Source organism: Synechococcus sp. NB0720_010, assembly GCF_023078835.1.
Taxonomy (GTDB): domain Bacteria; phylum Cyanobacteriota; class Cyanobacteriia; order PCC-6307; family Cyanobiaceae; genus Vulcanococcus.
Genome location: NZ_CP090898.1, coordinates 438,389 through 547,124 on the forward strand (window position 1 = coordinate 438,389; position 108,736 = coordinate 547,124).

Here is a 108,736-nt window from a genome sequence, read left to right on the forward strand (position 1 = left end):
TACGAGCGGCTGCAGAGGCCCAAGCGCCAATCGCTGATGCAGCGCCTGGCCTGCTCACGTTTGCGTTGCTGGCGGGCCAGCTCACGGCGCTGCCAATCACTGAGCTGCTCTTGGCTCCCTGCGGACGGCGTAGAACTGCTTTGCGCGAACGCTGGGGCCAGAAACAAGCCAAGACTGAAGCCAACAGCAACCAGCAACCTGGACATCACGTGGTCACGCCAACATCGGATGCACTCAAGTCTGGAAACAGCAAACGCCGGCGTCAGTGAGCAGAAACGCTGCTCTTGTCGAATCGGAAAGAGCTGGCAGGCTTCGGCTGTCGCTGGGAGGCATCAATGGCCCCAGATCAACACAACGACAGCAACAAATCGACTGATCAAGCTCCGATCAGCGAATTGAAGAAACCGACCAACCGCAAGCGAAGTGCCAAGGGTGCCCGCTGCACGCATGCTCCGGGCTGGTGCAGAACAACTCACCCACTCGCCAGCTAGCGGTAGAGCGTTAAAAACCAATGAGCCGGTAGCCCAGCTCCGAGTGAATCACCTGCGGTGACCATCCATGCAGGATCAAATGCTGACTAAAGCGACGGGCTTCAAGCAGACTCTGGAGTTCCCGTTGTTCAACCACGCGCATGGGCTCACCGTGAGCCAGCAGTTCGTGGCAGGCGGAATAGGCACCGAGGTCATTGGCGTCATAAAAAACCCAGATGCCGCGGTAATCCGCTTTGGGATCAGAAAAGCGAAGCAAACATGGATTGCCAAATGAGGTGGGCACGATGGTTTCTGTTCAACCCAGTTTTGAAACTGCAGGTGCGAGGCAACCTCAATCAGTGACCAATCGCACAAAGACACCGTTCTTATTGATAACTGCGTAGCGATCGACACACCAGCTCGAGCTATCCCGCGGGACAACACAACGAGAGCATCAGTCCTGCGTGAAGCCCCTGGGTTTGCTGGCGATGATCAGCCTGCGAGTGGCGATGAATGACGGTGTCTTCATCGAACAAAGACGAATGCCCACCCGACAGCCCTCCAAGGAACTACGAGCAGCGATTGTTCGGCCCTGGAAGCGAGGGAGCAGACCTGATCCGCAGATCCGTGCGACGCCTCAGGCCACCTCCTGGGAGCGAATTTGAGCGATGAGCTTTGGACCGATCCCACGAATCGACTGCAGCTCGGCGTCATCAGCCGCCTGAACCATGGCCGGAGTCCTCAGGCCGGCATTCCAGAGCAGTTGTGCCTTTTGAAGGCCGATCCCGCGCAGGGTAGTGAGTTCCGCAATGAAGACTTCATCGGGAAAGCTCTCACCCTTGAGGCTGGAGGCCACCGATCGAAACGCCTCCTGATCGACCAGGGCATAGATCTGCATCAACTTCTGATCGACATGGAGCACCTTGCTCTCAAAAATCTCGCGAAATCGAATGAGCAGCCTGAGCTTTTGCTCACGCTCAACACCCGAGTCCGCCATCCATGAGTCAATCTGAACTTGGCTGAGTTCAGCCAAGGCCACAAAACCGTCAGGGCGATAAGGAATCCACTCGCCACATCCTTTTCCAGTGCGCTGAATCGGCTGAAGATCAGGAGGATTTTGCGTACGCTGCTGGCCATCCCGCTTCAGATAAGCCAACGGGGTGTGAAAGCTCAGCCTGGCGTGATAGCGCCAGAAGGCGATGGTTTGAAGTTCAGAAGCTGGGCTGACCTCAGCCGGCGGCGGCTGGGCAGCAGGCTCCGCAGCGGTGGCCGCTGAAGGCCGAGAGGAGGAAAAAAAGGAGCGAAGCCGCTGCCAGATCATCTGCGGAAGCTAGAGACACTTCCCCCTCACGGCTGTATCGACGTGAGCAACTGAAGAAAAAGCCAGGGGTGGTCGCTGCCCTCCTGAAGCCTTGACGGACTGGTCGTGCCTATTGTCGGTTGGTGAGGGGGAGACCCTGTCTTGCGTGGTTGCTTGATGGGGTGGGTGGGGTCACGCTCACTGCCTCTCTCACACCTCATTTGAGCGCAAGGGCATCAGCCGCCATCGACCTGGCAACCCACCAAGGCGCCTGCTGCTGCACCCACTGGAACGCCGATCCATCGTCCGTTGCCGCGGGAGAGAGCAGCTCCAGCACCCGCGCCAAGAAGGCCACCGATGACGGAGCCTTCGATGCAGCTGTTGTCGTCGACCTTCTCTGAGGCCGTCGGCTTTGGAGGCGTCGTGCAGGGGATCTCGACCTTTTCGCTCCACTTCTTGACGTAGCCCGGTTTCTCCTTCGTTCCGGGGACGTACTCCTCTCGGTATTCGTCCTTGAAGCACGTGCTGGTCTTGGAGTAACCAGGCTGGGAATCCTGCTGAGCCCAGGCGGGGCTCACCTGGACCGTGCTGAACGCAAGCGTGAGCCCGGCCAGAACAGACAGGGACTTCATGGGGTCCGCAGACAGCAAGGGAGCCCATGATCACGTGAGATCTGGATCTGACCAGAGGCGACGTCAACTGCGCTGCAATGGGGTGAACCGCTGTGCCGTTCTGCCCCAGATTCCGACCTGGATAAACCAGAAGGGGAGTCAAAGCGCAGATTCGTTTCCGGCTACGAGGCCGGTCTACGGCACTGTCGCGACAGACGCCCCAAGTCGAAAAGGGAGTCAGATCAGAAAACTGTAAAAGGCAGTGACCAACACAGCAGTCCTCTGAAATCCTAGGCCCATCAAGCAGCGCCTGGATCGCCGGGCAGTGGCCAAATCTCACGGACCTGCTGCAGGCGTTGCATCGCTTCCTCGCGGCGCTGCTCCGGTTCGCTGGAGCGCAGCAAGACCGTCAGATGTCCCAACTTCCGGCCAAGGGAGGAGCCCCGTTTGCCATACCAATGGAGATGGGCCTCCGGAAGGGCGCTTAGGGCCTGACGCTGCTCGCTGTAGTCCGCAGCTGGGTCCTCAGCGGAGCGCTGCTCAAACCCCAGCAGATTCACCATCAAGGCGCCTGGCACCAGAAGGGACGGTTCCTCAAGACGCTCGCCGCTGACACTCAGGAGTTGCAGATCGAACTGACTGGAACTGCTGGCCTCGATCGAGTAATGACCGGAGTTATGGGTGCGGGGAGCCAACTCGTTGATCAGTAAGCCGCTGCGCCCATAGAAAAACTCCAGCGACAACACCCCTACGTAGTCCAGGGACGTGAGCAGCGATGCGGCGATGTTGCGGGCGGCCTGCTGCAGGGCATGGCTGGCTTCCACCGGGGCCAGGACCCAATCGCAGACCTGCTGATGCTGGTGCGTTTGCACCAACGGCAGACAGACCACCTCACCAAAGCGATCGCGGGCTGCAACCAGGGCCAATTCCTGCTCAAAAGCGACGAACTCCTCGACGATCCAATTGGCCGGATCAACGCGAGCGATCAAGGCCGCCAGGTCATCAAGACCCTGAAGAACCGCCGTGCCTTTGCCGTCGTAGCCGCCTGTGGCGGCCTTGGCCATCAGCGGAAAGCTGAAACCCTCCGGACAAACCGCCGCAGGAGCGGGACGTCCTGCTGAGGCTGCATTCGCCTTCGGCGGGATGGCCGCCGTCAGGGGGAACCAGCGCGGGGACGGGAGGTTTAAACGCTGCAGCAGCTCCCGCTGGTTGCGCTTGCAGACCAGGGGCTGGAGCGCCTGCAGGCTGGGAACGAACTGGACACCCTGGGCCGCCAAGGGCGCCAGACCCTCCAGATCAATCCACTCGTTCTCAAAGCTGATGGCGGAGCAACGCGTCGCCAGCTCCGCCGTAGCCGCGACATCGCGCACGGGAGCCTGGACCACCCCTGCGGCCAGCGAGACCGCAGGGTCCTCACTTGAGGGGGTTTGGACCTGCAGCGGAATCTGCTGGCGCTGGGCAGCCTCGGCGAGCATCCAGGCCAACTGGCCGCCGCCGACGATGCCAATCGCAGGGCCCATGCGCCTGGAGCTCCAATCCATCAATGTCGCATGGTCAGGTCAAGCCGCGGTCGCCGGCGAAGGCAAAGCGAACAAGCGAGAGCAACAGGACAATGACGAACAGGGCCAGGCCGACCGTGCAGGCATAGCTGATCTCGAGCTCCGCAAAGGCCTGGTCGTAGACGTAATAGACCAGGGTCTTCGTGCTGTTGGCAGGTCCCCCCTGGGTCATCAAATAGACCTCCTCGAAGACCTTGGTGGCCGCAATCGCTGAGATCACCGCCACCAAGGTGACGTAGGGACGCAGCAGGGGCAGGGTGATGTCGAGGTGCTTGCGCCAACCCTCACTGCCGTCGAGTTCCGCCGCTTCGTAGAGGTCAGCCGGGATCCCCTGGAGACCAGCCAGAAAAATCACCATGTAGTAGCCCAGGCCCTTCCAGAGGGTCACGAGCATCACCGCTGGAAGCGCCAGGAGTGGGTTGGTCAGGAAACCAATTGGCTCAAAGCCAGGACCGAGGAGGCTGCCGAGCCAGCCATTGATCAGACCGTTCTCGGCGTAGAGCCAGCGGAAAGCGATGGCCGCCACCACGATCGAGACCAGAACCGGGGTATAGAAGGCCGCGCGAAACCAATGGATGCCTGGGAGCTGACGGTTCACCAGCACCGCCAGGGCAAGGGCGCCGAGCACCACCGGCGGGACCACACCAAACAAATAGGCCAGGGTGGTCCCCAGGACCTTGAAGAACATCGGGTCCGCCAGCAGGCGGCGCACGTTGGCCAGCCCGACAAAACGCAGCGGTTCACTGACGTCGAGACCGGTCTGGGTGAAGCTCATCACCAGGGCCATCACCGCTGGGATCAGCACCGACAGGGAGATCAGCAGCAACGCCGGGGCCAGGAAAGCCCAGGCGGTTGAGGAGGAGGCACCGGTGCGGAGGGAACGCTCAGCCATATCGCGCCATTGTGGTGGATCTTTTCCGATCAGCCAGGCGCCCCATGCCCAGTCCAAGCAGCCGCGATCCGCTGGAGGTGCTGCAACGGGTGTTTGGCTACGCCAGCTTCCGCGGCCCACAGGAAGCAATCGTCCGCCACGTGATCGGCGGCGGATCGGGTCTGGTGCTGATGCCCACCGGCGGTGGCAAATCCCTCTGTTATCAGGTCCCCGCGCTCTGCAGCCCTGGGCAGGCGGTGGTGATCTCGCCACTGATCGCCCTGATGCAGGACCAGGTGGAGGCGCTGCAGCAGCTCGGGATTGCAGCCGCCGCCCTGCACTCCGGCCTCGAGGCCGGCGAGAGCCAACGGGTCTGGCGTCAGCTCAGCGACGGCCAACTGGATCTGCTCTATGTCTCACCGGAGCGGCTGCTCAGCGGTGATCTGCTGGAGCGACTGGGGTCCATGCCGCTGGCCCTCTTTGCCATCGATGAGGCCCATTGCGTCTCGCAGTGGGGGCATGACTTCCGGCCCGAGTACCGCCAACTCGATCAGCTCGCGCAGCGCTTTCCCCAGGTGCCGCGGCTGGCCCTGACCGCGACCGCCGACCCGCGCACCCAGCTCGACATCCGCGAGCGCCTGCAGCTGCAGGAGGGCGAGGTGTTTCTGGCCAGCTTCGATCGCCCCAACATTCGCTACCTCCTGCGCCACAAACAGAGCGGTAACGCGCAGTTGCTGCAGTTCCTGGCGGAGCACCGCGGCGAATCGGGGATTGTCTACGCCCGCTCCCGCAGCCGGGTGGACCGCATCGCCGCAGAACTCAAGGCCGCTGGATTTGATGCCATCGGCTACCACGCCGGCATGGATGCCGAGGCACGGCGCGAGGCCTTGCAGCGTTTCCGCCTCGGCAGTGGTGTGGTCGTCGTGGCCACGATCGCCTTCGGCATGGGAATCGATAAACCCGACGTGCGCTTTGTGGCCCACGTGGACCTGCCCAAAAGTCTCGAGGCCTACTACCAAGAAACCGGCCGGGCCGGTCGCGATGGCCTAGCGGCGGTGGCCTGGATGGCCCACGGCGGAGGCGACATCCCGCAGCTGCGCCGCTTCATCGACGACTCCGGCGCCAGTGAGGAGCAGAAACGCATCGAGCGCGGCAAGCTCGATGCCCTCATCGCCTACAGCGAAGCCAGCGGCTGCCGGCGTCAGGTGCTGCTGCGCCATTTCGGTGAAGAGCTTCTCGAGCCCTGCAACAACTGTGATGGCTGCCTGGAGCCCCAGCAGCGCAGCGACTGCCGCGTCGTGGCGCAGAAGGCGCTCTCAGCGGTCTATCGAACAGGGCAGCGCTTTGGCGCGGGCCATGTCGTGGACGTGTTGCTGGGCGGCAACACCGAGCGCATCCGCTCGCTCGGGCACGACCAGTTGAGCGTTTACGGGATCGGCAAGGAGCTGGACCGGGGCCAGTGGCGGGCCCTGCTGCGGCAGCTGGTGAGTCTTGGGGCCCTCCATTCCCCGGAGGACGCCAAGGGGGGGCTGTGTTTCGGTCCGCCCGAGCTGGTGCAGCCACTGCTCAGGGGCGAGCAGGAGCTGGAGCTGGTCCTGCCGCCGCCAGCGAAGGAGCAACGGCGCCGCAGCATCCCGAGCGATGCGGCAGTGGCAGCGGATGACCCGCTGCTGGCGGCCCTGAAGAGCTGGCGACGCGAGCAGGCGCGTGAGCAAGGCGTACCTCCCTATGTGGTGTTCCACGACCGCACCCTGGTGGAGCTGGCGGCGCAGCGGCCCGCCTCCCTCAGCGAACTCGCCGGCGTCAGCGGCATCGGCAACGCCAAGCGTGAGCGCTATGGCACGGCCCTGCTGGAGGTGCTCACGGCAGCAGGCGACCGATAGCCTCAAGCGACAGCAGCGTTGTTCCATGAGCGCCACGGCCGCCGCGATCCGCACCATCGAGGTGGCGCTGAGCGCCAATCCCTATCCCGTGGTCATCGGCCGGGGAGCGCTCTCGGCCCTCGGTGAACAGATCCTGGGCCAAGGCATCAAGGCGGGCACCAAGGTGCTGATCGTGACCAACCCCGTGGTCCATCAGCACTACGGGGCGCAAGCCCTGGCCAGCCTGGAGGCCGCCGGGTTCAACGCCAGCCAGCTGGTGATCGAAGCCGGGGAAGACCAAAAAACGCCAGCCACCGTGGGGCTGATCCACGACGCCGCCTTTGCCCGCAAGCTCGAGCGCGGCTCACTGATCGTGGCCCTCGGCGGTGGTGTGGTGGGGGATATGGCCGGCTTTGCGGCGGCCAGTTGGCTGAGGGGAATCGCGGTCGTGCAGGTGCCCACCACCCTGCTGGCCATGGTGGATGCCTCCATCGGCGGAAAAACCGGGGTCAACCATCCCGGCGGTAAGAACCTGATCGGCGCTTTCCACCAACCGCGCTTGGTGCTGATCGATCCCGACACCCTGGCCACCCTGCCGGAGCGTGAGTTCCGCGCCGGCATGGCGGAAGTGATCAAGTACGGCGTCATCGGCGACCCCGACCTGTTCAACGAACTGGAGGCAGCCGGGGAACGCCTGGCCTCGATGGACACCCTTCCAAGCGCGTTGCTGCAGAGCGTGCTCGAGCGCTCCGCTGCCGCCAAAGCCAAGGTGGTGGCCGCCGATGAGCGCGAAGGCGGCCTGCGGGCGATCCTCAACTACGGCCACACCCTTGGCCATGTGGTCGAGGCCCTCTGCGGCTATGGCACCTATCTCCATGGCGAGGCCGTCGGGATCGGGATGGTCGCCGCCGGGGAACTCAGCCTGGAATTGGGGCTCTGGAGCGAGGAGGATCAGCGCCGTCAGCGAGCCGTGATCAAAGCGGCGGGTCTGCCCATGGTCTGGCCCGAGCTTGATGCCGAAGCGGTCCTGCAGTGCCTCCAAGGGGACAAAAAAGTGCGCGAGGGCCGCGTGCGCTTTGTCCTGCCGACGGGCCTGGGCCACGTGGAGATTCGTGATGACGTGAGCCCCGAGCAGGTGCTCGCGGCCCTGAAGCGCTGCCGCTAACTCAAGGGCGGGTCCTGCAGAAAGTACGGCTGCTGGCTTGAGCCTGGCGAACGCGCAAAGGCCATCCAGCGGAAGTCGCCCAAGGCCGCAGGATCCACGAAACGCAGCAGTGCTTCACGCCGACTGAGCAGTTCAGCCAACTCCGATGGTGCGCCCTGCTGCAGCGCATGCAGGCGCTGGGCCAAGCCCAGCGCCAACAGGGCTTCGCCCTGACGGCGTTGACCGAGGGGGGTCCAACCGGCCGCCAACGCTGAGCGCTCCAAGGTCTCCAAGCAAAGGTGGGCCGTGAGGTCCCACTGGCCCGGCTCCAGCAGCGGGTCATCACTGGCCTGCTGGTTGCGGTAGGCCATCAATGTGCCCCGGCTGCGCTGCGCTGCGTAATAACGCCAGGCCTCATGGGCGTAGTCGATCACGAGCAACTGACCGCGGCTGAGGGACTGGGCGGCCTGCTCAAGCCAGGGGCGCAAACCGACATGCAACTCCGTGCACCAACCGTCCGGACGCTGGGGCCCAGGGGTCAGGGCCTCCAGCTCATGACGCAGTGCTTCCTCGAGTACAGGCCCAGCCGCAAGCCGCAGGACAGCAGCACCATCGGCGCCCGTCTCCAGCGCCACCCCCTGCAGGCACCAGCGATCGTTGTGCCAGATGATCCGCTCCACCGCCAGGGCATCCAGCACCTCATGGGCAAGCATCACGCCAGAGCGGGGGCTGGCTTGGAGCTCGTCAAAGGACTGCCAGCGGCATCGCAGCGGTGCATCGGCCAACAGGCCCCGTTGACGCTCTGCCATCCCGGGGTTCGGCTCCACCAGGACCAACTCCAATCGGACCACCAGCTCCGGCGCCTCCCGGGCAATCCCCTGCGCGAGCTGAAGGGCCAAGTGGCCTTCCCCAGGCCCGGTCTCGATCAGGGCTAAGGGGGCTTCAGCCGGCTGCTGCTGGAACCACTGCAACAACTGCGGCAGGAGCAGCTCTGCAAAATCAGGACCAAGGGACGGGGAGGTGGCGAAATCCCCTGCTGGGCCAACGCGCAGCCGCCCAGCCCCGTAGGCGCCATGGACGGGGTCATGGAGAGCCCAGTCCATGTAGGTCCTGAACGGAACCCAGCCCCCGGCTGCCGCCAGTCGCTCTGCCAGCCAGACCGGAGCTGAATGCAGAGAGGAAGGTGCAGAACTCACGGCGCTGAGGAGGACTCAGGGAGAATGCTCGCCACTGAAGCAGGTGCCATGTTCGAGCCGCGTGCAGCCCAAGCCCTTCGCGGTTGGCTGGTGGGCCTGGCCCTCGGCCTGGTGCTGCTGCTGGGCTGGGGGGCCGCTCCAGCCTGGGCCTACGACAATCCGGACCTGCTGCCCGATCACCCCACACCGGTGATCGACCTGGCCAAGATCCTCACCGACAACCAGCGGGCGGCACTCGAAGCCGAAATCGACGATTTCGAAGCCGTCAGCGGCTGGAAGCTGCGGGTCCTGACGCAATACGACCGCACCCCAGGCCTGGCGGTCAAGGATTTCTGGGGCCTCGATGAGCGCTCCCTGCTGCTGATTGCTGATGAGCGCGGCGGCAACCTGCTCAACTTCAACGTGGGTGATGCGCTGTTTGCCCTGATGCCCCGCACCTACTGGGTGGAGCTGCAAACCCGCTTTGGCAACCAGTACTACGTCCGCGACCACGGCCAGGATGCGGCGATCCTCGATTCACTCCACACGGTGAAGGGCTGCCTTGAAATTGGCGGCTGCCAGGTGGTGCCCGGCCTGCCGCAGGAGCAATGGCTGCTGACGCTGGCCACCTCGATCCTTGGGGGCTTGATCGTTGGTTTCGCGGCCTACCCCCGCAAACCGGAGCACAGCGTGGAATGGGCCTGGGTGCTGTTGCTCTCCCCCCTCTGGGTGATCCTGTTCGGGGTGTTCGGCGTCGCACCGATCATCACCCGCACCTCTGATCTGCTTCCACTGGTGCGCAACGCCTTGGGCTTTGTCGGGGCGATTGCGGTGGCTTACCTGATCGCGCAGAACACCATCGGCAAGACCAGGCTGAAGGAAGGCGACCAGGGCTGAGGAGCCCTGGCTTAGATCCCCAGGCTCTTGGGCTTGGGGCCGATGCGATCGAGGGCCTGAAGACGGCATCGCAGGGACTGCACAGGCTCACAGGTGGGGAGCTCAACCACAGGCTCCTGAGCAGGTTCTGCCAGGGTTTTCAGCTGAGCAAGGCTCTGCTCGTAAAAGGCCTTGAGGGCGGTGTAGCGCTTCACCGGTTGGCCGTAATAGCTGTATCCGGCCAGGGTCGGAAACGAGGCCCATTCCGGCGCCAACTTCGCCGCCAACTGGGGGGTGAACTCGCCACGATCGGCTAAGGCCAGGGCTCCGCGGCGCTGGATCAAGAACAGGGCCGCCTGATCCTGCACGTGGGGACCAAAGCCGGCCAGACCAAGCTTCTGACTGGCCATCGTCCAGGTGAAGGGCATGAACTGGTAGGCACCCGCAGCGGCGCTGGCGTAGCGACCGGAATAGATCACGCGGTTGGGATGGCGCTCCAGTCCGCCCATCAGACCGCCACCAAACATCACGCGGTAACCGAGATCTTCACCACGGGCCCAGGTGCCCTCAGCGAACCGGATCGTGTTCAGCAGGGCACGGCGCTCGGGCGTGATGACGTAACGGAAGGGACCGCCGGGGCTGATCGTGCCGTCATTGCCATCCAGCATGGCCAGCCTTGAGCGGGGCATGGCAGGAGCCCGAGGCACCGGAGGGAGGGCCGGCAACAGGCTGACGTCACTGGACTCGCTGACCTGGGGCTTGAGCTTGCCGGCATCGGCAAGGGCAGGCAGCGGAGCCAGAGCCAGGGCAACGCCGGCCAGGGAGAAGAGAGGAAGGGCGAGGGTTGAACAGACAGAGCTCGAAGGAGCAATCGACTTCGAGGGGATCTGAGTGGTCAAACCAACAAAGGCAAAGAGCAGCGCACGGAAAAGGGACACCCTGGAGGGTGCACGACCTGCGCACCGAATCAAAAAGCTGTCTACGTGGGGCAGGAAAGCTATTTCCTGCCGAGGTATGGCAACTAATTAATTGGATGAAGAGAGTTTGCCTATCAAACCGTCAAACAGGCAAGTCATTCATACCAGTGCAATAACCGTCCACCAGCATCAACAACTGCGCGACCGTGTTCGCATCACTCTTAGTCACAGTTTGTGGTGACAAAAAGAACAAAAGGCTGAAAGTTTCAGCAGATCAGCACCTCAAGTCCGAAGCCAAGGCGATCAGGAACCGAGCTGCCTGATCGGCCCCATCGGGAGGCAAGCCGGATCCGCTGGCCGGGATCAACGGCTGGTCGAGCTGCCACTCCCCTTTCTCCAACTGCGCCCGGCTCAACAGGCGATGGGGAGCATGCCGTTGCAGGGCCTCTTCCAGGACCTGGGCCTCCGCAAAGCCCTCGCGATGGACCAGGTGAATGCCAAGCCCCAGGGCCATTGCCTCACAAAAGGTGCTGTAGCCGGGCTTCGTGATCACACGCGAGCAGAGGGGCATCACCTCCAGGGGGCGGAGGTCCTGCGGGAGAACGCTGACGTTCTTGGCCTCGCAGTGCAGCCCGGGATCACTCACTAGAAAGTGGTGGTCTGGCCAACGGGCAAACAGCCCAGGGTTGAGCTGGAGGCCCAATCCACCGAATCCCATCAGCACGGTCCGATCTGGGGCTGCGCGCAGATTCAGTCGATCGCGCACCGCTGCTGAATCCAGGCGCGGACGACCGGCGGTGAGACCGACGTCATGGGAGGGAAGCCCCCAGTCCATCTCCATGGCCAGGGGGCAGCGAATCAAAGCCGTTCCCTGGCGGTAGAGCCCCAGGGCCCGCTCTGCCAGGGCCGTAAAGGAACCACCCATGGGCCGGTAGATGGCATCCCAGCCGAAATTGCCCATCCAGATCAACGGGGCGGCGAGGGCCCTCGCCAAACGGGCCGCATCGGGGGGGACATCCGCCAGCACCACAACCGGTTCAGGCTGCTCACTCAGCCAGGCCAGCTCCTGCTGAATCTGTTGGGGCAAGCGCTCGTCCAGGGCCTCCAGTGCCGCCAAGGTCGCGTCTGGATCAGCCCCCAGGGCATCGGCCTGGATCACTCCGACATCCCAGCGCAGGGGGCGGTGCTCAAAGGGAATCTCCTCAAAGGCCAAGTCGAGAAATCGAGCCGGCAGGGGCGTCGAGAGCACGATCCGCCAGGACGGCTGCAACCGGTGCAGGGCGCTCAAGACAGAGGCGACGCGGGAGCCATGGCCAAAGCCATGGCCGCTAATACAGACGTAAATCAGCACCGTCTAAACGTCCTCCGCGCGATAGAGCGTCTGGCGGTAGAGCAGGGCACCGGCATGGCTGAACCAGCGATGGGAAACCTCCTGCAGCACGCCGCCCTGGAACTCCACCCAACTGAAATGCCGCAGAGCACGACCCTGGGCGTCCTCGCTGTGGCGGGGGACAAACGCGGTATTGAGATAGGCCGTCCCGGATCGATCCCGGCAGAAGCTCTGACGCTCCCCCTGACCGCGTTTCAGCCGGTGATGCATGTGGCCAAACACCACCAACGGCAGAGGACGACTGCGGCGAATGCAATCGATCGCCAGGGCTAAATCCTGATCGCCCCAATCACAGGCCGGGGCCTTCCAATCGCGGCCGCAGGGATCGGAGGCCTCGCTACCCAGACCCGTCGGACCGGAATGGGCCAAAACCACCAGAGGGATCGAGGGATCAGCCCGCAATGCCGCTGCAGTGATGCGCTCGGCAGACTCCTCGACGCCCACCGGACCAAAGACCGCCTCGGCGGCGCGGTTGAGGTAATGCCCCCCTCCGGCACTGGCCGGACGGGCTCCCACGACAGCCAGCCCCGGGGGCTGCAACTCCCGCAGGCCCCAGCCGCAGTGCAGATCCCCCAGAAGCGTCAACTGCGCCTGAAGGGTGCGGCCACTGGCATCGCGGCCGGTGTCGTGGTTGCCAAGGATGCAGGCCAAGGGCAAGGCCAGGCGCGAGAGACGCTTGGGGATGGCCTGCTGGCCGTCGCTGAGGTCACCCACGACCAGCAGGGCGTCCGGTTTGACCTGGGACAGAACCTCCTCATCCAGGCCGTCCCATTGGCCATGCAAATCTCCGGCGATGGCAATGCGGAGGGGGGCCAAGCGGTGCCTAGGCTTCCGCCATCCTGCACCACTTAGGGCCAGATCCTTGGTTTTCGCGGCAGCCCAGAACACCGCCTCCGGTTGCCCTGCTCACCGGGATCTACCGGAGGCCATTGCCGCCTTGAAACGGCAACGCAATGCCGTGATCCTGGCCCACTTCTACCAAGAGCCAGAGATTCAGGACATCGCCGACTTCATTGGCGATTCGCTTGAGCTCTCCCGCAAGGCAGCGGCCACCGACGCCGAGGTGATCGTCTTCTGCGGGGTGCACTTCATGGCCGAAGTCGCCAAGATCCTCAGCCCCCAGAAGACCGTGCTGCTGCCGGATCTGGAGGCGGGCTGCACCCTGGCGGATGCCTGCCCAGCCGATGGCTTTGCCCAGTTTCGGGCCGAGCATCCCGACCACCTGGTGGTCAGCTACATCAACTGTTCGGCCGCGGTCAAAGCCCAGAGCGACCTGATCTGCACCAGCAGCAATGCCGTCGATCTGGTGAATCAGCTCCCCGCTGATCAACCGATCCTGTTTGCGCCGGACCAAAACCTGGGGCGCTGGGTCCAGAGCCAGAGCGGCCGGGAACTCACCCTCTGGCCCGGCAGCTGCATCGTTCACGAAACCTTCAGCGAGCAGGGCCTGCTGCAACTGAAACTGGATCACCCCAAGGCAGAGGTGCTGGCCCATCCGGAGTGCCAGCAGCACCTCCTGGACCACGCCGACTTCATCGGCTCCACCAGTGCCCTGCTACGGCGTTCCGAAGCCAGTGCAGCCCAGGAGTTCATCGTCCTGACGGAACCAGGAATCCTGCATCAAATGCGCAAGGCCGTTCCAGGCAAGGCGTTCTTTGAGGTCCCCGGCGCCGATGGGTGCAGCTGCAACGCCTGCCCCTACATGCGTCTGAACACGCTTGAGAAGCTCTGGCAATGCCTGGAGTCGATGGAGCCGCGCATCGAGATGGATGAAGCGATGCGCCTGCGGGCCCTCGCACCGATTCAAAAAATGCTCGAGATGAGCCGCTAATAGCTGTAGTTCGCCACAAAGAGGCTGCTGTCATCCGAGGGTTCGGATCCAGCGACGTAGCTCCCCAGGCTGGCGGCGCCGTTGGCACGGGCCCTGGCCATCAGGGCGGCTTGCCCCGCCTTGAGATCCGATCCTGCCCAGTGCTTGATGCAGGAATGCTGGAGGGCCCGGCCATAGGAGAATCCCAGGTGCCAAGGGGCTCCAGAGGCCGCCTGGTTCACGGCGTTGAGACAGAGGCTCGCGTCCTCTTCGCTGAGGCCCCCGCTGAGGAACAGGATCGCGGGTACGGCCGAGGGAACCGTGCGCAGCAAGGTGCGGGCCGTGAATTCACCCACCTCTTCGGCCGTGGGTTGCTGGGGGCAGGCCGCCCCTGCGCAGGTCATCGACGGCTTAAGCAAGCTGCCCTCAAGAAAGACCCCATTGACCGCCAGGGCTTCGTAGGTGGTGCGCAACACCCATTCCTGGACGGCGGCGGTCGTGGTGATGTCGTGCTCACCGTCCATCAGGATCTCCGGCTCCACGATCGGCACGAGGCCCTGCTCCTGAACGGTGCGGGCATAGCGGGCCAGTCCCCAGGCGTTCTCTTTGACGGAGAGCTCTGACGGCGAGCCATGGGAGCTGATCTGCAGCACCGCCCGCCACTTGGCAAAGCGTGCACCGCGTTCGTAGTAGCGCGCTGCACGCTCCGCCAAGCCCTTTAGGCCGGTGCACCAGGATTCGCCCTCTAAGCCGCCGGCCAAGGGCTCCACCCCCTGATCGACCTTGATCCCGGGAACGATGCCCTGGGCCTTGAACAACTCGACAATCGGTCCCCCACCGGCCTCAGTCGTGCTGTCTTGGAAGAGGGTTTCTTCGAACAGAATCACGCCAGAGATGTGCTCGCTGAGGCCCTCGGTGGTGGCCAGAAGACTGCGGTAGGCGCGCCGGTTCTCCTCGCTGTTCTCCAGTCCGATCGCATCAAAACGCTTGCCGATGGTTCCGGTGGATTCATCCGCCGCCAAGAGTCCTGTTCCCGGGGCTGCCAGGGCCGCAGCAGTGCTGGCCAGCTCATCACGAAACGCTTGCAGGGCCATGCCAGGGCAGCAGGGGGTCCCCCCTGACTAGCGAGAAAACGCGGTGCTGGGAGCTGGGTGGTCATGATTCAGGCCGATGACGCCCGCCAGCGCCCATGCCCCTCGCCCCAGGCGGCCTGCTGCAGCTCACCCGAGAAGGGCTGTACTGCGCGGCAGCTGGTGCCTGGATCGATCCCTGGCGGCCAGTCCCCAGGGCCCTCATCACCCATGCCCATGCCGACCACGCCCGGCCGGGATGTGGGGAGTACTGGGCCGTGGCCTGCAGTGAGGGGGTCCTGCGGGAGCGGCTGGGGGCCGAGATCAATCTGTTACCGGTGGGCTACGGGGACCTGAACCGCATTGGCGACGCTCGGGTCTCCTTTCACTCGGCCGGACATGTCCTCGGCAGTGCCCAAATCCGACTGGAAGCCGGCGGAGAGAGCTGGCTGGTCAGCGGCGACTACAAGCGCTGCGCCGACCCCAGCTGCGAACCCTTTGAGCCCGTACAGGCCGACGTCTTCATCAGCGAAGCCACCTTTGGCCTTCCCATCTACCGCTGGCAAAGCGGGGCGGAGGTAGCCCGTGAAATCGTCAACTGGTGGCGCGGCGCGCCGGACAGGCCTTCGGTGCTCTTTTGCTACGCCTTTGGGAAGGCACAGCGGGTGCTCGCCGAGCTGCATCGACTCGGCATCGAGGAGACGGTGCTGCTCCATGGCGCCGTCGATCGACTGATGGCGCCCTACCGCGAGGCGGGGGTTGCCATGCCACCGACGATGGCTCTCTCCCAGTTGCCCAAGGATGAATCCCTCGCGGGACGCCTGGTGATTGCGCCGCCGGCGGCCCACCGCAGCCGTGGGCTGAGTCGCTTGGCGAAGGCCCAGAACGGCTTTGTGAGCGGCTGGATGGCCGTACGGGGAGCACGGCGCCGGCGGGGCTATGGCCGCGGTTTCGTGATGAGCGATCACGCCGACTGGTCCGGATTGGTGCGAACCGTTCAGGAGAGCCAAGCCCAGCAGGTCTATGTGACCCATGGCCAGAGCGCCGTTCTCTCGCGCTACCTCAAGGAGGTGGAGGGCATCAGCGCTGAACCCCTCGAGGGGGCCTTTGAAGCCGAACGCTTCGATGAGGAGGAGACGCCATGAAGGCCTTCTCCGCACTCTTCGCTGAACTCGATGGCACCAGCAGCACCACAGCCAAGCTGGAGGCCCTGGAGACCTATTTCCGCTCGGCTCCTCCGGCTGATGGGGCCTGGGCCCTGGCCCTGCTCTTGGGCAAGCGCCGCAAGCGCTTGATCACCGGCCGGCGCCTGCGCGAAATCTGCCTGAAGGCCCTGGCGCTGCCGGATTGGCTGTTCGAAGCCTGCAGCAACCAGGTGGGGGATTCGGCCGAAACGGTCTCCCTGCTGTGGGGCCAACACCAAACGGATCCACCAAGGCAGGGCCCAGAGAGAAGCCTGGGGGACTGGATGGAGCAGGTCCTCCCGAAACTGGCTGCAGCGGAGGGGGAGGAGCAGGAGGCCGCGGTGATTCGCTGCTGGCAAACCCTGCCCAACAGCGAGCTCCTGTTGATCAACAAGTTGCTCAGTGGTGGTTTCCGCGTCGGGGTCTCCACCGGGCTGGTGACCCGCGGCGTCGCCCGCAGCGCCGATCTCGATGAAGCCCTCATCGCCCATCGCCTAATGGGCGGGTTCACACCCTCGGCTGAGAGCTTCACCGCGCTGACCGCAGCCGCTAGCGATGGCGATGCCCTGGCGGCGAGGCCCTATCCGTTTTTCCTCGCCAGCCCAATCGAACTCGAGCAGATCCAGCAGACCCCTGCGGACCAGTGGCAACTCGAGTGGAAGTGGGACGGCATCCGCGGTCAGCTGATCCACCGCAGTGGCGGTTGCAGTCTCTGGAGCCGCGGCGAGGACCTGATCAATGAGGCCTTTCCGGAGCTCATCAGCCTCGCTGAGACCTTGCCGCAGGGAACGGTGCTCGATGGGGAGGTCTTGATCTGGCAGGCCGAGGCCCCAGCCCCAGAACCCTTTGCCACCCTGCAGCGGCGCCTCGGACGTAAGGCCCCGAGCCGGACCCTGCAAAAGCAGTGCCCAGCGGCCTTCATGGCCTACGACCTCCTGGAGCTGGAGGGATGTGATCTACGGCAAGGGCCGCTGCAGGAGCGCCGTGAGCAGTTGGAAACGCTGGTTCAACGCTGGAGCGACGCCCGAGCACACGGCGAGGAGCGGTCACGCTTACGCCTCTCCGAGACCCCTGCCCTCAAGGGTTGGAGCGAGCTCGAGCCCCTGCGGGAGCAAGCGCGGGAGAAAGGGGCCGAAGGGCTGATGCTCAAGGCAAAACCCTCCCCCTACCTCGTGGGTCGCAAGCGCGGGCACTGGTGGAAACACAAGCTCGAGCCCTTCCACCTCGATGCCGTCCTGCTCTACGCCCAATCCGGGAGTGGTCGGCGAGCGAACCTCTACACCGATTACAGCTTTGGGCTGTGGAATGACGAGGGCGAGTTGGTGACCTTCGCCAAGGCCTACTCGGGCCTCGACGATGGCGAGATTCGGCAAGTGGATCGCTGGATCCGGGCCCACACCACCGAGCGTTTTGGTCCGGTTCGAGCGGTCGAGCCGACCCTGGTCTTCGAGCTGGCCTTCGAAGGTCTGCAACCCTCCCAACGTCACAAGTGCGGCCTGGCGGTTCGCTTCCCGCGCATCAGTCGCTGGCGCCAAGACAAACCCGCCTCTGAGGCCGACAGCGTCGCCAGTGCCCTGGCCTTGATGGAGGGGCGATGACCAGCGCGCTTCAGCCGATCGAAGCCTGGTTCCAGGAGCAAGGCTGGTCACCCATGGCCTTTCAAAAGGAGGTCTGGAACGCCTACCTCCAGGGCCAGAGCGGATTGCTGCAGGTGCCGACCGGCTCAGGCAAGACCTACGCCGCCGTGATGGGGCCCATCGCCGAGATGCTCCAGGAGCCAGGCCAAGGCAAGGGCCTGCGACTGCTGGTGATCACGCCCCTGCGGGCCCTCTCGCGGGATCTGGCGCTAGCGATTGAGCAACCGATTGAGGCCATGGGCTGGCCGATTCGTGTCGGAATCCGCAATGGCGACACGGCGACCTATGAGCGCAGCAAGCAGCTGCGCACCCCACCGCAAATCCTGATCACCACCCCGGAATCGCTGAGTGTGCTGTTGGCCAACCCCAAGGCACCGGCGTTATTCGAGGGGCTTCAGGCCGTCGTCATTGACGAGTGGCATGAGCTGATGGGCAGTAAACGGGGCAGCCAGTGTGAGCTCTGCCTGAGTTGGCTGCGGCAACAACGGCCCAAACTGCGCACCTGGGCGATCAGCGCGACGATCGGCAACCTGGAGGAGGCCGCCCAGGCAGCCCTCGGGGCAAGGGGCAGCAAGCCCCTGATCGTCTCGGCGCAACTGCAGCGGGAGACCGCCATCCGCAGCCTCTTGCCCGAGCAGATCGACGGATTCCCCTGGGGGGGCCACCTCGGACTGCGGATGTACGAGGAGTTAATTGCGGGACTCGATCCCGCCATCAGCACGCTGCTCTTCACCAACACCCGCAACCAGGCCGAGCGCTGGCACCAGTGCCTGCGCTTCGCCTGCCCGGAGATGGAGGACGCCCTGGCCCTGCACCACAGCGCGATTGATCGCACGGAACGGGAGGCCATCGAAGCGGCCGTCAAGGCGGGGGATCTGCGCTGGGTGGTCTGCACCAGCTCCCTGGACCTGGGGGTGGACTTCCAGCCGGTGGAGCGGGTGGTGCAGATCGGCAGTGCCAAAAATCTGGCGCGGCTACTGCAGCGGGCCGGGCGCAGCGCCCACTGCCCCGGTGGGACGTCGCAGGTGCTGTTCATGCCCACCAACGCCTTGGAGCTGCTGGAGGTCAGTGCCATGCGCAGGGGCCTGGCCAGTGGCTTGGTGGAACACCGCAAACCACCGGAACTCCCCCTCGATGTCCTGCTTCAGCATCTGGTCAGCCGGGCCTGCGGCCCGGGGTTTGAGCCCGAGCAAGAACTCGCGACCGTTCGCAGCAGCTGGAGTTTCCGCAACATCAGTGACGCTCAGTGGCAGTGGTGCCTGGACTTTCTCGAGCACGGCGGCCAATGCCTTGGGGCCTACCCCCGCTACCGCAAGTTGGTGCGCTGCAGGCCAGGCAGCGATGAGCCGGCAGAAGCGGGCCAGCCCTACCGCTACCGGGTGCTCGACAAGACCATCGCCCGCCATCACCGCTTCAACATCGGCACGATCACCGCGGATCGCTCCGTCACAGTGCGGTTTGTACGGGGCGCTGTCATCGGCCATGTGGAAGAGGCCTTCATCGGACGGCTGAAACCGGGCGATGTCTTCTTCTTTGCCGGGCGGCAACTCGAGTTCGTGCGCCTGCGTGAGATGACTGCTCAGGTCAAGGCCACCAGCCGCAAGAGCTCCACGGTTCCAGCCTGGGCCGGAGGACAGATGGCCCTCTCTGATCTGCTGAGCGAACACCTGCGGGAGGAGGTCGATCGTTGTGCCCAGGGCCTGAGCGATGAAGTGGAGCTCGACACACCGGAATTACGGGCGCTGGAACCACTGCTGCGGCGCCAGGCTGATCTCTCACGGATTCCCAGGCGGGAGCAGATCCTGCTTGAGGTGTGCTCGAGCCGTGAGGGCAGCCATCTCTTCGTCTTCCCCTTCGAAGGGCGCTTTGTCCATGAAGGCATTGGTTTTCTCTGGGCCTGGCGCCTGGCCCGTTATCGCCCCAGCACGGTCACGGTCTCGATCAACGACTACGGCTTTGAGCTACTTGCCCCCAAGCGCTACCCCTTTGACGAGCTGATTGAGCTCCATGGCGATGAGCTGCTCGACGTCGCCAACCTGGACGACGACCTGGAGCAGGCCCTGAACTTCTCAGAGCTCTGCCGCCGCCGCTTTCGCTCCATTGCCCAGGTCAGCGGCCTGGTCACCCAGGCCATGCCCGGACAGAACAAAACGGGAGGACAACTGCAGATCAGTGCCGCCCTGCTCTTTGACGTCTTTCAAAAACACGAGCCGGATCACCTGCTGCTGGAGCAGGCCCGCCGTGAGGTGCTGGAGGAGCAACTCGAGACCCAACGCTTGCGCGCGGCCCTGGAGCGAATGGCCTCCAGTGAATGGCTGATGGAGCGCACCCAACGCCCGGGGCCACTGGCCTTTCCCCTCCTGGTGGAGCGCCTGAACAATCGACTCAGCAACGAGTCCGTGCTGGATCGGGTTCAGCGCTTGATCGCAGAGGCCACCAAAGCGGAGCGCTGAAGAGGAACTCAGTAGCCGTAGCGCAGTCTGCGGACTTCCACTTCAAGGCGAACCATCTCCCGGCGTGCCTTCGAGGCGCAATGGGGGCTCTGATCCAGGGCCTCGTTGTAGCGATAGATCGCCTGGATGTAGTGCTGCTCCAAATCCCGCAGCTGGCCATCGCCAATCGCCCGCTTTCGCACCATTCCCCTGAAAAAACGTCCCTCTCTGGCTCTAGCAACGGCAGCCGGGCCTGACACAGCCGGAGCAGGATGAGCATCAGAACTCATTGCCCCAGGGCTGGGATGGCGCAATAACAAGGCTGGTTCACAAAGGTGCGCATGTCGGTGTCACGCAATCGATCAGCCGCTCGGCACACCCTTGAGCAGCAGATCCAAGCCGAGGCCCTCTCCTCTTGCGATGGCTTTGAACCACTGAGCCCCAGGCCCTGCGCCGCCGCCATGGCCCGCCCTTCGGCCGCCCAGAGCGGGTTTGGCCAGTGGTGGTCGCTGCTGGTGCGTTGGTGGAAGGGGCTCAAACAGCGCTTCGTCCCGGCCTGATCACCACTGGGCTGGCACCTGAGTCCATCCCTGTCGCAGCAGGTTCTGCCAGAGGCGCACCGCGTTGTAGCGGAGCATTCGGCTGTTGTGAAACGCCTGGATCTGGCCATCGCTGGCCAAGTCGGCATTGACCACCTCACACCACTGGGCGTGGGCCGTCGGGTCGATCGTGGTGATCCGAACCACCTTGCTGCCGCAGGCCGAGCGCAACCAACCTGAACCGGCCCTGCCCTGACGCTTCTGCTCGCGTTTCTCCTGGGCCGCCACCGTCACGACAAAGTCCCGCGGCGATCGAGAGTAGGTGTTCTCACCGATGGTGCAGCTCTGGGCGTGACGCTTCGATGCCCCCACGCAGAGAAGAGAACAGGCCCCCTTGAATCGGGGGTCTTTTTTATGGCGTCGTCGTCCAGCGGCGGCAGATCTTGGCCACCAGCACCTCTCGGGGGTCCTGGGAGTTCAGTTGTCCTTGGCTGATCTTGAACTGCGCCAGGTTCTCGGCCACCCCAGGGATCGAGTCGCGCACGCAATAGGCCGTCACCACCGGGAGTGTCCGACGCGCCCCGTTGGGACCCTCCACGATTGGAGCGAAGCGGGCCACGCGGTAGAGCACGCCGTGCTCCTTCTCGCTCTGGATCAGTGCCTCAGCGGCAGCCAGACGCGCCTGGTCCCCCTCCAGGTCCTTCTGCCAGAAGTCAACGGGGATGCCGTCGCGTTCATTGAAGTCGACGTTTTTCTTGGCCCAGGCGATCTCGGCCTTTAACGACTCGAGATTCACCCGCTGCGCAATGCGTCGGTCCTCCAGTTGAACGCTGGCCTCCTCCACCAACAGCCGTTGACCGGAGCTGGTCTTCACCACCAGATCAGAACCGTCATCTCCGCTCTGGCACCCCACCAGGAGCAGCGCCAACAACAGCAGCAGGCGCATCGGGCCCCATCCATCGTCCTTCCCTTGTAGCGGCTGGCATGAAGATTCAGCGGGAATCAGAACCGACGGTCGCAAACCCTGCAAGCTGAGCGGATGAGCCTCACGCACTGCCCCCTCTGCATCGGCCTGGCCGTTCTCTCGATTGGCCGTGCCGCAGCCCATCTCAGTGGGCTATGGCTCATGCTCAGGGGACCAGACACAGCCGCATGCGCACCCTCAGCTGGGCTGACCTTGACCGGGCCCTAGACGCCACGCTGGAGAAGTTTGAGTCGTCGTCTTGGACGGGGGTCTACGGGGTTCCGCGCGGTGGACTGGTCCTGGCGGTCTGCCTGAGCCATCGCCTGGGCCTACCGCTACTGGATCAGCCAGAGGCGGGTTGCCTGGTGGTCGACGACATCTATGAAACCGGGCGCACTGTTGAGCCCTTCCGAAGCCGCACGGACATCACCACCTTGGTCTGGATCAGCAAGGTGGAACCGCAGTGGTGGAGCGCCCTCGAGGTGAACGACTCGAGCGAATGGGTGCTCTTCCCCTGGGAGAACGCAGCAGCAGCCAGAGCCGATGAACAGCAGTACCGCGCCTCACGCTCCCATGGCTAAACCAACCCTCTATCTGGCCTCGCCCTACGGCTTCTCGGCCCATTGGCGCTCGCGCTTGCTGCCTGACTTTGTCGAGGCCCTTGAGCAGCTAGGGATCGAGGTCTGGGAGCCGTTCACGCGAAATGGTCAGGTGGATCTCGCGCAGCCGGGCTGGGCCTGGCGCGTCGCCCAGGCGGATCTGCAGGACGTGCGTGATGCCGACGCCCTCCTCGCCATCGTCAACGGCACGCCTCCCGATGAAGGCGTGATGCTGGAACTCGGTGCCGCGATTGCCCTCGGGAAACCTGTTTTTCTTTACCGCGATGACTTCCGGCGCTGCAGCGACTCCGAGGACTATCCCCTGAATCTGATGGCCTTCAGCGGCTTGCCCCAGGAAGGCTGGCAGGACTGGCTCTATGGATCGATCGAGGAGCTCAAGGCCCCGAGTAAAGCGCTCATGCAATGGCTCAGGGGCTGGGCGTCAGGCGAGATCTGAGGAAGCGCCAGCGTCTTTGGCCCTTTGGGCGGCACGCATCGCCACCTCGACGGGGATCGTCCCGTTGGCCTCGAGTCCGCTCAGCTGCTGAACCATCTGACGCCGCTGTTCAGGGGTGAGCTTCAACAGATCGGCGAGGACATTGGGGTTGATGCGTCCCAGTCGCTCCCGAGCCAGCCCATCCATCAGCACCGTTCAATCCAGGCATGCCCTCCTAAGCGAAAGACCAAAAAAGCGAACAGCTTTTTCGGCACGCGTCAGCTCACCCAAACAGAGCGCGACAATGCGGCCCATGAACAACCACCGACCCCTCTCGGCTCTGTTTTTGGCCCTGGTCCTCGCCGTGGTGCCCCTCTCAGCGGCCCTGTTGATCCACGGACACGCGAATTTTCAAGCCGTCTTCAGCAATGCTTTCGGATAAGAACTTTTGGGTTTGAGTCCACCCGCGAAATCCCTAGCTACCGCCTGAATAGAGACGGTGGCGCCCAATGTTCTTTTACGAGCTGAACGTCACGCTCCCCCAGCGCATCCTGAGGGTTCCACTGCAGGCAGAGACCCAAGAGCAGGCTTGGCATCTCAGCCGCGACCTCTTCCCTGATCACGACCTGAAGTTGGTGCCTCGGCAGCGGAAGTGTGACCCTGAGTTCTGGGCGATCTAGGGGGCGTCCGATCAGGACTTCTCGAGACGACGCACGATTAAAGCCATCGCACCCAAGGAGCCAGCCAAGGCAATCAGCAACGCAATCGTCATGGGTGGGACCAACGGGGCTCCTGATTATGTCGGCCTGGTGTTCGTCTACGGGACGCTGAAGCGTGGCGAGCGCTCCCATGGCCTTCTGGGCGATGCCGCGTTCGAAGGAACGGCGCTCCTCAGTGGTCTGGAGCTCTACAACCTTGGGCCCTTCCCGATGGCGATCTGCAATCCCCAGGCCAGTCGCCCCATCAGCGGTGAGCTCTACAGCATCACGGCCCAGGAACTGCAGGCGCTGGATCGATTCGAGGGAGCACCCCGGCTCTACCGGCGGGAGCTGCGCCGCCTGACCGATGGTCGCGAGGCCTGGGTCTATCTCGGCAAGCCGCGGCAGGTGCGATTCGCTCCAGTCCTGAGCAACGGTTGCTGGAGCGGATCAAATCACAACCAACCGACGCCTCTGTCTGCAGCTTCTACGCTCAGGCCGGTTTCCAGCTGATCCATGGCCCTCACCCTGTTCGGCGGCGCCCGCAGCCGCGCCTCCATGCCGCGCTGGTACATGGAAGAACGGGGAATCCCCTACACCTGGCAGCTCCTGGACATGGAGGCCGGGGAGCACCGCCAAGAGCCCTTCACAGCCATCAACCCCTTCGCCAAGGTGCCGGCGCTGGTGGATGAGGATCCCAGCCTGCCCGGCGGGCGACTGCAGCTATTTGAAAGTGGCGCAATCCTCCTCTATCTAGCGGAGCGTTTTGGGGGCGAATGCCAGACCGCCGCGGAGCGGGGCCTGGCTCAGCAGTGGGTGCTCTTTGCCAACGCCACCCTGGCCACGGCCCTGTTTGTCCCCTCCAACCGGGAGCGGGAGTTCCCCCGGCTGATGGAAGTGCTCGATCGCAAGCTCGCTAGCGGTCCCCTGATGGGCGGCGACTGGGGCGTCGCCGATTGCGCCGTGAACGCCTACCTGGCCTACCTGCCGATCTTCTTCCCACAGATTGATCTGAGCCCCTACCCGCAGGTTCAAGCCACGATTGCCGCGACCCAACAACGGGCGGCCTACCAACGGGTCATGGGCCAGCGTTGAGCTCCAACGAAACCCTGACCTGGGGCAATAGCCGCCTGGAGTTGCTGCCCCAACGGGCCGCCTGGGATCCAGAGCTCCAGGTCCTGCTGCTGGCCGATCTCCATCTCGGCAAGGCCGAGAGCTTTCAGGCGCAGGGGATCCCCTTGCCCAGCGATGGGGATCAGGGGAATCTCAATCGGCTGCTGGAGCTCACGGCCTCGCTTCACCCGCAGCAGGTGCTGGTCCTCGGGGACCTGATCCATAGCCAGCTGGGACTGACCCCTGAACTCCAGGAGAAGCTCGCAGCTCTTCCCGAACTGATGGGGTGCGAGCTGGTCCTGGTCGGAGGGAATCACGATCGCGGCGCCGTCTTTCCCTCGCTGCAGGCCCAACCATCCCTGCAACGAGGCGCCTGGTGGCTGAGCCACGAACCGGAGACGCCTCCGGAGCCTGAGCTGCTCAACATCTGCGGCCACGTGCACCCCGTGGCGGTCCTCGGACAAGGCTCTGATCGGCTGCGGTTGCCCTGTTTTGGCTTGGATTTCAGCCAGCAACGCCTGCTGCTGCCCGCCTTCGGCGAACTCACGGGCGGCCATCCAGCTCCACTGAAGATGCAGCGCTGGGTCATTGCCGAAGACCGGGTTCTGAAACTGCCGGGCGCGAACTAAGCGGTCCCTAGATTGCTGATCTCTGGTCCCTTCATCTGGACACCGCTTCAGCGCCACCGACGAAACAGAAGCGCCCCCATTGGCGACGCAAGCGCTGGATCCCCCTTTGGCTTCCAGCCGGTGTGTTTGCGTTTTTTGTCGCCATCGCGCCGCCCTTGCCCGAGGGCGAGCCGGCCAGAACGGGTTCCTCACGCTTGAGTGCGGTCGGCGGCCAGGCCGAACCCTTCCGCTACCTGCCCGACCAGGACGTCTACGCCCTCGACTTCGACCCGCGCAAGGTCCGCATTGATCTGCTCGAGGGCTGGGACCGGGAGCAGGACGCCTACAACGACTCCTCCGCCCTGGCCTACGTCTCCGGGCCGATGTACGAGCGGCATGTCAACAGCCTGGGCCGGGAGATCACGGTTCCGCTAGGGGACCTGAAGTTGGGAGATCAGGTCTGGAGAGGCCGAAACCGAACCGCCGCCCGCCAACGGGCCTTTGTGGGGATTCGCCACGACGGCGGTGCTGATTTCGGCTTTGGCGAACTCACATCCGAGCGGGCCGCTCAGTACGACACCTTCATCGGTGGACTGCACAGCCTCTACAACGATCTTCTGGATCCCCCGCCTGAATACCGCGGCGCCTACAGCGTTTCGATGGGGCAGCAAATCCGCTATTACCTGCCGCGGATTCGGATGGTCATCGGCCTGCGCAGCGATGGTCGCCTCGAGGTGCTCATGAGCCGCGATGGCCTGACCCTCGAGCAAACCAAAAGCCTGGCCCGCCAGCGCGGTTTCAAGGCGGCCTACCTGCCCGATCACGCCTCCAAAAGCCGCCTGATCATTCCAGGGGTCAAAGGATTCACCGAAGCCGATGCGAACTGGATCAGCGGTGGAGCCACCAGCTTTGTCCACGTCCCCTACCTGCTGCGACTGAGCCCCCGCGCCATCCCCCTGCGGGGCAATCTGCTGGCCAGCCTCACGCCGCGCCTGGGACAACGGGATTGCAGCAACCCGCTGCAATGCGGCCAGAGCTTCGGTGCGCAGCTGGCCGACCGCGCCCTCGCCGGGCTGAACCGCCTGATGGAACAGGGGGTCGAGCCGGTGGCGCGCTTGATCTGGTCGCCCGCACCCCTGGCCAAACCGCCCGGCAGCGCCAAGCGCGCGCCGCTGCGTGAACCGCCGATCACGGCCGATCCCCTAGCCCTCAGGGAACTTCAGGAGAGCGCAGCCAACAGCACGCTCGAGAAAGAACTCACGCCTGAAGCCCCCGACCTACCGCCACCCCTGGTGCTGCTGGATGGGCAGCCCTTGCCCCAGGAACCGGAGTTCTTAAACGGGGATGCCGATGCCCTCGCGCCTGCTGAAGTGATGCCCCCGGGGGACTTCCCCCTCGGGGCACCAACTCCACCGCCGCTGCTCCCCCCTCGGCCGCTGCCACCGGTGCTGGCGCCGCCGCCGCTCTAGGGATCAGGCCGAGGCCAACGCCCGCACGACATCGCCTCGGGTCAAGACCCCGACCGGGCGCCGCTGCTCATCGAGCACAAACAGCCGCTGCGTGCCCTTTTCATGCAGCAAGCGGGCCGCCTCCGGCAGCAGGGTGTCGCCACTGCAGGTGTGGGGGGCCTGGCTCATCACCTCGCCAACGCTGTTGCCGAGCACCTGATGCACCTGCTTGTCCCACTGCAGCGGGTTGCGCAGATAGATCACGGCGTCGAGGAGCATCACGTAAGGGCCGGCATCAAAGCCGCTCTCACGCACCATCAGGTCCTGCTCGGTCAGCTCGCCCACCAGCGCCCCGGCGGCATCCACGACGGGCAGACCACTGATGTGGTGATCGCTCATCACCTGCACCGCGTTCTGGAGGGGCGTCTCGCGACCAACGCTGCGAATGGGCGTGGTCATCACTTCGGAGACCCGGCGTTCAACGACCATGACTGCGCTGCGGATGCCGTCATTGTGGCCGCTCCGTCAGGCGGAAGAATGAACCGCAACGCTTGGTCGGAAAGCCATGCCGAACTCCAGCCTTAGCCGGCAGCTTGCCGATGGCCTGACCATCGCCCGCGCCGTCATCGGTCTGCCCCTGATCCTGGCGCTGGTCCAGGGCAACGGCTGGTTGGCCTGGTGGTTGCTGCTGCTCGGGGGCCTCAGCGATGCCGCCGACGGCTGGCTGGCCAGACGCGCCGGGGGCGGCTCGGTCTGGGGGGCCCGTCTGGACCCACTCACCGACAAGATCCTGATCCTGGCCCCCCTGCTCTGGCTTGGCGCTGCAGGCTCCCTGCCGCTCTGGGCGATCTGGCTCCTGCTCGCCCGTGAACTGCTGATCTCCGGCTGGCGCGCTGAGCAAGGGAGCGGAGGACCTGCCTCCTGGGGAGGCAAGGCCAAAACCATCCTTCAATTCGCCGCCCTCTTACTGCTGCTCTGGCCCGGTGGGGGAGCAGCCCCGCTCCAGTTGTTGGGTTTCTGGTTGTTCTGGCCCTCCCTGGCGCTGGCCCTGAGCTCAGCCTGGGGCTACATCACAGCGCCAGCAGCTGATCGTCGGAGCTGAAATCAGGGCTGGTGGGCATCCGCTTGGCGTAGTCGTTGCTGTAGCTGTCTGCGAGGGAGCGCTCGACGTCGTACTGGGGTGTCCAGGCCAGCTCGCGCTGGACCCGATGGATATCGGTCAGGAAATGGGCCATCCGCAGGGGGAAGGCCTTGCGGGCCTTTTTGTCCAGACTGCTGGGATCAAAGCTGCGGATCTCAACGGAGGCCGGATCCTTGCCGCACGCACGCGCGGCCGCCTCCACCAGACCGCGGAAGCTGATGCCCTGAACACTCGAGCAGTTGTAGATCCGATTTGCTGCGGCATCGACGCCAATGCTCAGGGCCATCGCCGTGGCGAGGTCGTTGACATGGCCCAACTGGGTGATCGTGCTGCCGTCGCCGGGAAGGGGCACCGGACGGCCATGGACGATCCGATCGAAGAACCAGCTCTCGACTGGGTTGTAATTGCCCGCACCAACGATGTAGGTGGGCCGGAAGCTGGTGAAGGGGATCTTCTCGGCCGTCAGCCAGGCCTCGGTGTCGAGCTTGCCGCTGTGACGGCTCTGGGGATCGGTCGGGGAGTTCTCGGTCAAGGGCCAGAGGGCACTGTCCGCATAGACACCGGCGGAGCTGACGTAGACGAAGCGATGGCTCGGGGCCCCCGTCACCTCCACAACCGAGCGGCTGTCCGCCACGGTGCGGCCGGAACTATCGACGATCACATCAAATTGACGACCGGCCAGAGCCGATAGGCCCTCAGCCGTACCGCGGTCGCCACAGAGGTGCTCGACGCCAGCGGGAACCGGGTTCTTGCCGCGGGTGAACAGGGTGAGTGCATGGCCCGCGTCCTGAAGCTGTTGCACCAGGGGACGGCCCACAAAACGGGTTCCGCCCATCACCAGGATCTTCATCGCAGCAGCCCACAGGTCTGACCATTCAAAACGCTGGGCACGTCCTTGAAGCCCTCTGCAAACTGAGGGTTCTGACGGGCAAAGGCCATGGGCCGCTTCAACGAGGTTCTGCGCTCCCTCAACAACCTCAAGTTGCTGGCCGCCGTGGGCCGCAGTGGCGGTGAGCTGAGCAACATCGCCGATCTGGTGGACAACTTCCTTGGCAGCCCCCAGATGGAGGACTGCATCAGGCGCTTCCGCGCACTTCCCGGAGGGGCCGCACTGATGGACGGGCGCTACCCGCCGCTGCAACCACAGATCGAGGCGCTCGAAGCACTACCGGCCGGAAGCCTGGGACGGGAGTACGCCCGCTTGATTCGCCAGCTGGGCTACGACCCGGAATTCTTTCGGCCCAGGCCGATCGAGAGCGACGGCCAATGGCTGACGCAACGTATTGCGACCACCCACGACATCCACCACGTCATCAGCGGCTTTGGCACCGAACGGGCAGGGGAGACAGGGGTGCTGGCGATCACGGCGGCGCAGATCGGCTTTCCCGCCTATGTCCTGCTCACCAGCGCCAGCCAACTGGCGAACTTCCGCTTCAAGCTCGAGGAGTTCGAAAGCATCAGCGCCGCCGCCGCCCATGGCTCGGCCATCGCTCACCAGGCCCAGTGCCTGGCCATCGCCCGCTGGGAGGAAGGCTGGGAGAAACCCATCAACCAGTGGCGCCAGGAACTGGGAATCCAGGATCCTGCAGACAACGCCCCCTACGGCCTGGCCCTGCAGCTCTGCCAGGGATGAAGTGGCCGCAGCAGTGGACCGCCCAGGCCAACGTCCTTGGTCAGACGCGGGGCTATCGCCACTTTCGTGTTCTCGGGGAGTCCGGCAAGGGGAAGGAGCGACGACTGGCGCTTGAAGCCGTACTGAATCGGGCGTTCCGCCTCGAGGTACCGCTGGTGCAACTGCGGGATCGCGGCCTCTGGCAGCCTGGCTGGCAGTCCTTGAGCCGACCGGCCTCCATGCAGATCATCCCCGCCATCGACCTGCTGGATGGCCATTGCGTTCGGCTGCATCAGGGTGATTACGGCCAGGTCACCCGCTTCAACGATGACCCGGTGGCGCAGGCCCTCGATTGGCAGCGGCAGGGGGCGCAACGGCTGCACCTGGTCGATCTCGATGGGGCCAAAACCGGTCAACCGGTCAATGACCAGGCGGTCAAGGCCATCACCTCAGCCCTCTCGATTCCCGTCCAGTTGGGCGGCGGTGTCCGCAGTGCCGAGCGGGCCGAGGAACTGCTGCAGTGCGGCCTCGATCGGGTGATCCTCGGCACCGTGGCGATCGAAAAGCCTGAGCTGGTCAAAGAACTCGCCAGCCGTCACCCGGGCAAGGTCGTGGTGGGAATCGATGCCAAAGACGGCCTAGTGGCCACCCGTGGCTGGATCGAAACCAGCACCGTCCAAGCCACCGAATTGGCCAAGAGTTTTGATGGCAGCGGCGTCGCCGCGATCATCAGCACCGACATCGCCACCGATGGGACCTTGGCCGGGCCGAACATCGACGCCCTGCGCGCCATGGCCGAGGCCAGCAGTATCCCAGTGATTGCCTCGGGCGGGATCGGAACCCTCGAGGACATCCTCTCGCTGCTCTCCATTGCCCCCCTGGGGGTGAGCGGCGTCATCGTCGGCCGCGCGCTCTATGACGGCACGGTGGATCTTGCCGAAGCCCTACAGGCCATCGGTCCAGAGCGGCTCCAAGACGCACTCAATCCGCCTACGGGTTCTATAACGGTGTAAGAGACCTTTTTGGGTCGTGGCTGGTTCCTCAGCACCCAACAACGCATCGGCCGGCGGGACCCACGGGGTGGATCTCGCCTATTCCCGCTGCAAAGACCTGGGAATGCGGCTCTCACGCCAGCGTCGGATGGTGCTCGAGCTGCTCTGGGACGAGCGGGATCACCTCAGTGCCCGCGACATCTTTGAGCGGCTCAACGCCAAGGGCCGCAACATCGGCCACACCTCCGTCTACCAAAACCTTGAAGCGCTCCAAAGCGCAGGGGTGATCGAGTGTCTTGATCGCGCCAATGGACGGCTCTACGGCTACCGCAGCGATCCCCACAGCCACATCACCTGCCTCGAGTCCGGTGCCATCCAGGATCTGGATGTGGAATTACCCGCCGATCTGCTCGATCGCATTGAAGAGCAAACCGGCTATCGGATTGAGAGCTACACGCTCAATCTCAGCGGACGGCGGCGCTAAGTGCGCCAGAGCCTTGAGCAGCACTGGAAACTGCGTCAATCCCCGTTAACTTGAGTGCCATTAAGGCTCAACCCTGATCCGTGCCCGAGGCGAAGGACGCACCTCCGATCCTGATCCTGGCGGAGCCCCTGATTCAGGCGGGCCTGGAGCGGTTGCTGGAGGAGTCGTTCCAGCTCAAATCCGCCAGCGACCCAGACAAGGGAGCCATCGCCCTGGTGATCTGGAGCATCAGTACTGGCATGCCTGCGGCCACGCTGGAGCGAGAACTCGCCCAGCTGCGCGATCGCTGGCACCCGGCACCGCTGCTGCTGCTCCTACCGGCGGAATCCGACCTACCCAGCAGCTGGCTGCTGCAGTTGCCAGCTGAAGGTCTGCTGCAACAGGCGGAGCCCCAGGAGATCCGCGCCGCAGTTGACACCCTGCTGACGGGCGGACGGGTGGTGGAACTGCGGCCGCTGCGCGGGATCGAGCAACCCGAGCAGAGCCGGGAGGCGCTGGGCCTTGGCCAGTGGCTGCTGCGCAGTGGCCTGGCTCAAATCGAAGCGGAAGCCCTGCGCTGCCGCCGCTGGCTCGACCTCCAGCCGGTGGGCCTGAACGCCCTGCTGTTGGCGGGTCGGCTGCGGGAACTGGCCCTGGCCAAACGGCTGCTGCTTTGGCTCTGGGGGCCGATCAGCATGGCCTTCCCGTCTGAGGCTCCGCTGCAGCGCCCGGAGCCTCAGGCTGTCGTTGGCATCACCCTGCGGGAGCGCACGGCCATCGGGGTCTGGGAGGCCATCCAAGAGCGGTTGATCACGGCCGCCTCCACCGGTCTCAGCAACCAAAGCGGTCAGCTGATGGCCCTGGAGGGACTGAACACAGACCACCGCCGCGATCTGCTGCTCGCCCTGCTGGCCCAGTTCGACCTCCTGATCACCCGCTTCCGCCACGAGCAGCTGCGCGGTGTCGCTCTGGAAGAGCGTTGGCTAGGGCAGCAACCGGAATTGCGTCGCCTCTCCATGCGGGCCATGGCCGGTGAATACGTCCAACTACCGCTTGAGGGGGGCCTGCTTCCCGTCGCCCAGAGCCTGAGTGAGGCCAGTGACCTCACCGCGGTGGATCCAGAACTCCCGGCTGCCCTGCCGATGCTCGCGGCCCTGGTCTGCGCCCAACCGATCCTGGTGGACGGCCGCCTGTTGGCCCCCGATGAACCCCAGGCGCTGCTCCACTTGGAGGCACTGATCAGCAACTGGCTGATTCGCACGGCGGAACTGATCAGCGCAGAAATCCTCGCCAGCTGCAGCACCTGGCCTGATCTGCGCCGCTACCTACTGCGCAGTGATCTCCTGCCCACACGGAACCTGGAGCGACTGCGCAACCAGCTGAACTCCCAGCAACGCTGGGACAGCCTGTTTGAGAGGCCCGTCCAGCTCTACGAAAGCCGCCGCTTGCTCTATGGACTCAAGCAAGGCGCCATCGTTCCAATCGAGCACATGGAACCCCGGGACCGGGAGTTGCAGCAGCTCAGCTGGGGCCAGCAACTGATCACCCTCGTGCTGGAGGGTCGCGATGCCCTCGCCCCCCAGGTCCAGGCCCTGTTCAGGCGACTCGGGGATCTGGTGGTGGTGGTGCTGACCCAGGTCATTGGTCGGGCCATTGGCCTGGTCGGCCGCGGAATCCTCCAGGGCATGGGCCGCAGCATCGGCCGCGGTTCCTGACCTGCTGAAGGCCACAATGGCCGCAGCTTTCCCTGCGTTGATGCCCCGCACCCTGGCCCGGCTGCTGAAGCCCCTTGCAGCGCTGGCCCTCTGCTTGGTTCTGGTGCTGGGCCTCGCCGCACCAAGCCAGGCCGCGCGGGACACCAACAGCTACGACGGCAATATCTATGCGCTCTACGCGGGCAACGGCTCCCTGGTGCCGCCGCGAAGCACCCTCTCGCAGGCCTTGGAGGAGCACCGGGTGATCATCCTGGGCTTCTTCCTCGATGACAGCGCCGCCAGCAAGCAGTACGCCGTCGTCTTCAACGAACTGCAGCGCCTCTGGGGCCGCAGCGCTGAGTTGATCCTGCTGCAGACCGACCCGCTGCAGAACCGCGAGACCCACGGCGCCATTGACCCCGCCAGCTATTGGAAGGGCCAAATCCCCCAGGTCGTGGTTCTCGACCGCGAGGGCAAGGTGATCCTCGATGAGAGCGGGCCGGTGAGCATCGATGCCATTAACGAAGCGCTCAGCGGCATCACCGGGCTCCGTCCCCAGGGTGATACGAAGCTCAGCCTCAACCGCGAGGTCAACGAACTCAACAGCGAAATCGTCGCCGCCCCATGAGTCAGCGCCAAGAGACCGACAGCCTCGGGGTCATCGCCGTTCCCGCGGAGCACTACTGGGGCGCCCAGACCCAGCGCTCCATAGGGAACTTCCCCTTCGGCCAGCGCATGCCCCTGGCGATCGTGCATGCCTTCGGTCAGCTGAAGGCGGCCTGCGCGGAGGCGAATCGCGATCTCGGCAAGCTGGATGCGGCCCTCTGCAGCGCCATCGTGACCGCCGCCGAGCAGGTGGCCGCCGGTGATCTGGACCAGGAGTTCCCGCTGAAGGTCTGGCAGACCGGTTCGGGCACCCAGAGCAACATGAACGCCAACGAGGTGATCGCCAACAAGGCGATCGAGGCCCTCGGCGGTGAACTGGGCAGCAAGAGCCCGGTGCACCCCAACGACCACGTCAACCTCAGCCAATCGAGCAACGACACCTTCCCTGCGGCGATGCACATCGCCGTGGTGATCGAACTGGAGCAACGTCTCCTGCCCGCGGTTGAGGGCCTGGCGGCGGCCCTGCAAGCCAAGGCCACGGCCTACGCCGATCTGATCAAGATCGGCCGCACCCATCTCCAAGATGCAGTGCCCCTGAGCCTGGGCCAGGAATTCAGCGGCTACGTCGCCCAGCTGCAGCTGGCGATTGAAGCCATCCGCCAGAACCTGCCGCGGGTGCGGGAGCTGGCCATTGGTGGCACGGCCGTGGGCACCGGCCTCAATGCCCCGAAGGGCTTTGGCGAGGCGGTCGCGGCGCGGCTCACGGAGCGCCTTGGAACCGCCTTCAGCAGCGCCCCCAACAAGTTCCAGGCCTTGGCGGGCCATGAGGCCCTGGCCTCAAGCCATGGCGCCCTGACGGTGCTGGCGGGCTCATTGATGAAGATCGCCAATGACATCCGCTGGCTCGGCAGCGGACCACGCTGCGGCCTCGGGGAACTGGTCCTGCCGGAAAACGAGCCGGGGAGCTCGATCATGCCGGGCAAGGTCAACCCCACCCAGTGCGAGAGCCTGACGATGGTGGCCGCCCAGGTGATGGGCAACAACACCGCCGTTCAGATCGGTGCCAGCCAGGGCAACTTTGAGCTGAACGTCTTCAAGCCCCTGATCGCCCACAACGTGCTCGAGAGCATCGAGCTGCTGGCGGGCGGCTGCACCAGCTTCCGCGAGCACTGCATCGAGGGCCTCAAGGCCAATGAACAGCGCATCGAACGGCTGCTGAATCAGAGCCTGATGCTCGTGACGGCCCTGACCCCCGCCATCGGCTACGACCGCGCCAGCGGCATTGCCAAACATGCCCACAACCACGGGCTGAGCCTCAAGGAAGCCGCCCTGGTCCTTGGCGAGATCAGCGCCGAAGAATTCGATCAGTGGGTGCGCCCGGAGGCGATGGTCTAAAGCAGGTTCGCCGCTAGCTCCGCCAGTTCGCTGCGCTCGCCGCGGATCAGGGTGATGTGGCCGGCGAGCGGCTGCCCTTTGAAGCGCTCCACCAGCCAGGTCAGGCCATTGCTCTCGGCATCCACATAGGGATTGTCGATCTGATACGGGTCACCGGTGAAGACAATCTTGGTGCCCTCGCCCACGCGGGTGACGATCGTTTTGACCTCGTGGGGGGTGAGGTTCTGGGCCTCATCCACCACCATGTACTGGCGGGGAATCGAGCGACCGCGGATGTAGCTGATCGCCTCCACCTCCAGGAGCCCCATCCCCTTGAGGTCCGTCCAGTTGCTGCGGGGGGCACGATTGGTGCCAGCACGATTCGCAGGCCCCGAGGCGCCCTTGGCACCCGAACGGCCCTCCTCTTCTGGGCTATTGCCGAGCAGGAAATCAAGGTTGTCGATGATCGGCTGCATCCAGGGGCCCATCTTTTCCTCGAGGCTGCCGGGCAGAAAGCCGATCTCTTTGCCCAGCGAGATCACCGGCCGGGTCACCAGCAGACGTTCATAGAGCTGTTCATCCGCCACCTGGTGCAGTCCCGCCGCCAGGGCCAGCAGGGTTTTCCCCGTCCCGGCCTTACCCACCAGGGTCAGGAGTTGCACCGAGGGATCCAGCAGCAGATCCAAGGCAAAGGTCTGCTCGCGGTTGCGGGGCGAGACCTTGCCCAGTCGGGCCCGCGTGCTGCGCTGCAGGGGCACCAGCCGCTGATGCTGGGCATCAAAACGCGCGAGCAGCGTGTGATTGGGTTGGGCCTGATCCACCAAGGTGACCCCCTCATTGGCCTGAAGGTCGGCCCCTTCAGCGGAGGGAAGCTCCGTGAGCGGCAGCCCCCCCTCGCTCTTGAGGGTGTCCATCGCCGTTGCACTGGCCGATAGCTCACTGACCCCGGCGTAGAGGTCAGCGATGTCGACCTTGTCAGTTGTGTAGTCCTGAGCGGTCAGGCCGACGGCATCGGCCTTGATCCGCAGGTTGGTGTCCTTGGTGACCAGCACCACCGGGGGTTGATCGGCAATCAAGCCGGAGCGGAGCTGCTCCAGCGCCACCGCCAGGATGTTGTTGTCACCGCTGCCGCCCTTGAGCTCCGGCGGCAACTGGGCCAGGGTCTCGCTGCGGCAGAAGACCACCTGCAGCGTGCCGCCACTGCCCTCATCAATCGGCACGCCATCCGCCAGGTTTCCCTTCTCCCGCAGGGCATCGAGCAGGCGCGAGATCTGGCGGGCATTGCGCCCCTTCTCGGAGGGGTCCTTCTTGAAGCGATCGATCTCCTCGACCACCTCAATCGGGATCACCACCGCGTTGTCTTCAAAGCGTGTGAGGGCCTGGGGGTCATGCAGCAACACATTCGTATCGAGAACGAAGGTCTTGCGCATCAGGGCTCACCACCGCAATGCCGAAACGCTAAGCGGGTTTTTCTTCCGCACCACCTACGCTCCCGCAGAACGCAAAGCTCCGCCGTTGGCCGCCCTGTTTGCTGTTGTCCTGATCGCCGCCCTGGTCTTTGGGTTGGCGTTGCTCTGGCTGGAGCTGCGCCATCGCCTCCGGCCCGCCTCACCCCTGCGGCTCAGCAGCAGCGGTTGGAAGGTGCAACGGGTCTCCGACAGCCAATGGCAGGTCAAGGGAACCCTGAGCATCCGCAACCCACACCGGCGGATGGAGGTCTTTGTTCCCGAGATTGAACTCAAACCCACCCTGCTGGGACGCGCGGACCTCTCTGGGGTCAACGTGCGCTGCAGCCTGAGCCCGCAGCACCCCGATGAGGAGGCCCGCGCCGATGGCTACTGGTTCGCCTACATCGTCAAAGGGCGCAAGACCACCCAAGCCGAAGCGCTGATCACGCTTGAGGCCCCAGCCGGCAGCGACCTGCGCAACCTGCTGGACACCCTCTGGCTGGAGATCCTCTGGATCAACTACGGCCCCTTCGGCCGGCTGCAACAACGCGATGGGGTGCTGATTCCCCTGCGCCGTCCGGCCCCAGCGCAGAGCTCCAGCGCCACCTGGCGCCAGGGTGATCGCTGCAGCGTGTTGCCGATTCGCACCCATCTGCTCGGAACCCTCGACGATCCCGCCGAGGTCCTGCAGCACTACGCCGGCGCCGTGCTGCAGCCCGGGGATGTCCTGACCATCGGCGAGACCCCGCTGGCGGTCATGCAGGGCCGCTACAACCACCCGGCCAACCTGCAGCCCTCCAGCCTGGCCCGTCTGCTCTGCCGGGTCTTCCACCCCACCAGCTCCCTGGCCACCGCCTGCGGCCTACAGACCCTGATCGACAACGTCGGTCCGGCGCGCGTGCTCTGTGCCTGGCTCGCCGGCACCGCCCTCAAGCTCGTGGGCTCCAAGGGTTGGTTCTATCGGCTGGCCGGTGAACAGGCCCGCCTGATCGACGACGTCACCGGCACCACCCCGCCCTACGACCAGACCATCGTCCTGGGTCCGGTTCAAAGCAGCGAGGTCTGCCGCCAACTGGCCTCCGAGCTCGGCGTCGCCGTCGCCGTTGTGGATGTCAACGACCTCGGTCGGGTCAAGGTGCTGGCCTCCAGCCCCGGCTGCGATGAGGAGCTGCTGGAGCGGGCCCTCAAGCCCAACCCCGCCGGCAACGCCAACGAGCGCACCCCACTGGTGCTGGTTCGCCCGAACTAGCAATCGCCCATACCATTGAAGGAGGCCCCTTCGGCGCCGCCGTGTCCTCAGCTGCTCAACCAAGTCTTCAGGTGAAGCCGCTGCGGGGATGGCAGCTGCCTTTTCTGCAGGAAGCCTGCTTCAGCGATCTCCTGCCTCTGCTGCAGCGATCCCTGCTGTTGCAGGGGCCCGAGCGGCTGCTGCAACGCCTCGCCCCGCGACCGGCCCTGGCCTCGGAGACCTTCGTGGCCTTCCGCGACCCCCAGACCCCCCTAGGACTGGTTGTCAGTCAACGGCTGAACCGTAGCGGCAGCTGCTGGCAGATCCAACACCTGCGCAGCAGTGAGGCCAGCCTGGAGGCCGGAGAAGCCGGACGCATGGCGATAGAGGCCGCCCTGGTGCGCGCCGCCATCCAGGGCAGTCCGAGCGCCGCCAGTTGGATCGCCACCAGCCCCAGCACCGACAGCAATCGCTTGGGGCTCCTGCGGCAACAGGGCTTCCAGCAACTCCGCCACGAAACCCTCTGGCGCTGGGAACCGCCCCAGAAACCGCTCGATCGCGCCCTGCCCTCGGACTTGCAGCTGCTGCCGCTCAATCGGCGGAGCGCCATGGCGATGTGGCAACTCGAGCAGGCCGCCCTGCCGGCCCAGTTGCGGCAACTGCTTGATCGCCGCGTGGACGATCTGCTCGATCAAAGCGAACAGCCCAGCTGGATGCTGATGGACACCAGTCGCCAGCAGGCGGTGGCCGGGGTCCGGCGGCTGCGCCCCGGCAGCAGAGAGATCCCAGAACTGGAGCTGAGCCTCCACCCCGGCTGGCAGCACCTGCTGGGGCAACCCCTGCACCTGCTGCTGGAGCAGAGCGCCCAGGGCCTCGGTGAAGTGCTGATCCGCAGTGATGTCCTCAAGCACGAGCACAACCAATGGCTGCAAAGCCTGGGGATGGCGCCCGAAGGGGAAGAGGTGGTGATGGCCCGCAGCGTCTGGCGCCGCCATGCCCCGCAAACCAGCCAAGGGGTCAGCCGCAAGCTGGAGGCGGTCCTTGGCCAGCTGCAGCCGGGTCAGAAGCCAATCCCAACGCCCCTCGAGCGCTGATGGCCGCCCCCGCACCCCGCTCGGTGCTCTCCCTGGATGTCGGCCGGAAACGCATCGGCCTGGCCGGCTGTGACCCCCTGGGCCTGACGGTCAAACCCCTTCCGGCGCTGCACCGGGGCCGCTATCCCGCGGACCTGCAGCAGCTCCAGGCCTTGGTGCGGGAACGGCGGATCCTGGCCCTGGTGGTGGGACTCCCACTAGATGCCCAGCAACAACCCACTGCCCAAGCGGAGCACTGCCGCCGCTACGGCGAACGCCTAGCCCGGGACCTGGCCCTCCCCCTGGCCTTTGTCAATGAATACGCCAGCAGCTGGGATGCCGGGGAGCGCTTTGGGCTGCGGGGGGACCGCAGCGGCGCCCTCGATAGCGCCGCCGCCGCCCTGCTGCTCGAGCAGTGGCTCCAGGAGGGGCCGGAGCCGGCAGCGGTCAGCAAGGCGACCCCAGCCCATGGCCTGGAGTCCGATGCCCAGGCATCCTTAGGCCATCTCCCCCATGCGCCATGAGCACTGACGGCCCCAGCATCAACGGCACCGGTGATGTCCCGACCGTGCTGGTGCGGGACCAGAGCGGGCGCCAGCTGCTCTGCTTCCTTGAGCAACTGATTCCCCTGGACGGCAAGGACTACGCCCTGCTGACCCCCGTCGATACCCCGGTCTGCCTGGTGCAGATCGCCGAAAACGAGAACGGCGAAGACGAGGTCATCGAAGAGCTCAGCCATGCCGAGCCGATCCTCTCGGTGGCCGATGTGGTACTGCAGGAGCACGACCTGACCCTCGTGCGCTCCGCTGTCACCCTGACCGTCAGCGGGGACCTGGAAGAACCCGATCCCGAGGAGTACGACGAGGACGAGCTCGACGGCGATGAGGACGATGAGACCGACCTCTACGAAATGCTGATCCAGTTCCGGGCCGAGGACAAGGAATACGGCCTGTTCATCCCCCTGGATCCCTTCTTTGTCGTGGCCCGCATGGAAAACGGCGAGGGCGTGCTGGTGGAGGGCGAAGAGTTCGAACGTGTTCAGCCCCGGATCGAGGCAGAACTCGAGGACCGCGAGCTCGGTGACGACTGATTCGGTGACCCGCCTTTCCGTCTCCGAACTGCTGCAGCCCAATCTGGTGGCGGCTGGAACCCTGGTGGACCTTCCCCTGCATGGCCTCCTGGCCCAGGGGATCAGGGCCCTGGTGCTGGATGTGGACCGGACCCTGCTGCCCCACCGGGGCTCCAGCCTCCCCGAACCGATGGAGGCCTGGCTGAAACGGGCGCAGGAGACCGTGCCGCTGCACCTCTTCAGCAACAACCCCTCCCGGGCCCGCATTGGCGGCGTCGCCGAGCGTCTGGGCGTGGACTTCACCACCAGCGCCGGTAAGCCGCGGCGCTCCCCCCTGCGGCGGGTCTTGCAACAGCTCGATCTCCCCGCCGCCCAGGTCGCGATGGTCGGCGATCGGGTGTTCACCGATGTGCTGGCCGGCAACCGACTCGGGATGTACACCGTGCTGGTCAAACCGATTGACGCCACCGGTCAGCCCTGCCGCCATGACCACTGGCAGCGCTTTGAGGTGAAGTTGGCCCAACTGGCTGGAGCGGAGCTCTCCTGACGATGGGGATGCGCCGGGTTATCAAAGTCGGCACCAGTGTTCTGCGGGGCTCCGGTAGCCGCGGAACCGAGCAGGTGATCAACGACCTAGCCGCCAGCCTCTGCGGCCTCTGGCAACGGGAGGAGCCCGTGGTGCTCGTGACCAGTGGCGCCGTTGGCCTGGGTTGCCAGGCCCTGCAACTGGGCGAGCGACCGACGGAGCTGGAGGGTCTTCAGGCCTCAGCCGCCGTGGGCCAGGGGCGACTGATGACCCTCTACGACCAGGCCTTTGCCGCCCGCGGGCGCTGCGTCGCCCAGGTGCTGCTGACCCGCGCCGATCTGGCCTCCAGGCGCCGCTACCAGAACGCCTGCCGCACCCTGGAGCAGTTGCTCAGCTGGGGCGTCACCCCCGTGATCAACGAGAACGACACCCTGGCGACCGATGAGCTGCGCTTTGGCGATAACGACACCCTCTCCGCCCTGGCGGCGGTGGCGATCCAGGCCGATGAGCTGGTCCTGCTGACCGACATCGACAGCCTCTACTCCGGCGATCCCCGCAGCGATGCCGGCGCCAAGCCAATCCCTGAGGTCAAGTCCCTAGCCGAGATCGAGGCCTTGGCCGGGGTGGCCAAAGGCGGGGGCCGCTGGGGCACCGGCGGGATGACCACCAAGCTCTCGGCCGCGCGCATCGCCACCGCCAGCGGCATTCAGGTGCGCCTGGCCGATGGCCGCGATCCCGCTGTGCTGGAAGCCGTCTTGGCCGGCGAACAACTGGGGACGCTGTTCCGCCCCAGTGAGACCCCCCTGAGCAGCCGCAAGGGTTGGCTGGCCCATGCCCTGCTGCCCAAGGGCAGCATCACCGTGGATGCAGGAGCGGAGCGTGCGCTGCTGGAGCAGGGAGCCTCGCTGCTGGCCGTCGGGGTCCGCAGCGTGGACGGCTCCTTTGGCCGGCGTGAGGCCGTGCGGGTTCTGGGCGAGGACGGGCGGGAGCTCGCCCGGGGCCTCAGCGCCCTAGCGAGCGATGAATTGGAGGGGGATCAGGGCCAGAGCGGAGTGGTCATTCATCGGGATCACCTCGTCGTCATCGCCTCAAGCTGAGACCTGAGAAATCGGCCTACCATCCGCAGCACATCCCCCCGCCGCCGATGCGCTTCAGCCAACTGCTCAGCCAACTGAGCGAGGTGAAGGCCGCAGGTGGGATCCAGTCCCTTCAGCACCACCTCGGGGAGGACCCGGAGCTGGGTGCCGCCGCCGCCCTCGACCAGGCCCTCAGCGGTCAGATCAGTTTTCTTGAGGCTGGCAATGCCCTGGCGGCCGCCCTCAATGCCAGCGGCGCCAGCGCCGTGCTGCTGCCCGCCAAGGGCAACGAATGCGAGGCCGCCCAGGCGGAAGCCACGGCCAAGGGCATGGCCTGGGTCGCCCTGGCTGACCCACGGCTGGGTTTTGCCGAGACGCTCGACACCCTCTACCCCCGTGCCCCCAAGGCTCCGGGTGTTCACCCCAGCGCCGTGATTGCACCGGAGGCGGTGGTGGGCATGGGGAGCCATGTCGGCGCCAACGTGGTGATCGGCAGCGACGTGCAAATCGGCGCCTCCTGCACGATCCACCCCAACGTCGTCATCTACGACGACGTGCAGATCGGCGATGGCTGTGAACTGCATGCCGGCGCCGTCCTGCACCCCGGCTCCCGCCTGGGACGCGCCTGCGTGGTGCACTCCAATGCCGTCGTCGGCAGTGAAGGCTTTGGCTTTGTGCCCACCGCCAGCGGCTGGCGCAAGATGCCCCAGACCGGCCTGGTGGTCCTCGAGGATGCCGTTGAGGTGGGCTGCGGCAGCACCATCGATCGCCCCTCCGTCGGCGAAACCCGGATCGGCGCTGGCAGCAAGATCGACAACCTGGTCCACATCGGCCACGGCGTCACCACGGGCAAGGGCTGCGCCCTGGCGGCCCAGGTCGGCATTGCCGGCGGCGCCAAGCTGGGCAACGGCGTGATCCTGGCCGGCCAGGTGGGCCTCGCCAACAAGGCCGTCATGGGCGATCGCTCCATCGCCTCCTCCAAGTCCGGGGTCCACGGGGAAGTGGCCGCCGGTGAGGTCGTCAGCGGCTATCCCGCCATCCCCAACCGCCTCTGGCTGCGCTGCTCAGCGGCCTTCAACAAGCTGCCCGAGCTCGGCAAGGCGCTCCGCCAACTGGAAAAACAAGTCAAGCCGTAGCCTCCCCCGAAGCCCAGGCGGACGTCGATGACCAGCTTCCGGATCACCCTGCTCCCCGGTGACGGGATCGGTCCTGAGATCACGGCGGTGGCCCGCCAAATGCTGGACGCGGTCAGCCGCAGCCACGGCTTTGAGCTGGTCTACAACGAGCAGCCCATGGGGGGGTGCGCCATCGACGCCACCGGCGAACCCCTGCCCGCCAGCACCCTCGAGGCCTGCAAGGCCGCCGATGCCGTGCTTCTCGCCGCCATCGGCTCGCCGCAATACGACACCCTGCCCCGCGAGAAGCGCCCGGAGACCGGGCTGCTGGGCCTGCGCTCCGGCATGGGGCTCTTCGCCAACCTGCGTCCGGTGAAGATCATCCCGGCGCTGATCGATGCCTCCACCCTCAAGCGCGAGGTGATCGAGGGGGTCGACCTGATGGTGGTTCGCGAACTCACCGGGGGCGTCTACTTCGGCACTCCGAAGGGCCGCGTTGAGGCCGACGGCCGGGTGCGTGGTTTCAACACCATGGCCTATTTCGACGATGAGATCGATCGCATCGCCAAGGTGGGCTTTGACATTGCCCAGCAGCGCAGCGGCCGCCTCTGCAGCGTCGACAAAGCCAACGTGCTGGATGTCAGCCAACTCTGGCGCGATCGCGTTGAGGCCCTCCACGCCAGCAGCTATGCGGGCGTGGAGCTGAGCCACATGTACGTGGACAACGCCGCGATGCAACTCGTGCGCAACCCCCGTCAGTTCGACGTGCTGCTCACCAGCAATCTCTTTGGCGACATCCTTAGCGATGAGGCCGCGATGCTCAGCGGCTCCATCGGCATGCTGCCCTCAGCCTCACTAGGCGAAAGCGGCCCTGGCCTGTTTGAACCGATCCACGGTTCTGCCCCCGACATTGCGCGCCAGGACAAAGCCAACCCGATGGCCATGGTGCTGAGCGCCGCGATGATGCTTCGCGTGGGTCTCCAGCAAGATGCCGCCGCGACGGCACTCGAGCAGGCCGTGGACCGGGTCCTGGCCCAGGGCTATCGCACCGGTGATCTGATGGCCGAGGGCTGCACACAACTGGGCTGCAAGGCCATGGGCGATCAACTGCTGGCCGCCCTCGAGGCCTAAAGCAACAGGGATCAACGGATCGGCGGGATTGGCCACGCGACCTGCCAAACTCGCCGCTAGTTCCACCGATCCCTGCGCATGTCGAAGCGTCACCCGGTTGTTGCTGTCACCGGTTCCTCCGGCGCAGGCACCAGCACTGTGAAGCGTGCCTTTGAGCACATCTTCAAGCGCGAGGGGATCACCCCTGCGGTGGTGGAAGGCGATAGCTACCACCGCTACGAGCGGGCCGCCATGAAAGAGGCCATGGGCGCGGCCCTGGCCAAGGGCGAGAACTTCTCCCACTTCGGCCCTGAGGCCAACCTGTTCGACAAGCTCGAAGAGCTCTTCCGCAGCTATAGCGAAACCGGTGCTGGCCAGAAGCGCTACTACCTCCACTCCGTGGAAGAGGCCGCTGACCACAACGCCCGCCTCGGCACCAACCTCGAGCCCGGCCAGTTCACCCCCTGGGAGAACATCCCCTCAGGTACCGACCTGCTCTTCTACGAAGGCCTCCACGGTGGCGTGAAGGGCGAGGGCTACGACGTCGCTGGCCTGGCTGACCTGCTGGTGGGCGTGGTGCCCATCGTCAACCTGGAGTGGATCCAAAAGATCTCCCGTGACAACGCTGAGCGCGGCTACTCCGCCGAGGCCACCGTTGACACGATCCTGCGCCGGATGCCGGATTACATCAACCACATCTGCCCGCAGTTCAGCCAGACCGACATCAACTTCCAGCGTGTCCCCACCGTGGACACCTCGAACCCCTTCATGATCCGGAACATCCCCACCCCGGATGAGTCCTTCGTGATCATTCACTTCCGCAAGGGTGCTCGTGAGAAGTGGGGGATCGACTTCACCTACCTGCTCGACATGATCCACGATTCGTTCATGTCCAGCCCCACCTCGATCGTGGTGAACGGCGGCAAGATGGGCTTCGCGATGGAGCTGATCCTGACCCCGATCATTCACCGCATGATCGAAGAGAAAAAGAAGCTGGCCTGAGCCAACTTCACCCCTAGGCTGGGGCGCAACTGGCGGACACGGTCCTCCCACATCGGTTGCTCCTCAGCCCAGTCGTATCAACCCACCAGCTCCTCTCTCCTTTGAGATTCGAGGCGCGGTGGGTTCTTCTGTATCTGCGCAACCCCGTTGGGATCGGATCAATAGCGCCGCGGTGATTGCCCAGGCGCGGAGGGTTTACTTCCAGTTCCTTGAGCGCTCCGTCTCGGCCCTGGAGCCCCAGGGGATTGTGCTGAGCCCAGGGCAAGGGCGGGTGGTTTTTGAACTGCCGGTGCTCCTGCCCGAGGAGCAGTTCATCCCACTGGACTGGGTCCGGTCCCGCCCGTCCCGCAGCCGTCCCTCCCGCTCGCCCTACCGGGGTCTCTGATGCTCAGCACTCTTCCCAGCACGGTTCTGCTGCTGATCACTGCGCTGGGTCTGTGCATCGGCAGTTTTTTGAACGTCGTCGCCTGGCGTTATCCCCGCCAGGAGTCCGTGGTCATGCCCCGCAGCCACTGCCCCCACTGCGGCACGGGCCTGGGCTGGAGCGAGAACATCCCGGTTCTCAGCTGGCTGCTACTACGCGGCCGTTGCCGCCACTGCGGCAGCTCCATCAGACTGCGCTACCCGGCGGTGGAGCTGCTCTGCGGCGGTCTGTTTCTGGCGGCAGCCCTGGGCCATCCTGAAGCCCTGGGGCAGGCCCCCGCCGTTCTGCAGCTGCTGGCCGGCTGGTGCCTGGTGACCCTGCTGCTTCCGCTGCTGCTGATTGATCTGGATCAGCTCTGGTTGCCGGAGCCCCTCTGCCGCACCGGGGTTCTGCTGGGCTTTGTCTTCAGCCTGCTGGCGGTCTTCAGCCAAAGCGGTGGTCCAGAGCCGCAGCTCCTGCTTTGGCATCTCCTGGCTGCCAGCGCTGGCCTACTGGGGTTTGAAGCCACCAGCGCCGCCGGCCAGAAGCTGCTCGGGAAACCTGCTCTGGGTCTTGGGGATGCCAAGTTGGCTGCCCTGCTTGGCGCCTGGCTGGGCCTGACGGGATTGGGCCTGAGCGTCGCCCTGGCGGTCTTCTCCGGGGCGCTCTTTGGTCTGGTCGGTCTGCTCAGCGGCCGGCTCAAGCGCGGCCAACCCTTCCCCTTTGGCCCCTTCCTGGTGGGCGGCGGACTGGCGGTCTGGATGGCTGGAAACAGCTTCTGGCTGCAACAGCTGGGCAAGCACTTGGGCTGGAGCGCCCTTTAATGGTCTGATCAGACCATCCGGAGACCGCTATCACCATGTCGCTGTTCGACTGGTTTGCCGATCGCCGCAAGACCGCTCCTGCGGTGCGCAATGCCCAGGAGGTCAGCGAAGACGATGGCCTCTGGAGCAAGTGCCCCGAATGCGGGCTGGTGGTCTACCGCAAGGACCTGGCCGCCAACGCCAGTGTCTGCAGCGGCTGTAGCTATCACCACCGCATCTTTAGTGAGGAGCGGATCCGTCTGATCGTCGATGAGGGCAGCTTTGAGGCCCTCGACACCGAACTGTGTCCCACCGATCCCCTCGCCTTTAAGGATCGCCGCAGCTACGCCGACCGCATCCGCGACACCCAGCGCGCCACCGGCCTCAAAGACAGCGTCATCACCGGGATGTGCACCGTTGAGGGCATTCCGATGGCCCTCGGGGTGATGGATTTCCGCTTCATGGGCGGATCGATGGGATCGGTGGTCGGCGAGAAGCTGGCTCGCCTGATCGAAACCGCCACCGCCAAGCGCGCGCCTGTCTTGATCGTCTGCGCCTCTGGTGGCGCCCGCATGCAGGAGGGGATGCTCTCCCTGATGCAGATGGCCAAGATCTCCGGGGCCCTGGAGCGCCACCGCAAGGCTGAGTTGCTCTATCTACCCCTGCTGACCCACCCGACCACTGGTGGCGTCACCGCCAGCTTCGCGATGCTCGGCGACCTGATCCTGGCGGAACCCAAGGCCTTGATCGGCTTCGCGGGCCGGCGCGTGATCGAGCAGACCCTTCGGGAGAAGCTGCCGGATGATTTCCAAACGGCGGAATACCTGCAGGACCACGGTTTTGTCGATCACATCGTTCCCCGCCCCAAACTGCGCAGCACCCTGGTCAGCCTGCTAACGATGCACGGCTACAGCAAAGCGGTCGCCGCGTGAAGCGAATCCTTGGCGCCGTCTGCGGTCTCCTGCTGGGGCTGGTCCTGCTGAGTGGCCTTCCCCAACCGGTCTTCGCGGGCCCGGTGGATTGGCAGGAGGTGCCCGTCACCAGCGAAGGACAGCAGTGGTGGGATCGCGGCAGCCTGCGTCTGAACAAGAACGGCAATCTGACGGTGCTCAGTCGCTTCCAACCCCCGACCCCGGAGGCGGGTGCCGATGGCAAGGAGGTCCGCCCCCCGGCCAGCAGCCTCTACGTGATGGAGCTGGACTGCGCGCAGCGCCTCTACCGCGACACCTCGGTCAATGGACTGCCCCAATGGGGAAGCCAGTGGCAGGCCTCCGCCAATGACGGGTTGATCGAATCCACCATCGAAGCGGTCTGCGCCGCCGGGGAAGAGCTCCTGGCAGGCTCCTAACAGCAACGCCGAGCCGCCGTGACCGGATCCAGCACCCAACAGCGTCCGTTAGGGGTGGCCCTTGTTGGCTTGGCATTCGGCGAAAAGGTGCACCTCCCCGCCCTACGGGACTGCCCCCTGACCGAACCGGTGGCCCTCTGGCACCATCGCAGCGAGCGGCTCGATCAGGCCTGCCGCAGCCACGACCTCCCAGGCTTCAACGATTTCGATGCCCTGCTGGCCGATCCCCGGGTGGATGCCCTGGTGATCGCCACGCCCCCTGAACCGCGCTTCGCCCTGGCCCAGGCGGCCATTGCCACCGGGAAGCACCTGCTGCTCGAGAAGCCCGTCGCCCTGGAGGCCGCCCAGGTGGAGACCCTCCAGCGCCAGGCCCTCCAGGCCGGGGTGACCGTGGCCGTGGACTTCGAATACCGCGGCGTCCCGGAATTTCAACAGTTCGCCGCGCTCCTGCAGGACGGCGCCGTCGGCACGCCCTGGCTGGTGAAATTGGACTGGCTGATGGGGAGTCGGGCGGACGCCAGCCGTCCCTGGAACTGGTATTCCCAGCGGGCCGCCGGCGGTGGAGTCCTGGGATCCCTCGGAACCCATGCCTTTGATACCCTGCATTGGCTGGTTGGCCCGACCCGCAGCCTGAGTGCCCAGCGCAGCATGGCCATTCCCCAGCGCCCCCTGGCCGATGGCAGTGGGCGGATGGCGGCAGTGGATGCCGAAGACATCGCCCTGCTGCAACTGGAGCTGGAGGACCACCAGGGCCGCTCGATCCCTGCACAGGTGGCGCTGGGCTCGGTGACCCGTCCAGGTCGGGGCTATTGGATCGAGGTCTATGGCAGCGAAGGCAGCCTGGTGCTGGGATCCAGCAACCAAAGCGACTACGTCCACGGCTTCAAACTTTGGCGCTCCGGCAGCAGCGGGGCCCTGGAGGAGATCAGCCCCGATCCCAGCCTGGCCTTCCCCCAGACCTGGCCCGATGGCCGTCTCGCCGCCGTCCGCCGAATCACCCAGTGGTGGGCCGAGGCCGCCATCGAGGGCCGACCCGTGGTGCCCGGGCTCGCGGAAGCCTTCTCGAGCCAGCGGGTTTGCGATCTGGCACTGGAATCTGCGGATGCTGGACTCAGGGCCAGGGTTTAAGGGAAAAGGCGCCGGTTAGGATCCCCGCCAATCCCTTATTGGTGTCCCCATGGCGCTCGTTCCGCTTCGGCTGCTGCTCGACCACGCCGCTGAAAACGGCTACGGCATCCCTGCTTTCAACGTCAACAACCTGGAGCAGGTGCAGTCGATCATGGAGGCTGCCTATGAGACCGATAGCCCCGTCATCCTTCAGGCCTCCCGCGGCGCCCGTCAGTACGCCGGTGAGAACTTCCTGCGCCACCTGATCCTGGCTGCCGTTGAGACCTATCCCGACATCCCCGTCGTGATGCACCAGGACCACGGCAACAGCCCCGCCACCTGCTTCGGCGCTGCCGCCAACGGCTTCACCTCCGTGATGATGGACGGCTCCCTGGAAGCCGACGCCAAGACCCCTGCCAGCTACGACTACAACGTGGCTGTCACCAAGGAAGTGGTGGACGTGGCCCACGCCATCGGCGTGAGCGTTGAGGGTGAGCTGGGCTGCTTGGGCTCCCTGGAGACCGGCATGGGCGAGGCCGAGGACGGCCACGGCTTCGAGGGCAAGCTGGACCACAGCCAGCTGCTGACCGACCCCGCTGAGGCTGCCGACTTCGTCGCCAAGACCAAGGTTGATGCCCTGGCCATCGCCATCGGCACCAGCCACGGCGCCTACAAGTTCACCCGCAAGCCCACCGGCGAAGTGCTGGCCATCAGCCGCATCGCTGAGATCCACAAGGCCATCCCCAACACCCACCTGGTGATGCACGGCTCCTCCTCCGTGCCCCAGGAATGGCTGGAGATGATCAACAAGTTCGGTGGCGCCATCCCCGAGACCTACGGCGTGCCCGTCGAGGAAATCCAGGAAGGCATCCGCAACGGTGTCCGCAAGGTCAACATCGACACCGACAACCGCCTGGCCTTCACCGCCGCTGTGCGTGAAGCCGCGATGAAGGATCCCGCCAACTTCGACCCCCGCCACTTCAACAAGCCTGCCCGGGCCTACATGAAGCAGGTCTGCCTCGATCGCTACCAGCAGTTCTGGTGTGCCGGCAACGCCAGCAAGATCAAGCAGCGCGACATCAACTACTACGCCGGCCTCTACGCCAAGGGCGAGCTGGACCCCAAGTCCGCTGTGGCCGCCTGATTCAGGCGTCGCACTGAATGACCGGGGCCCTTCGGGGCCCCTTTTTTTGTCCTCGAATTAGGGAAGGACCGGCTGGGGCAGGGTCAAGGCGCGCATGCCCCCACTGGGTTGGACCGACACCAGGCGCGCCAGGGCCTCATCAAAGGTGGGCTCCATCACAAAGCGTCTCCCGTCGGTGACCACAACACGCACCAGGGTGGGCAGGGCGTTGTTGTTGCTCTGCAGATAGATCGGCTCGACATAGAGCAAGCCCTGGCCAACGGGCATCGCCAACAAATTGCCCCGCAGCAGGCGGGAGCCGACGCGATTCCAGAGGCCAAATTGATAGCTGATGGCCGGGTCCTGCTCGATCAGGGCCGAAATTTGCTGAGGTCCCAGAAGCAGACGCTGCTGGGGGAAGCGCACCAAAAACAGCTCGCCGTAATTGGGGGTGTCGTTGCGGGCCGCCAGCCAGCCCACCATGTTTGGGCGCTTTAGAGGCGTGAAGGGCAGCAGCAGCACAAACTCGGGACGCTGCTCACCGGGCAGCTGCATCGTCACGTGATATGGACGGACGGGAGCCGAGGCATCGCCGTAGATCTCCAGCGGCAGGGCCCAGACGTCATCACCGTTGTAGAAGGTGCGCACGTCGGTGACGTGGTAGCGCAGCAGACGCTCGGCCTGGATGTTGAACTGACTCTTGGGGACCTGGATGTGGGCCAGCAAGGCCTTGGGCATCGCTGAGAGGGGACGGAAGAGATCCGGGAAGACCTTCTGCCAGGTCCGCAGCACCGGGTCGTTCGGATCGTTCACATAGAGCCAGACATCGCCGTTGTAGGCATTGACCACCGCCTTAACGGGGTTGCGGAAGTAGCGAATGCCATCGGGGTTGGCGTCTGAATAGGGGTAGCTGCGGCTCTCGGTGAAGCCGTCAAGCATCCAGTACTGATGGTGCTCGGGCCTGTAATCGGGGTCGTCCTCGACGCGGGCCGTCACCAGATAGGGCTTGCTCTCAAAACGCAGGAACGGAGCCAGGGCCTGCAGACGCTCGTTCACCTGCCGGCGCACCAGCAGGCGGGAGGAGGGAGTCAGGGAGCCGGTGAAGAGCAGCCGCACCTCATTCAGGTAGATCGCCGCCATCAGGCGATCCAGGGGCCCGTGGATTGGAACCCCCGCCTGCCCGTCGTAGCGGGAATAGACGTTGAGATCGCCCTCGGGGTAGTCGAACTCCCGCACCTGGGAGGGGGCAATCGCGTAGGGAGCGGGAGCGGAGGCGAAGTAGAGCCGCGGGCGTCCCACAGGCAGGTACTGCTCCACTCGCTTCTGGCTCTGGCCCAGCTGGGGCAGGGCCTGAACCCGGCCGCTGCGGCCCAGGTCCTTGACGAAATACAGCGGCAGCCCATCGCTACCGGAGACGTTCACCGGCGAGACAGTGAAGCCGTAGCCGTGGGTGAAGACCAGGTGACGGTTCAGCCAAGTGCGGGAGCCCTTGGCCAGCGCCGAGGAATCGAGTTCCCGGGCTGCGATCAAGACCTGCTGGGAGCCCAGCGCGCTGGCGTCGGCATTCAGGGGATAGCGATCGACGGCCGCGGAGGGGAAGTCGTAGTAGAGACGCAGTTGCTGCAGCTGGCGATTGGCCTCCAGCAGGGGCCCGCTATCCCAGAGCCGCACGTTGGCCAAGGTGCCCTCGGCGCTCTTGAGATCGGCGGCGCTGAGCTGCTGTTTGGGCTCGAGATCCAGCTCACGAACGGCCTCGAGGCCAAAGGCCCGGCGCGTCGCCGCAATGGCGCGCCTGAGGTAGGGGGTCTCCAGTTGCAGCTCCCGGGGCTGCACCCAGACCCGCTGCACCAGGGGCGCCAGACCCCATTCCACGATCGGCAGCAGGCAGGCGGACACCAGCAGGGGCAACATCGCCGCGCGGCGAAACCAGGACCGGGGCACCGGCACCAGCAGTCCCAGGCCACTCATCAACAGCAGCAGGGCCAACAGCAGCCGCAGGGGAAGACGAATGTGCAGGTCAACAAAGCCAGCCCCCGAAGCCACCCCACTGCCTTCGACCATCAGGTCAAAGGGACTGAGGCCGTAACTCAGGGCCGCCATCAGGGCCAAGACCGCCAACTGCGGTTGCAGCACTCGTTGCTGCTCGCGGCTCAACCCTGGAAAGCGCAGATCGGTGAGTGAGGTCCCTTCCGAGAAAGTCAGCCAGAGGCAACCAACAAAACCAATCAGGACCTGGGCGATCACCAGGCTGACCAGCAGGTGCAGGGCCGGCAGGCGCAGCACCGTGAAGCTCAGGTCAAAGCCCGTCAGCGGGTCGGCCTCGCCAAAGGGAACGGCCAGCAGACCCGGCAGCCAGAGGCTCCAACCACGGGCGCAGGCCGTGGCCGAGCCTGCCAGGGCGGCCGCCAGGCTGATCCGCAGGGTGCTGTAGGGCCACCGCAGCAGACAGGGGAGCAGGACCACCGCCAGGCCGAGCACCAGTGCTGGCGGCAGGTCCGCCAGGACCGAGAGGCCGGTGATGACCTCACCGCCAAAGGGATCCAGGATCAGGCCCCGGGCCTGCAGGAAGAGATAGCTCAGGCCCATCACCAGCAGCAGGAGCAGGCCGGTCAAGACCGCCACCAGCGGACCGCTGGCGAGGGGCGCCAAGGGGCGTTCCCGCAGCTGCTTGCGCGGGGCCTCCTGCCTCAGGCGCCAACAGCGGCGCAGCTGCTGCAGCTGCAGCGGCAGGCCCAAACCCAGGACCAGAGCAAAGGCCAGGCACTGAAACAACCAGCGGCGCAGCACCACCGTGAGGGCATCGAACTGCGCAAACCACTGCGCCTCGATCACCAGGCGCGGCAGAAGCACCAACAAACCCAGCACCAGGGCAGCACTGGCCAGCCAGCGCAACAGCCGCTTGAGGCCTTGAACCGATACCTGCACAAGCCGAGCCGATCCCTGGCCGAGACTAGGCAGCACAACCGGCCGGTCAAGCCGCCACGGGGGATCTCAAGACAAACCTGGAGATACCCGATCCTGCGGGTCGGGTTTAAACCTGCCTGTGAATTGGCGCTGCTAATTTCGTCCCAACGTTCAGGATCTGAACTTGACCGCAACCCTTTCCCGCTCCAGCGTTGGGCCGACCTTCACCGGACTGCGCTGCAAGGAATGCGGCCAGGCCTATGACCCTGGGGCACGTCACGTCTGTGAGGACGTCTGCTTCGGTCCCCTCGAGGTGGTCTACGACTACGAGGCGATCCGCAACCGTGTCAGCCGCGCCACCATCGAAGCCGGTCCGGCCTCCATCTGGCGCTACCGCGATTTCCTGCCGATCGAAGGGGATCCGATCGATGTCGGCACCGGCTTCACCCCCCTGCTGAAGGCCAACAACCTGGCCAAGCGCCTGGGCCTCAAGAGCCTCTACATCAAGAACGACGGCGTCAACATGCCGACCCTGTCCTTCAAGGACCGGGTGGTTTCAGTGGCCCTGACCCGTGCCCGCGAGCTGGGCTTTAAGACCGTCAGCTGCGCCTCCACCGGCAACCTCGCCAACTCCACCGCCGCCATTGCCGCCCACGCCGGACTGGAGTGCTGCGTCTTCATCCCAAGCGACCTGGAGCTGGGCAAGGTGCTGGGCACCTTGATCTACAACCCCACCCTGATGGCGGTGAAGGGCAACTACGACCAGGTGAATCGCCTCTGCTCCGAGGTGGCCAACACCTACGGCTGGGGCTTCGTCAACATCAACCTGCGCCCCTACTACTCCGAAGGCTCCAAGACCCTCGGCTACGAAGTGATCGAGCAGTTGGGCTGGGAACTGCCCGACCACATCGTCGCGCCCCTGGCCTCCGGCTCCCTCTTCACGAAGATCCGCAAGGGATTCGACGAATTCATCAAGTGCGGACTGGTGGAGGAGAAGGCCGTGCGCTTCAGCGGCGCCCAGGCCGAGGGGTGCAACCCCATCGCCACCGCCTTCCGCGAGGGCCGCGACTTCATCACCCCGGTGAAGCCCAACACCATCGCCAAGTCGATCGCCATCGGCAACCCGGCCGATGGCCCCTATGCCATTGACATTGCCAACCGCACGGGCGGCAACATCACCGACGTCAACGACACCGAGATCGTTGAAGGCATCAAGCTCCTGGCTGAAACCGAGGGCGTCTTCACCGAAACCGCAGGCGGCACCACCATCGCCGTCCTGAAGAAGCTGGTGGAGCAGGGCAAGATCAACCCTGAAGAGCGCACCGTGGCCTACATCACTGGCAACGGCCTCAAAACCACCGAGGCCGTGGTGGATGCCATTGGCAAGCCCTACACGATCGAGGCACAACTCGACGCCTTCAACACGGCTTGGAAGCAAGCCCAGGCCGATCAAGCGCAGGCCTGATCACGACCGACCGCCAGTCCACACCCTTCCACTCCCCGCCATGCCCGTTCAGGTCCTGATCCCGACCCCCCTTCAGAAGTTCACCAACGATGAGGCCAGCGTCTCCCTGGACGCCTCCAGCGTCGATGGCCTGATTGACGCGCTCGATGGCCGTTACCCCGGTCTCAAGGGACGCCTCTGTGATGAGGCCGGCAAACTGCGCCGTTTCCTGAACGTCTACGTGAACAGCGAGGATATTCGCTTCCTCGAGAACCAAACCACCCCCCTCAAGGATGGGGACGAAGTCAGCATCGTTCCCGCCGTCGCTGGGGGCTGATCCTGCGCTGTAGCGATTCCTGCAGCAGCCAGCCACTCATGCATGCAGGCTCGCCCCAGAGCCACCTCTCCATGGACCTGGTGTCACCCGATGACTCAAACCCCCGATCGTCCATCAGCGGATCTTCGGCTCAGCGTCCAGGCTGAGGCCAACCAAAACTCGCCTGTGGCCGACAAGGCCCTGCTGTTTGATTACCGACAGGCGGCCAATCCGATCCGCAGGGGTCTCACCGAACCGATCCCCTATCGCAGCTGGGGACCTGAACTCCACGGCAGCGGTCCCAGTGGAATCATTCCGCTGGACCTCAGCGCTGAATTAGGCACCACCGGCCCAGCCACCAGCCCCGGCCTCGCAGCCCACTTCATCCGCATCGAAGCTGGAGAGGGCGTCCGTGCCGCGGCAAGCGCCACCAGTTCCCTCTTCTTTGTGCTCTCCGGCACGGGCGTCTGCCATGGCCGTGAGGCCGAGCAGGACACCAGCATCCACTGGAGCGAGGGCGATCTGTTCGTGCTGCCCTCAGGCGGCACCCCGTTGCTTGAGGCCAGCAGCACCAGCGTTCTCTACTGGGTGCACGACGCCCCCCTACTGAGCTACCTGGGGGTCGTGCCCAGCCAGCCGCGCTTCGAAGCCACCCACTACCGCGCCGAATGGCTGCGCTCTGAGCTGCTCAAACTGGCTCAGCAACCGGGGAGCGCGAGCAGCAACCGCATCAGTCTGCTGCTGGCCAACCGCGATCTACCCAGCACCCGCACGGTCACCCATGTGCTCTGGGCGATGTACGGCATCGTTCCTGACGGAGCAACCCAAGCACCCCACCGCCATCAATCGGTGGCCCTGGATCTGATCATCGATTGCCAGCCTGGGGTCTACACCCTGGTGGGTACCGACCTCAACGCCGATGGCACCATCCGCAATCCCGAGCGGATCGACTGGCAGGCCGGTGGTGCCTTCATCACCCCACCGGGCTACTGGCATTCCCATGTGAATGGAAGCGGTCAGCCCGCCTACCTGCTGCCGATTCAGGACGCCGGCCTACAGACCTACCTGCGCAGCCTCGATATTCGCTTCGCCTAGCTCACTGGCGCGCTCGACCACAGCGCGGAACTCAGGCCCCTCGATGGTTTCGCGCTCGATCAGCAGATTGACCAACTCGTCCATCAGTTCCCGGCGGCACTCCAGCAAGGAGACCGCCTGGCTGAGGGCACGGCGGGCCAGCTGCTGCACCTCGGCGTCAATGCGGTTCCCGGTTTTCTGGGAGTGATGGGGTTCTGAGCGCAACCAATCGCGACCGAGGAACACCTCTGAGCCCTCGCCCTCCAGGGATAGGGGACCCAGGGCCGAGAAGCCATAGCGCGTCACCATCTCCCGGGCGATTCGGCTGACCATCTCCAGGTCACTCGAGGCGCCCTGGGTGATTTCGCTCGGTCCGAAGACCACCAATTCAGCTGCACGGCCGCCCATGGCCATCACCATCCGCGCCTCCAGGTAGGCCTTGCTGATCAGGCCCGAATCCAGGACCTCCTCGTCGGGCATCGTGCGGGCAAAACCACCGACTCCGCCGGAGCGGGGAAGCAGGGTCACCTTGTCGAGGTCGTCCGACTTCGGCAGCAGGGTGGCCAGCAGGGCGTGGCCAATTTCGTGATACGCAATCAGGCGCTTCTTGGCGTTGTCCTGAAGCGGCGCGGCCGTGAGACCCATCGTGATGCGCTCAAGGGCATCGCTGATGGCCTCATCGTTGATGCTCTGCCGCTCGCGCCGGGCCGTCAGGATCGCCGCCTCGTTGAGCAGGTTCGACAGGTCAGCCCCAGAGAAGCCAGGGGTCCGGCTGGCCCAATCCGAAAGGGAAACCTCAGGTTCAAGCGGTCGGGAGCGGGCATGGACCGCAAGGATCGCCTCGCGCCCGCGGCGGTCCGGCAGGTCCACATGGATCCGGCGATCGAAGCGACCGGGGCGCATCAGCGCGGCATCGAGAACATCAGGTCTGTTGGTGGCCGCCAACAGGATCACCCCGGAGTTTTCGGCGAAGCCATCCATCTCCGTGAGCAGCTGGTTGAGGGTCTGCTCGCGCTCGTCATTGCCTCCACCGATCCCGGCGCCCCGCTGGCGTCCAACGGCATCGATCTCATCGATAAAGATGATGCAGGGAGCCTTCTCCTTGGCCTGCCGGAAAAGATCGCGCACCCGGCTGGCGCCAACACCCACAAAGAGTTCGACAAATTCCGAGGCGGCCATCGAGAAGAAGGGCACACCGGCTTCACCGGCAATGGCCTTGGCCAGCAGGGTTTTGCCCGTTCCGGGGGGCCCCACCAACAGCACACCCTTGGGAATGCGGGCCCCGACGGCCGTAAAGCGCTCTGGCTCCTTCAGGAAGGCCACCACCTCTTGCAGCTCTTCCTTGGCTTCGTTGATGCCGGCGACATCCTCAAAGCGCACAGCCACCGCAGCTTCCGGTTCCGCCATCCGCGCCTTGCTGCGGCCAAACCCCATCGCTCGGTTCGCCACCTGGCTGGAGCGACGAATCAAAAGAGCTAAGCCCGCGAAGAGCAGCAGCAGCAGCAGACCGTTGGAGACCAGGCTGGCGGTGGCCCGATCCTGACGGTCGTCGCGAACCGTGAGCGGCACCTGGGCTTCCTGGGCCGTTCGCAGCAACACCTGGTCGTTGCTGAAGACCGGCACCTCAGCACGGCTGCCATCGGCGTAGGTCACCTGGACCTCCCGGCGGCCTGGGGAGAGCAACAGTTCCTTGACCTTGCCGCTGCGCAGTTGGGTCAGCAGTTGGCTGTAGCTGGGGGGCGCCGGGCGGCTGATGCCGAGATCGCGCCAAAGCTCTGAACGCCTGGACTCAGGGGCGGGGGACGCTTGGGATGAGGGCACCTGCTGCGCTAGCTGACTCGGAGACGCGCCGCTGCTCACATCAATCTGTCGTTGGCTGGAGCTTAGCGATTTGACGAAAGGAAAGACGACAAGGGAAGATCTTGGTTTGGCTGACTAGGTAAGCGGGATGGCTGTTCCCAAGAAGAAAACGTCCAAGGGCAAGCGGAACCAGCGCCACGCCACCTGGAAAGGCAAGGCTGCTGTGGCAGCTCAGAAGGCTCTCTCCATCGGCAAGGCTGTGCTGAGCGGCCGCGCCCAGGGCTTCGTCTATCCCGTGGCTGAAGAAGACGGCGACGACGCCTGATCGCAGGCTTCAAATCGGACTCTGCTGCCTCTCTTGAAGCAGCAGAGCTCCACTGATTCGATCGTTACGATCCCAGCTTGAACGCCTCCAGGACCACGGCATAGACCAGGCCGATCCTCAGGTTGTCGAGCACGAGCCATCCCAACGGCGGACGTCCCTGGACGATTCGGGTGCGCAGACGCACGACCATCTCCAGCAGCACGACCACCGAGAGCACCACCAAGGGGCGCTGACCAATGGTCTGCAGCCACCAGCTGGTGACGTTCTGGCCGGCATAGAAGCCGAACAGCAGGGCGAGGAGGCCAGCACTGCGGCGACGCCAACTGCCCTGGAACGATCCCCAGAGCAGCTGCGCTCCCTGACGCTGCAGGCGATCAAAGCGGGTGGCCTGAATGGGCATCCGGGTCATCCGCCTGGAAACAGTCGCTGCAGATAGGACAGCGTGATCTGGCCCTCAGGGCAAGCCGGGCCGCGCAGGACCTGACAGGGCACATCGGGATCCCCCAGCCCATCCAGCAGCGCCGCTGCCGCCGCGAAATGGGACGCCGGTTCATGGGAACTGGAGGCGCTGCGGGTGGCCAGCACCGTCAAACCGGCCCGATGGGCGGCCGTCACCCCGTGGCCGGAATCCTCCAGGGCCAGGACGCCCTCGGGGGCACAGCCCAGGCGTTCCAAGGCCAGTTGATAGCCCTGGGGGTCCGGTTTCTTGGCGCTGACATCCTCCCCGCACACCCAGAAGGCCAGCCAGTCCCGGTGGTCCGGCAGCTGACGCTCCAGCAGGGCCTGCACCGCCGATCGACCACTGGTGGTCACGATGGCCTGGGGCAGACCCGCTGCCGCCGCAGCGGCCATCAACCGCAGGACACCGGGCCTGAGCTGAATCTCACCCGCTGCGACCAGTTGGCTGTAGTGGGCTTGCTTGGAGCGTTGCAGGGCATCCAGCCGTTCATCGCTTGGGCGACAGCCCTCCTGCTGCTCCAAAAACACAGCCATCCGCTCCCGGCCACCGGTGACCCGCAGCAACGGGAGATAGGTGGATGGGTCCCAGTGAAAGGGCAGTCGCGCCTCGGCCATGGCGCGGTTGAAGGCCAGGCGGTGGCCATCCAGCTCCGTCTCGGCGAGGGTGCCATCCACGTCCCAAAGAAGAGCCTCGGGGGCCAGTCGCACCAAGGGGCTGCCGAATGCTGGGGTGAGGCTAAGGGAGCTGGACGCCAGGGCCTGGACAGAGCCTGCTCACGGCTCAGAATGCAAGCTGACGAATCGCAAGCGTGCTCCTCGAGTCTCCAGAGCAACGCTTGTTCGACCAGCGCCTACAGCAGAACTGGCAGCTTCCCGCTGCGGTGGCCCTCGAGGAGCTCCCCGGCGACGTGCAGGCCCTGGGACTCTCAGAGCCCATCCTTGCCCTGCTCAGCCGACGCGGCTTTGGCAGTGCTGCCGCGATCGAAGCACTGCTGAACCCCGCGGATGCCCCCGATCCCAAGCACCACTTCCCCGACTTAGGCCTGGCGGTCAAGCGCCTGAAGCAGGCCTGCAAAACCAACGAACGCCTGGCGATCTGCGGCGACTACGACGCCGATGGCATGACCAGCACGGCGCTCCTGATCGGTGTCCTGCAGCAGTTAGGGGCGCAACCGCAAGCGGCCATCCCCAGCCGCCAGTCCGATGGCTATGGGCTGAATGTCTCGATGGTGGAGGAGCTGGCCGCTGAGGGCATTCGACTGCTGGTCACCGTGGACAACGGGGTCTCCGCACGGGAAGCACTCGAGCGCGCCCAGGCGCTCGGCCTCGAGGTCATCGTCACCGACCACCACACCATTCCCGAGGAGCGGCCGCCCCTCAGCGCCCTACTGCACCCGCAGTGCACCCCGGAGGACTCCCCCTACCGGGGCTTGGCCGGGGTGGGCATGGCCTACGTCCTCGCCGGCGCCCTGGCCAAGGCCAACCGCTCAGCCAAGGCTCTGGCCATGGCCCTGGACCTCTTCTGCATCGGCACCATCGCCGACATGGCTCCGCTGCAGGGGGTCAATCGCCGCTGGTTGATGGACGGCTTGCCACGGCTCAAGGACAGTCCGCTGCCGGGGCTCCAGGCCCTGCAGCAGGTGGCCGGTCTCGACGATGTGCCGATCGACGCCGGTGCCGTTGGCTTCCAACTCGCCCCCCGGATCAACGCCGTCGGACGGCTGGGGGATCCGCGCTTGGTGGTGGATCTGCTGACCACCGATGACCCGGAGCAGGCCCTGGAACTGGCCCGGGAATGCGAGAGCTTGAACCGCCAACGCCGGGAGCTCTGTGATGCCATCGAGGCGGAGGCACGGGCCCTGGCTGAAGCGGATGGAGACCAGCGCAGTCCATTCCTACTGCTGGCCCAAAGCCATTGGCATCACGGCGTAATTGGCATCGTGGCGGCCCGTTTGGTCGAGCACTACGGCGCCCCCGTCGCCCTGCTGGCCGCCGAGGGGGATGGCCGGATGCGGGCCTCGGTGCGGGCGCCCAAGGGCTTTGCCGTCGATGCCGCCCTCCAGGCCTGCGGTGATCTGCTGGAGCGGTTTGGTGGCCACCCCGCCGCCGGGGGCTTCACCGTCAAGGCCGAGCGGGTCACGGCCCTGCATGAACGGCTCAACGACCTGGCGCAGGTCTGGCGCGAGCGGGAGGGCCTGCAGCTGGTCATGCCCGAGGCCCTGCTGAAGCTGGAGCAGATCAACCGGCCCCTCTGGCGAGAGCTGCAACGGCTGGAGCCCTTCGGCATTGGCAATCCCACCCCACTCTTCTGGAGCTGTGGCTGCACGATCAGCCAACAGCGGGAGCTGCGGGGTGGTCACCTTCAGCTCAGCCTGCGCCAGGGCGAAGCGCGGGTGCGGGCCATGGCCTGGCGCTGGGGAGCGGTTGGCCATCTGCTGCCGAAGCAGGTGGATGTGGCCTATCACCTCAGGCTCAACCGTTGGAACGGCGAAGAGAGCCTTCAACTCGAGGTGGTGGGCATCCGCCCCAGCAGCGGAGAAGCGCTGGTGCTCCAACGCCAGGAGCGCAGTTACTGGGTGCGGCGGGAGGGCAACGTCGTGGTGATCCGCAACGCCGATGGGGAGGAACTCCGGGGCGAAGCCCAGCAGGGCCGGCTGGAAGCCCTTCAGATCGATCACCCGAAGGCGGAACACCCCTATGTGAAAGCCCTGGTTCAAGACGCAGCCAGGGCGATGGGACTGGCGGCCTAGAGACAACAAAGCCCCCTGAAGAGAACCTCCAGGGGGCCAAGCGTGTCGATGAAGCGGAGGCCTAAGACCCTTCCAATCAGAGGGCGCCGCGGCGGTAGAAGAGGATGAAGATCACGGCCGGGCCGACCAGGGTGATCAGGAACAGGGCAGCGAAGTTGGCGATCAGGTGGAAGTCGATTCCCATGGGAGAACGGCTCGGGAGCTGCACGTGTTTGCAGCAGCCTAAAAGCAGACGAGCCGACGCCGCCCCCGCAGGGATCGCTCCTGTGACGGGTTGTCACAGCGCCTGGGGGATGAACCATGGCTGAGACCCTTCAATGGCGCTGCATCAGCGGCTGCGGCTCCTGCTGCCGCCTGGACCCCGGGGAGCGCAATGAAGCCCTCGACGCGCTGAACGAGGAGCAGCAGCAGCTCTATCTCTCGATGGTCGGGCCCGACGGCTGGTGCATCCACTTCGACACCGGCTCCAGTACCTGCCGCATCTACGACGAACGGCCGGTCTTCTGCCGCGTCGAAAACCTGGCCCAGCTATTCGACGTGCCCTCCGAGGAGGCCAACGACTTCGCCATCGCCTGTTGCCGGCAGCAGATCCGCTGCGAACACGGCGGTCGTGGCATCGTGATGAAGCGTTTCGAGCAGGCGATCCGCCAGCCCGCTGAAGACAACGATCGCCAGCCCTAATGCCTGAGTCCGCCCCGAGCAGCGACACGCCTCAACCGGAATCCACGCAACCGCAATCCAAAAAAGAGGAGAAGGCCGCCAGCTTTGGCGCGGTCTTCCTGACGACCTTCACCACCGTCTTCCTCGCCGAGTTGGGCGACAAGACCCAACTGGCTGCGCTGTTGCTCTCGGCGGAATCAGGCCGTCCGGTCTTGGTCTTTATTGGCGCCTCCCTAGCCCTGATCAGCTCCAGCCTGGTGGGGGTCGTCCTCGGGCGCTGGCTCTCGCGGGTCCTGCCCCCCGGTCAACTCGAACGCCTGGCCGGGATCTTGATGATCGCCCTCGGTCTTTGGCTCGGCCGGCAGGCCGCCGTCAGCATGTTTCCCCTGGCCTGATTGCCATGCAGCTCCCTCTCCTGGCCTCAACCTTCCTGACGGTCTTCCTGGCCGAGTTGGGCGACAAGACCCAACTGGCGATCGTCACCATCAGCGGCACCTCGAGCCGCAGCGGCGCCGTCTTTGCCGGCAGTGCCAGCGCTCTGGTTCTCGCCAGCCTGCTTGGGGCAGGCGCCGGGGGGTCCCTCTCCGCCGTCATCCCGACCGATGCCCTGCAGCTGGCCGCCTCAGTGGGTTTTCTCGTGATCGGCGGCCGTCTGCTCTTAAAAGCTGGCCAGGACGATGAACCCGAGGAAATCGCCCAGGACGCTGAGTAGGATGGTGAGGCCTCAGTAGCACTCGAAGGCGTTGGCCGTCTTCAAGTGATGCCTGGGGCACGCAGAACCACCACCTCATTTGGGCTTGTCCGCTCCGCAGAAGCCCACCCCAACAGCCATGAAGTTCACGGTCGCGGACCTCATCGAGCAGCTCCCGCAGCAGGAGCCCCTCAGCCTCAGCAAGCTTGAGAAAGGCCTGGGCCTGAGCACCAAGGCCGACAAGGAACAGCTGCGCATCGCCCTCACCGCCCTCGCCCGCGCTGGGGTGCTCGAGGAAGCCGACGAGGGCATCAGTCGCGTCGAGGACGAGGGCCTGATCGAAGCCCGGCTTCGCTGCAGCAGCAAAGGGTTCTGCTTCGCCCTGCGCGAGGACGGCGGAGAAGACATCTACATCCGCGACAACCAGCTCAACCACGCCTGGAACGGTGACCGGGTCCTGGTTCGGGTCACCCGTGAGGGCGGGCGTCGGCGCTCACCGGAGGGTGGGGTGCAATGCATCCTGCAGCGCAACACCACCAGCCTCCTGGCCCAGGTGGAGCAACAAAACGACCTCCTGGTGGCGGTCCCCCTGGACGACCGTCTGTTGACGGCCATCAACCTGCCGGCCGGAGATAGCGAGCACCTCAAACCCGCCACCGAAGCCGTGGTGGAGGTCAAGGTCGATCGCTACCCCGTCGGGCAACTCGCCCCCGAGGGCCACGTCGCCCGCAGCCTTGCGGTCAATGCCGGACCGGAGGCTGATCTGGATCTGCTGCTGACCAAACACGGTCTGCGGGAGCTGCCGGCCGCACCGAAGAGCACGGCCAAGGCCCTCGACCTCAAATCCCGGGATGACCTGAGCGCTCTACCCACCCTTGTGCTGCAGCTCTGGGGCAGTGCTGAAGCGCCACTCCTGCCAGCGGTCTCCCTGGAATCCCTGGAGAACGGCCAGCGGCTCTGGGTGCACGCCCCTGCCATTGCTGAACGGGTGGGTTTTGGCAGCGCCCTGGACCTCTTCCTGCGAGAGCGGAGTGAAGCGCTCTGCGTCGGTGAAAGCTGGCTGCCTTACCTGCCCAGCGCCACCACCAAAGCAGCGGCCTTCAAAACCGGAACACCCGCTGCGGCCCTCTCGGTGGCCCTCGATCTCAACGCCGAAGGGCAGCTGGAGCACTTCCGCTTCTGCCGCAGCACCATCTCGGCCGACGGGCTGGTTGACACCAAAGCCCTGCAGGCCCTGGCCGATCGCAAACCGAAGGCGCGCACGACTCCTGCCGCCCTGAAGGGGCTCAAGGATCAACTGCCCCTGCTGGAGCAGCTGATCGCCCTGGCCCAGACCCTCCGGCAGAACCGCCTGAGCCAGGGCTCGATTGATCTGGACCTGGGCATCCCCAACCTGGAGGGGCTCGCGGAGCTAGCGATTCCCGAGCCGGATGAGCGCCGCCAGGGCTGGATGGTTCAGCTGGATCCAGCCCTCTCCACCGCCGGTTTGCTGCGGGAGATGGTCCTCCAGGCTCACCGGGCCTTGGGACGCCACATGGCCGCTCTGGAGCTCCCGGCGATCTATGCCCTCAATGGTGCGCCCGATGCCGAGGCCCTCAACGACGTGGCCAAAGCCGCTCTGGCCCTCGAGATCCCCCTGGAACTCTCCGCCGATGGCAACGCCAGCGCCCAGGAGCTGGCCGTGGCCTTCGCCGCCAGTGACCGCGCCCGGGTGCTGCAACAGCAACTGCGGGACCCCCTGAAACCCGTCAGCCTCAGTGCAGAGCCCGGCAGCAACACCCTGGCCGCAGAGGACAAGGCCTACGCCCCTTGGTGCTGTGCGGCCCTGCACTACGCCGACCTCTGGAACCAGCACCTGTTGGTGCTGTTGATGAGTGAGGGGAAAGATCGTCCCTCCGTGCGGCACAAAACCCGCGTCGACATCACCTCCGATGAAAGCCATGGGGTGATCGACTGGCCCCTGCTCACCGCCAGCCAGCTCTCCCCCGTCGAGGAGGCCCTCACAGGAGCACTGCTGCATCGCTTGAACGAGCGCGGCCGCTTTGTGAGCGAACTCCAGGGCGACGCCCTGGCCATGGCCCAGGCCCGTCAAGCCGAACCGCTTGTGGGCCAAACCCTGACCGGAACCATCAGCGGCGTACAGAGCTATGGCTTCTTCGTTGAAGTCCCTCCGTCGCACGTCGAGGGCCTGGTGCACGTCAGCTCCCTGAAGGACGACTGGTACGAGTACCGCTCCCGTCAGAACAAGCTGGTGGGTCGCAAGAACCGCCGCGCCTACATGCTGGGCGACCAGGTGGAAGTCACCATCCAAAAGGTCGATGTCCTGCGGCATCAGATCGATCTGGCCGTGGTCCTGCCCGAGGGTTACGAGGAGTTCAGCCCCGACGACTCCAGCGACACTGACGCGGACGGCGAGGACTGAGCGTTGAGCGACAGCAGCGCCCAGGCAGCGCCGCTGCCCATCGTTCTGGCCGTCTCCGGAGCCAGTGCTCAACCCCTGGCCGAGCGGGCCCTCCAGCTGTTGCTTCTAGCCGGGGAATCCGTCGATCTGATTGTCAGCCGCGGAGCGATCGGCGTCTGGCAAGCCGAACTCGGTGTGCGTGTCCCCAGCGAGCCATCCGCCCAGGAAGCCTTCTGGCGCGAACGCCTTGGCTGCAGCAGCGGGGAGCTGCGTTGCCACCGCTGGAATGATCAATCCGTGGCCATCGCCAGTGGCAGCCACCGCACCCGCGGGATGGTGATCCTTCCCTGCTCCATGGGTACCGTCGGGCGAATCGCCTCAGGGGTCGCCACCGATCTGATGGAGCGCTGCGCGGATGTCCATCTCAAGGAAGGCCGGCCGCTAGTGATCTGTCCGCGGGAAACCCCCTGGAACCTGATCCACCTGCGCAACCTCACCACGTTGGCGGAGGCGGGAGCGCGGATCGCCCCCCCCGCCCCCGCCTGGTATCACCAGCCGACATCCCTGGAGGAGATGGTGGACTTTTTGGTGATCCGCGTGTTCGATTGCCTCGGTTATGAGCTCGGTCAGCTGCAGCGCTGGACCGGTCCGATCCAGCCCTGAGGCACTCCATCGCCCCTGTGTTGAAACGCATCCTGCTGCTGCCGCTGCTCTCGCCACTGCTGGCGACCCTGGTCGTGGGAGCGGTGAACCCCAAGCCAGCGGTGGCCGTGCGCGTCCTCACCTGGACCTCACCCGCCCTGCCCCTGGGCCTCTGGATCGCCGGGGCATCCAGCCTGGGGGCTGGCCTCAGCGCGGCCGGGGCAGCCTTGGCTCTGCAGGGCGGAGGACCGCAAATCCTGCCCCGCCGCTCCGTTCGCCGCCGCCCTGAGCCCGAGTCCTGGGCGGGATTCAGCCCGCCAGCTGAAGAGCGCCCGCGGCGAGCAGCGCCCGAGCGGGAGGACTGGGGGGCCGAAACTGAGCCAGAACGTCCGCAAACCGCCTGGGCTGGCCCCAGCCGCGGGGCCGCCGATCCCGCCCCAACGGTGTCCGTTCCCTTTCGCGTCATCCGGCGCGGCCAAAGCAGCGCCAGCGCGACACCCCCACCTGCGGCAAGCAGCCCCGATCCTGACGATTGGGGAAGCAGCAGCTCAGAGGAGTGGTGAGCACTCCCTAAAGTTCAGCCAACGTCTGGATTGAGGCCTGCGCCGGTGACCGATTCCGCCCAACCCGCAGCAAGCGCCGCAGACGCCAAGCCAGCCAAGGCGGCGAAACCTCCGGCCCCGGAAGACAAGCCCTTCGCGGAGTTTGTCCCGAATCTGTTGATTCCGGCTCTGGCCAAGGAAATCGAGGCCTACGGCGGCCCCAGCGACTGCAACCTGAGCTTTGAGCAGGGGCCCATGCCCGTGGTCGGCAGCAGCTGTTGGCAGGTGAAGGGCAGCCTCCCCAATGGGCGGCGCTTCTGGCTCTGCTTCACCAGCGACTCCATCAGCTCGGCCAAAACCATCGCCCTGGCTGAAGCCGGCAGCGAACCGAGCCTGCTGGAGTCATTTTTGATTGACGAGAAAAAAATGACCCAGGCGCTGCTGGTCTCACGGCTGGTGCAGCGTCTGAATGGTCAGAAATGGCTCGGGGCCAACTAAACCTGCGAGTGATGAAGCCCTTCAACGGGCTGGCACCAAAGCCGCCTACGATGGGTTTTGCTCCGTTCAAGCCGCCCGATGGTGCCTCCCACCGCCGTTGCCTCATCTGACGCCGCAACAGCCATCGGCACGCCCAATGCACCGGCCACGAAGGATCCGGTGAAGGACACAATCTTGACTCCGCGGTTCTACACCACGGATTTCGAGGCCATGGCTGCCATGGACCTCAGCCCCAACGCCGATGAGCTGGAAGCCATCTGCGAGGAGTTCCGCAAGGACTACAACCGCCATCACTTCGTTCGCAACGAGGAGTTCGAAGGCGCCGCTGACAAACTCGATCCCGAGACCCGGAAGGTCTTCGTCGAGTTCCTCGAGCAGAGCTGCACCTCCGAGTTCTCCGGATTCCTGCTTTACAAGGAACTGAGCCGTCGGATCAAAGAGCGCAACCCCCTGCTGGCCGAGTGCTTCGCTCACATGGCCCGCGATGAGGCCCGCCACGCTGGCTTCCTCAACAAGTCGATGAGCGACTTCGGTCTGCAGCTCGACCTCGGCTTCCTCACCGCCAACAAGGCCTACACGTACTTCAAGCCCGAATACATCTTCTACGCCACCTACCTGAGCGAGAAGATCGGCTACTGGCGCTACATCGCCATCTTCCGCCACCTCGAGAAGAACCCCGACAGCAAGATCTTCCCGATCTTCAACTTCTTCGAGAACTGGTGCCAAGACGAGAACCGCCACGGCGACTTCTTCGATGCCCTGATGAAGGCGCAGCCCAAGAGCGTCACCGGCCTGCGTGCTCGCCTCTGGTGTCGCTTCTTCCTGCTGGCCGTGTTCGCGACGATGTACGTCCGGGACGTGGCTCGCAAGGAGTTCTACGAAGCCCTCGGCCTCGATGCCCGCGAGTACGACAAGTACGTCATCGCCAAGACCAACGAGACCACCGCGCGGGTCTTCCCCGTGGTCCTGAACGTCGACCATCCGAAGTTCTATACGCGTCTTGAGCGCCTGGTGCGCAACAACGACAAACTCAGCGCTGCTGATGAAGGCAACGCCCCAGCTCCCCTCAAGGTTCTGCGCAAGCTGCCCTACTGGGTCGCCAACGGTGCCGAGATGGCCAAGCTGTTCTTCACGAACCCCATCCGCAGCGAGAACTACCAGCCCGCCGTTCGCTGATTCCTGCGTCATTCGCAGTTCCCCGTAGGGGGTTAGGCCCTGGTCGCTTTGGCCAGGGCCTTCTTGCTAGGACCGTGATGGCCCGCTGCCATCCATGCCCAACCGTCAACAACCCGCGTGATTGCCTCCATCCCGTCCCACGCTGAGCTGTTACTCGGCCCCTTTGATCAGCGCTGGAGCCCGCGCCTGGAATCACTCCTGGCGATGGGCAAAGCCGCCGGCGCCGATCTCGTTGAGATCTTCCTGGAGCGGACCGATCACCTCGGTGTCCTGGCCGAACAGGACACCATCACGAGCGTGACGCCGGCCTTCGGCATGGGAGCTGGCATCCGGGTGTTTCGGGACCAGCGGGACGGCTTTGTCAGCACCAACGACCTCAGCGAGGCCGGACTGACGACGGCGCTGACCCAAGCCCTCGGGATGTTGGGACTGGACCTGGACGGAACGGGGCTCAGCGGCTTCGAAGGTCTACCGGCCCTCAGGGATTTCGCCCTGGAGAAAAATCTCTGGCTCAGCAGCTGCCCTGAGCTGACCGAGAGCACCCAGAAGCTTCTGGAGGGAACGGCCCAGCTGCAGCAGAAGGGCAAGCATCTCCAGGCCCGCCGGGGCAGCTATGCCCGGGACTGGCAGGAAGTGATGGTGGCCGCCAGTGACGGCACCTTTGGCCGGGACATCCGTCTGCATCAATCTGTTGGCCTCAATGTCCTGGCCGCCGATGGTGATCACCGGGCCGGCGTCGGACGCCGCTACGGCACCTCCGACAGCCCAGACGATCTGCGCCAGTGGGATGTCGCCCAGGCCGCCGATGAGGTCTGTACGAGTGCCGGCAACATGCTCTACGCCGACTACGTCGAGGCCGGCCAGATGCCAGCGGTGCTGGCTAACCGCTTCGGTGGAGTGATCTTCCACGAGGCCTGCGGCCACCTCTTGGAAACCACCCAGGTGGAGCGCGGCACAACCCCCTTTGCCGAGAAGGTCGGCGAGACGATCGCCCATGAAGCCGTCACCGCCATCGATGAAGGGCTGACGGGCGGCGCCTTTGGCTCCCTCTCGATGGATGACGAGGGACTGGAGGCCCAACGCACCGTGCTGATCGAGAACGGTGTCCTCAAGCGTTTCCTCAGTGACCGCGCTGGAGAACTGCGCACGGGCCATGCCCGAACCGGCAGCGGACGGCGCCAAAGCCACACCTTTGCCGCCGCCAGCCGCATGCGCAACACCTACATCGCGGCGGGGCCCCATCAACCGGAGGACCTGATCGCCTCGGTGGACCGCGGCCTCTACTGCAAGTCCATGGGCGGTGGCAGCGTCGGACCCACCGGTCAGTTCAACTTCGCGGTGGAGGAGGGCTATCTGATCGAAGACGGCAAGCTCACCAAACCGGTGAAGGGCGCCACCTTGATCGGCGAGGCCAAGGAAGTGATGCCGCGCATCTCCATGTGCGCCAATGACCTGGAACTGGCCGCAGGCTTCTGCGGTTCCGTCAGCGGCAGCATCTTTGTCACCGTCGGACAACCCCACATCAAGGTCGACTCCATCACCGTGGGGGGCCGCTGAGATGAGCCAGACCAACCAAAGCCTCAACGCCGAACAGCTGCGCAGCCAGCTCGAGGGAATCGCCCAGCAGCACGGCATCCGCCAGTGGGACCTCGGCGCGGCCTGCAGCACCGACACCTCCGTGCAGGTCGACCGCGGCGAACCCAAGCAACTCAAGGGGGCCCAGCGCAGTTCGATCACGATCCGTGTCTGGAACAGTGAAGGGCTGGTCGGCACCACCAGCACCTCGGACCTCTCGCAAAGCGGACTGGAGAGGGCCCTCTCCGGTGCCCGGGATGCCGCGGCATTCGGGAATGCCGAAGAGACGCCTGCCTTCTCACCCCTGGCCACAGCACCGCTGACGGCCCTGGATCAACCGCTGCATCAGCCCCAGGGCATCCTCAAGTTGCTCGAGCAGCTCAAGGCCGCAGAGCATGATCTGCTCGGACGCCACCAGGCGATCAGCACCGTTCCCTACAACGGTCTGGCCGAGCGCAGCAGCGAACGGATTTACCTCAACAGCGATGGGGCCTGCCGTCAGCAGCAGCTGACCACCGCCAGCATCTACCTCTACGCCCGGGCCGAGGAGAGCGGCCGCAAACCGCGCAGTTCCGGTGCCGTACGCCTGGCCTACGGCGCCTCAGACCTCGACATTGCCGGCTGCATTGACGAGGCCGCCGAGCGCACCATCAGCCACCTGGATTACGCCCCGGTGGAGACCGGCCGTTACACCTGTGTGCTCAGTCCCGAGGCCTTCCTCGATCTGATCGGCGCCTTCAGCAACCTCTTCAATGCCCGTTCGGTGCTGGACGGGGTCAGCCTCAGCCAGAAGGACTCCATCGGCCAGAGCCTGGCGGTGCCCTTCCTTTCGATCGACGACAACGGCCTGCACCCCGGCAACATTGGCGCCTCCAACTTCGATGGAGAGGGAACGCCCACCCGCAAGCTGTCGCTGCTGGAGGGGGGCGTGCTGAAGAACTTCCTGCACTCCGAGGCCACGGCCCGGGCCTTTGGGGTGACCCCCACCGGCCACGCCGGTCTCGGGGCCAAGGTGTCTGTCGGTCCCGACTGGTTTGAGATTGGCCCCACCCCCGGCAGCAGCGGCGGCCAAAGCGGTCTCGATCGGTTCAAGGCCGATCAGCCAATCATCTGGATTGACTCCCTCTCCGCCCTGCATGCCGGGGTCAAGGCCAGCCAAGGCTCCTTCTCCCTGCCCTTCGACGGCTGGTTGATCAAGGGCGGCGAAGCCCGCTCGATCGATGCCGCCACCGTGGCCGGCGATATCCGCCAGGTGCTCAACGCGATTGTCGGCTTCGAGGGCGAGGCCAAGGTCACCCCCGACGGGCTCTGCCCGATGGTCTGGGTGGAGGGTCTCTCGATAACCGGCGAGGCCTAAGGGCAAACGATGCGGATCCTCTTTTGGGGTACCCCGGCCTACGCCGCCGTCAGCCTCGACGCCTTGGTCAACGCGGGACATGAGCTGGTGGGTGTCGTCACCCAACCGGACCGCAGGCGCGGGCGCGGCAAGGCACTGGTGCCCTCCCCCGTGAAGGCCAGGGCCATGGAACTCGGCATCCCAGTGTTCACGCCGGAGCGGATCCGCAAGGACCCTGAATGTCAACAACAACTCGCCGAACTGGGGGCCGATGTCTACGTCGTGGTTGCCTTTGGCCAAATCCTGCCGCGTGAGGTGCTGCAGCAACCACCCCTGGGCTGCTGGAACGGCCATGGCTCACTGCTCCCCCGCTGGCGCGGCGCAGGCCCGATCCAATGGAGCCTGATCGAAGGCGACGCTGAAACCGGCGTCGGGATCATGGCGATGGAGGAGGGGCTCGACACCGGACCGGTACTTCTGGAGCGCGCCATTTCCATCGGCCTACGGGAGGACGCTCACCAGCTGGCCGAACGACTGGCCCAGCTCACGGGCGAGCTCCTGATCGAGGCCCTGCCCCAGATCGAAGCCGCTGGACCCGGCCCAGAACAGGAACGCCTGCAGCGGCTGGGCGTGCGGGTCCAGCCGGAGGAGGGCATGACCTACGCCCGGATGCTGGCCAAAGAGGATTTCCAGATCGATTGGTCCGGCTCAGCCCTGGCCATCCACCGCAAGGTGATGGGGCTCTACCCCGGCGCCAGCAGCAGTTGGAAGGGCAAACGCCTGAAGGTGCTCTCCACTGAACCCCTGATCAAACGTCTCACCGCTGAACTCAGCCCGGAGGCCAAAGCCTTGGCCGAACGCTGGGGGCTGAATCCAGGCGAGGGGTCCAGCCACACCCCCGGGACCGTGCTGGAGTGCATCGACTCCACCGGACTGGTGGTGGCCAGCTCCGGCTGCCCCCTGCTGATTCGCGAGGCCCAGCTGGAGGGAAAGAGCGCCAGCCACGGCACCCAGCTGCTGCAACAACTCGGCGCGGTGCCGGGCGACCGCCTGGGGGACTAGGCCACCAGGAACTGATAGGCGTCGTTCACCCGGCGAAACGCCTCCGCGGTTCCGCCCACATCGGGGTGGTGCTGTTTCACCAGCCGGCGGTGGGCCTGCTTGATCGCCTGTTTGGAGGCACCCCACTCCAACCCCAGCACCGAGAGGGCCACCACGCGGCGCGGGTCCCGTCCCTGATCGGTGGACTGGTGCTGGCGGTCCGTACGGCGCTGGTCAGTGCGCGTCCTGCGGTTGCTGGTCCTCTGCCGCTGGCGCATTTCCAGCACAACCCGCTGGGGGTCGTCGTCGAGCCATTCGATCGCGCTGACGCCGTAGAGGGCAAAGGCTGCGAGGACGGCGCAGCGCTTTTTGTTGAGCGGGCTGGCCGTCGCCGCATAGAGATCCCGTCCCAGACCCGGCACCAGATGGTCAAGGCGCTGCTGAAGGTTCAACTGCGGCAGAAAGCTGCTGCGGTTGAGCTGCTCAATCAGCTCCTCCAGGCCGCTTTGGCGCAGAACGGCCCAGCCCTTCTGCTCCGCCAGGGCTGCACCCCAGCGCTCCACCTGAGCAGAGGACACCAGCGCTTGGGGTGGCCGCCAATGGTGGCGGCTGGGTTCCGGTCGCTGGCGTAGGTGCTCCAACTGCCGGCGCAGCTGACGCACCTCACTCCGCAGTGCTTCGTTCTCTTGGAGCAGCGCGTCCACATTGCTTGTGACCCGCTGCTGCGGGCGCGGCTCTGCGGACCAGCGCCTGGGATCAAAGCCCACGCCGGCTCAAGGGCGGCGGGAGGAGGAGCGTGCCGCGGGACGTCCGCTGCGGCTGACACCGCCGCGATTGCCAACACCGCGGTTGCCACCACCACCACGGCTCGAGCGGCCGCGCCCGCCGCTCAGATCCAGCGGGGGAGCCGAGAGCACCGTGGGCTCAAAGCCCGGGATCTCCTGCTTGGGCAGCTTTTTGCCCGTCAGGCGTTCAATCGCCCGCAGCAGCTCATGCTCTTCAGCGGCCACCAGGGAGACGGCATGGCCGCTGTGGCCCGCCCGGCCGGTGCGGCCGATGCGGTGGACGTAGTCCTCGGCCTGGTTCGGCAGATCGAGATTCACCACATGGGGCAGCTGATGAATGTCAATGCCGCGGGCGGCGATGTCGGTGGCGACCAACACCCGCAGCTCGCCGCTCTTGAACCCCGCCAGGGCACGGGTGCGGGCCCCTTGGCTCTTGTTCCCATGGATCGCCGCCGCCGCCATGCCTTCGGCACTGAGCCTGTCGGCGACGCGATTCGCACCATGCTTGGTGCGGGAGAAGACCAGCACCTGCTGCCAGTCATTGCTGGCGATCAGATGGCAGAGCAAATCCGGCTTGCGCGCCATATCGCAAGGGTGAAGGATGTGCTCAACCGTTGCCGCCGTGCGGTTTTCGGGGGTGACCTGAAGCTGGACGGGCTCATGGAGCAGACCCGTCGCCAAGCGACGAATCGAGGTCTCGAAGGTGGCCGAGAACAGCAGGTTTTGGCGCTTTGCCGGCAGCAGCCGCAGGATTTTTTGGATGTCGCGGATGAAGCCCATGTCGAGCATCCGATCCGCTTCATCCAGCACCAGGATCTCGACGCGATCCAGGCTGATCGCCCCCTGCTGCACCAGGTCCATCAGGCGGCCCGGCGTGGCCACCAACACATCGGCGCCAGCCTGCAGCCTGGTGATCTGAGGGTTGATCTTGACCCCGCCAAAGACCACATCGCTGCGCAGGTCCAGGTGCCTGGAGTAGGCCTTGACGTTGTCGGCCACCTGGGCCGCCAGCTCGCGGGTGGGGGTCAGCACCAACGAACGAACAATTCGCCCGCGGGCGTGGGGCCCATGGCGCAGGCGCTCCAGCATTGGCAGGGTGAAACCGGCGGTTTTACCGGTGCCGGTCTGGGCCGCTGCCATCACATCGCGGCCCGCCAGAACCGCCGGGATGCATTGCTGCTGAATGGAGGAGGGCTGGCTGTAGCCCTTCTGCAGAACGGCCTCAACGATCGGACGCCCGAGCCCAAGGGCCGTAAACGGGGACTCCGCCAGCTGCTCTTCATCCACGGGCGGCAGCACCGCGGGGGCCTCCGCTGTTGCAGAAGCGCTGGTCGACAGCCGCTTCACCGGAGCCGGCCGACGACGCTGCCGGGGAGAACGATCGGGGGAGGAGATAAGCAAACCTCGCGAAGCTTCACCCTACGGCTCAGGACTCGGTGTACAGCTGCCTGGCCTGATCCAGGGTGAGCTGCACTTCCTGATCGCTCAGCACCGAGGCTTCTGGCCAGGACTGATCAAGCCAGCGCCGCAGAACAGGCAGCTCCTGCAGGAAAAACGTCTCTTGTGCCGCCAGCACCCGAAATTTCAGGAACTCCAGCAGGCGTGCCCGAAGACGAGCAACCGGGATGGGGCGGCAGCGCGCGGGATCGACGGCCAACTCCAGGGCTGCGCCCGTCACAAGCTCCGGCAAGCGAGGAGCCAGGAGCTCCAGGCGGCCGTCCCGCTGAAAGTGGCGAACCTTGGTCTCGGGATGCGGGTAATAAATCCAGCCCTCGACCGCGGCGCTCGAGGGCTGACGCAGGAGCACCCGCCAGAACGAGAAGGTCTCAGGCGGGTGCAGCGGTGTCCACGCCAACTGCTCAAAGCAGTGGTCGGGGTGGCTTAAGACCCAACGGCAGCCTGGGAAGTCCAGGTTGATCGTCCCCTGGACACACTCCGAGAGGTCCAAGCCGCCCTGCAGAAAAAACGGCGACTGCAGGGCAATCGTTCCAGCGGGATAGGGACTGTCACTGGCCGACCCCGAGGCCACGCCATGGCCTCTGGCCACGATTCCCCGATGCCAGAGGCGCTCCATTAGCCCTCGCCGCGCAGGCTGTGGTGGGCGCAGCGCTCACAGGGACCCGCCGGCAGCACCGCGCAACGCAGAAGCGGTGAGCGGGCATTGAACTGACAACTGGGGTCACCGATGACCCATTGCCCCTGCCACCAGCGCGCATCCGCAGGGCGGCGCTGGGCCTTGACCTGGAGGGCAATGGAGCTGAGCTCGTAGCGCCCGCCGCGCAGCTGGTAGCGGTGGTGGCGCTGCAGCACCAGATAAGTCCGCTCGGGGAGCTCAAGCCAGCGCCCGGGTTGGGGCACCTCCTCGAGCTCGAGACGGTCGATCAGTTGGTTGCTGCCGGCCTGCCGCAGTTCAACGCGCATCGGCTCTAACCCTCGGCCTCCTCAGGGACGCGCTGGGAGAAGCCCCAGGCAAACAGCAGGGCCACGACCGCCAAAAGCCCCCATTCCGGAGGAACCACCTGCGGCGCCACCAGACGCAGCAGCAAACGGATCCCCACAAGGCCAACAGCCAGATAACCAGCCGCTTCGAGGTGGCGATAGACCTCAAGCCAACGGATAAACAGCCCGGAGGTCAGCCGCAGGGCCACCACCCCGAGCACTCCGCCGATCATCACCAACAGCAGGTTGTCGCTCACGGCCACCGCCGCCGCCACGCTGTCGAGGGAGAAGGCCAAATCCGTCAGGGCCAGGGTGACCACCACCCCCGAGAGCCCCTTGACCGCTCCATCTGCTGCGGAGTCATCGCTGAGCTCTGGATCCCCTGTTTCAGCCTCGCTGGACCTCAAGTTGGTGACACAGAGCCACAGCAGATAGCCCGCCGCCAGCAGCTGCAGCGGCCAGAAGTCCAGCACCCATTGGGCGGCCGCAATCAAGATCAGCCGGAAGACCAGGGCCAGCCCCAATCCCAGGTTCAGGGCCTGGCCCTGGAGCTTCGGATCGTGCAGCCGCCTTGAGATCGCCGCTAGGGCAATGGCGTTATCGGCGGAGAGCACCGCCTCAAGGGCCACGAGCAACGGCAGCAGCAACAGCAGCTCACCCCACTGATCCGCCGATTGGATCAGTGGCGATAGGGATGGAATTGACTCCGCTTCCATGCCGTTGCTGCAGAGCCTTCCTTGGCTCGCCAGTGTAGAAACGCCACAACGACGAGCCGACCATGGAGAGCAGCCTGTCGTTTCGGGCGCGTCTGGTGCACGCCGAAGCCGGCAAGCGCGTGGTCCAACTCAGTGCCTGGAGGGGATCCCAGTGCCTCGGTAGTGCCCTGGGGGAAGCGGAGAACGCCGAACTTGCCGAGGAGCGAGCCCTGGAGCGGCTGCAAAGCCGGCTGAATCACCAAGTCCCTGGGCCGGCACCTGCACCTGCACCGTCACCAGCTGAGCCACCGGTCCGCCACGCCGTGGTCAGGCGGCCGCCCGCTGAAGAGACAATCGATCCCGCTCCGGCAGCCGATCCCGAGGCGGTGCAGCCAACCCTGCCGCAGGCTCCAGTCGTCGAGGCCCAAGAGCCAGCGACCGATCCCGAGGACTGGAGTGATGAGCTCGCAGAGATCGACATTCAGCTCAAACGCTTGGGCTGGGAGCGCAGCCAAGAGGGGACCTATCTGCAACGGGCCTTCGGCCACCCCAGCCGCAACCGCATCACCAACTACGCCGATCTGGCCGCCTACGTCCGTAGCCTGAGGGTCCTCGAGCCAGGCTGCGATCCAGCCTCCGCGTCGATTCCCCTCAGACGGCGCGATTTGCTCCAGCAGAGCGATCAGCTGCTCGCCTCCTTGCAATGGGATGCCAACCGCGGCCGCCAGGCCCTGGAGCAGCAGTTCAACCTCAGTAGTCGTCAACAGTTGAGTGATGAACAGCTGCTGGCGTTCAACATGCAGCTGGAGACAACACTCATCGGCGCCGGCAGTGGCGCGCCAGCAGCTCCCAGCCCAGGTTGAGCTGCTCCTGGTTGGCGTAAGCCTCCTCCTCGAGCCCCCTTTGCTCGCTAGAGGCCTTGGCATAGAGCGGCTGCTGCAGATGGCGCCGCCCTGAGGCGTTCAGGCTGCGGCTCAGTCCCAGCAGCTGCGGCCGGGCATGGATAGAGCCGCCCTTGCAGCTCTGGGCCACATGGATCGCCTCGTGGTTGAGGACCCGCGTGAAGTTGACCGTCCCTTTGGAGGCGACATCGGGCCGCAGGCGCAACTCACCGCGACGCGGATTCCACTCACCCGCGGCTCCCTTCTGTTTGGGCTGGCGCACCACCAGCACCACTCCGCTGCGCTCCAGCTGCTCCAGCAGCAAGCTGATCGCCTCCCGCTCGCGGCTGTAGCTGGGTGGATGGGCGATCAACTGCCGCAGCGCTGATGCGGTGAGGGGCTTCTCCCCCAGGCGACGGCGATAGGTGATCCGCTGCCCCCCGCCCGGCAGACGCTCCACCCGGGGCAGCCAGAGCTGATCCGCCTGATCCAGCCGTTGAAACAGGGCCCGCTGGCTAGAGGCCGTCAGTTGCCAGTTCAGGGGCAAGGGCGGGGCCAGGGCAGGCGCTGAGCTACTGGCTTGGGCGACCTCCTCAGCGACCAGCTCTCCCTCGGGTTGCCCCAGTCGACTCAGGCCCGCCCCGGCCAGCAACAGAAGCGCCAGGGCCAGCAGCAGACGCCTCCCTTGCCTCACCGCAGCCCACCTCAGCTGCCCACCATTCTCTTGCCAAGATGGTCAGCTGTGCTTTGAGCCCCATGCCCCTCTCCGCCCTGGTGCGCCAACTGCAGCAGGTGGCCCTCAGTGGAGAGGTTCTGCAGCGGTGCAACAGGGATGAGCGCCTGCGGCTCTCCAGTGCGGGACGCGGCGCCCGGGCCCTGATCAGCAGCGTCCTGGCGGGCTGCGCCGAGGCGCCGCTGCTGGTGGTCGTGCCCACCCTGGAGGAGGCCGGACGCTGGGCTGCCCTGCTGGAGCTGATGGGCTGGAGCAGCGCCCAGCTCTACCCCACCAGCGAGGGCAGCCCCTACGAGCCCTTCGATCCCACCAGCGAGATCACCTGGGGACAACTACAGGTGCTCAGCGAGCTGCTGGATGCCAAGGGCCGCTGCGCCATCGTCGCCACCGAGCGCGCCCTGCAGCCCCACCTGCCGCCGCCGCCGGCCCTGCAGGCCCAGTGCCTCAGCCTGCGCAAAGGGGATGAATTTGAGCTCGAGGCCCTCGGAGAAACCCTCACCCGCCTGGGCTATGAGCGGGTCACCAGCATCGAGCAGGAGGGCAGCTGGAGCCGCCGCGGCGACATCGTCGACGTCTTCCCGGTCAGCGCCGAACTCCCCGTTCGTCTCGAGTTTTTCGGTGAGGAGCTGGAGAAGCTGCGGGAATTCGATCCCGCCAGCCAGCGCTCCCTCGATCCCATCGAGGTGGTGCGGCTCACCCCCAGCGGCTACGGCCCCCTAATTGCCGATGCCCTGCGCGAGGGCATGCCCGAGGGTCTCGATCAGCTGCTCAGCCCCGAGGCCAGCGAACAACTGCTGGAGGGCGGAACGCCGGAGGGGATGCGGCGGCTGATGGGTCTGGCCTGGAGCGAGCCGGCCTCCCTGCTGGATTACCTGCCCGAAGGCACGCTGATCGCCATCGATGAGCGGCGCCACTGCCTCTCCCACGGCCAGCAGTGGTTCGACCACGCCATCGAGCACCACGCTGAGGTCTGCGCTGAACTCGGCGTCGAGCTACCGGCCGTGCTGCACCGCAGGCCCGAAGAGGCCCTGGCCGCTGCAGAGCGCTTCCAGGGCTTTGACCTGGCGGAACTCCAGGAGAGCGACAACCACCCCAACAATTTCGATCTCTCCAGCCGGGCCGTTCCCGCCTACCCCAACCAATTCGGCAAGCTCGCCGAATTAATCAAAGGCTTCCAGAAGGAGAAGACCCGGGTCTGGCTGCTCTCGGCCCAGCCCAGCCGGGCCGTGGCCCTGCTGGAGGAGCACGACTGCATCAGCCGCTTCGTCCCCAACCCGGCGGATCACCCGGCGATTGATCGGCTGATCGAGCAGAACACCCCCGTCGCCCTCAAGACCAAGGGCACCGCTGAACTCGAGGGTCTGCAGTTGCCGGCCTGGAAGCTGGCGCTGATCACCGACCGGGAGTTCTTCGGCCAGCACTCCCTGGCGGCCAGCGGCTACGTGCGCCGCCGGCGCAAGGCCGCTAGCCGCACGGTCGATCCCAACAAGATGCGCCCGGGCGACTTCGTGGTGCACCGCAACCACGGCATCGGCAAATTCCTGAAGCTCGAGAAGCTCGCGATTGGCAGCGAAGCCCGCGACTACCTCGTTGTTCAGTACGCCGATGGCCTGCTGCGGGTCGCCGCCGACCAGCTGGGCAGCCTCGGGCGCTACCGGGCCACCAGTGACAGCCCCCCGGACCTCAACCGGATGGGCGGAACCGCGTGGAACAAAGCCAAGGAGCGGGCGCGCAAGGCCGTCCGCAAGGTCGCCCTCGATCTGGTCAAGCTCTACGCCGAACGGCACAAGGCTCCGGGCTTCGCCTTCCCGGTGGATGGCCCCTGGCAGAACGAACTCGAGGACTCCTTCCCCTACGAGCCCACGCCCGATCAGGTCAAGGCGATTGCCGATGTCAAACGGGACATGGAGCAGCCCCAGCCGATGGACCGCCTGGTCTGTGGTGATGTGGGCTTCGGCAAAACCGAAGTCGCCATCCGCGCGATCTTCAAGGCCGTCACCGCCGGCAAGCAGGTGGCAATGCTCGCCCCTACAACCGTTCTGGCCCAGCAGCACTGGCGCTCGCTCTCGGAGCGCTTTGCGCCTTATCCCATCAAGGTCAGCCTGCTCAACCGCTTCCGCACCAGCAGCGAGCGCAAGGTGATCCAAGAGGGCCTGGGCGAAGGCACCGTCGACGTGGTCGTCGGCACCCACCAACTGCTGGGCAAGGGCACCCAGTTCAAGGAGCTGGGCCTGCTCGTGGTGGATGAGGAGCAGCGCTTTGGCGTCAACCAAAAGGAAAAGATCAAGGCCCTGCGCAAGGACGTCGACGTCCTGACCCTCTCGGCAACCCCGATCCCGCGAACGCTCTACATGAGCCTCTCAGGGGTGCGGGAGATGAGCCTGATCACCACGCCACCGCCGTTGCGCCGGCCGATCAAAACCCACCTGGCGGCCCTCGATGAGGAAGCGGTTCGCAGTGCGATCCGCCAGGAACTTGATCGCGGCGGCCAGATCTTCTACGTCGTCCCCCGGGTCGAGGGCATCGAAGAGGTGGCCGAAGGGCTTCGGCAGATGATTCCCGGCCTACGGCTCCTGGTCGCCCACGGTCAGATGGCCGAAGGCGAACTGGAGAGCGCCATGGTGGCCTTCAACGCCGGCGAGGCCGACCTGATGCTCTGCACGACGATCGTGGAGAGCGGCCTGGACATTCCCCGGGTCAACACGATCCTGATCGAGGACGCCCATAAATTCGGCCTAGCCCAGCTCTACCAACTGCGCGGTCGCGTCGGCCGCAGCGGCATCCAGGCCCACGCCTGGTTGTTCTATCCAGGTGACGCCTCGCTGAGCGATGCGGCACGTCAGCGTCTGCGCGCGATTCAGGAATTTGCCCAACTGGGGAGTGGCTACCAACTGGCCATGCGCGACATGGAGATCCGCGGCGTCGGCAACCTGCTCGGGGTGGAGCAAAGCGGCCAGATGGAGACCATCGGCTTTGACCTCTACATGGAGATGCTCCAGGAATCCCTGGCCGAGATCCAAGGCCAGGACATCCCCGCCGTGGACGACACCCAGATCGATCTGCAGCTCACCGCATTCATCCCCGGCGACTGGATCAGCGACAACGACGAGAAGATGGCGGCCTACCGCGCCGCGGCCGACTGCGTCAGCCCAGATGGCCTGCTGCAACTGGCTGCCGACTGGGTGGATCGCTATGGCGCCATCCCGGCGCCGGTCATCTCGCTGCTGCAGCTGATGGAGCTGAAGCTGCTCGCCAAACGCTGCGGCTTCTCACGGATCAAACCTGAGAAACCCAACATCGCCTTGGAGACCCCGATGGAGGAGCCAGCCTTCCGGCTGCTGCGCCAGGGATTACCCCAACACCTGCACGGCAGGCTCGTCTACCAGGCCGGTTCCGGCAGCACCGCCAAGGTCCTGGCACGGGGTCTGGGGGTCCTGCCCATGGAGAAACAGGTGGAGGAGCTGATGAACTGGCTCAAGCAAATGGCCGAGCAGATCCCCGGCGCCGATGGCCTGACCGATGCCCAACGGGCTGAACAGCTGAAGGCCAAGAACGAAGCCGTGCTGGCGGTTTAGGCCAAAGATGAGCGACCAGCGCAAAAGTCCGTTACAATTCCGTGAAGTGATGTAACGGACGCTCATGGGTCCCGGCCTCGGCGAAGTCATCGATCTCAGCAGCGGCTTCGGTGGTGGCCTGAGCCTTGTCTCTGGCTTGATCTCCCTGGTGGCCCTGGGTGTCTTCGCTCTGCTTCAGGCAGACACCGGCAACGATGACGACGACTCCACCCCTGGCGGCGGCCTGATGCAACCCGTGGGCAGCGCCGCCTGAGGTCAGCCCACAAGCGTGATCAGCTCAGCCCGCGGAGCAACCGCGGGCTTTTTTGTGGCCTAATTACTGAACGGGAGCCGCCAGCGCCGCTGGGACATTGGCACTGCTGGGGTTGTAGGCACGTGACTTCGTCAGGCTGCCGGCGGCCTTGACCTGCTTGAGCAGGGTCGATTCAGCCACACGGTATTGACTGTCCTTCTGGGTGCCCAGATCCTCCAGCCGCAGGCTCTGGATCTCGCGAGCGCTGAGCTTGGCGCGCACATCGGGATCAATGCCGTGCTTATGGATATCGCGACCGCTTGGGGTGAGGTACTTGGCGATCGTCACGGTCATTCCTGATCCATCGATCAGGCCGCGAACCGATTGGACCAGACCCTTGCCGAAGGTGGTCTCCCCCACCAACACAGCGCGGTGGTTGTCCTGCAGAGCACCGGAGAGGATTTCGCTGGCACTGGCTGAACCCTCATTCACCAGCACCACCAAGGGACGCTCGGTCAGGGCGCGGCCCACCGCCCGCTTGGTGTCCTGGATGCCATCGCGGGTCTTGGTGGAGACGATGACCCCCTCATTGAGCCATTGGCGGGCAATGGCGATGCTCGCCACCAGCAGGCCACCGGGGTTACTGCGCAGATCGAGCACGTAGCCCTGAACCTGCTCCTTCTCCAGATCCTTCAACGCCTGCGCCATGTCCTTGGCGGCATTGGCGTTGAACTGCTTCAGGCGGATGTAGCCAATCTTGGTGCCATCGGCACTGGTGTTGACCTGGGTGTCGACCGCATGGAGCTCAATGCGTGCACGCACCAGGGGCGTATCCAGCAGCTTGCCGTTGCGGCGGAGCTGCAGGGTCACGGTGCTGCCAGCCTTGCCGCGAATCAACTTGACCGCATCCTCGGTCGTCATCCCCTTGGTGCTCTTGCCGTCAATCGCGGTGATGACGTCCTTGGGCATCACCCCGGCGCGGGAGGCCGGAGATCCTTCAATCGGACTGACAACGGTGAGTTCTTTGCTGTCCTTATCAAGGCTCAGCTGGATGCCGACCCCGGAGAGTTCCCCAGAGGTGTCGATCTGCATCTCCTTGAACTCACGCGGATCGAGGAAGCGCGTGTAGGGGTCATCCAGGGTGGCCAACATGCCACGGATGGCCTCGTAGCTCTCCTTGGTGCTGCCGTAACTCTTGGAGAGAACCTGACGACGCAGGTCCTTCCACTTGTCGGTGGTGTATTTGCCGTTGGTATCGAGATAGTCCCGGAAGACGATCTGCCAGGTCTGATCAATGACTTCCTTCGGGCTATCGCTCACCAGCGATGCCGAACTGGGCATCAGCAGGGGAGGCAAGCAGATCGCCCCGACTGCGCCGGCACCGGCCAGAACAAGCAACAGGCCGCGTGGCTGAGTCATCAAGGCGCTCCTGAGGCCGGGAGATTGCTTCAACGTAGCTGCAATTCACACAGCTCAGTTGGCGTGAAAACCGGAGATATCTAAGGGTTAGCCGTAGGGCCTCAGGGATCGACCCAACGGCCGTCGTCCTTGATCAAGGCAATCAAAGCCTCCACGCCCTCGGCCTCTGGAACCCGGCGGATCTCGTCGCGGCCGCGGTAGAGCGAAATCACACCGGGGGTTTTACCGACGTAGCCGTAATCGGCATCGGCCATCTCACCGGGGCCGTTGACAATGCAGCCCATCACAGCGATGTCGAGACCCGTGAGGTGGGAGGTGGCGTTGCGCACCTTGTTGAGCACGTCCTCCAGGTTGAACAACGTGCGTCCGCAGCTGGGGCAGCTGACGTACTCGACCATGGTCTTGCGCAGACCCAGGGACTGCAGGATCGAGTAGCAGACAGGGATTTCCTTCTCCGGTGCCTCGGTCAGCGACACCCGGATCGTGTCTCCCAGGCCATCGGCCAACAGGGTGGCAATGCCAGCGGTGCTCTTGATCCGGCCGTAATCACCGTCACCGGCTTCTGTCACCCCGAGGTGCAGGGGGTAGTTGAAGCCCTCGGCATCCATCCGGTCGGCCATCATCCGGTAGGCGGCCAGCATCACTGGAGCCCGCGAAGCCTTCATCGAGACCACGATGTTGTGGAAGTCGAGGCGGTCGCAGATGCGGATGAACTCCAGGGCGCTCTCCACCATCCCCAGGGGGGTGTCGCCGTAGGTGAACAGCATCCGCTCCGCCAGGGAGCCGTGGTTGACGCCAATGCGCAGGGCCTTGTCCTGGGCCTTCAGGAGGCTGACCAGGGGTTCAAAGGTCTCGGTGATGCGATCACCGATCTGGGCGATCTCTTCGGGGGTGAACTCGGTCCGATTCGGATCCGGCTTGTCAAAGACAAACAAGCCCGGGTTGATCCGGACCTTGTCGACATGGTTCGCCACTTCCAGGGCGATCTTCATGCCGTTGTGGTGCACATCAGCCACCAGGGGAACGGGCTGATAGGTGTCTTCCAGGCGCTTGCGGATCTCCCCCATCGCCTTGGCGTGGGCCAAGGACGGAACGGTGACGCGAACGATCTCGCAGCCCGCCTCATGCAAGCGACGGATCCCAGCGGTGGCCCCCTCGATGTCGAGGGTGTCCTCGTTGATCATCGACTGCACCACCACAGGGTGCTCGCTGCCGATCCAGAGGTCGCCCACCCGAACGCTGCGGGTCTGGCGGCGGCGGATGACCGTGTCGTAACGGGACGACAGCTGCCCCGCCTCGGGCGTTGCGGTGAGAGAGGCAGTCATGGCAGCAGCGTTGGGCAGGCCGGTTGGGGCAAGCCTGTCACAACGGAGCGTCCAATTGGGCCAGGCGGCGCTGCACATCCTGCAGGTCCTGCCAGGTGAGCCACTTCGGGGCACCGCGCTCCTTGGAGGGATTGCGCAGCAGGTAGGAGGGGTGGAAGACGGGCATCAACCAACGGCCCTCCCATTGGCGCCACTGACCGCGAATCTTGGTCATTCCTCCCTTGATGCCCAGTAGGCCCTCCACGGCCGTCGCCCCGGCCAACAGGATGACCGCGGGATCCACCAGGGCGATTTGACGATCCAACCAGGGCTTGCATGAGGCCATCTCCAAGGCCGTGGGCTTGCGGTTCTCCGGTGGCCGGCACTTGACGATGTTGCAGACGTAGGCGTCGCGATTGCTGTCGATGCCCACGCTCTCGAGCATGCGATCCAGCAGCTGGCCGGAGCGGCCCACAAAGGGCTGTCCCTGTTCATCCTCCTGAGCACCAGGACCCTCGCCGATGACCATCAGGCGCGCCTGGGGATTGCCGCGGCTGACCACGACCTGGCTGCGGCTGGAGCCCAACTTGCAGAGGCGACAGGCATCGCAGCTCTCCGCCAAGGACGCCAGGTCCTGTTCAAGGGAGGTGGCCGTCATCGCCCCGCAATCACTCGCGAGTCTCTCTAGCAATCAGCAGCAGGGCGTTGCCTTCGGGATCGTTCAACCAGGCCTCCCAACCGAAGGGCTCCTGACGCGGGGGCTCCAGCAGGGCAGCGCCCTGGGCCTGAGCCCGCTCGACCGCAGCCTGAAGGCCGGATGCACCACCGCTGAGCTGGATCGCCAGGGCGAGACGTCCCCGTTGGCGAGCGAGTGGTCTGGAGCGACTGGGGGCGTAGATCTCCAGCCAGCCCGAACCGGGCAAGGGCAGCCGGCAGTGGCTAGCACTCAAGCCGGCCTGCAGCGGCGCGAGGCAGACGGAGCCGTAGAAACGGGCCAAGGCCTCGGGGTCATCCGCCGCCAACACCAGGCCAACGGTCGGGGAGGTCAGTGGAGACATCGTTTCGGGGCCCGGCATGCGGCAGGATGCACAGCATCACCGGTTCGCCGCAAGGCGTGCCCCCCTGACGTCGCTGCTCAAATGCCGCGCCCGTTGAAACTCTCCGCCCGGGCCGAAGCGCTGCAGCCCTCGTTGACGCTGGCCATCGCGGCCCGCGCAAAGGCCCTGAAGGCCGAGGGACGCGACATCTGCAGCCTGAGCGCAGGTGAGCCGGACTTTGATACCCCAGCCTTCATCCGCCAGGCCGCGGCCCAGGCCCTCAAGAGTGGCCTGACCCGCTACGGCCCGGCCGCCGGCGAGCCGCCCCTGCGGGAAGCCATTGCCCAGAAGCTGACCCAGGAGAACCAGGTCCCCACCAGCGCGGATCAGGTGCTGGTCACCAACGGCGGCAAACAGGCCCTCTACAACCTGTTTCAGGTGCTGCTGGAGCCCGGTGATGAACTGCTGCTCCCTGCGCCCTACTGGCTGAGCTACCCGGAGATTGCGCGGTTGGCTGGCGCCTCAGTGCGCTTGATCCCCAGCTCAGCCACAGAAGGATTCCGGCTCGACCCCGAACGGCTGGAGGCAGCGATCACGCCGGCCAGCAAGTTGCTCGTGCTCAATAGCCCGGGCAACCCCACCGGTGCGGTGCTCAGCCGCAGTGACCTCGAAGCGATCGCCGCAGTCCTCCGGCGCCATCCCCAGGTGGCGGTGGTCTGCGATGAGATCTACGAATTTCTGCTGGCACCCGGCCACAGCCACCACAGCTTCGCGGCGGTCGCACCGGACCTGGCGGATCGGGTCTTCACCGTCAATGGCTTCGCCAAGGGCTGGGCGATGACCGGCTGGCGGATCGGCTGGCTGGCCGGCAACAGCAGCGTTCTCAAGGCAGCCAGCGCCCTGCAGAGCCAGAGCACCAGCAACGTCTGCACCTTTGCCCAGTACGGAGCCCTGGCGGCGGTGACGGGCTCGCGCGAGTGCGTCCAAACCATGGCGGCTCAATTCACCCACCGCCGTCAGCTGCTCAGCGATGGCCTCCAGGCCATCGCCGGTGTGCAACTCCTGCCGCCCCAGGGGGCGTTCTACGCCTTCCCCAACATCAGCAGCACCGGCCTGGACTCAATGCGCTTCTGTGAGCGGCTGCTCGATGAGCAGGGCCTGGCGGTGGTGCCCGGTGGCGCCTTTGGTGACAACGACTGCATTCGCCTCTCCTGCGCCGCCTCGGACGCCACCATCCAGGACGGACTGACACGGTTGCAGCGCTTCATCGAACAGCTCTAAAGGCAAAATCGGAGGTTCTTCTGCACCTCCTGCGATGACCATCCGCTTGACAGGCCGAGAACGTTGGGCCGCCGCGGCCGTGGGCGTTTCGCTTGCGCTGCTGCCGGTGGCCACACCTCTGCCCTTGAGCAGTGCCTTCACCCCCGCAGCCGTCGCCCAGACCAACAAGCCGGTGCTGCGCGTTGGCGCCATCCCCGATCAGAAGCCCGAGAAGCTGAACCGGCTCTACGGATTGGTGGCCAATGAACTCAGCAAGCAGCTGAATGTCGACGTCAAATATGTCCCCGTCACGAACTACGCCGCGGCGGTCAGTGCCTTCCGCACCGGCAATTTGGATCTGGTCTGGTTTGGCGGCCTTACCGGTGTCCAGGCCCGGCTGCAAAAGCCCGGCTCCCAGGTGATCGCCCAGCGCGACATCGACGCCAAATTCCAATCGGTCTTCATCGCCAACCGCAAGAGCCAGCTCAAGCCCATCAGCAGCATCAACGGCCTGAAGGAGCTCATGGGCAAGCGCGTCACCTTCGGATCGCAGAGCTCCACCTCAGGGCGGCTGATGCCCCAGTACTTCCTGGCGCAGGCCGGGGTGAAGCCCAGCCAGTTCGCCGGTGGAGCCCCCGGTTTCAGCGGCAGCCATGACGCCACCGTGGCCCTGGTGCAAAGCGGCGCCTATGACGCCGGCGCCCTGAACAAACAGGTCTGGGAAGCCAACCTGGCCAGCGGCAAGGCCAACAAGGCCAAGGTCTACGCGATCTGGACCACCCCCGACTATCCCGACTACCACTGGATCGCCCAGCCCGACCTCAACCAGCGCTTCGGAGCCGGCTTCAGCACGAAGCTGCGTCAGGCGATCTTGAGCTGGCGCAGCAGCAACCCTGAGCAGAAGGCCATCCTGGAGCTCTTCGGGGCCCAACGCTTCATCGGGGCGAAGGCCAGCGATTACGCCAAGATCGAGCAGGTCGGCCGGCAGATGGGCAAGATCCGCTGATTCCAGGAGCAGAATGCGGGGAGACCTGTCCTCTCCGCATTGTCCACGACCCTGCTGACGGACCTGCTGCTGCTGGTGGCTGGCCTGCTGCTCTGGCAGCGCAGCTGCAGCGACGGCGACGAGGTCTGGGTCCTGTTTCTGCGCTCCATTGCCGCCATTGACCTGGCGGTGATCCTGCTGAGCAATGGGGTTCTCTGGCTGGAGATCCCCCTGCTCGTTCTGGTCTTCGGCCTGCCCTCAGTGGCCAAACTGGAAAAGCGTGAGGGGCGGGGATGAACCCACGCGGCCCCGACGTCATCGAACTCACCCTGGTGGGGTTAATCCTGGCCTTGATGGTCTTCCGCTTCACCCAGAGCTAAGGCCCCCATGGATGCGCCCGTCCTGGAATTGCGGGGGGTGAGCGTCAAGGGACGCCAACAGCCCAGGCTGGATCAGGTTCAGCTCAGCCTTCACGCCGGTGAACGACTGGCGCTGCTCGGCCCCAGCGGTGCGGGCAAAAGCACCCTGCTGGCCGTCGCCAATGGCCTACTCCAGGCCGATCAAGGTCAAGTGCTCTGGGGCGGGGAGGCCCTGTCCAGGCGCCCCCGGATCAAACGGCGCCAACAGCGACAGATCGGAACGCTCTGGCAGGACCTACGCCTGATTGAGGAGCTCAGCGTTCAACAAAACCTGAACTGCGGCCGACTCGCGCAGTGGGGCTGGCCGAAGGCCCTGCTGAACCTGCTCCTTCCCATAGAAACCGAGGCCTGCGCAGCCGCCCTGCGGCAACTCGATCTCGATCCCGCTCTGTTGGCGCAATCGGTGGGACAGCTCTCTGGCGGACAACGCCAACGGGTTGCCATCGCTCGGCTGCTGCGTCAGGACCCTCTGCTCTGGCTCGCCGATGAACCCCTCTCCAGCCTTGATCCCCGCTTGGCAGGGGAGTTGCTCCAGCTCCTGCTGGAGCAGACCGCGGCGCCACGGGCGCTGGTGATGAGCCTGCACAGGCCGGACCTGCTGGCGGGATTTAGCCGCGTGGTGGGTCTGCGGGAGGGACGCATCCTGTTTGATTGCGCGCCGGAGCAACTCGAGCCGCAGGCCCTGCAGCGTCTCTACGCCGGAAGCACGACCCCTTGAAGATCGCGCCGCCACTCCAGGTCCTGATCCCCGCTGGGGTGATCCTGCCCCTGGCCCTGGTGCTGCCAGGGCTCTGCCATGGCGGCGGCTGGGAATTGATTGGCGCCTTCGCCGAGGCAGCCCTGCACCCGTCGCTCGATCCAGTCGTGGTCGACTCCCTGCTCAGGGGACTGGGCGTCACAGTCGGTGTGGCGCTGTTGAGCTGGTCCCTGAGCCTGATGCTGGGACTGCTGCTGGGGCTGGCCAGCTCGCGGCTGATCTGGAGCACCCTGAGTGGCACTGCGCTGCCTGCGGAGCTGCTGCGCCGACTCCTGGCGATCCCCCGCTCAATCCATGAGCTGATCTGGGGTCTACTGCTGCTGCAGGTGCTGGGGCTGCAGCCCGCCGTGGCGGTGCTGGCGATCGTGATTCCCTATGGCGCCCTGGTGGCCCGGGTGATCAGCGATCAACTCGATGCCTTACCCGATCAGACCCTGAAGGCCCTCTTGAGTGCCGGCAGTGCTGGCCCGGCGGCCCTGCTGACGGCCATGGGACCGCCCCTCCTGCCTGGAGTGGTCAGCTACGGCGGCTACAGGCTCGAATGCGCCCTGCGCAGCGCCACGCTGCTGGGGGTGTTTGGTCTTGGGGGCCTGGGCAACGAACTGCTGCTCACCCTGCAGTCCTTGGAATTTCGCGAGCTCTGGAGTGGCCTCTGGCTCCTGCTAGCGGTGATGCTGAGCCTGGAGAGCCTGATCCGCGCCCTGCGGCAGCGCTGGGGACTGGCCAACCGCTTTGGTCAAGCCCAGCCCGGTGTGGGACGGCAAGGCCGGGAGATCCTGCTTCTGCTTGGGCTCCTGCTCCCCCTGATGCTGGCGATCAGCCACAGCCTGGGGATTGAGCCAGCGGCCCTACTGCATTGGCAACCGCTGCCGCCGCTGCATTCCCAGCACTGGCAGGAGGCCCTCGCCCTTCCCTGGGGGCGACTGATCGGCAACACCCTGCTGCTCACGGTCCTCTCGGCCTGCTTAGCCGTCGGCGGTCCTCCGCTGCTGCTCCTGCTGGTCGCGCCGTGGCGCCTGGCTCAGCCGCTGCTCAGGCTGCTCTGGGCCCTGGGGCGACTCTGGCCACCGCCGCTCACGGCGCTGTTGCTGCTGTTTGTCTTCAAACCGGGGATCTGGACAGCGGCCCTGGCCTTGGGGTTTCACAACCTCGGGATCTTGGGTCGCCTGTTGCTAGAGGGCGCAGAGTCCTGCAGCGGCGCAGCCGAGGACGCCCTGCACGGCCAAGGTGTCGGGGCACGGGTGGCTCTGCTCTACGGGCGTTTCAGCGCTTTGGCGCGCTCCTATCTGGCCTATGGCGCCTACCGCAGCGATGTGATCCTGCGGGAGACCGTGGTGGTCGGTCTGATGGCGGGGACCGGGCTTGGAACCCAGTTGCAGGAAAGCCTCAGCTCATTTGCCTGGGATCAGATCGCCCTGTTGCTTGTGGCCTATGCGGCCCTCACCCTGGTGGGTGAAGATCTGAGCGACCGCGCCCGGCGGCGCCTGCTGTAAGCGACTCCATGCTGTTGGCCGTTCCCCGCAAATTGATCGTGCTTGGGGACAGCGGCGTCTACGGCTGGGGGGACCCCGAAGAGGGTGGCTGGTGCGAGCGCCTCAGGCGGCACTGGATGGGGCTGCCCGGCGGACCGGTGCTGTATTCCCTCGGCGTTCGCGGCGATGGTCTCGAGCGGGTGGCGGCGCGCTGGGCCAGCGAGTTCGCTTGCCGCGGGGAACTCAGGCGTCAGCAGCCCCAGGGGATCCTGCTCTCCGTCGGCCTCAACGACACCGCGCGAATCGGTCGCCGCGACGGGCGCCACCAACTCGATCCGGAGGCCTTTCTCTTCGGCCTCCAACAACTTCTCAACCAGCTCAAAGCGGCCGCACCGGTCCTGGTGCTGGGACTGACGCCCGTGGACGAGCACGTGATGCCCTTCGCGGATCTGCTCTGGTACAGCAATGAGCACGTCCGCCAGTACGAAGCGCTGCTGAAGGAGGCCTGCATGGAGGCCGATCTGCCCTTCCTGCCGCTACTGGACTCCCTGCTGGCGGATCCGAGCTGGCTGCAGTGGATCTGCCCCGATGGGATTCACTTCAACAGCGAGGGACATCGTCAGATCTACGAGCGGGTACGTCACTGGAGTCCGCTCTTGAGCTGGGCGAACCTTCAGCCCACCAGCGCCGGGACCCCCCTCTACTGAGGGGAATCAGACCCCCGAGGGGGTGAGCCAACGAGCAGTTCAAGCGGTTGAGGCTGAGGGCAGAGCAAGGCATCCGCTATGGCAGTCCAGGACCAACAGCAATGGCTCTTGAGCCGTTATCTCAAGGACCCCAACCACGCGCACCGCAACGCCGTCGTCGCCGCCAACCTGCCCCTGGTCTGGAAGGTGGCCCGGCGGGAAAGCGAACGCAGCGGCCACAGCTTTGAAGACCTGGCCCAAGAGGGCGCACGCGGTCTGATCAAGGCGGTCGAGCGCTTTGATCCAAGCCTGGGCAACACCCTGAGTACGGCCGCCGTTCCCTGGATTCGCGGCGCCATGCGTCACTACCTCAGGGACCGCTGCCGCGTCTTCAGCGGCGCCCGCAGCGTGATCGAGCTGCTGCAGCGGGGAGCAGCACTGCAGCGCCGGCGCGGGCAGCAGGGACTCAGCCCGATGAACGACAGCGCCCTGGCCCGGGCCCTCGGCTGCTCCCAGCAGCGCTGGCAGGAAGCCCAGGCTCTACAAACCTGCCTGCGGGTGGCGAGCCTGGATCATCCCGGCGGCGGGTCAGACCCCGAGACCCCCCTGGTGGAGCAACTCAGCGATCAACAGGCACCAGGCCAGTACGGCTGGCTCGAGCGCTGCGAACTGCGCCGTCAGCTCTGGAGGGGACTGAAAACCCTGCAGGCCAGTCAACGGCGACTGGTGCTAGCCCGGGTACTGCAGCAGCGGACCTGGCAGGACCTGGGTGCCATGGCAGGGATTAGTGCCCGTGCCGCCCAGCGGCGCTACCAGCAGGCCTGCGGCATCGTCCGTCAGCAACTGGTGGGCGCGAGCTAGGCCAGGGCGAAGCGCAGCGCCAGCCCCATGGCCAGCAGGGCCGCAATCAGGGTCTGCAGGGCATTGACCAGCTCATTGCTCAGCCAGGGGAAGCGGTCCTGGACCGTGGCGCCGATCAGGCTCTCCATCAAGGTCGCCGCCAGCCCCACCAGGGCCACCAACAACCAGGTCGGCCCGCCCTGAATCAACCCCAACTGGAGCATCACCAGGGCCATCAAGGCGCTGCCCGCCGCACTGGCGGCGGTGCCCTCCAGGCTGATGGCTCCCTCGGTGCCGGGGGGAACGGGCTGGAAGTTCGTGATCGAAACGGTGTGGCGTCCCCAACGCTTGCCGATCTCACTGCCGCAGGTGTCGCCCAACTTGGCGGCAAAGCTCGCGGCAAAGCCGATCTTGAGCAGGATCACCGGCGCCATCGGCCAGACGCTGAGCACCGCCAACGCGGCCCCAGTCGCTGCCGATCCCCAGACGTTCTCAGGCCCGCGCCGGCCGCCACGCCCCTCGGCCAAGCCCTGCTCCTGCTTACGCCGGTAGCCCAGACGGGTCACCAGCGAGCCGAGGGCTAGGTAAAGCGCCACGGCCAACCAACCGGGCCAGTCCAGGCTGCCGAGGAGCAGGGTGCCGAGGATCCCCGCGTGGACCCAGCCGGAGCGCGTCAACAGGGGAAGCCGCTGGGCGGCGGCAATCAGCACACCATTAATCACCAGGGCGGCCAGCCAGTGCTGCAAGCGCTCTGGGCTGAGCAAGATCTGCAGATCGAGCATCCCTGGAATCAGCGACTGGCTCCAGAAGAACACAGCAGCTGGAACTTCTGTTGCACTGCCCTACGGCCGCTGTTCAGAAGCACCGGCAGCAGCGGATAATCCTGCAAACGGTCTATTACCGGCGCCATGGTGTTCAACCGCAAAGGCAGCTTCTTCCTCAACCTCGATGAGAAGGCAGCTGAACAGTCGGTGACTGTGGCCCCCATTGCCGAGAAGCCCAAGGCCAAGGCTCCTGTCGAGGCCAAGGCTGCCGTTGCACTCAAAGCAAGCGCCGCCGCTGCACCTGCTGAAACCGCACCTGCAGCGACCGGTTCGGTGCAAACCACCGCTGAAGCGATCGCCGCTGAATTAGCCGCGGAGCAAGCCGCTCTTCCCGCCAAGACCGACGCCACCTTCGCCCCCGAGTGTGTGACCGCCGGCGGCGCCCTGCCGATGCGTCGCCGCCGCGGTGGCGCCAACCTCGCCGGCTTCCGCAGCATGGCCAGCGGCATGTTTGGCAAGAAGTAAGGCTGAGGGTCTGAGCTAGCTGCCGCAGCGCGCAACGCGGGCACTACTCAGGCTGCTCAAGCCACTCACGCAGGCCGTCGAGCTGCGCAGGATGCGAGGGCCCAGATCAACGGGCTTCCATCCGGCCGCCTCGGCGGCCTGTTCTTCGCTGGGGGACCAGCCACCCTCAGGGCCGCAGGCCAGCCAAAGGCTGGAGAGACGCTCCAAGGGCTGATCGGCCAACACAGAAGCCAACAGCGGCAGCTCTTGCTGACGGGTGGTCGCCCAAAACCCTGGAACCGCTGAATCCCTCAGGCCCAGGAGCTGATGGACGTCCATCGGCTCCTCAATCCGCGGCGACCAGAGCCGTTCACATTGCTCAGCCGCTTCAGCGGCAATGCTGCGCCAGCGCTCCAGCCGCAGGCTGCCCTGGACGACCGTTCGCTCACAGAGAAGCGGGATGAAGCGATCCACCCCCAGCTCGACGGCCATACGCAACACCACCTCAAAGTCGCGCTTGACCACCGCAGCGGCCAAGACCAGCTGGGGAGCCGGTGCAGGCTGCTGCTCCAAGGGCGCCTCCAGGCTCTGCTCCAGCTCGGCGCAGGCGGACTGCCGAAGCACGGCCGTCCAGAGCGCGCCCTGACCGTTGACCACGGCGAAGCGATCACCGGCACTGAACCGCAGCACGCGGGTGAGATAGCGCTCCTCCTCACGGGTCAACGCGATCTGCGAAGCCAGGCGCTCCGGTGCAATCAACAGCCGACGCAGCTCCCGGGCCATGGACTACGCGTCCGGGGCTCCGACGGGGAACAGGCTTTCGGGATGGTCCTCCACGGGCCAATCCTCATTGGCCCCACCGACAAGCAGCTCCTCGATCTGCACCACATCGGAATCGATCTGGCGCAGGGTGTTGATCAGGACATCGAGGGCAAAGCCGTCACTGGTGCCCAGATCCAACCAGCAGCGAGCCCAGGAGCCCTGGTACTCGATTTCACCCATGTTGTGCATCAGTGCAGGCATGGCCCGCTCCGCCGTCTCGGCGTCGTAGCCCATCCAGCTGACCTCAGCGCCCTCCTCGTGGACCTGAAGGTTCTCGGCGTTGAACCCACCCAACTTGCCCAGGAAGAACCAACTGTCCAAGGTGGTCTCGATATAGCCCCGCTCCCCCTGGCCCGGGGGATTGCTGAAGCGCAACCACAGCCAGCAATTGAAGGGGTCAAATTCTCGAAAACGAATCTCCATTGCAGCGCGATGCAGCAGGGCTTGCTCCCATCAAACATGCTGGGGGCACCTGACGGCCATCGGCCAGCGATGCTTGAGCTCGACGCGCTCCGCTACCACGCCGCAACGGCTCCGGAGCCTGTCCTGCGGGGGGCCAGCATGGGCCTGGAGCCCGGGCGGATTGCGCTGGTGGCCGGCCGCAGTGGCTCCGGCAAGTCCACCCTGCTGGAGTTGATCTGCGGACTGGCCGATCCAAGCCACGGGGAGATCCGCTGGCACGGCAAAGCCCTGAATGCCCGCCAGCGCCGTTGGCTCTGCGGCCTGGTCTTTCAGTTCCCCGAACGCCATTTCCTCGGACTCACCGTCGGCCAAGAACTGCGACTGGGGCAACGGCGCCTGCCAAGCGAGAAGGCGGAGGCGGTGCTGCAGCAGGTCGGCCTTAGCGGCCTGTCCTTCCAACAGGCCCCCGAGGAACTCAGCGGCGGACAGCAGCGGCGCCTGGCCATGGCGGTCCAGCTGCTGCGGGACCCCAAGGTGCTGTTGATGGATGAACCCACCGCAGGACTGGATTGGTCCGTGCGCTCGGAAATCATTGAGCTGATCGATCAGCTCAGCCGCGAGCGCATCGTGCTGATCGTCACCCATGAGCCTGAACTGTTCGAGCCCCTGACGGAACCAGGACAGCGCTGGAACCTGATCGATGGGCAACTCCAGCCCGCGCTCATCCCCTGCTGAGGCCGCTGAATACAGTGCCCCGAGCAAGGGGCAGGGCATGTCGGATCGGTTGGTGCGCGCAACGGCTGCAGGCGGAGGGATCCGCCTGGTGGCTGTCAGCACCAGCACCACGGTTCGCTACGCCCGCCGCCGCCACAACCTCTCGTTTTTGACGACCGCCCTGCTGGGTCGGGCGATGACCGCCGGCCTGCTGCTGGCCAGCTCCATGAAGGTCGCCCACGGGCGAGTCAACCTGCGGATCTCCTCCGATGGCCCGCTCAAGGGACTGATGGTGGATGCCGGCCGCGACGGAACCGTGCGCGGCTACGTCGGCACCCCCGAGCTCGAACTCGACCTGCTGGACAGCGCCGATGGCGCCCACAGCTTCGACTTCAGACAGGCCACCGGCACCGGGTACCTCCACGTGGTTCGGGACCTGGGCGAGGGGGAGCCGTTCAGCTCAACGGTCGAGCTGGTCAGCGGCGGCATCGGCGATGACGTGGCCTCCTACCTGCTGCACTCCGAGCAGACCCCCTCGGCGGTCTTCGTGGGCGAGCGCATCGACAGCAGCGGCTTAAGGCATGCCGGCGGGGTGTTGGTGCAAGTGCTGCCCAAGGCCGCGCGGGAGCCAGCCCTGGTGGCGCTCTTGGAGGAGCGTTGCCGCGAGATTGAGCACTTCAGCGACCGCCTGGCCGCCTGCGAAGGCAACCTCGAGGCCCTGCTCCAGGACATCTTTCCGGACCTTGATCCCCAGCTGCTGGAGGACGCCGAAGCCAGCCAGGACATCACCTTCCACTGCCCCTGCAGCCGCAAGCGCAGCGTCAACGCCCTCAAACTGCTGGGGCGCGATGAGCTCTCCCAGATGCTCAGCGAAGACGGCAAGGCCGAACTCACCTGCCATTTCTGCAATGAGGTCTATGACATCAAGGCCGCCGAGCTGCAGGAGCTGATCGACGAGCTTTCGCCTGCCGCCTAACGGCTGAAAAAGTGTCCTGGAGTGATCACCATCGGGCCCCAGCCGGAGCTGTAACGGGGAAGCGCTGCAGGCCCTGGTGATGACCTGGTTTCCCCACTGCCTGAACTGCAGTCACTTTGCGCTGAACAGCTCCAACCAGAGCGGCTGTTGCCGCTTCTGGGCCATCACGATCCCCTGGGGAGCAGCCCGGACCCTGCGTTGCCATAGCTGGAACCAGGCCGGCAGCAAGCAGCTCTAGGCGATCAGCAGGGCGCCCAGTAGCAGCAGCAGCAGGGCCGGCAGGCTCTGGACCTGGTGGGCATCGAGCGGAAGGCCCAGGGGCAAGCTCGGATCCAGCACTTGAAGCAGTAAGGCACCGATGCCCAGACCCAGGCTCAGCAGCAGGATGCTGAAGCCGACGGCCTGCAGCAGGCGCCGACTGCGCCGCTGCAGCAGCACAACGCTGAACAACGTGGAAAGGGCCAGCACCAGCTCGGCCGAGGAGGCCGGCGCGAGCAGCAGCAACAGGGTCAGCAGGGCGAAGCCACCAACGGGCAGCCAACGCTGCTGACCCTCCGCCAACTCCAGCGCAGGCAGCGAAGGCTTCGGCAGGGACGGCTTGGGCAGGGCCGCAAGTTTCGGCAGGGATGGCAGAGATGGCCGCGCGGGTGATGCCGAGGGAGGTGCCTTGGCCTCGCGGGCCGAAGCGTTGAGGGCTGCGGTGCTGACCTTGCCCTGCTGCCGCTCTTTCAGGCGATCCATCAGCACGGCGTCGTAGGCCGCCTCGATCTGGGCGCGGGCCTGGGGGTTCTCACCCACCTCATCGAGCCTGGCCTGCTTGGCGGCCTGCACCGCCTCAAATCCCGCACCGGTCTCGATGCCCAGGCGCTCGTAGGGACTGGGCTGGGAACCGGTCGAGGAGGAATCAGGACCCTGGTTCATGCCACCGCGCGCCGCAGGATTGCATTCCTGAGCGTAGTCAGAACAGGGGCTCGCTGGACTGGAACCCTTGCTGGCGCAGCAGCAGGATGCGCTGGCGTGCCGCCTCATCGAGCTCAAGCCAGCAGCGACGTTTCAGCAGGGGCATCTGCGGCGGCAGGTGACTTCCTTCTCTCATCTCAATGCCCATGCCGCCACGGACGAAATTGACGTAATCGTTGCCCCCATCGGTCCTGGGGCGAACCAGCCAAAGAGAACCAGGCATCAGCCAATCAGCCTGTGATATTTCGTTGCAGCCGATTCTGGCGCTCCCGCACAAGCAAACGCGAGCCCTGCAGAGGGGCTACAGCGCAATGGGCTCCACACCGCTCACCACGGGCGCGACGGCGCTGAGTTCCAGGTCCGGGTGATCCTCCGCCAATTGGTTGAGGTTCCAGTCGTTCTTGAACAGCAGCACTGGACGATCCCAGGCATCGCGGACGGTTTTGCAGTTGAAGATCCGCCCGACCTTCTCCAGCTCGGCCCAGCCGCCCACGACCCAGCGGGCCACCGAGAAACCCAGTGGCTCGAGGCGGGTCTGCACGCCGTACTCGTTCTCCAGGCGGTACTGCACCACCTCCAGCTGGAGTTGACCCACCGCCGCCAGGATCGGATCACGCTTGCTCTGGTCCGTGTCGTAGAGGATCTGCACGGCACCCTCCTCCCGCAGCTCGTTGACCCCCTTGCGGAAGCTCTTGAAGGCCGAGGGGTTGGGGTTGCGCAGCCAGGCAAAGATCTCCGGGCTGAAGCAGGGAATCCCCTCGTATTCGACCTTGGAGCCGAGGTACAGGGTGTCGCCAATGGCGAACATCCCCGGGTTGTTCAGACCAATGACGTCACCGGGGTAGGCGTCCTCCACCACAGCCCGGTCCTGTCCAAACAGTTTTTGGGGACGGGACAAACGGATGGCCTTGCCGGTGCGGGCGTGCTGCACCGTCATGTCCTTCTCAAACTTGCCGCTGCAGACCCGCACAAAAGCGACCCGGTCGCGGTGGCGGGGGTCCATGTTGGCCTGCAATTTGAAGACGAAACCGCTGAACCCGGGGCGCACCGGTTCAATCTCACCGGCGCTGCTGGAGCGGGGGGTGGGTTTTTGGGCCAGCTCCAGGAAGGCATCCAGGAAGGGACGCACCCCGAAGTTGGTCATGGCCGAGCCAAAGAAGACAGGGCTGAGCTCGCCGGCATGGACCAACTCCAAATCCAGTTCGTTGCCAGCGGCCTCCAGCAGCTCCAGTTCCTCCAGGGCCGCATCGAGCAGCTCGTCTTCCACCGCGCCAGTGCCGCGGGCCTCATCGACGCTGAGGACCTTTTCTTCTGAGGCCCGGCCCCGCTCGGCCCGCTGAAACAGGATCACCTCCTTGCTGCGGCGATCGATCACGCCCCGGAAGCGGTCGCCACTGCCAATCGGCCAATTCACTGGCCAACAGGCCAGGCCGAGATCCTGCTCGATCTCATCCAGCAGCTCCAGAGGCTCACGGCCCGGGCGATCCATCTTGTTGATGAAGGTGAAGATCGGGATGCGACGCATCCGGCAGACCTCAAACAACTTGCGGGTCTGGGGCTCGAGGCCCTTGGCCGCGTCCTCCAACATCACCGCGTTGTCTGCAGCGGCCAGGGTCCGGTAGGTGTCCTCCGAGAAGTCCTGGTGGCCGGGGGTATCCAGCAGGTTGATCGTGCTGCCGCTGTAGTCGAACTGCAGCACGGTTGAGGTGATCGAGATTCCCCGCTGTTTCTCCAGCTCCATCCAGTCGGAGGTGACCTTGCGCTGCTCCCCCTTGGCCTTCACGGCACCGGCCTGTTGAATCGCACCCCCGTAAAGGAGCAACTTCTCGGTCAGGGTGGTCTTACCCGCGTCGGGGTGGGAAATAATCGCGAAGTTGCGGCGGCGAGAGACGGCCTCCGCCAGGGCCTCGAGCTCGGGGGTGGTGCTCACGCTGCTGCTGGTCATGGCGCCAGCCTGACAGGTGAGCTCACGGCAGTTCCCCCCAGATCTCGAGGTAACGGTCGTCCACCTCCGCCACCTGCAGCTGGTCCAGGCCGCAGCGGTGCAGTTGCTGCTCCACCTCAGCGGCGGTGAAGGCCGCATGCAGGGACGCCAGGTAGTCGTGCTGCAGCACCGCCGGGGCATCGGCGAGGTAGCGCTGACGCAACTGCTCTGCGGCCTCCGGACTGGGGGGGCGCCGCAGATCCTTGACATAGACCCGTGCACCCGGGGCAGCGGCCTGGGCAATGGCCTGCCAGAGCACCAGCGGGTCGTGCAGATGATGGAGCAGGCTGTTGCTGACCAAGCCACTGCAGCCCTTGGGCAGGGCCAGCGAAGGCAGACAGAGACAAACAAACGAGAGCCGCTTGGCGAGACCCGGCTCCTTCTCCAGACTCTGCTGCGCGAGCTGGAGCATCGCCGGAGCCCCATCCAGACCGATCACCTCCGCCGCGGCATCGGCTCGGGCCAGGCGGAAGCTGATGTTGCCCGGACCGCAGCCCAGATCCAGAACGCGCGGGCCCAGGCCGCTTGGGAACAACGCCTGGATCCGTTCGATCAGGGCCTGATCCCCAGCACTGAAATCCGCAGCGGCATAGGCGGATGCCTGCTCGGGGGCATCCATCAATTCCGGTTCAGGGGTGCGCTGCATCGGAAGGGTTGAGCATCAGGGTTTGGGTCGGGAAGGGGATCTCAATCCCCTCGGCCGCCAGGGTTTCGATAATCCTGCGGTTCAGCTCATGAAGGCTGTCCTCGAAAGCATCGTGCTCGCTGTGGAGGGAGCTGAACTCCAGAACGTGGTCGTAGCTGAAGGCGGCAATGCGCTCCAGCCGGCAGGCCAGGAAGCGCAGTTCAGAATCCACCTCGACAGCCTTCTGCATTAACGCCGGAACCCGTTGGAGTTGCTCAGGCGTCGTGCCGTAGGCAATCCCCAGGGCAATCTCCGATAACTGAGCCCGCTCGATCAGTTCCTCCAGCTGGAGAAGCAGGTGATCCCGCAGGCGCAGGTAGGCGGGCCAGCCATGCAGCTCGACCATGGCCACCACCACCAGGGCCTGGGCCGCACCATCTGCACTGCGCTCCAGGGTGACCAAGGGGTGATGCAGGTCCTGGCGCGCCTCAAGGGAGCGACGGGTTTGATGCAGGACCTCCTCGAGTTGATACGGAGAGAAAGCCCCATCGAGATCCAACCGCAGCTCCAGCGATTGCATCGGCCGGCGATCCGGCCGATGACTCCTCCTGGAGTAGTTGACGATGGTCGCCTCATCGGCGATGGAGTTCGGAATCGTGACCCGGCTCTCGAGGGTTTGCAGCTCAAGCGAGCGCAGACCGATCTTGGTGATGTAGCCAAGGCTGTCGCCAACCCGGCAGAACTCACCGACCCGCAGGGGCCGGTCGGTCTGAATCGAAAGACCAGCAAACAGGTTGCCCAGCAACTTGGAAGCGCCCAAACCAATCGCCAGACCGGGAACGGCCGAAAAGGCCAACACCGTGCTGGCCGGCAAGCCCAGCAGGATCAACAGTCGATAGAAGATGGCTACCGCGATTAAGCCACCGAGTGCCCGGCAGAGGGGCATCAAGAAACTGGAGACCCGCTGCAGCCGCCACTCCGAGCCGGAGCCGCGCACCCGGGTCAAGAATTCCGAGCCGGTTCGTCCGAGCGCCTCAAAGAACAAAAAGACCACCAATCCCGCGGTGACAAACCAGATCACATAGAAGGCATAGGTGACAACAACGAGCGGTAATCCCGTGAAGTTGACCTCATCATCAATTAGATATTCAGCCAGGCGCGTCAACGGCAGCACCGGCAGAATGAAGAAGAATCGGCGCCAAGCAATTCCGTCTTGAACCCAGGGCCCTGGCTTTGCGGGGAGGGAATCACCCAGGGGACGATCGCGATAACTATCGACCAGAAGGCGTATTAACCAGCCTGCGACCAGGAGATAAATGCTGATGACAGCGATGGCACAAACGACCTGAAAGAGCGTTTGGTCAAGAACAGGGATTTCAAAAACGGAGCGCCAAGACCTGGGGAAACGGAGATACCAATCCGGTGGCACCAAGTAACCGGGAGTCAGAATAAAGTCGTGATAAAAATGAGGTGTCGCAAACGGCTGCTGAATCGGGGGATAGTCCCTGATCTCCTCGTACATCGCGTGGATTTGTCTCACCGTGTCGGCGGAAAAGACGTAGAGGTTGTTCTCAGGATCGCCAACAAGATCTGAGGTCAAGGTGATCGCGGTCCCTGGGATGCGCCAGGCATCCACCGGCTTGGTCCGCTGATCGTTCAGCGCCTTCATTCCTGCGGAGTCCGGAATGGAGATGGGTTCAACGCTGTGGGTGAAGACGTAATCCAGAACATGCTTCAGCTGGATGGCGGCCTCATCCGCCATCCCGCCCCGCACGCTTTGGGGGAAGACGGAGGCATCCAGAGCCCGCACCGCCAGATCAAACAGCAGGTTGGTGTCATCGATCTGCTCCTGCCGGTCCTCCCCATCGCGGCGTGCCTCCACCAGAGCGCTGTAGCGACCAAGGCGGTCGGCGCGGTCCCCCACCTCGGCCATGACCGCATAGAAATTGAGCAGGGTCGCCCTCGGACTGCTGCCCACGACCTGACCGAGCACCACATCAGACCAGGAGCCGGCATCTCGGACCAGCTCCCCATAAAAGGGTTGCTGCTCAATCGGAATCAGCCGGGCGTTGGGCTCAAACAGCAGCGCCCGGGTCCTACCGGTGACGGCCTGGGCCGGCAACCAGGACTGGAGCACCACAAGCACCCCGATCACCAGGGTCATCCACCAGGGGGAGCGGCGGCAGCGCATCAGGCCAATGGGGACTGGAATCTGCAATCTGGCGAAAATTCCAGATTTGCCACATCCCTGTCCCACAAAGGCCACAGAACGGCACAGAGGGGGATGCACCGCCACTGGTGGCAACGGCTGCTTGCAGACCCCACCAGTGGCGTTAGGGTGCCGGCACGCTTAGAGATCGACGCCCGTGACCGTGTCAGTTCCTGGAGCCAGTGCGGCAAGCAGCACCAGCGCCCTGAACAGCCCCAGACCTGACTTTCCGGCCACTGCGCCGGCGGCCAACCCCGTCTTCTACCGGACCTACAGCCGCAAAACACCGAGCGGCCGCGAGAGCTGGAACGAAGTAGCCGAGCGCAACCTCTCTGGCCTCCGCAAACTCGGCAACCTCAATGATCAGGAAGTCGCCCTGCTGCGCCGGATGCAGCAGGAGCAAAAAGCTCTGCCTTCCGGACGCTGGCTGTGGATCGGCGGTACTCCCTGGATTGAACAGGAGAACAACTTCTCCGGTTCCTACAACTGCACCTCCACCAACCTGGTGGATTGGGAAGCCTTCGGTCTGATGATGGACCTGGCGATGATGGGCTGCGGCACCGGCGCCATCATTGAGCCCCACCTGATTGATCGCCTCCCCGCCGTCCGCAACACCATCAAGGTGACGGGCGTCAGCGACATCGGTGTCACACCGGCCGGCCAGCGCCAAGACAACACGACCCACCAGATCAACGGTCAGACCGTTCAGGTCAAGGTTGGCGACACCCGACGCGGTTGGGTCGACAGTTATCAGCTCCTGCTCGAGCTCTGCAGCGACGAGCGCTTCGACGCCAACACCCCGATCGAAGTCAGCGTTGACCTCTCCGACGTGCGGCCCGTCGGCGAAACCCTGAAGGGCTTCGGCGGCATGGCCAACCCCGTCAAGCTCAAGGACCTCTACGGCCGCGTTGCCCAAATCCTGAACAAGGCCCAGGGCCGTCGACTCACCTCGGTCGAGTGCTGCCTGCTGATTGACGAGGCCGCGGTCACCATCGTCGCGGGCAACATCCGCCGCAGCGCCGGCATGCGCCAGTTCAGCGCTGATGACAGCGCCGCCTCAAACGCCAAGGACAACCTCTGGCAGCAGGACAGCGATGGCAACTGGCGCATCGACCCCGAGCGCGATGCCCTGCGCATGGCGAACCACACCCGGGTCTTCCACACCAGGCCGGACCGCCAGACCGTTCTTGAGGCGGTGACCAAGCAGTTCCACTCCGGCGAAGGTGCGATTCAGTTCGCCCCTGAGGCCATCGCCCGCTCCAACGCCGACCTGCTCTCCACCCCTGAGCTGCGCAAGGAGTTCATCGACGTCTACTGCGATCAAGGCCGGGAAGAGGCCGCCCGCTGGCTGACCACCAACCACCCCGAGATCAGCACCGAAGAGCTCGAGCATCGCCTGGGGCGCTACGGCCTGAACCCCTGCGGCGAGATCCTGGGCGCCGACTTCCACTGCAACCTCGCTGAGATTCACCTCAACCGGATCGACCCCGACGATTTGGTGGCCCAGGAGGAGGCCTTCACCGCCGGCGGCCTGGCCGTGGCCTGCCTGCTCAACCACCGCTTTGAGGTGGAGCGCTACCGCCAAAGCCGCGCCTGGGATCCGATCGTTGGCGTGAGCTTCACCGGCCTGTTCGACTTCTTCGTGCATGCCTTCGGCACCCCCTGGCTGACCTGGTGGGAAGCCGGTCGCCCGGACAGCGAGGAAGGCCGGGCCTTCAAGGCCAAGGAAGCGGAGTACCTCAGCCGTTGGAAACAGATCGTCAACAAGGCGGTTTGGGACTACTGCGATCGCCACGGCCTGCGCCGTCCCAACCGCTGCACCACGGTCCAGCCCGCCGGCACCAAGAGCCTGCTCACCGGTGCCTCCCCCGGCTGGCACCCCCCCAAGGCCCAGCGCTTCATCCGCCGGATCACCTTCCGCAAGAACGACCCGGTCGCCCTGGCCTGCATGGACTACGGCTACTCAATCGTCCCGTCCCAGTCCGACAAGGACGAAGAGGGTCGCCTGCTCGATGACGCCTTCGATCCCCGCTGCACCGAATGGCTGGTGGAAATCCCCACCGAGGTGAGCTGGGCGAACATCCCCGGCGCCGATGCCGTCGAGATCAACAACTTCTCGGCCATGGCCCAGTTCGACTTCTACATGCAGGTGCAGCAGCACTACACCGCCCACAACACCTCAGCGACGGTGGAGTTCCGCGAGAACGAGATCGAACCGCTGACCGATGCGATCCACAGCGCGATCGACAACGGCCAGGGCTACATCTCAGCCGCGCTGCTGGCCCGCTTCGACGCCAACGCCACCTTCCCGCGTCTTCCCTTTGAGCCGATCAACCAGGACACCTACGAAGAACTCCAGGCCGCCGTGGTCAGCCGCCGCAGCACCAACGACTTCTTCGAAGCCCTGCAGCGCTACGACGGTGGCGAACTGATGGAGGCCGGTCCCGCGGGCTGCGACTCCGATAAGTGCCTGCTGCCGCTGGCCAAACCTGAGAACTAGGCGCTCACCTGCGCCCAGAGCCGCCTCCTGCTGGGGGGCGGCTTTTTTGTGGCAGCCACAGCAAGCCACTGCGCTACTTAACATTCGTTCACACAGTTTGATCCGCGTGACAGCCCCCACTTCTCTGTCCCTGGAATCCAACTTCGAACTCGAGCGGATCAAGCGCTCGATCGATGCGATGGACGACCTCGAGCTGCTCAAGCACCTCGCCAAGCAGATGGCCGAGATGATGCACGCCCAAAAACACGTCACCAAACAATTGCTGAACCCCAGGCAGCGCCAAAGCTTCGGCTTCGAGGCCTGAGCCCCTCAGCCAGGAGTCGCAGCCGACAACAGATCCAGGGCGACGGCGACCTGCTCAAGCAACTCGCAGCAACGCTCGTACTGGTGATCCGGGCTGAGACTGACCGGCAGGGTCTCAATCATGTCGGCCAGCTCACGGGTGCGCACGGCCAGCAGGTTGGTGGACAGAACGGCCATGGATCAGACGACCTCTCGGTCGCCGCGCTCTAAACCAACCATGCCAATCCGTCTCGGCTATCTCATTCCTGAGATCAGCGAGTTGGGCGGGGCCATGGAACAATGAGAGGGACCCAAGGTCGTCCCTGGAGGGGTGGTCGAGTGGTTGATGGCTCTGGTCTTGAAAACCAGCGAAGTGAAAGCTTCCGTGGGTTCGAATCCCACCCCCTCCGCTTTTCCAACCAGCCTGAAAGACTCGCTCTTCCTGGCTGCCAAACGAGAGAAAACTCGCATATTGCCGCCGTCACCAGGCCGTGCAAGTGAGATCAGACAATCTCAAGATTTCAGTCACGGGGGCCAACAGAGGCCAAGGCCGTGACAACCGCCGAAACCGCAACATCGGGCACACTTCTGAGCGGCCAGGCTCGCTTCGATGGTGTTCCAGCGAACACTCTCCCGTGCGCTACGAACCTGGCACCAGCGAATGCCGCGTCCTGATCAACAGCAAGGATCAGATCGAAACCATGCTCTTGACCTTGAGCAAGTTGGAGAACACCGAGGCCATTCGCGAGCAACTGCGCTCGGTCCACGCCCAACTGGAGGCGCTGCACGATCAGGTGCGTGAACAGCGCAGTTCCGTTCCTGCCTGAGCATTGCTCTAATCGAGGTAGACCTTCACCTCGGCCGCTGCCATGGCAGCTGTTCCCTGCGCCAGCCGACTGCTGATCCTGCTGACCTTGCTCAGTGGGATCGGTGGAGCCAGCGCGGCCCAGGAGCTTGGCCTCATCCCGCAGCAGCCCATCGAGCAGGCCGACAGCAGCCTGCAGCGCAATGGCTGGACACCGCTTCATGGACTCACGCCAGAACCGATGGACCGGCAGCTCGCTGGCAACCGGCTCAAAAGCCTGAGTGCCTGCTCAGGGACTGGCCAGGGCTTTTGCCGCTACGACTACCAACGCGGAGCCGAAACCCTAGCGGTCATCACTGTTCCCGGTCCGACGGCCCAAGGAGTGGTGCTGCAATGGTTTCAGGGGCGATGATGCCCCAGCGAGCGGATAGCACCTGTGTTTGAAAACGACAAGCGTCCAGCCTGGCTGAATTGGTTGTTCCTGGGGATCTTCCTGTACTCCAGCTGGCAGCTAGCTGGCTTCTGGTTCCAGCAACTGCACGGCGGTTGAGTCAGGACCGGTTGAGACGTTCGGAGACATCACCCGTGAGTTCGGGGGACTGCACGTCGAGGCGGCGCATGGCTCCGCCGCTGCCGAAGTTCAAACGCTTGAGTTCCACCCAGATCGGATAGGGGTTTCGGGCCAACTGGAAGGCGTAACTACCTTCATCGAGGTTGGCGATGACCGTCCAGAGCGTCACCCAGCTGTCCTCCGCCTGGCCGCCGGAGTAGTCCTCAGCCCCCGCCGGAACAGCGACGTTTTTCATCACGCCGTAGAGATTGGCCTCCGCCTCCGCGGCGGAGCTGGCCTTCGGCAGGGTGCTCAGAAAGGTCGAAGCCCGCACAAAGCGGGAAGCGGGATCGACATCACCAGGCAAGGGAAGGTCCCCGCCGAACGGGCGGTAACGCTTGAGATTGTTCAACTGCCAGGCCAGCGGCGGCTCATTGGTCATCACCCGGGTCTGGTTGCCCTGATGGACCACCATTCGCCCAGCGGTGAACTCCACCACAGCCGAACGCCCGCTGCGGTCAGCCAAGGAGAGATGCAGACCCCAATCGCGATCAAGAATGCGGTCCGAGACGACCTGAACCTGGGCTAACCCCGCGATCGCCTCCTCGACGGTGGCGAACTGATCCAGCACGAATTCCGCCATCCGCAGGTTGGAGATGACGGGCTTGCCGCTGCTTGGCGAGCCGTAATCGCTACCCGAGAGGTAGAGGAGATTGACGTTGAGCCCCCGTTCATTCAGGCCATCGGCAAGCACCGTGCCGACACTCATCACCCCGACGCTGCCGTGCTTCACCCGCCAGCGCTTGGCGTTGGCCACCGAAGCGCTGACCAATCCACCAGCCTCCAGACCACGGGGCCTCAGCACCAGAGCCGCCTGGTCGTCGAGGTAGAGATCCATCGTCCGCCCCACAACCACGGCCTGAGCGTTGCTGTTGGAGAGCACACGGCTACAGGACTGCGCGGCCTGCGGACTCAGGGCCCCCAGCAGCAGCAGAGCCAAGGGCCAAACACGGGAGGTCTTCATCGGGGCCAACCGATCGGAGCGGTCTCCACAGGATGAAGAGAACGGAGCCGGAGAACAACGCCTAACGGCGTTTAGGCGGAGCCACCACCGCCCGCACGAAGCGCACCAGTCCACCCAGCAAACACAACAGAGCCAGCAGAGCCAACCCGCCCAACAGCAGCACCCCCAGCAGTTGAAGCACCCCCATCAACAACTGAGAGAGGCCGCCAATCAGATGGGCCAGGGCCGTGCTCACGAGCAGCAGGCTGTCGAGATCAATCAGCTGCGGCAACTGGAGCAACAGCACCAGCAGGCCGACCCCGCCGGCCATCATCAAGAGCGCCTCCAGGATTAGCCGCGGACGGCGCTTGCCCTTGCGTTTGCGGAACACCGGACGCTGACGCTCTGCAGCGCCCGCTCGGCTTGCCACCACTCGCAAACGCCGTTGCCGTGTCATGACTCCAACTGGTGTCCAGCCCCGCGCATCCAGCGCTCAAATTCGATCAAGACCAACTCATTGGGGCAATCCACCAGGCTCAGGTCGCCCACCGTGCAATCCCCCTGGCCGCCGTGATGCAAAGAGATGTGGAAGTCAGGACCACTGAGACCACACACTTCCGGATCGCTGCGAACCACCACATCCAGGCTGGCGCCCAGCCGGGTGACACGACGACGCAATTCCGACCAGCTCAATGCGCTCATCGCAGTACTGCAAGTGTGGGGTGATTCAAATGGACGTCAACCGCCCTTGGCCGGCGGTGCCAGCTCGGGGGCAGTCTGCGGGGCGGGCTTCGGCGTCGGCAGCATGGCGATCAGGGCGGCGCTGATCGCGAAAGCCGCAACACCGGCCAGCGGAGCCGCAATGCGCCGCAGTAGGGGTTGGCGGTGGCGCAGCTCCTTGCGAGCCAGGGGCACCAAGGGGGGGGCTTCAAACGGAAGCGCCAAACGGGCATCCAAACGGAGCTGATCGAGGCAGCGCACCAGGTCCGCGAGCTCGGCGTCATCCAACCGCAGGGTCAAGGGCGGCGTGTTGGGCTGGCTGCTGCGCAACTCCAGCTGGTGGCAGCCATCGCCTGGAGCAATCGCCACTGGGGCGTCTGCTTCCCCGAAGGCCTTGGGGACGCCACTGAGGAGATGGCGGGCGTAGGGAATCACAGCCGTGAGCAACGCCTGCAGGTGCTCGCGCTTGCCCTCCAGTTCGGTCTGGCCCGCCAGGCCCATCGTGAAGCCGGTGAGGATGCCAATGGTGCTGGAGTCCTGGCCAGCGGAGAGATCCGGCAAGCCCTCAACGATCAGGCGGCAGCTGGTCTGTTCGTAGCGCGTGGTGAGTTTCATCTCAGTGATCAAACAGCCGCATCAAGAAGGCTCGCCCGCAGGCGCTCAAAACCGCCCTCCCCAGCGCAGAGCGCCATGGATTGCACCAATTCACGGCTCAAGGCAGGACCCTCCTGGGGATCGAGCAGGCGCTGGACCCCGCCCCGCCTTGGGTTCAGGCGCTCCAGCACCAGCTCCCTCAGGCGGGAGCGAAAGAGATCCCAACGCTGGGCATTCAGATCCGGCGGCTCAGCGGAGGAGAGCAGGGTCCGCAGCATCGGGTAGAGCCGCTCTGAGAGGGCGGTGAGGATGCGAATCAAGGCATCCGTCTCCTCGGGCTTCAGCGAGGCCCGGCGGGTGTTGCGTCGCAGTGGATTGGTGCAGCGGCGTTTCCAGAGCTCAACGCGGTTGGGGAAGAGGTCCGTGAAACCCATCTCCTCACTCAGCCAGACCATCGCCTCACCGCCATTGAGATCCAGCGCCTCGGCGCAGAGGAGCATCAAATCGAGGCGCTCAATGCCGCGGCGGGACAACGGGGTTTGCACGCTCGCAGGGGCTTGGGCCATGGCTGCGATACTGCCAGCACTGGCGCTGATTCGTCGACCATGGGCAGCATCAATCTGCGTCAACTGGTCCGAGAGATTCCCGACTTTCCCCAGCCCGGGATCCTCTTTCGCGACATCATCCCGCTGATGCGCCAGCCGGACGCCTGGCAGGAAGTCATGCGCCAGCTCGGTGAGGTCTGCGACCGGCTTCAGCCCGATTTGATTGTTGGCATCGAATCCCGCGGCTTCATCGTCGGCACCGCCCTGGCCACCGCCAAGACCATTGGCTTCAGCCCGGTTCGCAAACCCGGCAAGTTGCCCGGTCAGGTCATCGGCGTCGACTACAGCCTCGAGTACGGCACGGACCGCCTCGAGATCGTCCCCGATGGCTTTGAGAACAACCCCCGGGTGCTGATCGTTGATGACCTGCTGGCCACCGGCGGCACTGCAGCGGCCTGCGCTGAACTGGTTCAACAGGTGGGCGGTCAGTTGGTGGGTTTCTCCTTTGTGGTGGAACTGGCCGACCTCGGCGGTCAACGCAAGCTCCCCTCAGGAGTGCCCGTGGATTCCCTGATCGTCTACTGAGGAGCTACAGATGCAGGTCCTGCCACTGCAGGACCTGATCGAGCTGCTCCAGGCTGATCAAGCCAAAGCGCCAGAGCACCACCGGCAGGGGAGCCTGCTCCAGTTGCGACTGCTTCAGCCCCAGCCCCAGGGCGTTCTCGCTTAAGCCCAGGCTGTTGCGCAGAAAGCGCAGCAGCTCCGGATGGGGGGCGGGTTGTGGCGAGGTGCAGATCACCATGCCGCCATCCTGATCAGGTCCGCCAGAGGCGGCAAGGTCCTTCGCTCATCGCCCGCAGGCTGAGCTGACGCATCCAGCCCAAGCGGCCGAGGGCCAGAAGCGCCAGACGGCGCACGGGCAGCAGCGGAGCAAACCGATTGGAGAACAGGCGCACCAGGGCATCGGTGGCGAACAGCACCAGGGCGATGTCGAGGACGCGGGAACGCCCGTAGGCCCCAGGAAGGGCGCTCGGCCGCAGACGGCCCGTGGCGCAGCGGCGGGCCAAGCGATGGAGCTGATCGACATCGCGCCAGCAGAGGTTCAGGCCCTGTCCGCCGACCGGGTGGCAGCGATGGGCCACCTCACCGATGGCAACCGTGCCGCGGTGGGCCAAGGGCCAGGCCAGCTCCAGAGCAACGGGGAAGGCCCGGGGTTGATCCAGCAGCACCTCGGCCTGCAGCTCCTCCGGCAGGGCGCCGCTCAGGGCATCGAGGAAGGCAACCGCATCGAGCTGCTCCAGCTGGCGCAGACGCGAAAGCGGCGCACTCCAAACCAGCTGGAACGCGTCTCCGCCCAAGGGAAGAACCGCAAAGGGCCCCTCCGGGCGAAACAGCTCCCAGGCCTGATCTGGGGCGGAGCCGCGCAGACACACCTGCACCGTCAGACAGCCCTGTCGATAGGGCAGGGCCCATTGGCCAATGCCAGCAGCCTGGCGGGTAGGGGAGCGATGGCCATCGGCCGCCACCACCAAATCCACCCCCAGGGGAGAGGGCACCGGAGTCAGCCCGAGGCGCGAGTGGATCGACGTCTGGTGCTG

Annotated in this window: 122 protein-coding genes, 1 tRNA gene, 1 other RNA gene and 1 pseudogene (2 of these 125 cut by a window edge); 75 read left to right on the top strand and 50 right to left on the bottom strand. The window is 65.2% G+C overall.

What is annotated here, in order from left to right; genetic code table 11:
• From LY254_RS02405 to LY254_RS02435, 7 genes are all read right to left on the bottom strand, one after another.
• Positions 1-206, bottom strand: partial view of a hypothetical protein gene (locus LY254_RS02405; RefSeq protein ID WP_247478661.1) — the 5' portion only. It extends 7 nt beyond the left edge of the window; the window shows 206 of its 213 coding nt (coding positions 1-206); it begins with the start codon at positions 204-206; its stop codon lies beyond the left edge, outside the window.
• Between the two features lie 295 nt (positions 207-501).
• Positions 502-747 carry a hypothetical protein gene (locus LY254_RS02410; protein WP_247478662.1) on the bottom strand — a complete coding sequence of 82 codons (246 nt, stop codon included), beginning with the start codon at positions 745-747 and terminating at the stop codon, positions 502-504.
• A 360-nt stretch (positions 748-1,107) separates the two neighbouring features.
• Positions 1,108-1,791 (bottom strand): helix-hairpin-helix domain-containing protein, encoded by a 684-nt coding sequence (locus LY254_RS02415; protein ID WP_247478663.1) that lies wholly within the window; start codon positions 1,789-1,791, stop codon positions 1,108-1,110.
• Positions 1,792-2,006: 215 nt separating this feature from the next.
• Positions 2,007-2,402: a glycine zipper 2TM domain-containing protein gene (locus LY254_RS02420; protein ID WP_247478664.1), complete on the bottom strand. Its 396-nt coding sequence runs from the start codon at positions 2,400-2,402 to the stop codon at positions 2,007-2,009.
• Between the two features lie 80 nt (positions 2,403-2,482).
• Positions 2,483-2,665, bottom strand: a non-coding RNA gene (gene ssrS / locus LY254_RS02425) — 6S RNA.
• A 15-nt stretch (positions 2,666-2,680) separates the two neighbouring features.
• Complete coding sequence (locus LY254_RS02430) at positions 2,681-3,922, bottom strand: 5-(carboxyamino)imidazole ribonucleotide synthase (RefSeq protein ID WP_371820493.1); 1,242 nt, start codon at positions 3,920-3,922, stop codon at positions 2,681-2,683.
• Between the two features lie 13 nt (positions 3,923-3,935).
• Positions 3,936-4,832: a carbohydrate ABC transporter permease gene (locus LY254_RS02435; protein ID WP_247478665.1), complete on the bottom strand. Its 897-nt coding sequence runs from the start codon at positions 4,830-4,832 to the stop codon at positions 3,936-3,938.
• A gap of 44 nt (positions 4,833-4,876) precedes the next feature.
• Between LY254_RS02435 and recQ the strand changes: the two genes are divergently transcribed.
• Together recQ and aroB are read left to right on the top strand one after the other, a co-directional pair.
• Complete coding sequence (gene recQ, locus LY254_RS02440) at positions 4,877-6,694, top strand: DNA helicase RecQ (RefSeq protein WP_247478666.1); 1,818 nt, start codon at positions 4,877-4,879, stop codon at positions 6,692-6,694.
• 25 nt (positions 6,695-6,719) lie between these two features.
• Positions 6,720-7,838 carry a 3-dehydroquinate synthase gene (aroB, locus tag LY254_RS02445; protein ID WP_247478672.1) on the top strand — a complete coding sequence of 373 codons (1,119 nt, stop codon included), beginning with the start codon at positions 6,720-6,722 and terminating at the stop codon, positions 7,836-7,838.
• On the opposite strand, the gene LY254_RS02450 is transcribed toward aroB, so the two are convergent.
• Positions 7,835-8,920 (bottom strand): class I SAM-dependent methyltransferase, encoded by a 1,086-nt coding sequence (locus LY254_RS02450; RefSeq protein WP_371820533.1) that lies wholly within the window; start codon positions 8,918-8,920, stop codon positions 7,835-7,837. The two genes, aroB and LY254_RS02450, sit on opposite strands and share 4 nt — an antisense overlap.
• A 141-nt stretch (positions 8,921-9,061) precedes the next feature.
• On the opposite strand from LY254_RS02450, the gene LY254_RS02455 reads away from it, so the two are divergent.
• A complete protein-coding gene (locus tag LY254_RS02455; protein ID WP_247478675.1) occupies positions 9,062-9,889 on the top strand; it encodes a TPM domain-containing protein in 828 nt (275 codons plus the stop codon).
• 11 nt (positions 9,890-9,900) lie between these two features.
• On the opposite strand, the gene LY254_RS02460 is transcribed toward LY254_RS02455, so the two are convergent.
• The 3 genes from LY254_RS02460 to LY254_RS02470 all read right to left on the bottom strand — a co-directional run bounded on the left by LY254_RS02460 (position 9,901) and on the right by LY254_RS02470 (position 12,991).
• Entirely contained in the window at positions 9,901-10,806 is a 906-nt protein-coding gene (locus LY254_RS02460; protein ID WP_247478677.1) for a glycoside hydrolase family 104 protein, read from the bottom strand.
• Between the two features lie 253 nt (positions 10,807-11,059).
• On the bottom strand, positions 11,060-12,136 hold the full coding sequence (locus tag LY254_RS02465; RefSeq protein WP_247478679.1) for a hypothetical protein: 1,077 nt from the start codon (positions 12,134-12,136) through the stop codon (positions 11,060-11,062).
• Between the two features lie 3 nt (positions 12,137-12,139).
• Positions 12,140-12,991, bottom strand: coding sequence for a TIGR04168 family protein (locus tag LY254_RS02470; protein ID WP_247478680.1), 852 nt, complete (start codon positions 12,989-12,991; stop codon positions 12,140-12,142).
• Between the two features lie 46 nt (positions 12,992-13,037).
• Here LY254_RS02470 and nadA point away from each other — a divergent pair, with 46 nt between their 5' ends.
• Positions 13,038-14,006: a quinolinate synthase NadA gene (gene nadA, locus LY254_RS02475; RefSeq protein ID WP_247478682.1), complete on the top strand. Its 969-nt coding sequence runs from the start codon at positions 13,038-13,040 to the stop codon at positions 14,004-14,006.
• Here nadA and LY254_RS02480 read toward each other — a convergent pair.
• Entirely contained in the window at positions 14,003-15,079 is a 1,077-nt protein-coding gene (locus tag LY254_RS02480) for a class I fructose-bisphosphate aldolase (RefSeq protein ID WP_247478683.1), read from the bottom strand. The two genes, nadA and LY254_RS02480, sit on opposite strands and share 4 nt — an antisense overlap.
• Positions 15,080-15,174: 95 nt before the next feature.
• Here LY254_RS02480 and LY254_RS02485 point away from each other — a divergent pair, with 95 nt between their 5' ends.
• From LY254_RS02485 to LY254_RS02495, 3 genes are read left to right on the top strand one after another with little or no spacing between them, the layout of a single operon-like run.
• Positions 15,175-16,200, top strand: coding sequence for a ligase-associated DNA damage response exonuclease (locus tag LY254_RS02485; protein ID WP_247478685.1), 1,026 nt, complete (start codon positions 15,175-15,177; stop codon positions 16,198-16,200).
• Positions 16,197-17,837 (top strand): ATP-dependent DNA ligase, encoded by a 1,641-nt coding sequence (locus tag LY254_RS02490; RefSeq protein WP_247478687.1) that lies wholly within the window; start codon positions 16,197-16,199, stop codon positions 17,835-17,837. The genes LY254_RS02485 and LY254_RS02490 overlap by 4 nt, the downstream gene beginning before the upstream one ends.
• Entirely contained in the window at positions 17,834-20,329 is a 2,496-nt protein-coding gene (locus tag LY254_RS02495; RefSeq protein ID WP_247478696.1) for a ligase-associated DNA damage response DEXH box helicase, read from the top strand. Before LY254_RS02490 ends, LY254_RS02495 begins: the two co-directional genes overlap by 4 nt.
• An 8-nt stretch (positions 20,330-20,337) precedes the next feature.
• Here LY254_RS02495 and LY254_RS02500 read toward each other — a convergent pair whose 3' ends face one another.
• Entirely contained in the window at positions 20,338-20,514 is a 177-nt protein-coding gene (locus LY254_RS02500) for a hypothetical protein (RefSeq protein ID WP_010317350.1), read from the bottom strand.
• Between the two features lie 141 nt (positions 20,515-20,655).
• On the opposite strand from LY254_RS02500, the gene LY254_RS02505 reads away from it, so the two are divergent.
• Entirely contained in the window at positions 20,656-20,868 is a 213-nt protein-coding gene (locus LY254_RS02505; protein WP_247478698.1) for a hypothetical protein, read from the top strand.
• Here the strand turns inward: LY254_RS02505 and LY254_RS02510 are convergent, their stop codons facing one another.
• Entirely contained in the window at positions 20,869-21,219 is a 351-nt protein-coding gene (locus LY254_RS02510; protein WP_010317363.1) for a DUF1651 domain-containing protein, read from the bottom strand.
• Positions 21,220-21,259: 40 nt separating this feature from the next.
• Complete coding sequence (locus LY254_RS02515) at positions 21,260-21,793, bottom strand: hypothetical protein (RefSeq protein WP_247478699.1); 534 nt, start codon at positions 21,791-21,793, stop codon at positions 21,260-21,262.
• Positions 21,794-21,999: 206 nt separating this feature from the next.
• Here LY254_RS02515 and LY254_RS02520 point away from each other — a divergent pair, with 206 nt between their 5' ends.
• Positions 22,000-22,392, top strand: coding sequence for a phosphoribosyltransferase (locus LY254_RS02520; protein WP_247478701.1), 393 nt, complete (start codon positions 22,000-22,002; stop codon positions 22,390-22,392).
• Positions 22,385-22,867 (top strand): nucleoside 2-deoxyribosyltransferase, encoded by a 483-nt coding sequence (locus tag LY254_RS02525; RefSeq protein WP_247478703.1) that lies wholly within the window; start codon positions 22,385-22,387, stop codon positions 22,865-22,867. Before LY254_RS02520 ends, LY254_RS02525 begins: the two co-directional genes overlap by 8 nt.
• Here the strand turns inward: LY254_RS02525 and LY254_RS02530 are convergent.
• Positions 22,853-23,053, bottom strand: coding sequence for a hypothetical protein (locus LY254_RS02530; RefSeq protein WP_010317371.1), 201 nt, complete (start codon positions 23,051-23,053; stop codon positions 22,853-22,855). The two genes, LY254_RS02525 and LY254_RS02530, sit on opposite strands and share 15 nt — an antisense overlap.
• 106 nt (positions 23,054-23,159) lie before the next feature.
• On the opposite strand from LY254_RS02530, the gene LY254_RS12960 reads away from it, so the two are divergent.
• From LY254_RS12960 to LY254_RS02555, 6 genes are all read left to right on the top strand, one after another.
• Positions 23,160-23,288 (top strand): hypothetical protein, encoded by a 129-nt coding sequence (locus LY254_RS12960; protein WP_256463395.1) that lies wholly within the window; start codon positions 23,160-23,162, stop codon positions 23,286-23,288.
• Between the two features lie 67 nt (positions 23,289-23,355).
• Complete coding sequence (locus LY254_RS02535) at positions 23,356-23,526, top strand: hypothetical protein (RefSeq protein WP_247478704.1); 171 nt, start codon at positions 23,356-23,358, stop codon at positions 23,524-23,526.
• 90 nt (positions 23,527-23,616) lie between these two features.
• Positions 23,617-24,057, top strand: a complete 441-nt coding sequence (locus LY254_RS02540; protein ID WP_247478705.1) for a gamma-glutamylcyclotransferase — start codon at positions 23,617-23,619, stop codon at positions 24,055-24,057.
• Between the two features lie 3 nt (positions 24,058-24,060).
• Positions 24,061-24,639, top strand: a complete 579-nt coding sequence (locus tag LY254_RS02545; protein ID WP_010317379.1) for a glutathione S-transferase family protein — start codon at positions 24,061-24,063, stop codon at positions 24,637-24,639.
• Entirely contained in the window at positions 24,636-25,286 is a 651-nt protein-coding gene (gene pdeM, locus LY254_RS02550; RefSeq protein WP_247478706.1) for a ligase-associated DNA damage response endonuclease PdeM, read from the top strand. Before LY254_RS02545 ends, pdeM begins: the two co-directional genes overlap by 4 nt.
• Before the next feature lie 122 nt (positions 25,287-25,408).
• Positions 25,409-26,734 carry a hypothetical protein gene (locus tag LY254_RS02555; RefSeq protein WP_371820495.1) on the top strand — a complete coding sequence of 442 codons (1,326 nt, stop codon included), beginning with the start codon at positions 25,409-25,411 and terminating at the stop codon, positions 26,732-26,734.
• A gap of 3 nt (positions 26,735-26,737) precedes the next feature.
• Here LY254_RS02555 and LY254_RS02560 read toward each other — a convergent pair whose 3' ends face one another.
• The gene (locus LY254_RS02560) at positions 26,738-27,202 is read right to left on the bottom strand and encodes a CBS domain-containing protein (protein WP_010317385.1); all 465 of its coding nucleotides are present in this window, start codon (positions 27,200-27,202) and stop codon (positions 26,738-26,740) included.
• Positions 27,203-27,278: 76 nt separating this feature from the next.
• On the opposite strand from LY254_RS02560, the gene LY254_RS02565 reads away from it, so the two are divergent.
• Entirely contained in the window at positions 27,279-27,815 is a 537-nt protein-coding gene (locus tag LY254_RS02565; protein WP_247478708.1) for a CDP-alcohol phosphatidyltransferase family protein, read from the top strand.
• Here the strand turns inward: LY254_RS02565 and LY254_RS02570 are convergent.
• Complete coding sequence (locus LY254_RS02570) at positions 27,784-28,704, bottom strand: NAD-dependent epimerase/dehydratase family protein (RefSeq protein WP_247478709.1); 921 nt, start codon at positions 28,702-28,704, stop codon at positions 27,784-27,786. The two genes, LY254_RS02565 and LY254_RS02570, sit on opposite strands and share 32 nt — an antisense overlap.
• Positions 28,705-28,791: 87 nt before the next feature.
• Between LY254_RS02570 and LY254_RS02575 the strand changes: the two genes are divergently transcribed.
• The 7 genes and pseudogenes from LY254_RS02575 (at position 28,792) to fumC (ending at position 34,616) form a co-directional block, all read left to right on the top strand.
• Positions 28,792-29,487, top strand: a complete 696-nt coding sequence (locus tag LY254_RS02575; RefSeq protein ID WP_010317394.1) for a Coq4 family protein — start codon at positions 28,792-28,794, stop codon at positions 29,485-29,487.
• Positions 29,484-29,624 (top strand): annotated as a pseudogene (locus tag LY254_RS02580) (TIGR02450 family Trp-rich protein); the annotation flags it as partial. The gene LY254_RS02575 and the pseudogene LY254_RS02580, both read left to right, overlap by 4 nt.
• A gap of 81 nt (positions 29,625-29,705) precedes the next feature.
• Positions 29,706-30,479, top strand: coding sequence for a 1-(5-phosphoribosyl)-5-[(5-phosphoribosylamino)methylideneamino]imidazole-4-carboxamide isomerase (hisA, locus tag LY254_RS02585; protein ID WP_029626338.1), 774 nt, complete (start codon positions 29,706-29,708; stop codon positions 30,477-30,479).
• 103 nt (positions 30,480-30,582) lie between these two features.
• Complete coding sequence (locus tag LY254_RS02590) at positions 30,583-30,942, top strand: transcriptional repressor (RefSeq protein WP_083797938.1); 360 nt, start codon at positions 30,583-30,585, stop codon at positions 30,940-30,942.
• A gap of 80 nt (positions 30,943-31,022) precedes the next feature.
• Positions 31,023-32,636, top strand: coding sequence for a DUF3685 domain-containing protein (locus tag LY254_RS02595; protein ID WP_247478711.1), 1,614 nt, complete (start codon positions 31,023-31,025; stop codon positions 32,634-32,636).
• A gap of 40 nt (positions 32,637-32,676) precedes the next feature.
• Positions 32,677-33,243 (top strand): thylakoid membrane photosystem I accumulation factor, encoded by a 567-nt coding sequence (locus tag LY254_RS02600; RefSeq protein ID WP_247478713.1) that lies wholly within the window; start codon positions 32,677-32,679, stop codon positions 33,241-33,243.
• The gene (gene fumC, locus LY254_RS02605; RefSeq protein ID WP_247478715.1) at positions 33,240-34,616 is read left to right on the top strand and encodes a class II fumarate hydratase; all 1,377 of its coding nucleotides are present in this window, start codon (positions 33,240-33,242) and stop codon (positions 34,614-34,616) included. The genes LY254_RS02600 and fumC overlap by 4 nt, the downstream gene beginning before the upstream one ends.
• Here fumC and LY254_RS02610 read toward each other — a convergent pair.
• A complete protein-coding gene (locus LY254_RS02610; protein WP_247478717.1) occupies positions 34,613-36,025 on the bottom strand; it encodes a PhoH family protein in 1,413 nt (470 codons plus the stop codon). The genes fumC and LY254_RS02610 overlap by 4 nt on opposite strands.
• An 85-nt stretch (positions 36,026-36,110) precedes the next feature.
• Between LY254_RS02610 and LY254_RS02615 the strand changes: the two genes are divergently transcribed.
• From LY254_RS02615 to fba, 15 genes are all read left to right on the top strand, one after another.
• On the top strand, positions 36,111-37,292 hold the full coding sequence (locus LY254_RS02615) for a F420-0:Gamma-glutamyl ligase (protein ID WP_247478719.1): 1,182 nt from the start codon (positions 36,111-36,113) through the stop codon (positions 37,290-37,292).
• A 41-nt stretch (positions 37,293-37,333) separates the two neighbouring features.
• Positions 37,334-38,365 (top strand): hypothetical protein, encoded by a 1,032-nt coding sequence (locus LY254_RS02620; protein WP_247478720.1) that lies wholly within the window; start codon positions 37,334-37,336, stop codon positions 38,363-38,365.
• Positions 38,365-38,868 carry a Holliday junction resolvase RuvX gene (gene ruvX, locus LY254_RS02625; protein ID WP_247478721.1) on the top strand — a complete coding sequence of 168 codons (504 nt, stop codon included), beginning with the start codon at positions 38,365-38,367 and terminating at the stop codon, positions 38,866-38,868. Before LY254_RS02620 ends, ruvX begins: the two co-directional genes overlap by 1 nt.
• On the top strand, positions 38,865-39,434 hold the full coding sequence (locus LY254_RS02630) for a DUF3727 domain-containing protein (RefSeq protein WP_010317427.1): 570 nt from the start codon (positions 38,865-38,867) through the stop codon (positions 39,432-39,434). Before ruvX ends, LY254_RS02630 begins: the two co-directional genes overlap by 4 nt.
• A gap of 4 nt (positions 39,435-39,438) precedes the next feature.
• Positions 39,439-39,960 (top strand): YqeG family HAD IIIA-type phosphatase, encoded by a 522-nt coding sequence (locus LY254_RS02635; protein ID WP_247478722.1) that lies wholly within the window; start codon positions 39,439-39,441, stop codon positions 39,958-39,960.
• An 8-nt stretch (positions 39,961-39,968) separates the two neighbouring features.
• Entirely contained in the window at positions 39,969-41,036 is a 1,068-nt protein-coding gene (gene proB / locus LY254_RS02640) for a glutamate 5-kinase (protein WP_371820496.1), read from the top strand.
• 47 nt (positions 41,037-41,083) lie between these two features.
• Positions 41,084-42,151 carry a UDP-3-O-(3-hydroxymyristoyl)glucosamine N-acyltransferase gene (lpxD, locus tag LY254_RS02645; protein WP_010317432.1) on the top strand — a complete coding sequence of 356 codons (1,068 nt, stop codon included), beginning with the start codon at positions 41,084-41,086 and terminating at the stop codon, positions 42,149-42,151.
• A 27-nt stretch (positions 42,152-42,178) separates the two neighbouring features.
• Positions 42,179-43,261, top strand: coding sequence for a 3-isopropylmalate dehydrogenase (leuB, locus tag LY254_RS02650; protein WP_247478726.1), 1,083 nt, complete (start codon positions 42,179-42,181; stop codon positions 43,259-43,261).
• A 78-nt stretch (positions 43,262-43,339) separates the two neighbouring features.
• Positions 43,340-44,242, top strand: coding sequence for a phosphoribulokinase (locus tag LY254_RS02655; RefSeq protein WP_247478728.1), 903 nt, complete (start codon positions 43,340-43,342; stop codon positions 44,240-44,242).
• 118 nt (positions 44,243-44,360) lie between these two features.
• Complete coding sequence (locus LY254_RS02660) at positions 44,361-44,627, top strand: hypothetical protein (RefSeq protein WP_247478729.1); 267 nt, start codon at positions 44,361-44,363, stop codon at positions 44,625-44,627.
• Complete coding sequence (locus tag LY254_RS02665) at positions 44,627-45,469, top strand: A24 family peptidase (protein ID WP_247478730.1); 843 nt, start codon at positions 44,627-44,629, stop codon at positions 45,467-45,469. The genes LY254_RS02660 and LY254_RS02665 overlap by 1 nt, the downstream gene beginning before the upstream one ends.
• A 35-nt stretch (positions 45,470-45,504) precedes the next feature.
• Complete coding sequence (gene accD, locus LY254_RS02670; protein WP_247478731.1) at positions 45,505-46,380, top strand: acetyl-CoA carboxylase, carboxyltransferase subunit beta; 876 nt, start codon at positions 45,505-45,507, stop codon at positions 46,378-46,380.
• 5 nt (positions 46,381-46,385) lie between these two features.
• On the top strand, positions 46,386-46,796 hold the full coding sequence (locus LY254_RS02675; protein WP_247479710.1) for a hypothetical protein: 411 nt from the start codon (positions 46,386-46,388) through the stop codon (positions 46,794-46,796).
• Positions 46,797-46,814: 18 nt separating this feature from the next.
• The gene (locus LY254_RS02680; protein WP_247478732.1) at positions 46,815-47,924 is read left to right on the top strand and encodes a Gfo/Idh/MocA family protein; all 1,110 of its coding nucleotides are present in this window, start codon (positions 46,815-46,817) and stop codon (positions 47,922-47,924) included.
• A gap of 49 nt (positions 47,925-47,973) precedes the next feature.
• Positions 47,974-49,047 carry a class II fructose-bisphosphate aldolase gene (gene fba, locus LY254_RS02685; RefSeq protein ID WP_010317460.1) on the top strand — a complete coding sequence of 358 codons (1,074 nt, stop codon included), beginning with the start codon at positions 47,974-47,976 and terminating at the stop codon, positions 49,045-49,047.
• 57 nt (positions 49,048-49,104) lie between these two features.
• Here the strand turns inward: fba and LY254_RS02690 are convergent, their stop codons facing one another.
• On the bottom strand, positions 49,105-51,987 hold the full coding sequence (locus LY254_RS02690; RefSeq protein ID WP_247478733.1) for a UPF0182 family protein: 2,883 nt from the start codon (positions 51,985-51,987) through the stop codon (positions 49,105-49,107).
• A gap of 127 nt (positions 51,988-52,114) precedes the next feature.
• Between LY254_RS02690 and thrC the strand changes: the two genes are divergently transcribed.
• The 3 genes from thrC (at position 52,115) to LY254_RS02705 (ending at position 54,785) form a co-directional block, all read left to right on the top strand.
• A complete protein-coding gene (thrC, locus tag LY254_RS02695) occupies positions 52,115-53,395 on the top strand; it encodes a threonine synthase (RefSeq protein ID WP_010317464.1) in 1,281 nt (426 codons plus the stop codon).
• A gap of 40 nt (positions 53,396-53,435) precedes the next feature.
• Entirely contained in the window at positions 53,436-53,711 is a 276-nt protein-coding gene (locus tag LY254_RS02700; protein WP_010317466.1) for a MoaD/ThiS family protein, read from the top strand.
• Positions 53,712-53,801: 90 nt separating this feature from the next.
• Positions 53,802-54,785, top strand: a complete 984-nt coding sequence (locus LY254_RS02705; RefSeq protein WP_247478735.1) for a cupin — start codon at positions 53,802-53,804, stop codon at positions 54,783-54,785.
• Here the strand turns inward: LY254_RS02705 and ftsH are convergent.
• The gene (gene ftsH, locus LY254_RS02710) at positions 54,744-56,624 is read right to left on the bottom strand and encodes an ATP-dependent zinc metalloprotease FtsH (protein WP_371820497.1); all 1,881 of its coding nucleotides are present in this window, start codon (positions 56,622-56,624) and stop codon (positions 54,744-54,746) included. The two genes, LY254_RS02705 and ftsH, sit on opposite strands and share 42 nt — an antisense overlap.
• Positions 56,625-56,712: 88 nt before the next feature.
• Between ftsH and rpmF the strand changes: the two genes are divergently transcribed.
• Positions 56,713-56,889 (top strand): 50S ribosomal protein L32, encoded by a 177-nt coding sequence (gene rpmF / locus LY254_RS02715; RefSeq protein ID WP_010317471.1) that lies wholly within the window; start codon positions 56,713-56,715, stop codon positions 56,887-56,889.
• A 64-nt stretch (positions 56,890-56,953) separates the two neighbouring features.
• Here rpmF and LY254_RS02720 read toward each other — a convergent pair whose 3' ends face one another.
• Both LY254_RS02720 and LY254_RS02725 read right to left on the bottom strand, forming a co-directional pair.
• On the bottom strand, positions 56,954-57,298 hold the full coding sequence (locus LY254_RS02720; RefSeq protein ID WP_010317472.1) for a DUF565 domain-containing protein: 345 nt from the start codon (positions 57,296-57,298) through the stop codon (positions 56,954-56,956).
• A complete protein-coding gene (locus tag LY254_RS02725) occupies positions 57,295-58,056 on the bottom strand; it encodes an HAD-IA family hydrolase (RefSeq protein ID WP_247478737.1) in 762 nt (253 codons plus the stop codon). Before LY254_RS02725 ends, LY254_RS02720 begins: the two co-directional genes overlap by 4 nt.
• A gap of 101 nt (positions 58,057-58,157) precedes the next feature.
• Here LY254_RS02725 and recJ point away from each other — a divergent pair, with 101 nt between their 5' ends.
• A complete protein-coding gene (gene recJ, locus LY254_RS02730) occupies positions 58,158-60,098 on the top strand; it encodes a single-stranded-DNA-specific exonuclease RecJ (RefSeq protein WP_247478738.1) in 1,941 nt (646 codons plus the stop codon).
• A 76-nt stretch (positions 60,099-60,174) separates the two neighbouring features.
• Here the strand turns inward: recJ and psb30 are convergent, their stop codons facing one another.
• On the bottom strand, positions 60,175-60,306 hold the full coding sequence (gene psb30 / locus LY254_RS02735) for a photosystem II reaction center protein Ycf12/Psb30 (protein WP_232197314.1): 132 nt from the start codon (positions 60,304-60,306) through the stop codon (positions 60,175-60,177).
• 92 nt (positions 60,307-60,398) lie between these two features.
• Here psb30 and LY254_RS02740 point away from each other — a divergent pair, with 92 nt between their 5' ends.
• From LY254_RS02740 to fmt, 11 genes are all read left to right on the top strand, one after another.
• Positions 60,399-60,779, top strand: a complete 381-nt coding sequence (locus tag LY254_RS02740; RefSeq protein ID WP_247478740.1) for a YkgJ family cysteine cluster protein — start codon at positions 60,399-60,401, stop codon at positions 60,777-60,779.
• Positions 60,779-61,153 (top strand): TMEM165/GDT1 family protein, encoded by a 375-nt coding sequence (locus LY254_RS02745; RefSeq protein ID WP_247478742.1) that lies wholly within the window; start codon positions 60,779-60,781, stop codon positions 61,151-61,153. The genes LY254_RS02740 and LY254_RS02745 overlap by 1 nt, the downstream gene beginning before the upstream one ends.
• Before the next feature lie 5 nt (positions 61,154-61,158).
• Complete coding sequence (locus LY254_RS02750; RefSeq protein ID WP_247478744.1) at positions 61,159-61,470, top strand: TMEM165/GDT1 family protein; 312 nt, start codon at positions 61,159-61,161, stop codon at positions 61,468-61,470.
• Between the two features lie 118 nt (positions 61,471-61,588).
• A complete protein-coding gene (locus LY254_RS02755; protein ID WP_247478745.1) occupies positions 61,589-63,871 on the top strand; it encodes an RNB domain-containing ribonuclease in 2,283 nt (760 codons plus the stop codon).
• Between the two features lie 3 nt (positions 63,872-63,874).
• Positions 63,875-64,513, top strand: a complete 639-nt coding sequence (locus LY254_RS02760) for a flavin prenyltransferase UbiX (RefSeq protein ID WP_247478755.1) — start codon at positions 63,875-63,877, stop codon at positions 64,511-64,513.
• A gap of 20 nt (positions 64,514-64,533) precedes the next feature.
• Positions 64,534-65,055 (top strand): hypothetical protein, encoded by a 522-nt coding sequence (locus LY254_RS02765; RefSeq protein ID WP_050778488.1) that lies wholly within the window; start codon positions 64,534-64,536, stop codon positions 65,053-65,055.
• Between the two features lie 45 nt (positions 65,056-65,100).
• Positions 65,101-65,532 carry a DUF2996 domain-containing protein gene (locus LY254_RS02770; protein ID WP_010317487.1) on the top strand — a complete coding sequence of 144 codons (432 nt, stop codon included), beginning with the start codon at positions 65,101-65,103 and terminating at the stop codon, positions 65,530-65,532.
• 78 nt (positions 65,533-65,610) lie between these two features.
• Positions 65,611-66,708, top strand: coding sequence for a magnesium-protoporphyrin IX monomethyl ester (oxidative) cyclase (gene acsF, locus LY254_RS02775; RefSeq protein WP_010317488.1), 1,098 nt, complete (start codon positions 65,611-65,613; stop codon positions 66,706-66,708).
• A gap of 204 nt (positions 66,709-66,912) precedes the next feature.
• A complete protein-coding gene (locus LY254_RS02780; protein WP_083797941.1) occupies positions 66,913-68,265 on the top strand; it encodes a TldD/PmbA family protein in 1,353 nt (450 codons plus the stop codon).
• A 1-nt stretch (position 68,266) separates the two neighbouring features.
• A complete protein-coding gene (locus LY254_RS02785) occupies positions 68,267-69,640 on the top strand; it encodes a TldD/PmbA family protein (protein ID WP_247478756.1) in 1,374 nt (457 codons plus the stop codon).
• A 9-nt stretch (positions 69,641-69,649) separates the two neighbouring features.
• On the top strand, positions 69,650-70,681 hold the full coding sequence (gene fmt, locus LY254_RS02790) for a methionyl-tRNA formyltransferase (protein WP_247478758.1): 1,032 nt from the start codon (positions 69,650-69,652) through the stop codon (positions 70,679-70,681).
• On the opposite strand, the gene LY254_RS02795 is transcribed toward fmt, so the two are convergent.
• The 5 genes from LY254_RS02795 to LY254_RS02815 form a co-directional block, all read right to left on the bottom strand.
• Positions 70,678-71,427 (bottom strand): J domain-containing protein, encoded by a 750-nt coding sequence (locus LY254_RS02795; protein WP_247478759.1) that lies wholly within the window; start codon positions 71,425-71,427, stop codon positions 70,678-70,680. The genes fmt and LY254_RS02795 overlap by 4 nt on opposite strands.
• Before the next feature lie 6 nt (positions 71,428-71,433).
• Positions 71,434-72,744: a DEAD/DEAH box helicase gene (locus LY254_RS02800; protein WP_371820534.1), complete on the bottom strand. Its 1,311-nt coding sequence runs from the start codon at positions 72,742-72,744 to the stop codon at positions 71,434-71,436.
• A 127-nt stretch (positions 72,745-72,871) separates the two neighbouring features.
• Positions 72,872-73,519: a hypothetical protein gene (locus tag LY254_RS02805; protein ID WP_247478761.1), complete on the bottom strand. Its 648-nt coding sequence runs from the start codon at positions 73,517-73,519 to the stop codon at positions 72,872-72,874.
• Positions 73,519-73,866, bottom strand: a complete 348-nt coding sequence (locus LY254_RS02810) for a DUF6464 family protein (protein ID WP_247478763.1) — start codon at positions 73,864-73,866, stop codon at positions 73,519-73,521. The genes LY254_RS02805 and LY254_RS02810 overlap by 1 nt, the downstream gene beginning before the upstream one ends.
• Positions 73,867-73,871: 5 nt before the next feature.
• On the bottom strand, positions 73,872-74,600 hold the full coding sequence (locus tag LY254_RS02815) for a DUF475 domain-containing protein (protein WP_247478764.1): 729 nt from the start codon (positions 74,598-74,600) through the stop codon (positions 73,872-73,874).
• 62 nt (positions 74,601-74,662) lie between these two features.
• Between LY254_RS02815 and LY254_RS02820 the strand changes: the two genes are divergently transcribed.
• On the top strand, positions 74,663-75,442 hold the full coding sequence (locus tag LY254_RS02820; RefSeq protein ID WP_247478766.1) for a hypothetical protein: 780 nt from the start codon (positions 74,663-74,665) through the stop codon (positions 75,440-75,442).
• Here the strand turns inward: LY254_RS02820 and LY254_RS02825 are convergent.
• Entirely contained in the window at positions 75,396-76,154 is a 759-nt protein-coding gene (locus LY254_RS02825; RefSeq protein WP_247478767.1) for a hypothetical protein, read from the bottom strand. The two genes, LY254_RS02820 and LY254_RS02825, sit on opposite strands and share 47 nt — an antisense overlap.
• Before the next feature lie 62 nt (positions 76,155-76,216).
• Here LY254_RS02825 and mfd point away from each other — a divergent pair, with 62 nt between their 5' ends.
• Positions 76,217-79,768, top strand: coding sequence for a transcription-repair coupling factor (mfd, locus tag LY254_RS02830; protein WP_247478769.1), 3,552 nt, complete (start codon positions 76,217-76,219; stop codon positions 79,766-79,768).
• A 64-nt stretch (positions 79,769-79,832) separates the two neighbouring features.
• Complete coding sequence (locus LY254_RS02835; RefSeq protein WP_010317502.1) at positions 79,833-80,021, top strand: hypothetical protein; 189 nt, start codon at positions 79,833-79,835, stop codon at positions 80,019-80,021.
• 63 nt (positions 80,022-80,084) lie between these two features.
• Here LY254_RS02835 and LY254_RS02840 read toward each other — a convergent pair whose 3' ends face one another.
• The 4 genes from LY254_RS02840 to LY254_RS02855 form a co-directional block, all read right to left on the bottom strand.
• Entirely contained in the window at positions 80,085-81,419 is a 1,335-nt protein-coding gene (locus LY254_RS02840; RefSeq protein WP_029626349.1) for a S41 family peptidase, read from the bottom strand.
• A gap of 101 nt (positions 81,420-81,520) precedes the next feature.
• Positions 81,521-82,744, bottom strand: coding sequence for a (E)-4-hydroxy-3-methylbut-2-enyl-diphosphate synthase (gene ispG, locus LY254_RS02845; protein ID WP_010317506.1), 1,224 nt, complete (start codon positions 82,742-82,744; stop codon positions 81,521-81,523).
• Between the two features lie 37 nt (positions 82,745-82,781).
• Complete coding sequence (locus LY254_RS02850; protein WP_247478771.1) at positions 82,782-83,381, bottom strand: uracil-DNA glycosylase family protein; 600 nt, start codon at positions 83,379-83,381, stop codon at positions 82,782-82,784.
• A 10-nt stretch (positions 83,382-83,391) separates the two neighbouring features.
• Complete coding sequence (locus LY254_RS02855) at positions 83,392-83,781, bottom strand: VOC family protein (protein ID WP_247478772.1); 390 nt, start codon at positions 83,779-83,781, stop codon at positions 83,392-83,394.
• Between the two features lie 81 nt (positions 83,782-83,862).
• On the opposite strand from LY254_RS02855, the gene LY254_RS02860 reads away from it, so the two are divergent.
• The 7 genes from LY254_RS02860 to LY254_RS02890 all read left to right on the top strand — a co-directional run bounded on the left by LY254_RS02860 (position 83,863) and on the right by LY254_RS02890 (position 90,200).
• Positions 83,863-85,041 carry a pyridoxal phosphate-dependent aminotransferase gene (locus LY254_RS02860; RefSeq protein WP_247478774.1) on the top strand — a complete coding sequence of 393 codons (1,179 nt, stop codon included), beginning with the start codon at positions 83,863-83,865 and terminating at the stop codon, positions 85,039-85,041.
• A gap of 34 nt (positions 85,042-85,075) precedes the next feature.
• Positions 85,076-86,026 carry a putative selenate ABC transporter substrate-binding protein gene (locus LY254_RS02865; RefSeq protein WP_247478776.1) on the top strand — a complete coding sequence of 317 codons (951 nt, stop codon included), beginning with the start codon at positions 85,076-85,078 and terminating at the stop codon, positions 86,024-86,026.
• Between the two features lie 39 nt (positions 86,027-86,065).
• Positions 86,066-86,302, top strand: a complete 237-nt coding sequence (locus LY254_RS02870) for a hypothetical protein (protein ID WP_010317515.1) — start codon at positions 86,066-86,068, stop codon at positions 86,300-86,302.
• 90 nt (positions 86,303-86,392) lie between these two features.
• Positions 86,393-87,142 (top strand): phosphonate ABC transporter ATP-binding protein, encoded by a 750-nt coding sequence (locus LY254_RS02875; RefSeq protein WP_247478778.1) that lies wholly within the window; start codon positions 86,393-86,395, stop codon positions 87,140-87,142.
• A complete protein-coding gene (locus tag LY254_RS02880) occupies positions 87,139-88,674 on the top strand; it encodes a phosphonate ABC transporter (RefSeq protein WP_247478780.1) in 1,536 nt (511 codons plus the stop codon). Before LY254_RS02875 ends, LY254_RS02880 begins: the two co-directional genes overlap by 4 nt.
• 8 nt (positions 88,675-88,682) lie before the next feature.
• Complete coding sequence (locus tag LY254_RS02885; protein WP_247478782.1) at positions 88,683-89,360, top strand: GDSL-type esterase/lipase family protein; 678 nt, start codon at positions 88,683-88,685, stop codon at positions 89,358-89,360.
• Between the two features lie 78 nt (positions 89,361-89,438).
• Positions 89,439-90,200, top strand: coding sequence for a sigma-70 family RNA polymerase sigma factor (locus LY254_RS02890; protein WP_247478784.1), 762 nt, complete (start codon positions 89,439-89,441; stop codon positions 90,198-90,200).
• On the opposite strand, the gene LY254_RS02895 is transcribed toward LY254_RS02890, so the two are convergent.
• Positions 90,197-90,961: a DUF92 domain-containing protein gene (locus LY254_RS02895; RefSeq protein ID WP_247479713.1), complete on the bottom strand. Its 765-nt coding sequence runs from the start codon at positions 90,959-90,961 to the stop codon at positions 90,197-90,199. The genes LY254_RS02890 and LY254_RS02895 overlap by 4 nt on opposite strands.
• Before the next feature lie 126 nt (positions 90,962-91,087).
• On the opposite strand from LY254_RS02895, the gene LY254_RS02900 reads away from it, so the two are divergent.
• The gene (locus LY254_RS02900; protein WP_247478786.1) at positions 91,088-91,468 is read left to right on the top strand and encodes a hypothetical protein; all 381 of its coding nucleotides are present in this window, start codon (positions 91,088-91,090) and stop codon (positions 91,466-91,468) included.
• Positions 91,469-91,483: 15 nt separating this feature from the next.
• On the opposite strand, the gene LY254_RS02905 is transcribed toward LY254_RS02900, so the two are convergent.
• Complete coding sequence (locus LY254_RS02905) at positions 91,484-92,230, bottom strand: 16S rRNA (uracil(1498)-N(3))-methyltransferase (protein WP_247478789.1); 747 nt, start codon at positions 92,228-92,230, stop codon at positions 91,484-91,486.
• Positions 92,231-92,233: 3 nt separating this feature from the next.
• Positions 92,234-92,692, bottom strand: coding sequence for a DUF3531 family protein (locus LY254_RS02910; protein WP_247478792.1), 459 nt, complete (start codon positions 92,690-92,692; stop codon positions 92,234-92,236).
• Between the two features lie 69 nt (positions 92,693-92,761).
• Here LY254_RS02910 and LY254_RS02915 point away from each other — a divergent pair, with 69 nt between their 5' ends.
• The 3 genes from LY254_RS02915 (at position 92,762) to LY254_RS02925 (ending at position 94,599) form a co-directional block, all read left to right on the top strand.
• Positions 92,762-93,406 carry an ABC transporter ATP-binding protein gene (locus LY254_RS02915; RefSeq protein ID WP_043706045.1) on the top strand — a complete coding sequence of 215 codons (645 nt, stop codon included), beginning with the start codon at positions 92,762-92,764 and terminating at the stop codon, positions 93,404-93,406.
• Between the two features lie 37 nt (positions 93,407-93,443).
• Positions 93,444-94,361, top strand: a complete 918-nt coding sequence (hslO, locus tag LY254_RS02920; protein WP_010317531.1) for an Hsp33 family molecular chaperone HslO — start codon at positions 93,444-93,446, stop codon at positions 94,359-94,361.
• A 79-nt stretch (positions 94,362-94,440) separates the two neighbouring features.
• Positions 94,441-94,599, top strand: coding sequence for a hypothetical protein (locus LY254_RS02925; protein WP_247478793.1), 159 nt, complete (start codon positions 94,441-94,443; stop codon positions 94,597-94,599).
• On the opposite strand, the gene LY254_RS02930 is transcribed toward LY254_RS02925, so the two are convergent.
• The 5 genes from LY254_RS02930 to LY254_RS02950 form a co-directional block, all read right to left on the bottom strand.
• The gene (locus LY254_RS02930; protein WP_247478795.1) at positions 94,596-95,282 is read right to left on the bottom strand and encodes a CPP1-like family protein; all 687 of its coding nucleotides are present in this window, start codon (positions 95,280-95,282) and stop codon (positions 94,596-94,598) included. The two genes, LY254_RS02925 and LY254_RS02930, sit on opposite strands and share 4 nt — an antisense overlap.
• 37 nt (positions 95,283-95,319) lie before the next feature.
• Entirely contained in the window at positions 95,320-95,544 is a 225-nt protein-coding gene (locus tag LY254_RS02935; protein WP_247478797.1) for a hypothetical protein, read from the bottom strand.
• A 78-nt stretch (positions 95,545-95,622) separates the two neighbouring features.
• Positions 95,623-97,266 (bottom strand): peptide chain release factor 3, encoded by a 1,644-nt coding sequence (locus LY254_RS02940; RefSeq protein ID WP_247478799.1) that lies wholly within the window; start codon positions 97,264-97,266, stop codon positions 95,623-95,625.
• Between the two features lie 22 nt (positions 97,267-97,288).
• Positions 97,289-97,951 carry a class I SAM-dependent methyltransferase gene (locus LY254_RS02945; protein WP_247478801.1) on the bottom strand — a complete coding sequence of 221 codons (663 nt, stop codon included), beginning with the start codon at positions 97,949-97,951 and terminating at the stop codon, positions 97,289-97,291.
• Complete coding sequence (locus tag LY254_RS02950; RefSeq protein ID WP_247478802.1) at positions 97,935-100,121, bottom strand: mechanosensitive ion channel family protein; 2,187 nt, start codon at positions 100,119-100,121, stop codon at positions 97,935-97,937. Before LY254_RS02950 ends, LY254_RS02945 begins: the two co-directional genes overlap by 17 nt.
• A 181-nt stretch (positions 100,122-100,302) precedes the next feature.
• Here LY254_RS02950 and nrdJ point away from each other — a divergent pair, with 181 nt between their 5' ends.
• Together nrdJ and LY254_RS02960 are read left to right on the top strand one after the other, a co-directional pair.
• Complete coding sequence (gene nrdJ, locus LY254_RS02955) at positions 100,303-102,639, top strand: ribonucleoside-triphosphate reductase, adenosylcobalamin-dependent (protein ID WP_247479714.1); 2,337 nt, start codon at positions 100,303-100,305, stop codon at positions 102,637-102,639.
• 106 nt (positions 102,640-102,745) lie between these two features.
• Positions 102,746-102,943: a hypothetical protein gene (locus LY254_RS02960; protein WP_010317545.1), complete on the top strand. Its 198-nt coding sequence runs from the start codon at positions 102,746-102,748 to the stop codon at positions 102,941-102,943.
• A 5-nt stretch (positions 102,944-102,948) separates the two neighbouring features.
• Here the strand turns inward: LY254_RS02960 and LY254_RS02965 are convergent, their stop codons facing one another.
• Positions 102,949-103,119, bottom strand: coding sequence for a hypothetical protein (locus LY254_RS02965; protein WP_010317547.1), 171 nt, complete (start codon positions 103,117-103,119; stop codon positions 102,949-102,951).
• Positions 103,120-103,246: 127 nt separating this feature from the next.
• Between LY254_RS02965 and LY254_RS02970 the strand changes: the two genes are divergently transcribed.
• The 3 genes from LY254_RS02970 (at position 103,247) to LY254_RS02980 (ending at position 104,138) form a co-directional block, all read left to right on the top strand.
• Positions 103,247-103,331: transfer RNA gene (locus LY254_RS02970), tRNA-Ser, on the top strand.
• 225 nt (positions 103,332-103,556) lie between these two features.
• Positions 103,557-103,748 carry a hypothetical protein gene (locus LY254_RS02975; RefSeq protein WP_010317549.1) on the top strand — a complete coding sequence of 64 codons (192 nt, stop codon included), beginning with the start codon at positions 103,557-103,559 and terminating at the stop codon, positions 103,746-103,748.
• A gap of 42 nt (positions 103,749-103,790) precedes the next feature.
• On the top strand, positions 103,791-104,138 hold the full coding sequence (locus tag LY254_RS02980; RefSeq protein ID WP_247478804.1) for a hypothetical protein: 348 nt from the start codon (positions 103,791-103,793) through the stop codon (positions 104,136-104,138).
• 139 nt (positions 104,139-104,277) lie between these two features.
• Here the strand turns inward: LY254_RS02980 and LY254_RS02985 are convergent, their stop codons facing one another.
• From LY254_RS02985 to LY254_RS03005, 5 genes are all read right to left on the bottom strand, one after another.
• On the bottom strand, positions 104,278-105,300 hold the full coding sequence (locus LY254_RS02985; RefSeq protein WP_247478806.1) for a linear amide C-N hydrolase: 1,023 nt from the start codon (positions 105,298-105,300) through the stop codon (positions 104,278-104,280).
• A gap of 61 nt (positions 105,301-105,361) precedes the next feature.
• The gene (locus LY254_RS02990; protein WP_071777995.1) at positions 105,362-105,736 is read right to left on the bottom strand and encodes a hypothetical protein; all 375 of its coding nucleotides are present in this window, start codon (positions 105,734-105,736) and stop codon (positions 105,362-105,364) included.
• The gene (locus LY254_RS02995) at positions 105,733-105,981 is read right to left on the bottom strand and encodes a hypothetical protein (protein WP_247478808.1); all 249 of its coding nucleotides are present in this window, start codon (positions 105,979-105,981) and stop codon (positions 105,733-105,735) included. Before LY254_RS02995 ends, LY254_RS02990 begins: the two co-directional genes overlap by 4 nt.
• Before the next feature lie 36 nt (positions 105,982-106,017).
• Complete coding sequence (locus LY254_RS03000) at positions 106,018-106,614, bottom strand: DUF4335 domain-containing protein (protein WP_247478810.1); 597 nt, start codon at positions 106,612-106,614, stop codon at positions 106,018-106,020.
• Between the two features lie 8 nt (positions 106,615-106,622).
• Positions 106,623-107,159: a DUF3038 domain-containing protein gene (locus LY254_RS03005; RefSeq protein ID WP_247478812.1), complete on the bottom strand. Its 537-nt coding sequence runs from the start codon at positions 107,157-107,159 to the stop codon at positions 106,623-106,625.
• 39 nt (positions 107,160-107,198) lie between these two features.
• On the opposite strand from LY254_RS03005, the gene LY254_RS03010 reads away from it, so the two are divergent.
• Positions 107,199-107,723, top strand: coding sequence for an adenine phosphoribosyltransferase (locus LY254_RS03010; RefSeq protein ID WP_010317566.1), 525 nt, complete (start codon positions 107,199-107,201; stop codon positions 107,721-107,723).
• 4 nt (positions 107,724-107,727) lie between these two features.
• On the opposite strand, the gene LY254_RS03015 is transcribed toward LY254_RS03010, so the two are convergent.
• Positions 107,728-107,940, bottom strand: a complete 213-nt coding sequence (locus tag LY254_RS03015) for a DUF2949 domain-containing protein (protein ID WP_010317567.1) — start codon at positions 107,938-107,940, stop codon at positions 107,728-107,730.
• A gap of 13 nt (positions 107,941-107,953) precedes the next feature.
• On the bottom strand, positions 107,954-108,736 hold the 3' portion of the coding sequence (locus LY254_RS03020; RefSeq protein ID WP_247478814.1) for an FAD-dependent monooxygenase. The gene runs 384 nt beyond the window's last position; only the last 783 of its 1,167 coding nucleotides appear in the window; the start codon falls outside the window, past its right edge; the stop codon is at positions 107,954-107,956.

Excerpts from the sequence above, each read along its gene's own strand:
- LY254_RS02415 (WP_247478663.1), bottom strand. The coding sequence starts at position 1,791 with ATGATCTGGCAGCGGCTTCGCTCCTTTTTTTCCTCCTCTCGGCCTTCA.
- LY254_RS02420 (WP_247478664.1), bottom strand. The coding sequence starts at position 2,402 with ATGAAGTCCCTGTCTGTTCTGGCCGGGCTCACGCTTGCGTTCAGCACG.
- LY254_RS02430 (WP_371820493.1), bottom strand. The coding sequence starts at position 3,922 with ATGGATTGGAGCTCCAGGCGCATGGGCCCTGCGATTGGCATCGTCGGC.
- LY254_RS02435 (WP_247478665.1), bottom strand. The coding sequence starts at position 4,832 with ATGGCTGAGCGTTCCCTCCGCACCGGTGCCTCCTCCTCAACCGCCTGG.
- recQ (WP_247478666.1), top strand. The coding sequence starts at position 4,877 with ATGCCCAGTCCAAGCAGCCGCGATCCGCTGGAGGTGCTGCAACGGGTG.
- aroB (WP_247478672.1), top strand. The coding sequence starts at position 6,720 with ATGAGCGCCACGGCCGCCGCGATCCGCACCATCGAGGTGGCGCTGAGC.
- LY254_RS02450 (WP_371820533.1), bottom strand. The coding sequence starts at position 8,920 with ATGGACTGGGCTCTCCATGACCCCGTCCATGGCGCCTACGGGGCTGGG.
- LY254_RS02455 (WP_247478675.1), top strand. The coding sequence starts at position 9,062 with ATGTTCGAGCCGCGTGCAGCCCAAGCCCTTCGCGGTTGGCTGGTGGGC.
- LY254_RS02480 (WP_247478683.1), bottom strand. The coding sequence starts at position 15,079 with ATGGCCCTGCAAGCGTTTCGTGATGAGCTGGCCAGCACTGCTGCGGCC.
- LY254_RS02485 (WP_247478685.1), top strand. The coding sequence starts at position 15,175 with ATGCCCCTCGCCCCAGGCGGCCTGCTGCAGCTCACCCGAGAAGGGCTG.
- LY254_RS02490 (WP_247478687.1), top strand. The coding sequence starts at position 16,197 with ATGAAGGCCTTCTCCGCACTCTTCGCTGAACTCGATGGCACCAGCAGC.
- LY254_RS02495 (WP_247478696.1), top strand. The coding sequence starts at position 17,834 with ATGACCAGCGCGCTTCAGCCGATCGAAGCCTGGTTCCAGGAGCAAGGC.
- LY254_RS02500 (WP_010317350.1), bottom strand. The coding sequence starts at position 20,514 with ATGGTGCGAAAGCGGGCGATTGGCGATGGCCAGCTGCGGGATTTGGAG.
- LY254_RS02515 (WP_247478699.1), bottom strand. The coding sequence starts at position 21,793 with ATGCGCCTGCTGCTGTTGTTGGCGCTGCTCCTGGTGGGGTGCCAGAGC.
- LY254_RS02520 (WP_247478701.1), top strand. The coding sequence starts at position 22,000 with ATGCGCACCCTCAGCTGGGCTGACCTTGACCGGGCCCTAGACGCCACG.
- LY254_RS02525 (WP_247478703.1), top strand. The coding sequence starts at position 22,385 with ATGGCTAAACCAACCCTCTATCTGGCCTCGCCCTACGGCTTCTCGGCC.
- LY254_RS02530 (WP_010317371.1), bottom strand. The coding sequence starts at position 23,053 with ATGGATGGGCTGGCTCGGGAGCGACTGGGACGCATCAACCCCAATGTC.
- LY254_RS12960 (WP_256463395.1), top strand. The coding sequence starts at position 23,160 with ATGAACAACCACCGACCCCTCTCGGCTCTGTTTTTGGCCCTGGTCCTC.
- LY254_RS02535 (WP_247478704.1), top strand. The coding sequence starts at position 23,356 with ATGTTCTTTTACGAGCTGAACGTCACGCTCCCCCAGCGCATCCTGAGG.
- LY254_RS02540 (WP_247478705.1), top strand. The coding sequence starts at position 23,617 with ATGGGTGGGACCAACGGGGCTCCTGATTATGTCGGCCTGGTGTTCGTC.
- LY254_RS02545 (WP_010317379.1), top strand. The coding sequence starts at position 24,061 with ATGGCCCTCACCCTGTTCGGCGGCGCCCGCAGCCGCGCCTCCATGCCG.
- LY254_RS02560 (WP_010317385.1), bottom strand. The coding sequence starts at position 27,202 with ATGGTCGTTGAACGCCGGGTCTCCGAAGTGATGACCACGCCCATTCGC.
- LY254_RS02565 (WP_247478708.1), top strand. The coding sequence starts at position 27,279 with ATGCCGAACTCCAGCCTTAGCCGGCAGCTTGCCGATGGCCTGACCATC.
- LY254_RS02570 (WP_247478709.1), bottom strand. The coding sequence starts at position 28,704 with ATGAAGATCCTGGTGATGGGCGGAACCCGTTTTGTGGGCCGTCCCCTG.
- LY254_RS02575 (WP_010317394.1), top strand. The coding sequence starts at position 28,792 with ATGGGCCGCTTCAACGAGGTTCTGCGCTCCCTCAACAACCTCAAGTTG.
- hisA (WP_029626338.1), top strand. The coding sequence starts at position 29,706 with ATGCAGATCATCCCCGCCATCGACCTGCTGGATGGCCATTGCGTTCGG.
- LY254_RS02590 (WP_083797938.1), top strand. The coding sequence starts at position 30,583 with ATGCGGCTCTCACGCCAGCGTCGGATGGTGCTCGAGCTGCTCTGGGAC.
- LY254_RS02600 (WP_247478713.1), top strand. The coding sequence starts at position 32,677 with ATGCCCCGCACCCTGGCCCGGCTGCTGAAGCCCCTTGCAGCGCTGGCC.
- fumC (WP_247478715.1), top strand. The coding sequence starts at position 33,240 with ATGAGTCAGCGCCAAGAGACCGACAGCCTCGGGGTCATCGCCGTTCCC.
- LY254_RS02610 (WP_247478717.1), bottom strand. The coding sequence starts at position 36,025 with ATGCGCAAGACCTTCGTTCTCGATACGAATGTGTTGCTGCATGACCCC.
- ruvX (WP_247478721.1), top strand. The coding sequence starts at position 38,365 with ATGGCCGCCCCCGCACCCCGCTCGGTGCTCTCCCTGGATGTCGGCCGG.
- LY254_RS02630 (WP_010317427.1), top strand. The coding sequence starts at position 38,865 with ATGAGCACTGACGGCCCCAGCATCAACGGCACCGGTGATGTCCCGACC.
- proB (WP_371820496.1), top strand. The coding sequence starts at position 39,969 with ATGCGCCGGGTTATCAAAGTCGGCACCAGTGTTCTGCGGGGCTCCGGT.
- lpxD (WP_010317432.1), top strand. The coding sequence starts at position 41,084 with ATGCGCTTCAGCCAACTGCTCAGCCAACTGAGCGAGGTGAAGGCCGCA.
- leuB (WP_247478726.1), top strand. The coding sequence starts at position 42,179 with ATGACCAGCTTCCGGATCACCCTGCTCCCCGGTGACGGGATCGGTCCT.
- LY254_RS02655 (WP_247478728.1), top strand. The coding sequence starts at position 43,340 with ATGTCGAAGCGTCACCCGGTTGTTGCTGTCACCGGTTCCTCCGGCGCA.
- LY254_RS02665 (WP_247478730.1), top strand. The coding sequence starts at position 44,627 with ATGCTCAGCACTCTTCCCAGCACGGTTCTGCTGCTGATCACTGCGCTG.
- accD (WP_247478731.1), top strand. The coding sequence starts at position 45,505 with ATGTCGCTGTTCGACTGGTTTGCCGATCGCCGCAAGACCGCTCCTGCG.
- fba (WP_010317460.1), top strand. The coding sequence starts at position 47,974 with ATGGCGCTCGTTCCGCTTCGGCTGCTGCTCGACCACGCCGCTGAAAAC.
- LY254_RS02700 (WP_010317466.1), top strand. The coding sequence starts at position 53,436 with ATGCCCGTTCAGGTCCTGATCCCGACCCCCCTTCAGAAGTTCACCAAC.
- LY254_RS02705 (WP_247478735.1), top strand. The coding sequence starts at position 53,802 with ATGACTCAAACCCCCGATCGTCCATCAGCGGATCTTCGGCTCAGCGTC.
- rpmF (WP_010317471.1), top strand. The coding sequence starts at position 56,713 with ATGGCTGTTCCCAAGAAGAAAACGTCCAAGGGCAAGCGGAACCAGCGC.
- LY254_RS02720 (WP_010317472.1), bottom strand. The coding sequence starts at position 57,298 with ATGACCCGGATGCCCATTCAGGCCACCCGCTTTGATCGCCTGCAGCGT.
- LY254_RS02740 (WP_247478740.1), top strand. The coding sequence starts at position 60,399 with ATGGCTGAGACCCTTCAATGGCGCTGCATCAGCGGCTGCGGCTCCTGC.
- LY254_RS02745 (WP_247478742.1), top strand. The coding sequence starts at position 60,779 with ATGCCTGAGTCCGCCCCGAGCAGCGACACGCCTCAACCGGAATCCACG.
- LY254_RS02750 (WP_247478744.1), top strand. The coding sequence starts at position 61,159 with ATGCAGCTCCCTCTCCTGGCCTCAACCTTCCTGACGGTCTTCCTGGCC.
- LY254_RS02755 (WP_247478745.1), top strand. The coding sequence starts at position 61,589 with ATGAAGTTCACGGTCGCGGACCTCATCGAGCAGCTCCCGCAGCAGGAG.
- acsF (WP_010317488.1), top strand. The coding sequence starts at position 65,611 with ATGGTGCCTCCCACCGCCGTTGCCTCATCTGACGCCGCAACAGCCATC.
- LY254_RS02780 (WP_083797941.1), top strand. The coding sequence starts at position 66,913 with ATGGGCAAAGCCGCCGGCGCCGATCTCGTTGAGATCTTCCTGGAGCGG.
- LY254_RS02785 (WP_247478756.1), top strand. The coding sequence starts at position 68,267 with ATGAGCCAGACCAACCAAAGCCTCAACGCCGAACAGCTGCGCAGCCAG.
- fmt (WP_247478758.1), top strand. The coding sequence starts at position 69,650 with ATGCGGATCCTCTTTTGGGGTACCCCGGCCTACGCCGCCGTCAGCCTC.
- LY254_RS02805 (WP_247478761.1), bottom strand. The coding sequence starts at position 73,519 with ATGGAGCGCCTCTGGCATCGGGGAATCGTGGCCAGAGGCCATGGCGTG.
- LY254_RS02810 (WP_247478763.1), bottom strand. The coding sequence starts at position 73,866 with ATGCGCGTTGAACTGCGGCAGGCCGGCAGCAACCAACTGATCGACCGT.
- LY254_RS02815 (WP_247478764.1), bottom strand. The coding sequence starts at position 74,600 with ATGGAAGCGGAGTCAATTCCATCCCTATCGCCACTGATCCAATCGGCG.
- LY254_RS02820 (WP_247478766.1), top strand. The coding sequence starts at position 74,663 with ATGGAGAGCAGCCTGTCGTTTCGGGCGCGTCTGGTGCACGCCGAAGCC.
- mfd (WP_247478769.1), top strand. The coding sequence starts at position 76,217 with ATGCCCCTCTCCGCCCTGGTGCGCCAACTGCAGCAGGTGGCCCTCAGT.
- LY254_RS02835 (WP_010317502.1), top strand. The coding sequence starts at position 79,833 with ATGGGTCCCGGCCTCGGCGAAGTCATCGATCTCAGCAGCGGCTTCGGT.
- LY254_RS02840 (WP_029626349.1), bottom strand. The coding sequence starts at position 81,419 with ATGACTCAGCCACGCGGCCTGTTGCTTGTTCTGGCCGGTGCCGGCGCA.
- ispG (WP_010317506.1), bottom strand. The coding sequence starts at position 82,744 with ATGACTGCCTCTCTCACCGCAACGCCCGAGGCGGGGCAGCTGTCGTCC.
- LY254_RS02850 (WP_247478771.1), bottom strand. The coding sequence starts at position 83,381 with ATGACGGCCACCTCCCTTGAACAGGACCTGGCGTCCTTGGCGGAGAGC.
- LY254_RS02855 (WP_247478772.1), bottom strand. The coding sequence starts at position 83,781 with ATGTCTCCACTGACCTCCCCGACCGTTGGCCTGGTGTTGGCGGCGGAT.
- LY254_RS02860 (WP_247478774.1), top strand. The coding sequence starts at position 83,863 with ATGCCGCGCCCGTTGAAACTCTCCGCCCGGGCCGAAGCGCTGCAGCCC.
- LY254_RS02865 (WP_247478776.1), top strand. The coding sequence starts at position 85,076 with ATGACCATCCGCTTGACAGGCCGAGAACGTTGGGCCGCCGCGGCCGTG.
- LY254_RS02875 (WP_247478778.1), top strand. The coding sequence starts at position 86,393 with ATGGATGCGCCCGTCCTGGAATTGCGGGGGGTGAGCGTCAAGGGACGC.
- LY254_RS02885 (WP_247478782.1), top strand. The coding sequence starts at position 88,683 with ATGCTGTTGGCCGTTCCCCGCAAATTGATCGTGCTTGGGGACAGCGGC.
- LY254_RS02890 (WP_247478784.1), top strand. The coding sequence starts at position 89,439 with ATGGCAGTCCAGGACCAACAGCAATGGCTCTTGAGCCGTTATCTCAAG.
- LY254_RS02895 (WP_247479713.1), bottom strand. The coding sequence starts at position 90,961 with ATGCTCGATCTGCAGATCTTGCTCAGCCCAGAGCGCTTGCAGCACTGG.
- LY254_RS02900 (WP_247478786.1), top strand. The coding sequence starts at position 91,088 with ATGGTGTTCAACCGCAAAGGCAGCTTCTTCCTCAACCTCGATGAGAAG.
- LY254_RS02905 (WP_247478789.1), bottom strand. The coding sequence starts at position 92,230 with ATGGCCCGGGAGCTGCGTCGGCTGTTGATTGCACCGGAGCGCCTGGCT.
- LY254_RS02910 (WP_247478792.1), bottom strand. The coding sequence starts at position 92,692 with ATGGAGATTCGTTTTCGAGAATTTGACCCCTTCAATTGCTGGCTGTGG.
- LY254_RS02915 (WP_043706045.1), top strand. The coding sequence starts at position 92,762 with ATGCTTGAGCTCGACGCGCTCCGCTACCACGCCGCAACGGCTCCGGAG.
- hslO (WP_010317531.1), top strand. The coding sequence starts at position 93,444 with ATGTCGGATCGGTTGGTGCGCGCAACGGCTGCAGGCGGAGGGATCCGC.
- LY254_RS02925 (WP_247478793.1), top strand. The coding sequence starts at position 94,441 with ATGACCTGGTTTCCCCACTGCCTGAACTGCAGTCACTTTGCGCTGAAC.
- LY254_RS02930 (WP_247478795.1), bottom strand. The coding sequence starts at position 95,282 with ATGAACCAGGGTCCTGATTCCTCCTCGACCGGTTCCCAGCCCAGTCCC.
- LY254_RS02935 (WP_247478797.1), bottom strand. The coding sequence starts at position 95,544 with ATGCCTGGTTCTCTTTGGCTGGTTCGCCCCAGGACCGATGGGGGCAAC.
- LY254_RS02940 (WP_247478799.1), bottom strand. The coding sequence starts at position 97,266 with ATGACCAGCAGCAGCGTGAGCACCACCCCCGAGCTCGAGGCCCTGGCG.
- LY254_RS02945 (WP_247478801.1), bottom strand. The coding sequence starts at position 97,951 with ATGCAGCGCACCCCTGAACCGGAATTGATGGATGCCCCCGAGCAGGCA.
- LY254_RS02950 (WP_247478802.1), bottom strand. The coding sequence starts at position 100,121 with ATGCGCTGCCGCCGCTCCCCCTGGTGGATGACCCTGGTGATCGGGGTG.
- LY254_RS02965 (WP_010317547.1), bottom strand. The coding sequence starts at position 103,119 with ATGGCCGTTCTGTCCACCAACCTGCTGGCCGTGCGCACCCGTGAGCTG.
- LY254_RS02980 (WP_247478804.1), top strand. The coding sequence starts at position 103,791 with ATGGCAGCTGTTCCCTGCGCCAGCCGACTGCTGATCCTGCTGACCTTG.
- LY254_RS02985 (WP_247478806.1), bottom strand. The coding sequence starts at position 105,300 with ATGAAGACCTCCCGTGTTTGGCCCTTGGCTCTGCTGCTGCTGGGGGCC.
- LY254_RS02990 (WP_071777995.1), bottom strand. The coding sequence starts at position 105,736 with ATGACACGGCAACGGCGTTTGCGAGTGGTGGCAAGCCGAGCGGGCGCT.
- LY254_RS02995 (WP_247478808.1), bottom strand. The coding sequence starts at position 105,981 with ATGAGCGCATTGAGCTGGTCGGAATTGCGTCGTCGTGTCACCCGGCTG.
- LY254_RS03000 (WP_247478810.1), bottom strand. The coding sequence starts at position 106,614 with ATGAAACTCACCACGCGCTACGAACAGACCAGCTGCCGCCTGATCGTT.
- LY254_RS03005 (WP_247478812.1), bottom strand. The coding sequence starts at position 107,159 with ATGGCCCAAGCCCCTGCGAGCGTGCAAACCCCGTTGTCCCGCCGCGGC.
- LY254_RS03010 (WP_010317566.1), top strand. The coding sequence starts at position 107,199 with ATGGGCAGCATCAATCTGCGTCAACTGGTCCGAGAGATTCCCGACTTT.
- LY254_RS03015 (WP_010317567.1), bottom strand. The coding sequence starts at position 107,940 with ATGGTGATCTGCACCTCGCCACAACCCGCCCCCCATCCGGAGCTGCTG.